This is a genomic window from Shewanella sp. SM71 (assembly GCF_025653905.1).
GTDB classification, from domain to species: Bacteria; Pseudomonadota; Gammaproteobacteria; order Enterobacterales; family Shewanellaceae; genus Shewanella; species Shewanella oncorhynchi.
Genome location: NZ_JAKKRW010000001.1, coordinates 403,701 through 519,043, shown reverse-complemented (window position 1 = coordinate 519,043; position 115,343 = coordinate 403,701). Strand labels below are relative to the sequence as shown.

General features: G+C 45.7%; 91 protein-coding genes and 1 pseudogene (2 of these 92 cut by a window edge). 33 read left to right on the top strand and 59 right to left on the bottom strand.

The features are described 5' to 3' along the window. Together metA and L5L97_RS02220 are read right to left on the bottom strand one after the other, a co-directional pair. Nucleotides 1-640, bottom strand: the 5' portion of a protein-coding gene (metA, locus tag L5L97_RS02225; protein WP_028760567.1) for a homoserine O-acetyltransferase MetA. 302 nt of this gene lie to the left of the window's left edge; only the first 640 of its 942 coding nucleotides appear in the window; the start codon lies at nucleotides 638-640; the stop codon falls past the left edge of the window. Between the two features lie 70 nt (nucleotides 641-710). Continuing rightward, entirely contained in the window at nucleotides 711-1,130 is a 420-nt protein-coding gene (locus L5L97_RS02220) for a YbaY family lipoprotein (protein WP_105249705.1), read from the bottom strand. A 117-nt stretch (nucleotides 1,131-1,247) separates the two neighbouring features. On the opposite strand from L5L97_RS02220, the gene L5L97_RS02215 reads away from it, so the two are divergent. Further along, entirely contained in the window at nucleotides 1,248-1,991 is a 744-nt protein-coding gene (locus L5L97_RS02215) for an SDR family NAD(P)-dependent oxidoreductase (protein WP_131523783.1), read from the top strand. 99 nt (nucleotides 1,992-2,090) lie between these two features. Here the strand turns inward: L5L97_RS02215 and ompW are convergent, their stop codons facing one another. The 8 genes from ompW to phhA all read right to left on the bottom strand — a co-directional run bounded on the left by ompW (nucleotide 2,091) and on the right by phhA (nucleotide 9,523). After that, nucleotides 2,091-2,738 carry an outer membrane protein OmpW gene (gene ompW, locus L5L97_RS02210; protein ID WP_263180983.1) on the bottom strand — a complete coding sequence of 216 codons (648 nt, stop codon included), beginning with the start codon at nucleotides 2,736-2,738 and terminating at the stop codon, nucleotides 2,091-2,093. A 476-nt stretch (nucleotides 2,739-3,214) separates the two neighbouring features. Beyond that, complete coding sequence (locus L5L97_RS02205; RefSeq protein WP_263181014.1) at nucleotides 3,215-3,871, bottom strand: nucleotidyltransferase family protein; 657 nt, start codon at nucleotides 3,869-3,871, stop codon at nucleotides 3,215-3,217. A gap of 88 nt (nucleotides 3,872-3,959) precedes the next feature. Further along, a complete protein-coding gene (locus tag L5L97_RS02200) occupies nucleotides 3,960-4,250 on the bottom strand; it encodes a hypothetical protein (protein ID WP_212600045.1) in 291 nt (96 codons plus the stop codon). Between the two features lie 86 nt (nucleotides 4,251-4,336). Beyond that, nucleotides 4,337-4,987: a maleylacetoacetate isomerase gene (maiA, locus tag L5L97_RS02195; protein WP_263138119.1), complete on the bottom strand. Its 651-nt coding sequence runs from the start codon at nucleotides 4,985-4,987 to the stop codon at nucleotides 4,337-4,339. Between the two features lie 87 nt (nucleotides 4,988-5,074). Then, entirely contained in the window at nucleotides 5,075-6,061 is a 987-nt protein-coding gene (locus L5L97_RS02190) for a fumarylacetoacetate hydrolase family protein (RefSeq protein ID WP_028760574.1), read from the bottom strand. Between the two features lie 384 nt (nucleotides 6,062-6,445). Next, a complete protein-coding gene (gene tyrR / locus L5L97_RS02185) occupies nucleotides 6,446-7,984 on the bottom strand; it encodes a transcriptional regulator TyrR (protein WP_113938940.1) in 1,539 nt (512 codons plus the stop codon). Nucleotides 7,985-8,252: 268 nt separating this feature from the next. Next, entirely contained in the window at nucleotides 8,253-8,591 is a 339-nt protein-coding gene (locus L5L97_RS02180; RefSeq protein WP_028760576.1) for a 4a-hydroxytetrahydrobiopterin dehydratase, read from the bottom strand. A gap of 131 nt (nucleotides 8,592-8,722) precedes the next feature. Then, nucleotides 8,723-9,523 (bottom strand): phenylalanine 4-monooxygenase, encoded by an 801-nt coding sequence (gene phhA, locus L5L97_RS02175; RefSeq protein ID WP_219250194.1) that lies wholly within the window; start codon nucleotides 9,521-9,523, stop codon nucleotides 8,723-8,725. 321 nt (nucleotides 9,524-9,844) lie between these two features. On the opposite strand from phhA, the gene galU reads away from it, so the two are divergent. From galU to L5L97_RS02145, 6 genes are all read left to right on the top strand, one after another. After that, nucleotides 9,845-10,753 carry a UTP--glucose-1-phosphate uridylyltransferase GalU gene (gene galU, locus L5L97_RS02170; RefSeq protein WP_028760578.1) on the top strand — a complete coding sequence of 303 codons (909 nt, stop codon included), beginning with the start codon at nucleotides 9,845-9,847 and terminating at the stop codon, nucleotides 10,751-10,753. Continuing rightward, complete coding sequence (gene galE, locus L5L97_RS02165) at nucleotides 10,753-11,766, top strand: UDP-glucose 4-epimerase GalE (RefSeq protein WP_263180982.1); 1,014 nt, start codon at nucleotides 10,753-10,755, stop codon at nucleotides 11,764-11,766. The genes galU and galE overlap by 1 nt, the downstream gene beginning before the upstream one ends. Before the next feature lie 92 nt (nucleotides 11,767-11,858). Continuing rightward, nucleotides 11,859-12,341: a ferredoxin-type protein NapF gene (napF, locus tag L5L97_RS02160; protein ID WP_263138116.1), complete on the top strand. Its 483-nt coding sequence runs from the start codon at nucleotides 11,859-11,861 to the stop codon at nucleotides 12,339-12,341. Nucleotides 12,342-12,453: 112 nt separating this feature from the next. After that, entirely contained in the window at nucleotides 12,454-12,903 is a 450-nt protein-coding gene (locus tag L5L97_RS02155) for a polymer-forming cytoskeletal protein (protein WP_263160646.1), read from the top strand. A gap of 318 nt (nucleotides 12,904-13,221) precedes the next feature. Further along, nucleotides 13,222-14,196, top strand: coding sequence for a LysR family transcriptional regulator (locus tag L5L97_RS02150; RefSeq protein WP_113938944.1), 975 nt, complete (start codon nucleotides 13,222-13,224; stop codon nucleotides 14,194-14,196). Nucleotides 14,197-14,673: 477 nt separating this feature from the next. Further along, nucleotides 14,674-16,971: an OmcA/MtrC family decaheme c-type cytochrome gene (locus L5L97_RS02145; protein WP_263138114.1), complete on the top strand. Its 2,298-nt coding sequence runs from the start codon at nucleotides 14,674-14,676 to the stop codon at nucleotides 16,969-16,971. Between the two features lie 107 nt (nucleotides 16,972-17,078). Here L5L97_RS02145 and L5L97_RS02140 read toward each other — a convergent pair whose 3' ends face one another. The 8 genes from L5L97_RS02140 to L5L97_RS02105 all read right to left on the bottom strand — a co-directional run bounded on the left by L5L97_RS02140 (nucleotide 17,079) and on the right by L5L97_RS02105 (nucleotide 28,234). After that, nucleotides 17,079-17,762 carry a DUF2982 domain-containing protein gene (locus L5L97_RS02140; RefSeq protein ID WP_212600041.1) on the bottom strand — a complete coding sequence of 228 codons (684 nt, stop codon included), beginning with the start codon at nucleotides 17,760-17,762 and terminating at the stop codon, nucleotides 17,079-17,081. A gap of 71 nt (nucleotides 17,763-17,833) precedes the next feature. Further along, nucleotides 17,834-18,535 (bottom strand): YdcF family protein, encoded by a 702-nt coding sequence (locus L5L97_RS02135; RefSeq protein WP_263160919.1) that lies wholly within the window; start codon nucleotides 18,533-18,535, stop codon nucleotides 17,834-17,836. A 218-nt stretch (nucleotides 18,536-18,753) separates the two neighbouring features. Then, on the bottom strand, nucleotides 18,754-19,671 hold the full coding sequence (gene mak / locus L5L97_RS02130; protein ID WP_173245814.1) for a fructokinase: 918 nt from the start codon (nucleotides 19,669-19,671) through the stop codon (nucleotides 18,754-18,756). Nucleotides 19,672-19,732: 61 nt separating this feature from the next. Continuing rightward, on the bottom strand, nucleotides 19,733-20,539 hold the full coding sequence (cysQ, locus tag L5L97_RS02125) for a 3'(2'),5'-bisphosphate nucleotidase CysQ (protein WP_263180981.1): 807 nt from the start codon (nucleotides 20,537-20,539) through the stop codon (nucleotides 19,733-19,735). A gap of 352 nt (nucleotides 20,540-20,891) precedes the next feature. Continuing rightward, entirely contained in the window at nucleotides 20,892-22,055 is a 1,164-nt protein-coding gene (locus L5L97_RS02120) for an SDR family oxidoreductase (RefSeq protein ID WP_263180980.1), read from the bottom strand. A gap of 6 nt (nucleotides 22,056-22,061) precedes the next feature. Beyond that, nucleotides 22,062-22,826, bottom strand: coding sequence for a phosphatase (locus L5L97_RS02115; protein ID WP_028760589.1), 765 nt, complete (start codon nucleotides 22,824-22,826; stop codon nucleotides 22,062-22,064). Nucleotides 22,827-22,876: 50 nt separating this feature from the next. Next, nucleotides 22,877-26,098 (bottom strand): DEAD/DEAH box helicase, encoded by a 3,222-nt coding sequence (locus L5L97_RS02110; RefSeq protein ID WP_263180979.1) that lies wholly within the window; start codon nucleotides 26,096-26,098, stop codon nucleotides 22,877-22,879. 261 nt (nucleotides 26,099-26,359) lie between these two features. Further along, the gene (locus L5L97_RS02105; protein WP_263180978.1) at nucleotides 26,360-28,234 is read right to left on the bottom strand and encodes a DUF885 domain-containing protein; all 1,875 of its coding nucleotides are present in this window, start codon (nucleotides 28,232-28,234) and stop codon (nucleotides 26,360-26,362) included. A 567-nt stretch (nucleotides 28,235-28,801) separates the two neighbouring features. Here L5L97_RS02105 and L5L97_RS02100 point away from each other — a divergent pair. Next, the gene (locus tag L5L97_RS02100; RefSeq protein WP_006080998.1) at nucleotides 28,802-29,011 is read left to right on the top strand and encodes a cold-shock protein; all 210 of its coding nucleotides are present in this window, start codon (nucleotides 28,802-28,804) and stop codon (nucleotides 29,009-29,011) included. Nucleotides 29,012-29,121: 110 nt separating this feature from the next. On the opposite strand, the gene L5L97_RS02095 is transcribed toward L5L97_RS02100, so the two are convergent. Further along, the gene (locus tag L5L97_RS02095) at nucleotides 29,122-31,068 is read right to left on the bottom strand and encodes a monovalent cation:proton antiporter family protein (protein WP_263180977.1); all 1,947 of its coding nucleotides are present in this window, start codon (nucleotides 31,066-31,068) and stop codon (nucleotides 29,122-29,124) included. Nucleotides 31,069-31,238: 170 nt separating this feature from the next. On the opposite strand from L5L97_RS02095, the gene L5L97_RS02090 reads away from it, so the two are divergent. Further along, entirely contained in the window at nucleotides 31,239-32,129 is an 891-nt protein-coding gene (locus L5L97_RS02090; RefSeq protein WP_105249714.1) for a GGDEF domain-containing protein, read from the top strand. Between the two features lie 140 nt (nucleotides 32,130-32,269). Here the strand turns inward: L5L97_RS02090 and tilS are convergent, their stop codons facing one another. From tilS to rpsB, 17 genes are all read right to left on the bottom strand, one after another. Further along, nucleotides 32,270-33,709 carry a tRNA lysidine(34) synthetase TilS gene (gene tilS / locus L5L97_RS02085; RefSeq protein WP_263180976.1) on the bottom strand — a complete coding sequence of 480 codons (1,440 nt, stop codon included), beginning with the start codon at nucleotides 33,707-33,709 and terminating at the stop codon, nucleotides 32,270-32,272. 41 nt (nucleotides 33,710-33,750) lie between these two features. Further along, nucleotides 33,751-37,224, bottom strand: coding sequence for a DNA polymerase III subunit alpha (gene dnaE / locus L5L97_RS02080; protein ID WP_263180975.1), 3,474 nt, complete (start codon nucleotides 37,222-37,224; stop codon nucleotides 33,751-33,753). 150 nt (nucleotides 37,225-37,374) lie between these two features. After that, a complete protein-coding gene (rnhB, locus tag L5L97_RS02075) occupies nucleotides 37,375-38,007 on the bottom strand; it encodes a ribonuclease HII (protein ID WP_263180974.1) in 633 nt (210 codons plus the stop codon). Next, nucleotides 38,007-39,185: a lipid-A-disaccharide synthase gene (gene lpxB, locus L5L97_RS02070; RefSeq protein WP_263180973.1), complete on the bottom strand. Its 1,179-nt coding sequence runs from the start codon at nucleotides 39,183-39,185 to the stop codon at nucleotides 38,007-38,009. Before lpxB ends, rnhB begins: the two co-directional genes overlap by 1 nt. 241 nt (nucleotides 39,186-39,426) lie before the next feature. Beyond that, nucleotides 39,427-40,197, bottom strand: a complete 771-nt coding sequence (gene lpxA, locus L5L97_RS02065; protein ID WP_263160663.1) for an acyl-ACP--UDP-N-acetylglucosamine O-acyltransferase — start codon at nucleotides 40,195-40,197, stop codon at nucleotides 39,427-39,429. Further along, on the bottom strand, nucleotides 40,194-40,658 hold the full coding sequence (gene fabZ, locus L5L97_RS02060) for a 3-hydroxyacyl-ACP dehydratase FabZ (protein ID WP_006080990.1): 465 nt from the start codon (nucleotides 40,656-40,658) through the stop codon (nucleotides 40,194-40,196). The genes lpxA and fabZ overlap by 4 nt, the downstream gene beginning before the upstream one ends. Nucleotides 40,659-40,689: 31 nt before the next feature. Then, nucleotides 40,690-41,715: a UDP-3-O-(3-hydroxymyristoyl)glucosamine N-acyltransferase gene (gene lpxD, locus L5L97_RS02055; protein ID WP_105249717.1), complete on the bottom strand. Its 1,026-nt coding sequence runs from the start codon at nucleotides 41,713-41,715 to the stop codon at nucleotides 40,690-40,692. A 3-nt stretch (nucleotides 41,716-41,718) separates the two neighbouring features. Further along, nucleotides 41,719-42,216 (bottom strand): OmpH family outer membrane protein, encoded by a 498-nt coding sequence (locus L5L97_RS02050; protein ID WP_028760600.1) that lies wholly within the window; start codon nucleotides 42,214-42,216, stop codon nucleotides 41,719-41,721. Nucleotides 42,217-42,280: 64 nt separating this feature from the next. Beyond that, nucleotides 42,281-44,764, bottom strand: a complete 2,484-nt coding sequence (gene bamA / locus L5L97_RS02045; RefSeq protein WP_263180972.1) for an outer membrane protein assembly factor BamA — start codon at nucleotides 44,762-44,764, stop codon at nucleotides 42,281-42,283. A 31-nt stretch (nucleotides 44,765-44,795) separates the two neighbouring features. Next, on the bottom strand, nucleotides 44,796-46,166 hold the full coding sequence (gene rseP / locus L5L97_RS02040; RefSeq protein WP_263180971.1) for a sigma E protease regulator RseP: 1,371 nt from the start codon (nucleotides 46,164-46,166) through the stop codon (nucleotides 44,796-44,798). Between the two features lie 39 nt (nucleotides 46,167-46,205). Then, nucleotides 46,206-47,396 (bottom strand): 1-deoxy-D-xylulose-5-phosphate reductoisomerase, encoded by a 1,191-nt coding sequence (ispC, locus tag L5L97_RS02035; protein ID WP_263180970.1) that lies wholly within the window; start codon nucleotides 47,394-47,396, stop codon nucleotides 46,206-46,208. A 4-nt stretch (nucleotides 47,397-47,400) separates the two neighbouring features. Next, nucleotides 47,401-48,258 carry a phosphatidate cytidylyltransferase gene (locus L5L97_RS02030; protein WP_263180969.1) on the bottom strand — a complete coding sequence of 286 codons (858 nt, stop codon included), beginning with the start codon at nucleotides 48,256-48,258 and terminating at the stop codon, nucleotides 47,401-47,403. 20 nt (nucleotides 48,259-48,278) lie between these two features. Continuing rightward, nucleotides 48,279-49,106, bottom strand: a complete 828-nt coding sequence (locus L5L97_RS02025) for an isoprenyl transferase (RefSeq protein ID WP_028760605.1) — start codon at nucleotides 49,104-49,106, stop codon at nucleotides 48,279-48,281. Between the two features lie 81 nt (nucleotides 49,107-49,187). After that, a complete protein-coding gene (gene frr, locus L5L97_RS02020; RefSeq protein ID WP_012088724.1) occupies nucleotides 49,188-49,745 on the bottom strand; it encodes a ribosome recycling factor in 558 nt (185 codons plus the stop codon). A 21-nt stretch (nucleotides 49,746-49,766) separates the two neighbouring features. Next, nucleotides 49,767-50,504, bottom strand: a complete 738-nt coding sequence (gene pyrH, locus L5L97_RS02015; protein ID WP_006080981.1) for a UMP kinase — start codon at nucleotides 50,502-50,504, stop codon at nucleotides 49,767-49,769. A gap of 68 nt (nucleotides 50,505-50,572) precedes the next feature. Then, a complete protein-coding gene (tsf, locus tag L5L97_RS02010; protein WP_028760606.1) occupies nucleotides 50,573-51,424 on the bottom strand; it encodes a translation elongation factor Ts in 852 nt (283 codons plus the stop codon). 120 nt (nucleotides 51,425-51,544) lie between these two features. After that, complete coding sequence (gene rpsB, locus L5L97_RS02005) at nucleotides 51,545-52,273, bottom strand: 30S ribosomal protein S2 (protein WP_028760607.1); 729 nt, start codon at nucleotides 52,271-52,273, stop codon at nucleotides 51,545-51,547. 283 nt (nucleotides 52,274-52,556) lie between these two features. Between rpsB and map the strand changes: the two genes are divergently transcribed. From map to dapD, 3 genes are read left to right on the top strand one after another with little or no spacing between them, the layout of a single operon-like run. Further along, nucleotides 52,557-53,387: a type I methionyl aminopeptidase gene (gene map, locus L5L97_RS02000; protein WP_226058787.1), complete on the top strand. Its 831-nt coding sequence runs from the start codon at nucleotides 52,557-52,559 to the stop codon at nucleotides 53,385-53,387. A gap of 33 nt (nucleotides 53,388-53,420) precedes the next feature. Continuing rightward, nucleotides 53,421-56,006 carry a bifunctional uridylyltransferase/uridylyl-removing protein GlnD gene (gene glnD / locus L5L97_RS01995; protein WP_168823186.1) on the top strand — a complete coding sequence of 862 codons (2,586 nt, stop codon included), beginning with the start codon at nucleotides 53,421-53,423 and terminating at the stop codon, nucleotides 56,004-56,006. Nucleotides 56,007-56,027: 21 nt separating this feature from the next. Then, nucleotides 56,028-56,852 carry a 2,3,4,5-tetrahydropyridine-2,6-dicarboxylate N-succinyltransferase gene (gene dapD / locus L5L97_RS01990; protein ID WP_263179488.1) on the top strand — a complete coding sequence of 275 codons (825 nt, stop codon included), beginning with the start codon at nucleotides 56,028-56,030 and terminating at the stop codon, nucleotides 56,850-56,852. Between the two features lie 133 nt (nucleotides 56,853-56,985). On the opposite strand, the gene L5L97_RS01985 is transcribed toward dapD, so the two are convergent. From L5L97_RS01985 to L5L97_RS01970, 4 genes are all read right to left on the bottom strand, one after another. After that, complete coding sequence (locus L5L97_RS01985) at nucleotides 56,986-58,917, bottom strand: HD domain-containing phosphohydrolase (RefSeq protein WP_198573605.1); 1,932 nt, start codon at nucleotides 58,915-58,917, stop codon at nucleotides 56,986-56,988. A 172-nt stretch (nucleotides 58,918-59,089) separates the two neighbouring features. Further along, on the bottom strand, nucleotides 59,090-59,956 hold the full coding sequence (gene purU, locus L5L97_RS01980) for a formyltetrahydrofolate deformylase (RefSeq protein WP_113938988.1): 867 nt from the start codon (nucleotides 59,954-59,956) through the stop codon (nucleotides 59,090-59,092). Between the two features lie 165 nt (nucleotides 59,957-60,121). Next, nucleotides 60,122-61,603: a PTS transporter subunit EIIC gene (locus L5L97_RS01975; RefSeq protein ID WP_113938960.1), complete on the bottom strand. Its 1,482-nt coding sequence runs from the start codon at nucleotides 61,601-61,603 to the stop codon at nucleotides 60,122-60,124. Beyond that, entirely contained in the window at nucleotides 61,555-62,019 is a 465-nt protein-coding gene (locus L5L97_RS01970; protein WP_113938961.1) for a flavodoxin, read from the bottom strand. Before L5L97_RS01970 ends, L5L97_RS01975 begins: the two co-directional genes overlap by 49 nt. Nucleotides 62,020-62,140: 121 nt before the next feature. Here L5L97_RS01970 and L5L97_RS01965 point away from each other — a divergent pair, with 121 nt between their 5' ends. After that, on the top strand, nucleotides 62,141-62,335 hold the full coding sequence (locus L5L97_RS01965; RefSeq protein WP_105249725.1) for a hypothetical protein: 195 nt from the start codon (nucleotides 62,141-62,143) through the stop codon (nucleotides 62,333-62,335). A gap of 121 nt (nucleotides 62,336-62,456) precedes the next feature. Here L5L97_RS01965 and truC read toward each other — a convergent pair whose 3' ends face one another. Continuing rightward, on the bottom strand, nucleotides 62,457-63,302 hold the full coding sequence (gene truC, locus L5L97_RS01960) for a tRNA pseudouridine(65) synthase TruC (RefSeq protein ID WP_263180968.1): 846 nt from the start codon (nucleotides 63,300-63,302) through the stop codon (nucleotides 62,457-62,459). Beyond that, complete coding sequence (locus L5L97_RS01955; RefSeq protein WP_263180967.1) at nucleotides 63,289-63,609, bottom strand: YqcC family protein; 321 nt, start codon at nucleotides 63,607-63,609, stop codon at nucleotides 63,289-63,291. Before L5L97_RS01955 ends, truC begins: the two co-directional genes overlap by 14 nt. Nucleotides 63,610-63,771: 162 nt before the next feature. Between L5L97_RS01955 and L5L97_RS01950 the strand changes: the two genes are divergently transcribed. Together L5L97_RS01950 and L5L97_RS01945 are read left to right on the top strand one after the other, a co-directional pair. After that, nucleotides 63,772-64,785, top strand: coding sequence for a DUF3549 family protein (locus L5L97_RS01950; RefSeq protein WP_263180965.1), 1,014 nt, complete (start codon nucleotides 63,772-63,774; stop codon nucleotides 64,783-64,785). Then, nucleotides 64,782-65,168, top strand: a complete 387-nt coding sequence (locus tag L5L97_RS01945) for a DUF3301 domain-containing protein (protein WP_105249728.1) — start codon at nucleotides 64,782-64,784, stop codon at nucleotides 65,166-65,168. Before L5L97_RS01950 ends, L5L97_RS01945 begins: the two co-directional genes overlap by 4 nt. A gap of 1,752 nt (nucleotides 65,169-66,920) precedes the next feature. On the opposite strand, the gene L5L97_RS01940 is transcribed toward L5L97_RS01945, so the two are convergent. Together L5L97_RS01940 and L5L97_RS01935 are read right to left on the bottom strand one after the other, a co-directional pair. Continuing rightward, on the bottom strand, nucleotides 66,921-67,226 hold the full coding sequence (locus L5L97_RS01940) for a DUF962 domain-containing protein (RefSeq protein ID WP_263180964.1): 306 nt from the start codon (nucleotides 67,224-67,226) through the stop codon (nucleotides 66,921-66,923). Further along, a complete protein-coding gene (locus L5L97_RS01935; RefSeq protein WP_131523813.1) occupies nucleotides 67,219-67,857 on the bottom strand; it encodes a GNAT family N-acetyltransferase in 639 nt (212 codons plus the stop codon). Before L5L97_RS01935 ends, L5L97_RS01940 begins: the two co-directional genes overlap by 8 nt. A gap of 150 nt (nucleotides 67,858-68,007) precedes the next feature. On the opposite strand from L5L97_RS01935, the gene L5L97_RS01930 reads away from it, so the two are divergent. Then, on the top strand, nucleotides 68,008-68,241 hold the full coding sequence (locus L5L97_RS01930; protein ID WP_028760620.1) for a DUF2789 domain-containing protein: 234 nt from the start codon (nucleotides 68,008-68,010) through the stop codon (nucleotides 68,239-68,241). A gap of 11 nt (nucleotides 68,242-68,252) precedes the next feature. On the opposite strand, the gene L5L97_RS01925 is transcribed toward L5L97_RS01930, so the two are convergent. Further along, on the bottom strand, nucleotides 68,253-68,660 hold the full coding sequence (locus L5L97_RS01925; protein WP_028760621.1) for a DUF3192 domain-containing protein: 408 nt from the start codon (nucleotides 68,658-68,660) through the stop codon (nucleotides 68,253-68,255). A 164-nt stretch (nucleotides 68,661-68,824) separates the two neighbouring features. Here L5L97_RS01925 and L5L97_RS01920 point away from each other — a divergent pair, with 164 nt between their 5' ends. Next, complete coding sequence (locus L5L97_RS01920; RefSeq protein WP_131523814.1) at nucleotides 68,825-69,208, top strand: hypothetical protein; 384 nt, start codon at nucleotides 68,825-68,827, stop codon at nucleotides 69,206-69,208. Further along, on the top strand, nucleotides 69,208-69,981 hold the full coding sequence (locus tag L5L97_RS01915; RefSeq protein WP_105249732.1) for a Zn-ribbon-containing protein: 774 nt from the start codon (nucleotides 69,208-69,210) through the stop codon (nucleotides 69,979-69,981). The genes L5L97_RS01920 and L5L97_RS01915 overlap by 1 nt, the downstream gene beginning before the upstream one ends. Nucleotides 69,982-70,076: 95 nt before the next feature. On the opposite strand, the gene syd is transcribed toward L5L97_RS01915, so the two are convergent. Then, complete coding sequence (gene syd / locus L5L97_RS01910; protein WP_028760624.1) at nucleotides 70,077-70,727, bottom strand: SecY-interacting protein; 651 nt, start codon at nucleotides 70,725-70,727, stop codon at nucleotides 70,077-70,079. 59 nt (nucleotides 70,728-70,786) lie between these two features. Here syd and queF point away from each other — a divergent pair, with 59 nt between their 5' ends. Further along, nucleotides 70,787-71,644, top strand: a complete 858-nt coding sequence (gene queF, locus L5L97_RS01905) for an NADPH-dependent 7-cyano-7-deazaguanine reductase QueF (RefSeq protein WP_263180963.1) — start codon at nucleotides 70,787-70,789, stop codon at nucleotides 71,642-71,644. Nucleotides 71,645-71,726: 82 nt separating this feature from the next. Here queF and L5L97_RS01900 read toward each other — a convergent pair whose 3' ends face one another. Continuing rightward, nucleotides 71,727-72,668 carry a LysR family transcriptional regulator gene (locus L5L97_RS01900; protein WP_263180962.1) on the bottom strand — a complete coding sequence of 314 codons (942 nt, stop codon included), beginning with the start codon at nucleotides 72,666-72,668 and terminating at the stop codon, nucleotides 71,727-71,729. A 123-nt stretch (nucleotides 72,669-72,791) separates the two neighbouring features. On the opposite strand from L5L97_RS01900, the gene L5L97_RS01895 reads away from it, so the two are divergent. Then, the gene (locus tag L5L97_RS01895; protein ID WP_263180961.1) at nucleotides 72,792-74,780 is read left to right on the top strand and encodes an alkyl/aryl-sulfatase; all 1,989 of its coding nucleotides are present in this window, start codon (nucleotides 72,792-72,794) and stop codon (nucleotides 74,778-74,780) included. Between the two features lie 173 nt (nucleotides 74,781-74,953). Here L5L97_RS01895 and L5L97_RS01890 read toward each other — a convergent pair whose 3' ends face one another. Both L5L97_RS01890 and L5L97_RS01885 read right to left on the bottom strand, forming a co-directional pair. Then, a complete protein-coding gene (locus L5L97_RS01890) occupies nucleotides 74,954-75,499 on the bottom strand; it encodes a hypothetical protein (RefSeq protein WP_105249737.1) in 546 nt (181 codons plus the stop codon). Nucleotides 75,500-75,587: 88 nt separating this feature from the next. Beyond that, nucleotides 75,588-76,457: a 4'-phosphopantetheinyl transferase family protein gene (locus L5L97_RS01885; protein ID WP_317629518.1), complete on the bottom strand. Its 870-nt coding sequence runs from the start codon at nucleotides 76,455-76,457 to the stop codon at nucleotides 75,588-75,590. A gap of 652 nt (nucleotides 76,458-77,109) precedes the next feature. Between L5L97_RS01885 and L5L97_RS01880 the strand changes: the two genes are divergently transcribed. The 8 genes from L5L97_RS01880 to L5L97_RS01845 all read left to right on the top strand — a co-directional run bounded on the left by L5L97_RS01880 (nucleotide 77,110) and on the right by L5L97_RS01845 (nucleotide 98,709). Beyond that, nucleotides 77,110-77,979, top strand: a complete 870-nt coding sequence (locus tag L5L97_RS01880; protein WP_263180960.1) for a transcriptional regulator — start codon at nucleotides 77,110-77,112, stop codon at nucleotides 77,977-77,979. Next, the gene (locus L5L97_RS01875) at nucleotides 77,976-86,096 is read left to right on the top strand and encodes a type I polyketide synthase (protein ID WP_263180959.1); all 8,121 of its coding nucleotides are present in this window, start codon (nucleotides 77,976-77,978) and stop codon (nucleotides 86,094-86,096) included. The genes L5L97_RS01880 and L5L97_RS01875 overlap by 4 nt, the downstream gene beginning before the upstream one ends. Further along, complete coding sequence (locus L5L97_RS01870; RefSeq protein WP_263180958.1) at nucleotides 86,093-88,378, top strand: PfaB family protein; 2,286 nt, start codon at nucleotides 86,093-86,095, stop codon at nucleotides 88,376-88,378. Before L5L97_RS01875 ends, L5L97_RS01870 begins: the two co-directional genes overlap by 4 nt. Beyond that, the gene (locus L5L97_RS01865) at nucleotides 88,375-94,365 is read left to right on the top strand and encodes a beta-ketoacyl synthase N-terminal-like domain-containing protein (RefSeq protein ID WP_411568955.1); all 5,991 of its coding nucleotides are present in this window, start codon (nucleotides 88,375-88,377) and stop codon (nucleotides 94,363-94,365) included. Before L5L97_RS01870 ends, L5L97_RS01865 begins: the two co-directional genes overlap by 4 nt. Before the next feature lie 123 nt (nucleotides 94,366-94,488). Further along, nucleotides 94,489-96,135, top strand: a complete 1,647-nt coding sequence (pfaD, locus tag L5L97_RS01860) for an eicosapentaenoate synthase subunit PfaD (protein WP_263138430.1) — start codon at nucleotides 94,489-94,491, stop codon at nucleotides 96,133-96,135. Between the two features lie 355 nt (nucleotides 96,136-96,490). Further along, the gene (locus tag L5L97_RS01855) at nucleotides 96,491-96,667 is read left to right on the top strand and encodes a DUF1328 family protein (protein ID WP_028760636.1); all 177 of its coding nucleotides are present in this window, start codon (nucleotides 96,491-96,493) and stop codon (nucleotides 96,665-96,667) included. A gap of 23 nt (nucleotides 96,668-96,690) precedes the next feature. Further along, a complete protein-coding gene (locus L5L97_RS01850) occupies nucleotides 96,691-96,885 on the top strand; it encodes a hypothetical protein (protein ID WP_028760637.1) in 195 nt (64 codons plus the stop codon). Between the two features lie 144 nt (nucleotides 96,886-97,029). After that, nucleotides 97,030-98,709, top strand: coding sequence for a diacylglycerol kinase family protein (locus L5L97_RS01845; protein ID WP_263138092.1), 1,680 nt, complete (start codon nucleotides 97,030-97,032; stop codon nucleotides 98,707-98,709). Between the two features lie 50 nt (nucleotides 98,710-98,759). Here the strand turns inward: L5L97_RS01845 and L5L97_RS01840 are convergent, their stop codons facing one another. The 3 genes from L5L97_RS01840 to L5L97_RS01830 form a co-directional block, all read right to left on the bottom strand. Continuing rightward, complete coding sequence (locus L5L97_RS01840; protein ID WP_263180957.1) at nucleotides 98,760-99,419, bottom strand: hypothetical protein; 660 nt, start codon at nucleotides 99,417-99,419, stop codon at nucleotides 98,760-98,762. A gap of 219 nt (nucleotides 99,420-99,638) precedes the next feature. Next, nucleotides 99,639-100,715, bottom strand: coding sequence for an L-dopachrome tautomerase-related protein (locus L5L97_RS01835; RefSeq protein ID WP_168823228.1), 1,077 nt, complete (start codon nucleotides 100,713-100,715; stop codon nucleotides 99,639-99,641). Between the two features lie 109 nt (nucleotides 100,716-100,824). Further along, nucleotides 100,825-102,195: a sigma-54 interaction domain-containing protein gene (locus tag L5L97_RS01830; RefSeq protein ID WP_168823230.1), complete on the bottom strand. Its 1,371-nt coding sequence runs from the start codon at nucleotides 102,193-102,195 to the stop codon at nucleotides 100,825-100,827. 246 nt (nucleotides 102,196-102,441) lie between these two features. Between L5L97_RS01830 and L5L97_RS01825 the strand changes: the two genes are divergently transcribed. Continuing rightward, a complete protein-coding gene (locus tag L5L97_RS01825; protein WP_028760642.1) occupies nucleotides 102,442-102,897 on the top strand; it encodes a hypothetical protein in 456 nt (151 codons plus the stop codon). Nucleotides 102,898-103,173: 276 nt separating this feature from the next. Continuing rightward, nucleotides 103,174-103,728, top strand: a complete 555-nt coding sequence (locus L5L97_RS01820; RefSeq protein ID WP_105249747.1) for a BON domain-containing protein — start codon at nucleotides 103,174-103,176, stop codon at nucleotides 103,726-103,728. Nucleotides 103,729-103,995: 267 nt separating this feature from the next. Here the strand turns inward: L5L97_RS01820 and L5L97_RS01815 are convergent. The 6 genes and pseudogenes from L5L97_RS01815 to L5L97_RS01790 form a co-directional block, all read right to left on the bottom strand. Further along, a pseudogene (locus L5L97_RS01815) lies at nucleotides 103,996-104,399 on the bottom strand (DUF3224 domain-containing protein). Nucleotides 104,400-104,528: 129 nt separating this feature from the next. Then, nucleotides 104,529-105,305: a hypothetical protein gene (locus L5L97_RS01810; protein ID WP_263180955.1), complete on the bottom strand. Its 777-nt coding sequence runs from the start codon at nucleotides 105,303-105,305 to the stop codon at nucleotides 104,529-104,531. Between the two features lie 173 nt (nucleotides 105,306-105,478). Beyond that, nucleotides 105,479-106,069, bottom strand: coding sequence for a histidine phosphatase family protein (locus L5L97_RS01805; protein WP_263180954.1), 591 nt, complete (start codon nucleotides 106,067-106,069; stop codon nucleotides 105,479-105,481). A gap of 49 nt (nucleotides 106,070-106,118) precedes the next feature. Beyond that, entirely contained in the window at nucleotides 106,119-106,730 is a 612-nt protein-coding gene (locus tag L5L97_RS01800; protein ID WP_263180952.1) for a hypothetical protein, read from the bottom strand. An 87-nt stretch (nucleotides 106,731-106,817) separates the two neighbouring features. Then, nucleotides 106,818-107,861, bottom strand: coding sequence for a porin (locus L5L97_RS01795; RefSeq protein WP_263180950.1), 1,044 nt, complete (start codon nucleotides 107,859-107,861; stop codon nucleotides 106,818-106,820). A 91-nt stretch (nucleotides 107,862-107,952) separates the two neighbouring features. Further along, nucleotides 107,953-109,296 (bottom strand): MFS transporter, encoded by a 1,344-nt coding sequence (locus L5L97_RS01790; protein ID WP_263180949.1) that lies wholly within the window; start codon nucleotides 109,294-109,296, stop codon nucleotides 107,953-107,955. A 319-nt stretch (nucleotides 109,297-109,615) separates the two neighbouring features. On the opposite strand from L5L97_RS01790, the gene L5L97_RS01785 reads away from it, so the two are divergent. From L5L97_RS01785 to L5L97_RS01775, 3 genes are read left to right on the top strand one after another with little or no spacing between them, the layout of a single operon-like run. Next, on the top strand, nucleotides 109,616-110,944 hold the full coding sequence (locus L5L97_RS01785) for an ABC transporter substrate-binding protein (protein WP_263180947.1): 1,329 nt from the start codon (nucleotides 109,616-109,618) through the stop codon (nucleotides 110,942-110,944). Beyond that, on the top strand, nucleotides 110,941-113,313 hold the full coding sequence (locus tag L5L97_RS01780; RefSeq protein ID WP_263180945.1) for an ATP-binding protein: 2,373 nt from the start codon (nucleotides 110,941-110,943) through the stop codon (nucleotides 113,311-113,313). Before L5L97_RS01785 ends, L5L97_RS01780 begins: the two co-directional genes overlap by 4 nt. Beyond that, nucleotides 113,303-114,580, top strand: a complete 1,278-nt coding sequence (locus L5L97_RS01775) for a sigma-54-dependent transcriptional regulator (protein ID WP_263180944.1) — start codon at nucleotides 113,303-113,305, stop codon at nucleotides 114,578-114,580. The genes L5L97_RS01780 and L5L97_RS01775 overlap by 11 nt, the downstream gene beginning before the upstream one ends. A gap of 83 nt (nucleotides 114,581-114,663) precedes the next feature. Here L5L97_RS01775 and L5L97_RS01770 read toward each other — a convergent pair whose 3' ends face one another. Beyond that, nucleotides 114,664-115,343, bottom strand: the 3' portion of a protein-coding gene (locus tag L5L97_RS01770) for a polysaccharide deacetylase family protein (protein WP_263180942.1). The gene runs 460 nt beyond the window's last position; 680 of the gene's 1,140 nt are visible here — the last part of the coding sequence; its start codon lies beyond the right edge, outside the window — the gene reads right to left on this strand; the stop codon is at nucleotides 114,664-114,666.

Sequence of the window (115,343 nt, the reverse complement as noted above, 5' to 3'; positions counted from 1 at the left end):
ACTGCGCTAACACTTGCAGCTGCGGGTGTTGCCTAATTTCTTCCACATCCATCTCGGCAAAACGCGAATGGGGTGCAAAGAACTCATCATCAAAACCACGTAACAGTGGGAAATGCTGACAAGTGCGCCTATGTACAAATACGCCAGAACGCTTCTGTTGCAATATTTTTCGATTTAAACCATAGAGATGATACAAGCCCGCATGAGCTGCCCAGCATAAAAACAACACTGAGGTGACATGCTCTTGGGACCAGTCGATGATTTCACGGATATGATCCCAATAAACCACATCTTCGAAATCGATTTGCCCAAGCGGCGCGCCCGTGATGATAAGACCGTCGTAATTTTTATGGCGCACGGCTTCAAAATCACGGTAAAAAGTATTCATGTGGTCGATGGAAGTATGCTTGGACTCTTTGTCGTGAATGCGCAGTAAATCCACATCGACTTGTAAAGGCGTGTTGCCCAGTAAACGCAGTAACTGGGTTTCTGTCTCGATTTTGTTCGGCATCAAGTTCAAAATCAGCACCTTCATCGGCCTGATATCTTGATTCGCCGCCCGCGTCTCGGACATAACGAAAATATTTTCTGACTCTAACACCCCTGCTGCGGGCAGATGATCTGGAATTCTAACCGGCATACCGCGCCTCTTCTGTTCGTAAATACTAACGGATTCGGCGCGTATGTCAGCTCACTTTTGAGCGAGCTAACTAGCCACCGACTTTCTCTAGCAGTATCGTCATTGGCTCAGTGGAATTGAGATCAATGTGATAGGCTTGAGTATTAATAAACAATAACTTATCACCCAACATAATCCGGGCACCTATGGCATAAGTGTGACCGGGTTGGAACTGATCGCTACCAATCGCAAAACTGAATGGCGCGGGTGTCACAGCACCTTGTTGCACGCGCTCCGCCATCACTATGGCTGGCACATCCATTTTTGAGACATCAAGCAGTTGCACTATGACCTTAGCATCGGCAGGTAAGGCTATCCGTTCGCGATATAAGGTCTCGCCTTTTATCTCAACGATAGCATTAGGTGTCGCACAACCCGATAACACCCCCATTACGGCCATTAATGCTAAGGCTGTTAATCTCAACGCGCTTAAACGCAACCATTTGTTCATTTTGTTTCTCCTAATCATACATAAAGACTTCTAGATGTCCATACGCCCAAGCTATAAATCTTGTCTTGGTGAACATAACTTTCTATCATAAGCCACCATTTCGTTGCCGAAAAATCTATGACCCAAGCAACTGCAATCATTGTGGGAGCTAGCTCACAATTAAGTCGTGAACTTGCAAAGCAATTGGCAGATCAACAGGTTGAATTAGTCCTATTCGCCCAAGATCCAGAATCACTGCGCGATTTTGCCTTATCCTTGCCAACAAAAGTACAAGTTTTTGCACTTCAAATTGAACAACCTCAAGCCATCATCAACCAACTTGAATCAGTCTGGCAAAGTCTTGGCGGCGCACACTTAGTCTTAGTCAATACAGGTCTCAATAGCTATGACCCCGAGTTGCCTTGGCTACCGGAGCAAGACATTATCGATGTCAATGTGCGAGGTTTTGCTGCCATCTGCAATACGGCATTTAGACTATTTCGCGAGCAAGGTTATGGACAACTGGCGGCAATCAACTCGATTGCGGGCCTGCGCGGCGGGCCGAGTGTGGCCTATCACGCCTCAAAAGCCTTTGGGCAAAATTACCTTGAGGGCTTAAGTATGCATGCTCAGCGCCTTAAGTTACCGATTACGATTACCGATATCCAACTTGGTTTGCTCGATAAAGCCGCTATGCAGCAAAGTGCGATGTGGCTTGCACCATTGCCACAAGTCGCAGCGCAAATCATCAAGGCGATGAAACAAGGCAAACGCCGCGTCTATGTGACCAAACGCTGGCGCCTCGTCGCTTGGCTTACTGTGTTATTACCCGAATTTATCTATAACACTCGCCACTGGAAAGCTAAAAAGCCCAAGCGCTAAATCGGCTTAGCCTAAGTGGAACAGAACATAGCGCAATAAAAAGTGCAGAAACGAAAAAGGAGCCTAAGGCTCCTTTTTTACGCTTTTCTAATCAGTGGATTAGAAAGTGTAACCCACGCTGACCATATAAACCCATGGGTTGATATCAGTGTCGATAACCACAGTGTCGCCCGCTAATTTAAACTTCACGTCACTGCTAATTTGTGCGTACCACACTGAAGCGTTCACTAACCAGTTTTTGTTAACCTGATAGTCAACACCTGCTTGTGCCGCTAAGCCCCACGAAGTGCTCATGCTCAAGTCAGTTAACGCACCATTTAAATCGTTGGTGAACTCATTGTCGAAGAAATTAGTATAGTTAACACCGACACCCACGTATGGACGTAATTTAGATTGCGCATCACCAAAGTAGTACTGCGCCACTAAAGTGGGTGGTAAATGTTTAGTTTCAGCAATCTTACCTACGCCAGCCAAAGAAACATCGTGGCTAAAAGGTGTGGCAGCTAATAACTCAACCCCAAAGTTATCTGTCAGCATGTAGCCAAAGTTTAAACCCACTTGAGTGTTATTGCTGATTTGGAACTCGCCGTTACCCGCAACATCATCACTTGATTCATTTGGCGCAACAACCACAGCACCCGCACGAACGATAATGTCACCCGCTTGGTGAGCCGATACAGAGGCAGAAAAACCAGCGGCTAAAAGGGTGGCAACGACCAGTGTAGAAACAGTGTTTTTATTCATCATCATACTCCATATGTACAACATAGGTTTTTGTTTTGTATTACATCCTTAACAATTGACGCCTACACTGCCAGAGATATGCGGCTGATTTATTGATCCAAATCAAAGTGAGTGAGCAATACTCACTTATAGGTACTACACATGGGAGCTGAATCACGAAATTCAAACGTTTATTGATAATACCCCTTTGTTTTCTGTGAGCTAAGTGTTGTATTAGCCATCACTAATGACTACCTCAAGAGGTAGTGATCAATAACACCATAAACATTTTAGTAACAATGAAAAGCACTTAACTAAGAGGTTATTTGAACATTAATTTCAAATTATAGAGACGAGTTAAATGAGGATAAAAACAAAAAATGGACAAATAAAAAAGGCTTGAGGATGATACCTATCATGTTAGATAACTAGATTGCATGGAATGACAGTGTGAGGCGGTTAAGTCAGTTTTAGACTGAACGAATAAGAAAGTGAGAAGATTAGCTTGAATAACAACACGTAAGCAAAGGATAGCGAGTTAGCCAGCCCTTAGTCGCGACTCTGTGATGAAACACGGGTAATGATCGCTTTGGATTGGCGCTCAATTTGAGGGCAAACAGGGAGTTCAGCCCAAAGGGAATCACCAGCTCAATACCGTAATATGTGGAATGATGATCAGTCTCTGTATCTACCTGAGTATCTGTCTCAACATGAGATTTTAAACACACCCCAACCGCAGTTTCTAACTCTGGCCAATGTGCCATAGCATCAATACAAGATGTGTAAGCCATGTCTTGATTGCGACTATGCATGCGCGCCTGATTCTTAACCGACCAAGGTAACTCAGGGGCAAGCTGATGAAGATAGGCTTCAATCGCCAGATCCCGCTCAGGGCTAATATCTAAAGGGCAAAAATAGATCAGATCGATATCGTTCAGTGGACTCAACTCAAATTCGTGCAAACGATCCCAGACTAAATTACGGACAAATCCTGCCACCAGACACCACTGCGGCATTGAGTGTACTTTGGCGCATTGAAGCACGAGTTCAAGCGCCCTCACCCGCTCGCAGTCTTGAGCTATCCATTCGAGTAATTGATGCTCTAGCGCTGCTTCCCTCATTGCATCATTCATAACATTATTCGTAGCAACACTCATGACATTACCCCTAGCACCACTCATAACTTCATTCATAACAGTATCGCCCGCTTCAATATCAGATAAAAACACGGGAAAGACATTAGGCTTACTCCACTTCGCCATCGGTTTCTGAGCACTTTACGACCTCATGACAGAGTAGTGAAACAAGACTATAAATCGGTGCCATCACCGCAACACAAATCCAAAAACCATGTACATCTTTGTCTAGCAGATTAACGCTAACAATATAGATAGGCACGAACAGTAGCATCCATTTTATTATATTGAATTTGTACAGTATCGGCTTATCACAATGACAGCAGCGTCCTTCCTTAATCGGCACATCCTTAGCGCCGAGTTTACCTTTGCAATACGGACATTTTTTACTGAAAAGCATTTAAACTCCATCGCTGAGATTAGACTCTCAAAGCAAGCCTCATCATCCATTCTTTCTATTCGTAAAAACCGTATCCGCGCAATTCGTTACACCGCATCCGCTTGGCGCTCTGGCGCAGCATTGGCAAAGGCTTCAAGCTGATTACACTCGGCCCACACGCGCATGATATTGGGATAAGGCGTTAAATCCACATTAAAACGCTGGGCGTTATACACCTGCGGTACTAAACATAAGTCGGCTAATGTCACGGCATTCCCAAAGCAATAACGACCGCAATGCCGTGTTAACAAGGTTTCTAAGGCCGTAAAACCACTTGCGACCCAATGGTGATACCAAGTATTTTTGGCGGTGTCATCAGCACCTAAGGTTTGCGTTAAATACTGCAATACCCGCAAGTTGTTTAATGGATGGATCTCACAGGCGACCGTAAGTGCCATAGCGCGCACGTGGGCACGTTCAAGAGCCGATGCAGGCAGTAATGGCGACTGTGGATGTATCTCATCAAGATATTCGATAATCGCTAAAGATTGCGACAAGGCATCCACATCCAGCTCATCATCCACCACTAAGGTTGGCACTAACTCTAAAGGATTAAGCGCAATGTAGGCCGCTTTATGTTGCTCGCCGCCATCACGTACGAGATGTACTGAAAACTGTTCGGCTGAAATCCCCTTGAGATTAAGGGCAATTCGAACCCGATAGGCTGCACTGGAACGCCAATAACCGTAAAGTTTCATATTTTCATGTCCTTATAAAAGTCAGTATAAAAACGGGGCAATTAAGCCCCGTTAGTTTGAGTCGGTGTCGCCCTTTAAGGGAAAGCCTTAGGCTTTGTATTCAACCACTTTTTGATCGATAGAACCAAAAATGGTTACATCATTATCATCGAGCATTTCGATACGCACTGTGTCACCAAAACGCATAAATGGCGTAGTGGCTTTGCCTTCGGCAATCACTTCTAACATACGTTTTTCCGCTAAACAGCTCGAACCTGCGCTACGGTCATAGTTAGAAATAGTACCAGAGCCAATAATCGCGCCTGCGCCCAATGGACGGGTTTTTGCAACATGCGAAACTAACTGACTGAAATTGAAGGTCATATCAACGCCTGCATTCGGACGACCAAATAATTCACCATTTAAATAGGTGATCAGCGGTAAATGCACTTTCGAATCTTCCCAACGGACACCCAATTCATCCGGTGTCACAGCCACAGGCGAAAAACTGCTCGATGGTTTAGATTGGAAAAAACCAAAGCCTTTCGCCAACTCACCAGGGATCAAGTTACGCAATGACACATCGTTGACTAGCATCAACAATTTAATGTGCTTAGCTGCATTGTCAGTGCTCACGCCCATAGGCACATCATCGGTAATAACCGCAATTTCAGATTCGAAATCGATACCCCAGTCTTCACTCGCCAATGGGATATCCGCTTTAGGGGCAATAAAGCTGTCTGAGCCACCTTGATAAAACAACGGATCTGTCCAAAAGGTTTCTGGCATTTCTGCGCCACGGGCTTTACGGACTAACTCAACGTGATTCACATAAGCGCTACCATCGGCCCATTGGTAAGCACGCGGTAATGGCGACAAACACTTAGCTTCGTCGAACGCTTGCGCGTTATCTAACATGCCTTCATTTAACGCATCGTACAATTCTTGCAATTGCGGTCTCAGTAAATCCCAACCATCGAGTAATTGCTGCATAGTGTGGGCAATGGCAGGAACGGCAACCGTTTTAGTGAGATCGCGGCTGACTAACATCAACTGACCATCACGACGACCATTGTTATAACTTGCAAGTTTCATATTGGCTCCAGTGCTCTTCGGCTAGGTGTACAATTTTATTGTGCTGGAAAACGCGCGACGTCACCCAGCTTATATTCGGCGATTTAAATCGGACTTTTTGACTCATTAAGGGCATACACGTTACGCATTCCGCGCCAACGAGGCATGCTTTTTTACTTGTTTTAACGTATCTGTTGCGCGTAGAAATACCCGATGCAGCTCAAGATTCCTATAGCGTGACCAAAATCACATTTAGGTCAATTATTTCACATTTTGTAAACTAATCATTACGTTTATAACCTAGTTACCGCTTATCAATATCTCGGTAAGCAATATGCCTGAAAAGTCGGCAACTAAGTGGAACGATACTGTTACATTGACTGTGTCAACCCAACGAGACTCTAACTAACGGCGCTTGGCTATCTTGTATTCACGCAGTTTATTAGCAATAGCTGTGTGTGATACACCTAGCTTTTTCGCCAACTGGCGAGTGCTCGGGTAGGCCGGATATAATCGACGCAACAGACTCGCTTCAAACTGCTTCATTGCATCGTCGAGATTGCCCTCAAACTCATTATCAAAGTAACCAAAACCTTCGGCGTATGACGGCAATTTCAGCTGTTCTACCGTCAACTCGGCCGAGCCATCCCACATAGACACGGCTCTAAAGACCGCGTTTTTTAATTGGCGTACGTTACCTGGCCAAGCGTAGGTGAGCAAATGATCGCGGCACTGGGCCGAAATCCGCCGAACAGGGCTAGACAACTGTTGACTGTAATGTTCGAGGAACATTTCCGTCAGTGGAATGATATCGACTTTACGCTCACGTAATGACGGGATGTGATAACTCAGCACATGGATGCGATAGTACAAATCTTCCCTAAACTCGCCAGTTTGGCATAGTTCAGCTAAATTTTTCTGGGTCGAGCAAATAATTCGCACATCAGCACGCACTTCTTCATCGCCCCCTATGCGTCTAAAAGTGCCATCTTGCAATAGCCGTAGCAGCTTAACTTGAGCCGCCCTAGACATTTCCGCCACTTCATCGAGAAATACTGTGCCACCCTTAGCTTCTTCAAAAAAGCCTCGTTTGACGACTTTGCCCTGACTGACGTAACCGAATAATTCTTCTTCGGCAGCGCTGTCGGGCAGAGCGGCGCAGTTGATGGCGATAAAAGGTTTTTCACGGCGCATCCCCGCATCATGGCTAGCTCTGGCCATTAATTCTTTGCCAGTACCCGTTTCACCCGTGATCAACAAAGGTGCATCGAGCTGGGCCATACGCCGCGCTTGCTTAAGCACTTCCTTCATCTTGTCACTGCTGGCTAATACATTTTCAAAGCCAGTGGTTTGGTTCTGCAGCGCGTTAAACTGTTTTCCAACGCGCGCAGGGGATTTCAGCGACACCACAGCACCAACCAAGATGGTTTTTTCATCCTCATCGGGTAGGTAAATCGGCAGCATTTCCGCTAAATATTCGTTTGGACCGATTTGAACTCGCGCCGCTTGTGGCAATACTTGTGCTTCACTCAACCAACGGCTGAAGTTAAAACCTTGCACCCAATGATTAAGCGACTCTTCGAGCACTTCGTGCTCACCCATGCCGATATTGAGCAAGGCGGACTCATTAACGATACGGATACGTGCCTTGGCATCGATAGAAAAAACGGAGTCGGGTAAGGTTTTGAGCAGGGTTTTAAGGGCGTAATGTTCTTGCTCTGAGGGCATAAATGACACCGTACGCACATCGTGGACACTTTCCACTTTGCGGATCTGCGGCATCAAGGCACTCAAGGTTTCAAAACTGATTTCGGCAAATTGTAAGTACAGGAATCCTTGGTTACTGGCATCAATGGCAATTAAATTAATACCATAACGCTCTAACACGACTAAGATATCTTTGGCTAAACCAACACGATCCTGACAGCTGACTTCCAAGCGCATAATGACTGATATTCCCTTTTTTGATTTGAATTTTGGGGATAAACCGTGCAGAGCTATTTTTCGCCTTAGGCTTTACAACAAAAATAACGCTTGCTAGGCAAATCATTACCTTTGACGAAAACGTCAGCGATGAGGGGAAATAGCAGAGCCCGTATACGTTAGAAGGTTAAATTGAAAGTGGCAAGCCTAGTTTACAGTTGAATTGTAACAGGAAGAAAAAATCAGCATCATAAAACACATTAAGATGCTGATTAAATTGATTAAATAATTAACCTAGCAACTGGTCTGTCTTGGCGGCCATGATGAAGTCATTCTTATGTAGCCCCTTAATGGAGTGCGACCACCAAGTGACAGTCACTTTGCCCCATTCAGTGAAAATGCCTGGATGGTGGAATTCTTCTTCCGCTAAATCCGCCAGCTTATTCGTGAATACCATCGCCAGTTTAAAGTTTTTAAACTTGTAGACGCGCTCAAGCTGCATTACGCCGTCACGCACTTGCACGCCCCAGTCAGGGATCATACGAATAAGTTCTGCCAATTCTTCATCGGTCACTTTTGGTGCATCGGCTTGGCACGCTTCACATTTCATATTCGATAACGCAGTCATACATACTCCTGTTGGCAACATTGATAGGGATATTCAGTTGCACTTTACTCATTACTTATTAATTACTTAAATCACATTACTAAATTAGATGGCGGCTCAAATAACACATCAAACCATCCATCGAACCGAGACTAGCTCGCCTTGGCTTTGGGAGGATATTTAGGAGCAAATAAACCTAACTGACGTGCCTTAGTGACATAACTCATGATGTCCATTTTGGCAATTTCATCAAGCATATCAATGTGCTCAATCACATAATAAATCGGCTGCATAATATCAATGCGATATGGGGTTCGTAACACATTCAATAAATCAAAGGGCTGACGTTCTGGCACGTCACTTTCCATTGCATATAAAGTTTCACCAGGTGAGCTTAAAATACCGCCACCATAGATACACAAGGGGCCATCTTTAGGCTGTAGCAAGCCAAACTCAACCGTAAACCAGTATAAACGCGCTAAAAATACCCTTTCTTCTTTGCTGGCATTTAAACCTAATTGGCCATACATATGTGAAAAATTGGCAAATGAAGGGTTGGTGAGCAAAGGGCAGTGACCAAATATTTCATGAAAAATATCAGGCTCTTGCAGGTAATCAAACTCTTCCTTACGGCGAATGAATGTCGCCACAGGAAACTCTTTATTGGCCAGCAGTTCAAAGAAACGGCCGAAGGAAATCAGCGCAGGTACGGCTGCCGTTTTCCAGCCGGTGGTCGCTTGCAATACAGTATCAATTTCAGTAAGTTGCGGAATACGATCCTTTGGCATAGCCAAGGCATCTAGCCCTTGCAAATACTCCTTGCAGGCACGGCCAGGCAGGTTTATCGCTTGACGGGCATAAAGCTGGCTCCAAATCTCATGTTCTTCTTGCGGGTAGTTGATAAACCCTGTGTCATCAGCTCTGTGAGCGATGTACTCTGTTCCTTTCGTCATAGTCTTCACTTAGTGGCTAGCGCTCATGGAACCATAGTGATCTAAGCCTTTAAATTTGTTAACTCCCTCACACTTTATTCTTGCACCACTACTGTGACGTAAACGTAAAGCAAATATTACAAGGGTATTAAAAATGCCATGCAAGTGCACATCACCCATGCTGGATTAGATGCTCTGTGCTACCTTTGCTAAAACTTACGTCGACTTCACTGTAAAAATACTTAAATATCCTAAGTTTTCAGCGTTTCTAAATAGCTTTTCTGTGCAGGTCATTTACAATATTGGCCATTAACCGCATCTCCTTGACCTAAAAGGTTCGCAATGAAACAACATCAAATTCGTAAAGCCGTTATTCCTGTCGCAGGCCTAGGCACTCGTATGCTTCCAGCGACCAAAGCAATTCCAAAGGAAATGTTACCCGTTGTTGATAAGCCATTGATTCAATATGTAGTCAGTGAAGCTATCGCGGCTGGGATCAAAGAAATTGTACTCGTGACCCACGCCAGTAAAAACTCTATCGAAAACCATTTCGATACCAGTTTCGAATTAGAAGCCCAATTAGAACGCCGCGTTAAACGTCAGTTACTTGAAGCCGTACAATCTATTTGTCCTAAAGATGTAACAGTGATCAGCGTGCGCCAATCTCAAGCTAAAGGCTTAGGTCATGCGATTTTGTGTGCTAAATCTGTCGTCGGCGATGCACCATTTGCCGTATTGCTACCGGATGTGATCATAGATGAAGCCAGCTGTGACCTTCGTAGCGATAACTTAGCCGCTATGGTTGCCCTGTTTGATGAAACCCAAGTCGGTCAAATCATGGTGGAAGGCGTGCCACATAACGTCGTCAACCAATACGGTATTGCCGATGTGAATGGTCATGATTTACAACCGGGTGAATCTGAGCCATTAGTCGAACTGGTTGAGAAGCCAGCCGTGGATGAAGCGCCGTCCAACTTAGCCGTTGTAGGCCGTTATGTGTTACCTGCCAGCATTTGGCCACTACTGGCTAAAACCCCTGCGGGCGCAGGCGATGAAATTCAATTAACTGATGCGATTGCGATGTTAATGAAGCAAGAAACCGTAAATGCTTACTACATGGAAGGTAAGAGCCATGACTGTGGTAACAAGCAAGGTTATATGCGTGCTAACGTTGAATATGCCCTGCGCCACAGCGAAATCGGTGAAGATTTTGCGCACTATTTAAAAACCGTTGTAAAAGGAATTAAGTAATGACGATTTTAGTGACCGGTGGTGCTGGCTATATTGGCACCCACACAGTAGTAGAACTGCTCAATGCTGGTAATGATTTGATTGTATTGGACAACTTGTCTAATTCAAGCATAGAAGCCTTAAACCGAGTCGAGCGGATCACTGGTAAATCGGTTACTTTCTATCAAGGCGATATTCTCAATAAAGCGTTATTGCAGAAAGTGTTTAACGATCATGCTATTGATTCAGTTATCCACTTTGCAGGATTAAAAGCGGTGGGAGAATCCGTCGCAAAACCCCTGAAGTATTATGAGAATAACGTTACGGGTACGCTTATCCTTTGCCAAGTCATGGCAGAATTTAAGGTAAAAAATCTCGTATTCAGCTCATCGGCAACTGTGTATGGCGATCCCGCAAGTTTACCGATCACCGAAGACTTTCCCACAGGGGCAACAAACCCTTATGGTCAGTCTAAGTTGATGGTTGAACATATATTGGCAGATGTACACAATGCCGATCCGAGCTGGAATATCGCACGTCTGCGCTATTTTAATCCGGTTGGCGCCCATGCCAGTGGCTTAATCGGCGAAGATCCTAACGATATCCCTAACAACTTAATGCCCTTTATTGCGCAGGTTGCCGTGGGTAAACGCACCGCCTTAAGCGTGTTTGGTAATGATTATCCGACTCACGACGGTACTGGCGTGCGTGACTATATCCATGTCGTAGATTTAGCCAATGGCCATTTAAAAGCGCTTGCAAAATTGGCCACTAAACCTGGTCTAGTGACCTATAACTTAGGCACAGGCCAAGGATATAGTGTATTAGACATGGTTAAGGCCTTTGAAAAAGCCTGTGGTAACACCATTGCCTACCAAATTGCGCCACGTCGCCCAGGGGATATTGCCGCCTGCTACGCCGATCCAACCCACGCAAGGGAAGATCTTGGCTGGCAAGCGACTCATACCCTAGAAGATATGGCCAACAGTAGCTGGCATTGGCAATCAACCAATCCCAATGGTTATAACGGCTAATAACTTGAATGGCTTGTGGAAATCTCCCAAGCCATTTTTCTTTATCCCTCTAAATACCGTCGCTTTACATCATTAACCACCCGAGGAGCAACATGACTCAAAGTATTAATCACAGCCGTCGCAGCCTCTTTCGCCGGCGTAAAGATAATGCGATAAGGCCGCCTTGGGTACGTGATGATATCGAGTTCACCGATGTGTGTACCCGTTGTTCCGCCTGTCTTGAGGTTTGTGAAACTCACATTATCATCAAAGGTGATGGCGGATTTCCTGAAGTCTCCTTTAAGGACAATGAGTGCACATTTTGTACCCTGTGTGCTAAGGCTTGCCCTGAAAATATTTTCGATTTGACTCAAGCACCTTGGCAATACCAAGCCCATGTTCAAGAAAGCTGCTTAACCTTTCAAGGGATCTGGTGCCAAAGTTGTAAGGATGCCTGCGAACCAAGAGCCATCAGCTTTGTGCTCAGTATTGGTCAGGCTCCGAGCCCCAAAATAGACCTTGATCTTTGTACTGGATGCGGTGCCTGCGTAGCTCCTTGCCCTAGCAAAGCCATTGAGATAAAACGACCAACTTGATAGAAACACTGTAATTGCATTAACACATGCCGAGCTGTGCTTCTCCTGGATTTTAAGCTAGTATCGCGCCTCTGTTGAACTCAGTTAATCCCTTCTCGAATTAAGTTAATTTATGATGATGTTTGTAAAAAAACTGTTTTTCCCGCCTAAAAAAAGTACCTCTTTTAGCTTTATTGCTCGAGGCACTAAACTCACGGGAAATATCGAATTAACAGGCGACGTGCTTGTTGGCGGTGATATCCAAGGTCAGCTGCTTTCTGAGGCCAATATCACCATAGAACAAGGCGGTATAATTCAAGGTGAAGTAAAGTGCCATGAATTTATCGTCGATGGGCACTTCAAAGGCAGACTCATTTGTGAGCGTTTAGTGATCCAACGTAATGGTGTTGTCGACGGCGAAGTGGCAAGTACCTCAATGCAAATCCTTGAGGGTGGCCAATTTATCGGGATGCGGATTAAAGAAGATGCACCAACCATTTATTCCCATGCAATAGGCCATACCCCAACAGCAGATCCACTCAACTTACCGTCCGTGCAAAACGACGTCATAGAATCTCATTAATCCGAAATGCATCACTATCGTTTGCTCGCCGCCTTAGGTGAGCAGACTTTGACTCACTCTTTTAGCTCAATCATTCCTTATTGCTCGACGCTAAACATAGCGCCTACTCATCTAACTCTCCCCAACTCTCCCCTTTACAATGGTTAAATAATTGTTATTTTGCCGAGAGGGATCACAGTTAATCCGCATGCTGAATGTTAATCTTGGCAGTTAGTATCCATGATATTTGATCGCGGTGGTTCGGGTAATCGCAAGGACACAGAACTCCCCTAATAGCGCCGCAAAAACATTTAAGACTCATACAGGGCAAAATACAAAATGAGCAACTTATTACTAAAACAGATCTGTGAACTCGATGTTTTTACCTTGCTTGTATTTAAAAGTATTTTCGACACTGGGCACGCAAATAGCGCGGCCAAAGCGCTAGATGTTTCTGCACCCAAAATAAGCCGCTGCCTCAATGCATTACGCCTAACCTTTAACGATGAACTATTTTATCGTCGTCAACAGGGGCTTAAACCGACGCCTTTAGCAGAAAGTCTCTACGTTGCTATTTGCCAGTTTACTGAATCGGTTTATCACCTCGAACAATCTGCGATCCAGATACAAAATGCGGCCATCAATACCGACTTACCGCTGCATATCGCTGCTTGTAATGGCCTGCTAAGCTTTTTAGCGCCTCAGTTAAGTACTCCTGAACTTGCCCAAAAGCTAGGACAAATACGCTTACATAAATGGCAGGAAAATAGCGCTGAGTTGATCCACGCAGGTGCGCTTGATTTTGGGATTACGTTTGAAAGTGCTGAAAATAAAGAATTAAGTTACACCAAACTTGGCTCAATCAATGGCATTTATATCGTTGCAGCCAAGCAACACCCACTTTGGGACGTTGAGACGAATATTACCTTAGAGCAAATTTGTCGCCATCCGTTTCTATTTCAAGAACTCAAGGGCTTTAACAGTAAAATCGATCCCTTAGAATTATTTTGCCAGCGCCAAGGTATCTTACTGCCTACAGTAGAGAAAGTGATAGACAGGGAGGAATGGTATGCCCATCTATTAACCATGAAGAGTGTGGCTTTTTGTTCCAGCATTGATATGCACACAGTTAAACATATGCCCGGATTACATCTCGAGCGCCTTAGCGACACAGAGCTTAATAGACTCCACGAAACTATGATGGCGCCACATTATTATCTGATTGAGAAACCTGCAGTTCATCGGCGTTACAGCCAAAGCCAGTGTGATCTCGTCGTGCGCTCCTTACTTGCCGCACTCGAACCAGCACACTAATACAAAAATAGATTACACACTAAGTTCATCAACCTAGCTTACGTCATGGATGTTAAGTGGGTTAAGTGGGTTTACTGGGCTATGGCTTCTATTTATCAAAGGCACAATTCAATCACTTTAAAATGCCATATCGTCCCCCTATCCTCGCTCTCTTATCCCATTGCTTTTGTGCTCAAAACCTTAAGATAACGACTTAAGATTTAGGCTCTTTTAACATCGTTCATTTTGCTTAACCGAAAATGAATTCATCATTTCGACCTAAGTTTAAAGATTGAAATTGTGATACACATCATAGGCTAGCAGCTTAATTTCACTATTTAAAATATCAAAATGCAAAGTTTAGAATTACCATTCACGGGTGTTAAATCATCGTTCACATATCAGATACAAATTTGCAAATACCACTTTATAAGTAGATGAATCCTCCTATATTAGAGGCACTGCACACGCAGTCTTATAGATAGAAAAAGGGACGCGATGATGAAAAACTACAATAAATCTCTACTGGCACTGGCTCTCGTCAGTACCTTAAGTCTTACCGCCTGCGGGGACGGAAGCGATGGTCAAGATGGGGCACCTGGCACACCAGGTACACCCGGAACACCAGGCACTCCCGGAACACCAGGTACACCCGGAGCCCCTGCGGGTTCCTTCGCAACGACAGCTCAATCCATTACAGATCTGGCATTCACGTTAAGTCCTGCTGACATTAAAGTGACCAGCAGTGAAGGCTTCAGTGTTAAATTTACTGTTACGGGTAAAAATGCAGGCAAAGTAGTCCCTTTCAAAGGACTGGATAAAATTGCAATTTATTCTTTAACAGCAAATGAAAACACCTCAGGTACTGGCGCGCCGATTGAGTGGCAAAATAATGCCACGGCAAATGCCGCTGGCACTTCGTTAACTTGTACTCTAAACGGCCTGAACGGAACTAAAAACGCTTGTACTTTAACCGAAGATACAGCGACGCCAGGCACTTACACAGCAACTTGGACTTATGGTGGCGCAGCGCCAATCATTAATCCAAATGATAATCCAAACGCAGTACACAGAGTCTTTTTACGTGCTTACAACATCGCCGATAGTACTGGTGTTGTCCTATCTGACAAGATTTTGTCTGTACCCGTTGATTTTATCCCTGCAACAGATGAATTAGGTGTATCGGGTAAAGACACAGTATCTAGTGCGGCATGTAAAAACTGTCACGGTGAAGTAGACGGCCATATCGCGAAGATTGAAGCCCATCATAACTACCAAGATGTTAAAAACTGCGTAACTTGTCATAACCCTGATCTCGTTCCAAGTGACGCACAACTGGCCGAAGGTTGGGTATTTGATTTTGCTCCCATGATCCATAGGATCCACGCAGGTCATCACATCAGTGACAGCTTAAGTGGCGAAGCAAAAGAATATTTCGGTGAAGTTGGTTTCCCATCTGATTTGAAAGAATGTAAATCTTGTCATGATGGTGCACCAAGTTATAACACCAATATTTATGCGCAAGCTTGTGTGGGTTGTCATATCAATGTGAACTTCACCACTGGCGAAAACCATTCAGAATTTGGTTTAGCCCAAGCTGATGATACTCAATGTAAATCTTGCCATGGCAGCGGTAGCTTAACACCTGAAGCTGTACACAGTGTCGGTAAACGCGCTGAGTATGCAAGCCTATTCAAAGTTGACTTTACCAGTGCAGCAGTAGTGACTTCAGCAACACCTGGAATGAAAACATTGACATTAAAAGCCAATGTGACCATGAATGGCGCTGCAATTCCTAACGGAACCGATTTAAAAGTGTATAACGCGACAACTAACCCTACTGGTATGTTTGTGGCTAACGGCTTATTACTGGGTAACGTAACCACTGATGGTACTGTTTATGCTTGGAGAGATGTCAAACCAACAGCAATAGCTCTTAAGCTTGAAAATGGTACGCTGGCCGATGGTGTATTAACCTTCGTAAAAGATATTCCCGATGCCCAAGCTGTTGGTACTATCTACGTCAGTTCAGAAGCCAACGTCTGTATCAAAGCAGGTAAAGTGAGTAGCTGTAATGCCACAGGACTTGAATTTGGCCCAACAAATCCAATTGGTAACACTGCTCCTGTTAAATTCTATAGCTTAGATGCTTCTGCAGTAGTTAAAGCTCGAATGACAGATCCTGCTCGAATTACCGTAGAAGAAGCAAAATGTAACGCCTGTCACGGCACCTTAGATTATATCAAGGGCACCAGACACGGAACTTACACTTTTGATCAATGTATGAACTGTCACAACGATACAACAGGTGCATCAGGCCATAAAACAGTGGTTTCTAAAGGTGAAGACGGTAGCAAAGTCATTAATCCAGAAGTCACTTTCAATAACAAAGACTTATTCACCGTCGCCCACCGCTTCCACAGTGGTAACTTTGATGTTATCGCAGGGATCTTCCGCGATGCCAATGGTGAATTAGTCGGTTATCCATCACCAGAAACTGCATGTTCTGCATGTCACAAAGATGATGCAAAACTGTTTGCGACTGACGGTGGTTTAGCCTCTGAGAAACGTTCAATCAAAGTGGGTAGCAACTACATTAGCCCAGTAGCTGAATCATGCCGTAGCTGTCACGCTCACTCTGATGCAGCGGCTGTCGCTCACTTTAGAAGCAACGGTGCTGTGGTTGAAGCTGATGCAATGACAGATCCTAACTTACCAGTAGAATCTTGCGCAACTTGTCATGCTGAAGGTAAAACCTACGGTGTAGATAAGGTACACGCAGAGGTAGCACACTAGTACCTTTGGGTTGCCCCTGCACAACCCAAACTTTAATCTCTGCAACTCATTGGGGACCCTAGGGTCCCCTTTTTTATTGCTGATGATCTTCAATTGAGATTGTAGATTTAACCAGCTGAGCGGCTACATTGTGCAATACGTTGTCTAAGTAACTTAATAAAGTCCTTAGGTTCCCTATCTAAACTGTCATGGGGAATATACAAGTGATACCCTAAACGCGTATCTAACATCACGCAGCGATGCCCAAACATAGCCAATACGCCACGATAACGATCCCCTTCTATCACTAAAGGGCCAAACTCAGCGCCGAGATAAGTTTCTAAAGTCGCTAAATCTGCATCTTGAGAGGCAGCCGTCACCAGCAAAGGTCGCTGTTCAGTTAATAATCCTGTTGCTAGACGCAGGGAAATATTATCGAGAATGGGATTTAAATGTTTCAGTTTAATGCCTAAATAAGATAACTCTATAGTATCTAAACCATTAGTCACCCGCGGAATATCGACCCGCTGAATATTATCCCAATCGATAGCCACTTTGCCGCGGCGATGAAAATAGGTCAGCCCCTTGTCATCTAGTGCTAGAGTCGTTTCCGGCTCATACACCTTGGCTAAACCGAGAATGAGTGAAATAGCGCCCAAACTAAAAAACATCAAACCGACAGCAAACAAGGCCGGCCACGTCAGAAACAGTCCCAAACCCAGCACCAGACTTAAGCCTCCCAGCCAAGTTAAGGTTAACCCATTTCGTTTCGATAAAGGACGCACAGATACTATTTCTGACTCAATTGTCATTGTTCATCTTCCTGTTAAAACTCACTATCTTTAGACTGAACTTGGCAAACCACACCCTTAACTTGCCATCTTTAACTTACGGCCTTTATCCATAACCACAAACGGCCAATGTATTCGTGAATCGCCCGTTGAGAAGCCACTAAATTATCGGCGGTTAACCGCCACCAAAAATCATCTCGGCCAATAAAATCCGTTGGGGCAGCATCGGGGTGTAAGCCTTTAGCGGCGAAAATAGCCATCGCCCTTGGCATATGAGTGGCCGATGTGACTAAGCGAAAGGGCTCCTCCCCTAACTCCCACTTTAAGTATTGCGCTTCTTCTATCGTATCGCGCGCCAGTGGAAATTGAATAATTCGGCTTTTATCAACACCTAGCTCTACCGCGGCTTTAGCCATCATTTCAGCATGGGAAAATTGAGTGAGTTCACCACCCCAGCCGCTGACGATCAACATACACTCTTGACCCAACTTAAGTTGCCGAATTCCTTCAGTTAACCTTGTAAGGGCGACGTCCGATAAGGATTGCACCGCCGTCGCTCCCGCTATATCAGCATGCCCTGAACCTAATACCATCACAAAACAAGCGCCTGCGATGGGCGTGGAATTAATCGGGTAAGCTGATTCTAACGGCCGCACTAAGGTATTCACACTCAGTTGACTGCTTAAAAACAGTAAGAGAAAAAAAGCGCAGGATACTAAGTATTTCGCCATACTGCGACGGCGCCATACTAGAAAAGAAATCAGTAATAACAATAGGATAAAGGGAATCGGCATCATCCCCTGTGAAACAACTTTCTTAACCCAAAACATGATGTCCATGCCAAGCAATCCAAAGGAGCGCAATCATAGCATCAAAATACGGGGGGAATACATCGCACATAAAGCTAGCCCAGCGTTTTACTGGGCTATTGTTTACAAGACTCTGATATCACTAGACGTTGATTTCATAGCGTAATGAGTTCACTGGTGGAGTTTATATCCTCAATAATGGATCACTTTTCCCACAACCAAGCGGCACCGCGCACTCCCGATGAACAACCGTATAGATTCTGCACCACAGGCGTATGACACTCACGTCCCACCACATAATGGGCCAGCAATGCCGGTAATCTTGGGTAAATCGCCGCGACATTCGACATTCCGCCGCCCAACACTATGGCATCGGGATCGAGCATATTGATCACATGGGCGAGTGAACGAGCGAGTCTATCCATATAACGATCAAACGCAGCAACCGCAATGGCGTCACCTCCATCGACTAACAACATAATATCGGCACCTGATTTGGCAGGAGCACGCACTGTACCTGCTGCCGTCAAAGCCGCATTATAATCACGCACAAAGCCAGTGCCAGAGATAAAGGTCTCGATACAATCGGGATTGCCACAGAAACATCGGGTGGTATTGAACTCTTCCTTGGTCATCCAAGGCAAAGGATTATGACCCCATTCACCGCCGATACCATTACCACCACCGTGAACTTTGCCGTTAATTGCCACACCCGCGCCACAACCAGTACCAATAATCACGCCAAACACCACAGAAGCGCCAGCGGCTGCCCCATCGACCGCCTCTGATACCGCAAAACAGTTTGCATCATTGGCAACCCGCACTTCACGCTGCAACAATTCCCCTAAATGTACATCGAGGGGCTGACCATTGATCCACGTCGAGTTAGCATTTTTGACTAAACCTGAATAGGGCGATACCACACCTGGAATACCCACGCCGACAGTGCCTTTCTCGCCAAGAGTCGCTTCCGCTTCCTTAACTAAATCAACCACCGCAGCAAGCGTGCCCTGATAGTCACGTGGCGTCGTCACACGTTTGCGAAATAGCTCATTGCCCTCATCACTCAGTGCGACTAATTCTATTTTTGTTCCGCCTAAATCGACGCCCATGCGCATCATGAATTACCACTCCAGTGTTTAGCTTGCCCTTTCATCAAGTGAGATTGATGCAAGGCAATCGTTATTTTACCCAGCCAGGAGCTGTGGCAATAAAGTAAGGGTTTAAAATGTCAGGTTTTTGATTATAAGTTAATGGTTCACCTGAGTCATAACAGACAACTGTGCCGCCTGCACTTTCGAGTACAGCTTGCGCCGCTGCGGTATCCCACTCGCTGGTTGGGCCAAGTCTGGGGTACAGATCGGCACTGCCTTCAGCCAACATACAAAACTTAAGCGAGCTACCCACGCTTAAGATGTCATGCTCACCAAACTGTTGTAAATATTGCGCTAAGCCAGGGCTCAAGTGCGAGCGACTGCCGACAATCATCGGCATTTCGCGTGGCGTATTGGCGCCCAATAAGGGGCTCTCTTGACCCGCTTGTTGGCGCCATGCACCTAAATGTTTAGCGCCGTAATAATACGTATCGAGCACAGGCGCATATACTACACCTGCGATAGCAACCCCTTGATGGATAAGTGCAATATTGACGGTAAACTCGCCATTGCGCTTAATAAATTCCTTAGTGCCATCTAAAGGATCAATCAACCAATAGGTTTGCCATTGACGACGCACGTCCCACGCGATATCCGCCGCTTCCTCAGACATAATAGGAATACCGACAAACTGCTTTGCCAATGCCACCACTATCACGTGGTGCGCGGCTAAATCGGCGGCCGTCACAGGGCTATCGTCCCCCTTATGGCTCACCGAAAAGTCATCTTGACCATAAACTGTCATAATGGCATTGCCTGCGGCTTTGGCAATCGCGACCACTTGCAGTAGATCTTGTTTGGTCAATGTCTGCGCTATTGTCGTCTTGTCTGTCACTGAAACTTCCTTAATGCATTAAATATCTTGGCATTATGCCATTGTCATCCAAGGGGAATTTAGAACAAATTCATCATACATCAAGCAAAATAGACTAAGACTCGCAGCTTAAACCGCGGCGCACAAAACCACAGATAAACAAAGTGATTACGATACTAAGGCAAGCCATTGGCGCTGAGAAGAGGCTTAAGTCCAGCTGCATTCGTATTCACAGCCTATGTTTTCATATTGATAGTCTAAAGCCGTCGCTTAAATCTGATTATTGGCGGGCTTTTTGTTTTCGAAAGCGTTAATCACTGCGATGATGTAAACGCTTAACGCCTGATTAAACCTGCCTAAACCCAAATGTGAGTCACGTTAATCGTCGCAACATGCAATTCAGTTGCTGACGCCAATCTTGCCATACGACGTTATCAGGCATAAACAGTGCGGTATTGACAGCCAAAGCGGACTGCACTTTGGCACTATTCAACACGCTATAACTCGGTCTTTTTACCAAACTCACGCCGCGATTTAATGCTTGTTTAGCATAGTGAGCGCTGGTAATCGGCTGGATAACTACTGGCAGACTTAACAGATTGAGCGCTAGGGCTTGTCGCTGGATTTCACAGGCAAATTCATACCAACTGCATTGGCCTTGAGCGCTGTAATGAAATACGCCCGAGCACTGTTGCATGACTAATTGCCAAATCACCTTAGCGAGTGCATCACTCCACGTCGGACAGCCGATTTGATCGACTATCACCTGCAATCTTGGTTGAGTGCGCATCAAGTTCAGCATGGTTTGGACAAAATTATGCCCATCTTGACCGTAGAGCCATGAGGTACGCACAATCGTTGCATCCTCGCCCAGAATCGCCAATACCTTCTGCTCGCCGAGCAACTTACTCGTACCGTAAGCAGACAACGGCTCGGGAGCATCAAGTTCAACAAATGGCCTTGGTACATGAACTTGGTTTGGATTTGGGTTTGGGTTTGAATTTGAAGCTGAGTCAGGGTTTTGATGCTGTTTAACGCCACTTTCTCTAGCATCACCCACTGCACGTTCAGCTGCATGAGCAATCTCGCAAACAGCATGACCACCAAACACATAATCGCTCGACACATGCAGTAAGCGGGCGCCCGACAGCCAACATTGCTGCGCCAATAACTCAGGGCCGAGTGCATTCACACGATTCGCTTCGATTGCATCATGCTCAGCTGCGTCGACCGCATTATAGGCCGCACAATTGATCACCCAGCTTGGTCGATATTGATCAAATACGGCGGCAATATTAGCGGCATCGGTAATGTCTAACTGACTGCGACTTAGCGCATAAAGCTTAATTGGTGCGACTGAGTTTGTACTTGTGCTGCTATTTAGGGCTAGCTCGCCAATATCGGCAGCGACTCTCAGCAAGGCCTGAGCGAGCTGACTCTTCGCACCAGTGATTAACACCACTTGAGGAATGTTAGCATCTGTGGCACTCGCCGCCCCGCATTGAAGTGGCGTCACTTTAGTTGCCACTATTTTCATCACTAATCAACAGCATGGCTCATCGTCACTGAATAAGGGGATCAAATCAGCAACGGTTTCATGGCCACGGGCGGCTAAAAAGGCCAAGAGTGCTGAAGGGCTACGATTGAGTAATCGTGATGGCGGATAAGCCACTTCATCGATAATCGCTTGCGCCCGCGCAAAACCACCTAAGCTAAAAGCCACATGGGAATCAGAGCCCATAACTAAAATCGTGCCAAATTCCTTGGCCGCTTTGGCAATCGCAGTGCAATTGGCTTCACTGCCCTTACGGGACACTTCAAAGGAGGAATTGTTAATTTCGAGCGCCACACCGTATTCGGCTGCGGCGCGGGCAACGGCTTCAATATCAATCGGATAGGCAGGATTACCTGGATGAGTAATGATATCAACCTTGCCGCTCTTAATCGCATTAATCATGGCCTCTGTGTGAGTCGCTTTATCTGACGGAGGATAGACGGGCTCATGAAATCCTGCGAGCACAATATCGAGCTGCTTTAAATAATCGCCAAAGAAATCAATCTCGCCGTCGATATTTTTGATATTGGCTTCGATACCCCGCAAAATCCCGACGCCATCAACCATACGTGGCAAAACTCTTAAATTCACAAAGTGCCAAAAATGCGGCGCATCGGCCATCGCAGGCCCATGATCTGTGGTGGCAAATAGGCGAATCCCCTTCTGCTTTGCCACCGCTAAGTAGTCATGAATCGTGCTATAAGCATGGCTCGAAGCCACAGTATGGGTATGAGTGTCGACTTGGTACTGCATGGTTCACCTCAGTCAAATGATTCAATCAATTTAGAAAAACTGGCCACGATTTAGCTAAAGAGCGATAACAGTTCATCGGCGCTTCCTTGCCATGTGCCCTTGCCTTTACCTTCGAGAATACTGTCCGCCAGACTTTGCTTATGCTGCTGCATTTCTTGGATTTTCTCTTCTACTGTACCTTCTGCAATCAGCTTATAGACAAACACAGGCTTATCTTGGCCGATACGATGGGCTCTATCCGTAGCCTGTTTTTCCGCCGCCGGATTCCACCAGGGATCATAGTGGATCACAGTATCCGCCGCGGTGAGATTGAGCCCAGTGCCGCCCGCTTTTAAGCTAATTAAGAACACAGGCGTGTCGCCCTCTTGGAACTTATCTATCTGCGCTTGGCGCAGGCGAGTTTGCCCAGTGAGCTTACTGTAATCGAGCCCCAAGTCCACCAGCTCAGCTTCAATCAAGCTGAGCATGCTAGTGAACTGGCTGAAAATCAATATCTTACGTCCCTCTTGCACCATCTCGGGCAAGTTCTGCTTCAGCCAGTCTAACTTAGCATTATTCTTCACTTTCTGCGCTTGCTCTAACTTCACCAAGCGCGGATCGCAGCAGGCTTGGCGTAGCTTAAGTAAGGCATCGAGAAACTCGATATGACTGCTACCAACGCCTTGAGTGGCAAATAAATCCCGCAGTTTTTTCTCCATCACCAGTCGAATACTCTCGTAGAGATTACGCTGATCTTTTTCTAACTCTAAGCTCTGGGAGATTTCGGTTTTAGGGGGTAATTCACCGACCACTTCATCTTTGGTTCGACGCAACACAAAAGGCGCAATCCGTTGACTCAAGATTTGCGCTTGTTCCATATCCCCATAACGTTCAATTTTGTGCCTAAAGGATTTGTTAAAGAAGGCATTCGTGCCGAGTAGTCCGGGCAAACAAAAATCCATCAAAGACTTAAGTTCACCCAAATGATTTTCAAGCGGCGTACCCGACAGGCACAATCTAAACGGCGCTTTAAGATCTTTAATCACTTGAGTCACTTTCGCCTGCGCATTTTTTATCTGCTGCGCTTCATCCAGCACGATATGTTCAAACATCTGCCGTTGATAATAGTCACTGTCGCGCACGATCAGCGGATAGGTCGTCACCACAATATCAAACTCATTTAAGCGTTCGAGCAAAGGCTTGCGTAAAGCACCATGAATAACGACTAGCTTTAACGAAGGCGCAAATTTCGCGGCTTCTTTCGCCCAATTACCCACTAAGCTCGTTGGGCAAATAATTAAACTCGGTGAACAACTTGCCACTGTGGATTTTAGTTCTTGCTGCTTGAGTAAAAAAGCCAAGGTTTGAATGGTTTTACCCAGCCCCATATCATCGGCCAAAATACCGCCAAGCTGATATTCCTTTAAGAAACAGAGCCAATTCAACCCTTGCTGTTGATACTGACGTAATTCAGCATTTAAGTTGTCTGGGACTGCGACCTCTAACACACCGTTAAAATTTTCGAGCTTAGTCGCTAAACTGCGCACTCGTTCACCATTAAGCAGACGAATATCACTGTCGGCAAAATCATTTAATAGGTGGGCACGGTATTTAGGCAAAGACACGCTGTTGCCTTTGTGGCTATCGAACAGTTCTAAAATAATGCTGATCAGCGGCTTAATCACGCTGGCTTTGACTTTTAACCAATCACCATTTGGGCTTGGTAACAGTAGTTCTGCATCATCGGCGGGCTCACCGTACTGCTTAAGCCAAGTGGCAATTAAGGGCAACATAGGCACGATTTGACCATCGATATCAGCATTCAGTGACAGAGAAAACCACCCCTCTTGCGTATCATCCAGCTCAATCGCCAGCGGAGTCTCAATGACATTTAAGCTGAAATTGTCGGCAAAATGCACTTGGTAGCCCAAGGCCTCCAGGATCGGGATTTCCTGTTGAATAAAGTGCAACCAAGCATCAATCGTTTCAGGCAGTGAACCTAACCCCCAAATACTGACATAGCTGCCACTGTTTGGGATAAAAGAAGGCGCCAGCTCCACCAGTTCCAATGCCATCAGACGATTAATCGCATCCATTTCCGCATCGAGTTGACGCACGACTTGATAGGTTTTGCCTTGATGAGTGACTAAGGACAAGGGCTCGTCGGGATATTGGCCGCCGAGCACCACGTCTTGATAGACAAATTCCAACAGCACTAATGGCTGCGCCATAGCAAACTCAGGTAAATCCTGCGAGGTTAAGGTCAACCTAACTTGAAGCGGCACTTGCAGCTCGACAAAATCAATCAAAGCAGGTGTAGGTACCGTTTTCGCCGAAAAATGCTTAATCAGTTTGTGGCTCACCAGTTCAATCTGTGAGCTAGGCACTGGAGGCATCTGACTGAGTAATAACAGCTTTTCAACACTGATCTCAGTGTCCAATGCGCCCACTTTAAAATAATCTAAATCGATATAAGTCGGTGGCTCACAGGGGATAAGCTCCCAATTGTCTTTATTGGGCAGCATTAACTGCATTTGTTTATGCTCGGCATCCTTATCTAGCCACATGAATTCAGGCTTGCTCGCTTCACCTCGGGTGAGCGGTAAACGACTCTCCTCCCAAAAACACCGCCCAGTGACGAGCATTTTTTCCAGTGCCATGGCACCTAACTGAGCTTTAAGATACAGACGCGAGGCACCATGGCGACGGGTTGACATGATGAGATTGATGATGAGCACATCTTCTGCGCCAATCCAAGCGGGCATATAATATTGCACGTCAGACAAAGCGATTTTCGAGCCTTTGTTATAGCCGCCATTCTTTGCCAACTTGCCTTTTCTTAGCTCAAGAAACACACCGTTATCATCTTTAGATAATACGTAGAGCACGCGATCGTCGTAGAGTAAATCGACATTTGAAACCATGAGATCATCACTTTCGTCTAGCAGATGTAACCACTGAGCAATACGTTGATCTTCAACGGTTCTATCACTCAGTAAACTGTAAAGTACGGCAGCAATATGTTTGCAATGCCCAGTGGCGGGACATGAACAGAAGCCATTCATGATCAACTTATGGTTCATGCTGACAAGGCGAATATCCTGCCGATAGGGCTGGGATTCCGTCCCCATGACACGACCTTCAATATGACGAAAATCGGCGTTCGCTTTAGCGCTCAACACCCGTCCTTTCATCACATAATCACGGGCGCGCATTAAGGTTGGCGGCGTGAATAATGACTCTATAGTGGTTCGAGTCAATTGGATAGGATCTTGGGGGGACAAGCGATTCATGTAAAAACCTTGAAACTAAAAATATCAACTCCGAGCAATAGCAAGCCATTGCCGCGCGACATTTATCAATAAGTTGTGTGGGATTGTATTGAAAGCCTTGGCCGAAAGCCAGAATGATAGCCTCTATCGATAAACCCACCCTGCCTGCAAGATAAGAGAACACACTTATTCGCAGACAGGGTATGGGCTTTATCGAGAGAAAAGCAATTGATAAATATCAATTATTATCAATGAGTGAGCGTTAACTGCTATAACCAAATGCTAAACTTGCGCTTTAGCGTCAGTGGCTTTGACCTCAGCCTTTTTTGTATCAGCACTTTTTTTATCAGCAATGTAGCGGTCGACCAGTGTTTCTAAGATATCCAAAGGAACTGCACCATTCTTCAGAACTACATCGTGGAAATCCCTGAGATCGAACTTATCACCTAAGGCCAACTTGGCTTTTTCGCGCAGTTCGAGAATTTTCATCATGCCGACTTTATAGGCCGTCGCTTGGCCTGGCATAACGATATAACGCTCAATCTCTGCCGTGACATCACGATCGGACATGCCAGTATTTTTCTTCATATAGTCAATCGCTTGCTCGCGAGTCCAACGGCTATGATGAATACCTGTATCTACCACTAGACGCACAGCGCGGAACAACTCTGCCTGCAGACGACCGATATTATCAAAGGGATCCTTTTGAAAACCGAGCTCCCAAGCCAAACGTTCGCTATATAAAGCCCAACCTTCAATGTACGCCGTAAAAGGCGCCATCTTACGAATAAGTGGCATACCTTCTAACTCCATCGCCACTGCAATTTGGAAATGATGCCCAGGGATCCCCTCGTGGTAGGCTAAAGTGCGCATACCGTATTTAGGCGTGGCCTTGATGTCATATAAATTGGCATAGAAACGCCCTGGACGACTGCCGTCAATCGCGGGCTGCTGATAATAGGCACCCGGTGCCGTTTTCTCTTTAAACTCAGGAATACGCACCACTTCCATGCCCGCTTCGGGTCGAATACGAAAGGCATCACCGAGTCCCGCATTCACTTCATCAAGAATCGCTTGATAATCGACGAGGATTTGCGCCCTACCCGCATCGCTATCCTCGTAGTAAAACTTAGGATCGGCGGCTAATGCTTCAATCGCGACCGAGAAACCTTGGCCCACATCGTAACCTTCAGCGGCTAATATAGTCATGATTTCATTTTGAATGCGATCTACCTCAGCGAGCCCTTTGGCATGGATTTCGTCCGCAGTGTAATTAGTGGTCGTAAAGAACTTCAGCAATTGCTCATAGGCAAGGTTACCATTTGGCAGCGCCCAATAACCATCATCCGTCCCAGCTTTGGCTTGTAGCTGGGTAAGGTAGTCGATAAATAATTGATACGCTGGATGCACGTAACCTTTAATGTCCGCTTCCACCGCTGCCAATAACCGTGCTTGCTCATCGGCACTGATATCCGTGTCAGCCAATTTAGTTTTGAAGGAACTGTAGAGAATATTGTCTTGAATCGGCGTCGCGACAAAATCATTCATCTCGGTGAGCACCCGCTCAATCACGAACTTAGGCGGAATAATCCCTTTAGCCTCACGAATTTTTAAACCTTCGAGAGTTTGCGCAAACTTAAGTTTCACCTTTTGTAAACGCGACAGATAGTTTTCTGCATCGCCCACAGAATGCACTTGGTGCTGCGCCTGCATAAAGCTTGGATACCCGTTTTGCACGCCAAATAACTGATTCAGCGGATAGTTATGGTAACGATACGGCTCAGAGACCAATGCGAAATCGGCAAGATATAGGGCAATATCCTTGGAGATACGTTGATTTTCATCTAAATCCGCATCGGAATAGCTCAATAGGGTTTCACGCAGATCTCGCACTTGCGCGAAAGTCTTATCCATCGCCTCTGGACTATCGTCATCCAACTCGGCGTTATGGCCTGTAATCCCTACCGATTCTAAGAAACCCAATGAGGTTAAGGTCTCAGGGCTTTCGAAAGCCATCTTGACCACACTGCGGTCTAGAAATGCGCGAAAGAAAAACGGCTTTTTCGCAAACCATTCATGGGCGGCCAGCGCCACTAATAACAGCACTAAGACTAAGCTGCCGAGTCCAATCCGTTTTAGTACTGTTTTCAACGTCATTCTCCATTCTTATTATATTCAATCTAAAGTTATCGCCCTGAATCCATAGCTCAAGCACGTTTTTATTGGATGACGAGAATACCATTAACCACAAATAAGCAACAATTCAATAACGTAACGAATCATGACAGAATCCTTACCTAAGCATACAAGCCGCATTTAAGCCTAATGGAACGGATTAAAAGGTTAATCGCAAGTCAGTCGTGGCAAACATAAAAAATATTTTCACACTAGACAACAATCAAAAATACAATATAAATGATTGAATATTAATAGTTATATCTAATTTCGCACTCAATAAGTCGCAAAAAAGCAGTTTCAATATGAGAGGTATTTAAAAATAAAACTATACAAACCCCTAGAGTATGTTAATCTGCACTCCGGCCTGTGATTCAGACCTATTTATAAGCAATATTATGTATTTGAAAACCTTCGCTACGCCTGTAATATTTTTTTTGCTGTCATGAAGCTTTCCACTCATAACTTATCATCAATGTAAATAATTCTATTTCTGGCTAACATACCGCATAATTGCGAATTATTTGTTTGAAAATTTTGGAGACATTCATGTCTAAAACTACTGGTGTAGTTAAATGGTTTAACGAAGATAAAGGTTTTGGTTTTATTTCTCCTGACAATGGTGGCGCTGACGCATTCGTTCATTTCCGCGCAATCGTTTCAGAAGGCTTTAAAACTCTTGCTGAAGGTCAAAAGGTTTCTTTTGACATCGAACAAGGCCAAAAAGGTCCTCAAGCTGCGAACGTAGTTATTCTGTAATTAGACTTTGTCTAATTTAAGTTAACAAGTTCCAGACAAAAATGCCGACACTATGTCGGCATTTTTATATCTGCATTTTCATCCATCTCAAAAGAGTGAACCTCAGGCCTTTAGCCATGTAAGAGCTTAGCCTCAGCTTTCTCAAGTCGTCGTGGTTTACCCACTATCAGTAAGATATCCCCTGCACGAAAAACCCAGTCCTGCTCAGGATGTTCCACTTCAGCGCCATTGCGACGAATCGCCCTTAGCTCTACTTTCAGTGTTTCCCACAGGATATCGGCAACGGTTTTACCAATCGCATCAGCCCCACGCGGTAATGCCACCGCATGCAATGACTCTAAAGTAAAATCAGTTTCTGTGCCGGAAAAGAAGCCGTGTAAAAATTGATAATGATTGCGCCGCTCAGATTCTAGCCGTTTTAGGATCCGTGCCAATGGCACACCACATTGGTGTAGTACCTGCGATACTAACATCAAGCTCCCCTCTAAAGACTCAGGGATCACTTGATTAGCTCCCGCCTTTTTAAGCAAGTCTAGATCGCTGTCGTCTTTGGTTCTAACTAAAATTTTAACCTCCGGTGCCAATAACTTACATAAAGGTAAGACTTCTTCTAAACTACGTGACTCACAAAAAGTGATAACGATCATCTTGGCCTGTTTAACGCCCATTTGTTTTAAAATTGCCCGTTTACACACATCACCGAAATAAATAGGTTCGCCCGCACGACGCGCTTCAGTGACGCGCGTTGGATCGAGATCCAATACCAGATAAGGTACAGCTTCAGTTTTTAAAAAACGGGCAATGGTTTGTCCTACTCGGCCGTAACCAAAAATCATCACCAGCTCATGATCATCCATCATCAATGGCACAGCTTCATCCACATGCTTTGCCTGACGGATCCCCAGCGCCCACTTAGCAATATCCACACTATGACGAACTAACCAAGGAGCTATTGCCATGGAAAGCACGGCGACCATGACTAATACGGTACTGATCTCATTATTTAAAAGTTGATAGTTGACCGCTAAAGCCAATACCACAAAACTGAACTCCCCCACTTGAGCTAAGCTCATTGCCGTACTCATCGCAATTCGAAAAGGCTCGCCTACTAATCTTAAAATGCCATGAATGATCAGCGCCTTACCTAGTACAACGGCGACTAAGATCAGCAATATCTGCCACCAGAAACGCATCACTAAGGTAAAGTCCAGCATCATGCCAATGGAGATGAAAAACAGCCCCATCAATAGATCGCGAAAAGGCCGTATATCCGCCTCAAGCTGGCGACGGTACTGGCTTTCTCCCAGCAGCATACCCGCCATAAATGCCCCCAGTGCCATGGATAATCCTAGCCACTGAGTAAAAGCCCCTGTGACAAGCGCAACGACTAAGGTCGATAATACAAACAGCTCATTGGAGCGAGAACGCGCAACCTCATCAAATATCCGTGGCAGTGCCCACTTACCAAACGCCATTAAGAGGAAAAAGGCCAAAATGCCTTTGAGCAAGGCAAAGGCGATGTCCGCGACCATCAAAGGTTCGCCGCCATTGGCCAGTAATGGCAATAGGATCAACAACGGCACAACCGCTAAATCTTGGAATAAAAGCACGCTGACGGAGAGTTCGCCGTGGCGGCGCCTCAGCCATCCCTGTTCATTGAGCAATTTAAGGACAATAGCAGTAGATGACAACGCGATGGCAGCACCGATAACCAAGGCTTCAACCCAATTCAGGCCGCACAATAGGGCCGCGCCCATGGTCAACAAGGTCGTTATCACCATCTGTGCACTGCCTAAGCCAAATACGGTGCGGCGCATGGCCCACAGCCGCGGCACAGAGAACTCTAACCCTAAGGTAAACATCAGCAGCACAACGCCAAGTTCGGCAACAGATTGCATTTGATGCTGGGTAAACCAGTGAAAACCACTCGGGCCACTCACTACCCCTGTGAGTAAATAAGCCAGAATTGCGGGTAAGCCCAAACGGCGCAGCACAGCAATGGCCACAATGGCAATCACGAGCATAAGTAGTATTTGGATTAAGAAGCTATGTTCCATTGGGGCTATGACTCCTGTCAAAATGCTGACGTGTCAAAAAATCTAACTCTCAGTTTTAAGCTTAACTGAATGACTAACAAAGACAAATTTTATTAAAAAATATTGCGGCACGGTATTTGCTTAGACTAGGTTAGAGATGTATCGCACTAACATTTGCTGGAGTGATGATTATGGACTTTGGCCTAGCGACCGAGCTGTATCCCGACGAATATCGCTATCAAACAGAACATTATAGTCCCAATGATAATCCATTGGACTTGATACAAGTGATCCAACAACTGCATGCCAGTTTAGATCCTAGGACAGTCTTTGCCTGCTATGGCAAAGTGCTGGGACAACACTTGCCGATCCAAGGCGTGCGCTTAACCTATGGCGAGCACAAATTCAGCTGGGGCAAACGTTATGGTATCAGCGTCAAACGACAGCTCATGTGTGCAGGAATGCCATTAACGATTCAGTACCAACTGGTGACGCCATTTACGCCATCACAAACCTCAAACTTACAGGATATTGAACCGCTGTTATTGCAACCTTTATTAAATGCGTTGCAATATCAAGAAATGTCGATGCAAGCTATGTTTGACTCGCTCACTGGCTTAGGCAATCGCCATTATTACAGTCAGAGTCTCAGTAATGCGACCGCCAGAGCCCATCGAAAACAAGGAGCAGTCGCTCTCATAGTGCTCGATCTTGATAACTTTAAACAACTTAATGATAAATTCGGCCATAAATGTGGTGACTATATTCTGAAGGAATTTGGTGACATCATTCGTGCAACCATACGCAACACAGATCAAGCCTTCCGGATTGGTGGTGATGAATTCGTCATTATTGTCCAAGGCAATATTCATGCGGCAGGCTTGTTATGTGAACGGATTGTCTCGGTAATCAATCAGCACAGTAGTTTCAATCAATTTGGGGTGAGCTGTAGTTTAGGGGCGGCAGAATCACACGATACCATTGAAGCCGAACAACTTTATGAACTTGCCGATAAGGCGCTTTATCAAGCCAAAGCCGCCGGACGTAACTGCTATAAACTCAGCCAAAATCAATTAGTTTAACACGCGCAGGGATGCCAAATGAAATGCGATAACTCACTCGCAGCGCGTACCCCATAAAGGTCTAAATCAAACTGACGCGCTGCGTTCCACTCTCCTCTCGCTTTCCTAGAACACACCAATATTCCAAGATTAACTCTCGACTAGAATTCCTTTACTTCCTCAACAAGCACCTGTAAACCAAGTCCATTCGACTCAACAATAAAGCCCTTTTCAACCCACAGTCCAATTGCCATCACCAGTTGCTCGCCATAAAACACAAACCCCACCTTTTCGCGTACCCAAGGAGGAATGGCAAACTCTTGCCACAGTTTCTTTAATTCTCGCCCCTTACCCCGAGAATGCGGGTGGCAGCGAAATTGTCCCGCAAGTTGATAACGCACACTAACGACTTCATTAGGCCAAGGTAAACGGACTCTGGGACCTTGTTTTGTCACTATCAACCTAATCTGCTCACCATTCGCTAAGCCCGCAGGCGACACGACTAATTCGGTACTATCTCCCTGTAATAAAGAAATAAAGTCATGCTGTGGCAACGTCCAACTCACAGGCTGAGTGTGACGTTTGTGAGTTTGATACTTGAATAAATAGACTTGATTAGCAAAGCGACGGATTTCACACTCGCCCACTCGAATATGCACTTTAGCATCGTCTTTCGCGTTAAGAAGCTGAGTGATGATTTGCTTAAGCTGCACCTTTGAGGGCAAGGCGAATCCTTGGGATTCAATAAAGCCACGTAAGAGTAACGCTTGCCAGTCGACTGACTGTTCGGCAAAACCATCGAGCTTGAATACACTTTGAGTATGGTAAGGCGCTTGGGTTAACCATAAAGGTAAACGTTCACTCACCTGTAAATCCAGCGTCGCCTGTTGTTCGGCGCAAAATGCCGCACTGCGACTCGCAGTTGTCGCAATACTCGGCCAACGCGCTTTTAAGCGGGGAATAATTTCTAAGCGTAAAAAATTTCGATCGTACTTATCGTCTTGATTACTTTCATCTTCAATATGCACTAAGCCCTGCTGTTTTGCGTAGGCTTCAATCTGCTCACGGCTGATATCCAATAACGGCCGCAATTGTTTGCCTTGTGCTAATGCTTGTACTTGCCCCATGGCCGCCAGCCCTTTCGGGCCTTGACCACGTTTCAGCGCCAGTAAAATAGTCTCAAGCTGATCGTCTTCATGGTGAGCTGTCAACAACACATCATTTTCGCTTAAATGCCGTTCAATCGCTTGATAACGGACTTTTCGTGCTTCGGCTTCAAGGCTCAATCTTGGCCCACGATTAACCGCGACTCGCTCAACCGTCACGGGCAGATCGTAATGCTGGCCCCGCTCAAGGCAATGCTGTGCCCAAGCCTCAGCGTTATCGCTTAGGCCATGGTGTACATACACTAGCTGATAGTTAAACTCCGGATGTTGCCGTGCAAACTGGCTTAAACCAAAGGCCAAGACTTCGGAATCAACTCCGCCACTGTAAGCCAGCACTAACTTGCTGTCAGGCGCTAAGGATTGTGCAGCCAAAAAAGCACAGATATGCGCGCTGAGATCGCCTGCAGTCAACGCTTCGTCACGCTTAGCCGACATAAGTTAACTTCATCTGTTTACACCTAAGACATTCGCCAACATTAGAATAAAATTCTCACCTTGTTTGGCCCGAGGAGCGATTCGAGCGAGAGCATCAAGTCATCGGTCGGATTCACTCGCCAAGCATCGGCTAACCTAAACTGACCTTTGGCTTGAGCTTGAGTGTAATTGATCACCACAGGCACGGCGCCGTTACGCCACGGGCTTAGGGCTTGCTCGAAAGTGTCTAACGCCGATGGCGTTAACTCGCTGCCATCCATATCAATTTCCAGCGCTTTGGCAAAGTGGCTGCGCGCCTCACTGATATCTATGATGTTACGCGCCGTCATACGGTTGCCGCCGGCAAAATCATCGTAACTCACCTCACCTTCACAAATGAGGATGCGGTCTTTCTCCAGCAGATGATTAAACTTTTCAAAGGCTTCGGTAAACAACATGATTTCGAGACGTGCGCTCTTATCATCGAGCGTCAACAGACCCATTTTCGAGCCGCGTTTGGTCAGCATCACTCGCGTTGCCACCACTAAACCCGCAGCCTTAGCGGTTTTACTGCGTTCGGTGGGATGCACATCTTTCAAACGACCGGACGTGTAATGCTTAAGCTCTTTTAAATATTGATTGATCGGATGACCGGTCAAATACAAGCCTAGGGTTTCGCGCTCGCCTTCGAGCCAAATTTTATCTGGCCATGGGGTACATTCGACAAACTGCTGCTTACTGTCTTCGGGTTCACTGTTGAGCAAACCAAACATATCGTGTTGGCCAATCGCCTCGGCTTTGGCATGTTGATCGGCAGCGCGAATCGCTTCGGGCAAGGTTGCCATCATAGACGCACGATGCGGCCCTAGAGTATCGAGTGCGCCCGCGCAGATCAGCTTTTCAATCACGCGCTTATTGAGCTTTTTCAAATCAATACGGGCACAGAAATCGAATAGATCCACGAAGGGGCCATCTTTACGCGCCTCTAAAATCGATTCAACTGGACCTTCACCCACGCCTTTAATGGCGCCAATGCCATAAACGATGCGCAAATCATCATCGACGGTAAATTTGAACAAGCCTTTGTTCACATCCGGAGGAATGAGCGGTAGCCCCATACGCTCACATTCATCGACCAAAGTCACAATTTTATCTGTGTTGTCCATATCGGCCGACATTACCGCCGCCATAAACTGCGAAGGATAATGGGTTTTTAGCCATAATGTCTGATAAGACACAAGCGCATAGGCGGCTGAGTGAGATTTGTTAAAACCGTAGCCGGCGAACTTTTCCACTAAGTCGAAGATCTTCATCGACAAGTCGCCATCGACACCGTTATTGATTGCGCCCTCTTTAAAGATACTGCGCTGCTTGGCCATCTCTTCGGGCTTTTTCTTACCCATAGCACGGCGCAACATGTCGGCGCCGCCAAGGGTGTAACCCGATAACACCTGTGCAATCTGCATCACTTGCTCTTGATACAGAATAATGCCGTAGGTCGGTGATAGCAGTTCTTTTAGTGATTCATGCTGGTACTGAGAATCGGGATAAGACACTTCTTCTCGCCCATGCTTACGCTCGATGAAGTTATCTACCATGCCCGATTGCAAAGGCCCTGGGCGGAACAATGCCACCAGTGCGATCATGTCTTCAAAACAGTCGGGCTGCAGACGCTTAATCAAATCCTTCATACCGCGGGATTCCAACTGGAATACCGCTGTGGTTTCATATTTTTGCAACAAGCGGAAAGATGCAGCATCCGTTAACGGAATCGCTTCGATGCGCACAGGTGGGCGACCGTTTTTGACCTCGACCTTGTTCACCATCTCCAGTGCCCAGTCGATGATTGTCAAAGTACGTAAACCCAAAAAGTCGAATTTAACTAAACCTGCGGTTTCAACGTCGTTTTTATCGAATTGTGTTACTGGGTTTTTACCTTCAGCATCGCAATAGAGCGGCGCAAAATCGGTAATTTTTGTCGGTGCAATCACCACACCACCCGCGTGTTTACCCGCGTTACGTGTCACACCTTCGAGCTTGCGACACATGTCGATCAGATCTTTTACGTCTTCATCGGCATCATAGGATTCTTGCAGGGCTGGCTCGACCTCAAACGCTTTCGCCAGCGTCATCCCAGGTTCTGGTGGAATGAGTTTAGAAATTCGGTCAACGAAGCCATAGGGATGACCCAGCACGCGGCCAACATCGCGAATAACCGCTTTTGCCGCCATAGTTCCGAAGGTGATGATTTGCGATACCGCTTCGCGGCCGTACAATTCGGCCACGTGGTCGATCACTTCATCACGTCTATCCATGCAAAAGTCGACGTCAAAGTCGGGCATAGAAACCCGCTCAGGGTTGAGGAATCGCTCGAACAGTAAGTCAAATTCTAATGGGTCTAAGTCGGTAATCTTAAGCGCATAGGCTACGAGTGAACCCGCGCCCGAACCCCGACCAGGTCCTACTGGGATACCGTTATCTTTACCCCATTGGATGAACTCCATCACGATCAAGAAGTAACCGGGGAAACCCATCTGGTTGATCACTTTAAGTTCAATGTCGAGGCGCTCATCGTATTCGCCGCGTTTCTCGGCGCGCACCTCAGGATCAGGGAACAAAAACTCGAGCCGCTCTTCAAGGCCTTTCTTCGAACAATCGACCAGAAAGTCTTCGATGGACATATCGCCCGTCGGGAAGTTGGGCAGGAAATATTCGTATAAACGGATCGTTACATTACAGCGTTTAGCGATTTCGACACTGTTCGCCAACGCCGCAGGAATGTCGGCGAATAGTTCACACATTTCCTCTTCGCTACGCAAATACTGCTGTTCACTGTATTTTTTAGGTCGACGAGGATCGGCAAGGGTAAAGCCATCGTGAATTGCCACCCGAATTTCGTGGGCATCAAAATCTTCGGGTTTAAGAAACACCACCTGATTAGTAGCCACCACAGGGATGCCCTTCTCCTGCGCTAAGGCCACTGCCATATGCAGATAACGCTCTTCATCGGGTCGACCTGTGCGGATAAGTTCGAGGAAATAACGGTCAGTGAAATGGGTCTGATAAAAGTCGCATAAAGATTCGACTTGTGTGCCATTGCCCTTGAGCAGTGCCTTACCCAGATCGCCTTCTTTGGCGCCCGATAACAGCAAAATGCCTTCGTTATAAGTGAGTAACCACTCTTGGTCTATCACTACACGGCCGGCCACTTGGCCACGCAAATAGGCTTGGCTGATGATTTGGGTCAGATTCTGATAACCGACATTGTTCATCGCAATGATGGTTAAGGCACATAATTCACCGTCAAATCCAGGCACTTGCATCCAAAAATCAGCACCAATAATCGGCTTGATCCCCGCACCATGGCAACCACTGTAAAACTTCACCAAACCACAAAAGTTATTTTGGTCAGTCAAGGCGACCGCGGCCATTCCCTGCGCTTCCACCTGCGCCAAAATAGGCTTGACCTTGGCCACGCCATCGGTCATAGAGAAGTCACTGTGGACACGAAGATGCACAAAACGAGGATCGGACATAATTAGGATTATCTTTGAATAGCAGGTTAACAATAACTAGAAAGCAGACTAACAAAGTCACGCAGCCAGAGCCAGTGACTTTGCTGGATAACGGGAACTTATACCCAAACAACCTGAAACTCGTATCTTCAGGTAGCTTGGGAGCACAGCTTACAGCCCCAGTAATGCCTTGACGGGTTTAAAACTTTTACGATATTGGTCAAACACCCCATGTTCGGCGATGGCCTCAAAATGCGCCTTAGTCGGATAGCCCTTATGCTTAGCAAAACCGTATTGCGGATAAGCAGCATCGAGCACATCCATCTCACGATCCCGCGTCACTTTGGCGATAATCGATGCGGCACTAATACTGGCAATTAAACCATCACCTTTAATGATGCTGTGACTGGTAAGCGAGACGCCATTATGGGCAACAAATGCCGGACTGCGATTGCCATCGACTAACACCAACGCAGGCGCAATCTTAAGCCCTGCAACCGCGCGCTGCATTGCCAACATAGTGGCATGCAAGATATTAAGCGTATCGATTTCAGCAGGACTTGCGCGGCCCACGTGATAACACAGGGCTTTTTCACAAATCTCATCAAACAAAGCTTCGCGACGCTTCTCACTGAGTTTCTTGGAATCATTCAGACCACTGATGGGCTTGTTTGGATCTAAAATCACAGCCGCAGTCACCACATCACCAACTAAAGGCCCGCGGCCGACTTCATCCACACCAGCAATTAATCCCGTCGAAAAGGCCAGAAAATCGGCGTCGGTTAAACTTTTAAAAGTTGCCACTAGTTAGCCTCCAGCGATTTAGCATGACTTGGTTTAGGCTCAACCAGTGCCATTACCGCTTCAGCGGCTTTTAAGCTCGCATCACGGCGTAACACTTGGTGCAGGGCATCAAACTCAGCTTTGAGCGGCGTAAAATCTCGATTTAACTCTACTGTGACCGCCGCAGCTATTTTCTCTGGCGTGCAATCTTCTTGAATGAGCTCAGGGACGAGATCTTTTCCAGCCAGTAGATTCGGTAACGAGAAACGCTCGACCTGCATCATGCGCTTAGCAATCCAATAGGTCATAGGGCTAACACGATAAGCCACCACCATTGGACGCTTGACCAACATGGCTTCTAACGTCGCGGTGCCAGATGCTAATAAAATGCCATCGGCAGCCGCCATGACTTCGCGCGACTGGCCTTCGACCATATGAATTTCGAGATCCGGTGCAAAATCCTTCAGCGCTTGCTCAAATTGCTCACGGCGTTTTTGATTGACCAGCGGCGTCACAAAACGTATATCAGGGAAGTTCTGCTTAATCAGTAAAGCCGCCTTCACGAAAGGCTCGGCCAGTTGCTTTAACTCGCCACCACGAGATCCCGGTAGAATCGCTAAATATTCTGCATCGGTATCGAGTTCAAGTAACTGGCGCGCAGCCGCTTTATCGCTTCGCAACGGAATATCATCCGCTAAGGTATGACCCACAAAGGTACAAGGTACTTGATGCTTGTCATAAAAAGCTTTCTCAAATGGCAATAGCGACAACACCATATGGGTCGCCTTCGCGATTTTGAATATACGTTTTGGGCGCCATGCCCACACGGATGGGCTCACATAATGGACGGTTTTAATACCGCGCGCTTTGAGTTTAAGCTCGAGGCCTATATTAAAATCCGGTGCATCTATGCCAATAAAACAATCGGGCTTAAGCGCGGTGATCTCTTTAATCAAGGATGACCGCACTTTTAATAAGCGAGGTAGACGAGATAACACTTCAACGATTCCCATCACTGCGAGTTCTTCCATCGCAAACAGGGATTTGAAGCCTAGGGCTTCCATGCGGGGTCCACCGATACCGACAAAGCGCGCATCGGGATGGGTCTTTTGCAGCGCAGCCATTAAACCTGCACCTAAAATATCGCCTGAGAGTTCTCCGGCAACCATGGCAAACACTAATGGAGTTTTATTGCTCATAAACCAATCACGTCTCATGAATTAATGGCATTGGATGAAGAGGTAAACCGCACCTAAAATGCATCGTTCCAAGCCTACACTTATGTTAAGTTAATGATTCAATTAATGACTAAGCTCATTTATGGTCGAATGTATTGATGAATAAACGCATTTTTAACGACTACGTCTACCACAAAAAAGGCTTAAACCAATAATACAAAAGGGCATAAAAATGCCCTTTTGTTGTCATGTGGTCATCAAGTTAGCGAATAATGCCGCGACTCGATGACTTTACAAACTCAAGCAGTAATTTGACTTGCTCATCGTTCTGCGCATCTTCAGCTAATGCTTCAATCGCTTCTTCTACCGTTAAACTACTACGATATAAGGTTTTATAAGCACGACGCACGGCTAACTGGCTTTCTTTAGAAAAACCGCGACGCTTCATACCCTCGCTGTTTAAGCCGCGAGGCACCGTCGGTTGACCCGCTGCCATCACAAAGGGAGGTACATCCTGCAGTACTAAAGAACAACCAGCAGTAAATGCATGGGCACCAATATGCACAAACTGATGCACACCTGTCATACCGCCTAAAATCGCCCAGTCACCGACGTGCACGTGACCTGCAATAGATGCATTATTTGCCATGATGACATTATCGCCGACCACACAGTCATGGGCGATATGCACATAGTTCATAAACAGGTTATTCGACCCAATACGGGTTTCACTGTTATCTTGAACTGTACCGCGGTGAATGGTCACGTTTTCACGGATGACGTTATTGTCACCAATAATCAGTCGTGTCAGCTCGCCAGCGTACTTTTTATCTTGGCATTCTTCACCAACGGAGGCGAATTGAAAAATACGATTCCCTTTGCCGATAATCGTTGGGCCTTTGACCACCACATGGGAACTCAACCAACAATCATCACCAATTTCGACGCCCGCACCGATATAGGTCCAAGGGCCAATAGTGACGTTATTGCCAATTTTTGCATCGGGATGCACAAACGCTAATGTATCTATCACTGACTAATCTCTCTGCGGGCACACATGATTTCAGCGGAACAAACCACTTCACCATCCACTTTGGCCTCACCGTAGAAAACGCCAATCCCGCGGCGCTCTTTAATCATTTTGACATCAAAATGAATTTGATCTCCTGGCTCAACCACACGTCTAAAACGCGCATTATCAATACCAGCAAAGTAATACAACACACCTGGTGGTGGTACATCACTACTCATCGTTTTAAATGCTAACAGGCCAGTTGCCTGTGCCATCGCTTCTAAAATAAGCACACCTGGCATCACAGGTTGTATCGGGAAATGTCCCTGAAAAAATGGCTCATTTATTGAAACGTTTTTGATCGCCTGCAGACTAACACCAGGAGTGTAATCAAGCACACGATCGATCAATAGGAATGGATATCTATGGGGTAGATATTTAAGTATTTCTTTAATATCCATAGTGTTCATTTGATTAGACACGAACCGAGTTCCTCAAATTGCCTTGGGGCAATTAATCTGGTGTTTTTAAATTTTTTTCCAACGTTTTAACACGCTGGAACAGTTCATCTAACTGACGGAAACGAACTGTATTTTTACGCCAAAGTTTATTGTCCATTGCCACCGTGGCAGAAGAGTATAAGCCAGGCTCACGCATATTAGTGGTGATATTGGTAGCACCAGACACATGCACACCATCGGCTATGCTCAAATGACCTGCGATGGCACAGCTACCGCCAATAATACAATATTTACCAATAGTGACACTGCCAGCAACAGTAGTACTGCCTGCAATAGCAGTATTTTCGCCGATTATATCGTTATGGGCAATTTGCACTTGGTTATCAATAATCACACCGTCGTGGATCTCTGTATGGCCTAATGCCCCACGATCTACCGTTGAATTAGCACCAATCTCAACCCGATCGCCAATACGCACGCCACCTGTCTGCGGAATTTTAATCCACTGACCACGTTCGTTAGCATAACCAAAACCATCTGAGCCTAATACGGCACCCGAATGGATAATACAATCCTGTCCTAAATGCACATCGTGATAGACGGTGACATTAGCCCACAAACGTGTTTTTGAGCCAATAACCACATCTTGTCCCAGCACAACACCGGCACCAATCTGCACATTTTCACCTAAAATGACGTTCGCACCAATCACAGCATTCGCGCCAATAGCGACACCTTCCCCTAAATGGGCTGAAGGATCAATTTGTGCCGAAGGATGGATACCCACCGCCGCTTTGGGTGTCGTGTCCAAATACTGAGCAACACGAGCAAAACCGACATATGGATCTTTTACAATTAACGCAGTACCTTGATAATCCTGCGCATCTTTAGCTGACAATAACACCGCACTCGCTTGAGTTGCCTCAAGCTGAGAGCGATATTTACTGTTGGCTAAAAAAGAGATCTGACCCGCCTTGGCATTTTCTAAGGTCGCCACACTATTAATAATTAGCGTTTCGTCGCCTTGGATATCACCGTCTAATAACAGGCATAGCTCTTTTAAAGTCACACTATTCATCTATTACTTGCCTTTGCTTAAGGCTTCAACCACTTTGCCACTGATGTCAGCGTTAGGCTTAACATAAATGACAGCACCACGTTGTAATACCAAATCATATTGGTCTTTTTCAGCGATAGTGTTGATGGCTTTTTGCACTTTAACTAACAGTTTATTTTGCTCTTCACCTTGGCGACGACGTAGGTCTTCATCCAATGCTTTGCCTTTTAACTGATATTCAGATTTTAGCGATTCCATTTTACGAACCAGCTCAGTTTTTTGTGCATCGTTCATTAATGCACCATCACGTTGCTGTTTCTCCATCAGAGAACGCATTTCTTCTTGCATTTTTTGGACATCAGCTACGCGATCACCAAACTCTTTCTTCAGAGATTGAGAGATCTGTTCACGTTGTGGGAGCTGTTCAAACACAGCGCCCATATCCACTACGGCAATTTTCTCAGCATGTGCCACTAACGGCGCGCCTAACAAAACTAACGTCATCAGCGCACAATTTACCATCTTGTTCAAAATAAACTCCTTGTTACCTTGTTATTGTCAGCAAAACTTGCCGAGTGTATGCCTTTTAAAAAGTTTTGCCAATATTGAAAGAGAAGATCTCCGTTTGGTCACCTTCATATTCTTTAAGCGGCCACGCCAAGCTGAACACCATAGGTCCCATAGGTGATAACCATTGCACACTCAGGCCCCAAGAGGCGCGCAGGCGTGCTGGATCACTAAAGTCCTGTAACTTAGCAAACTCTTCCGCAGGCAAACTATTTCGATAAAAATCATAGTCAAACTCAGTATCCCAGACGTTACCCGCATCGACGAAGAAGCTAGTACGAACTGAGTTAGTGTAAGCCTCATCCAAGAATGGGGTTGGTACAATCAACTCCATACTTGCCGTTGCAAGAGCATTACCACCGATAGAGCGGCCAGAACTGACTTGAATGCTATCTGGATCCGGTTGAGGGAAGTTACAACCATCACCCGATGAGTCGAAGCAAGGTTCGCTACCACTATACATATAGAAGGAGCGAGGACCGACCGAGTTTGACTTAAAGCCACGTAGCGAGCTACTACCACCTGAGTAATAGTTTTCCCAGAAAGGCAAAATTTGGTCATTATCATTAAATTGACCATAACCGTTACCATAACCTAATCGACCACGGGCCAAGAGCACAACGCTCTGACTGCGGTTAACAGGGAAATAGTAGTTAGTATCAAAGTCTGTCTTAAAATACTGTAAGTCAGACCCTGGCGAAGTCATTTTGCCGTTCAGACGCTGAGAAGAGCCATCTGTTGGGAAAGTGCCACGGTTCAAGGTACTACGATACCAGCCCAGGCTGAGTTCGAAGTTATCAAAACTTAAGTCGGCATTCGGATCATCATCACGATAGATGTTATAGAAACGACGTGCCTGCTCATAGGCAGAAATTTCAGAAATCGTGTTGTGACGATAGCCAATACCACCATTGATACGGTTGTATTCGTTAATCGGGAAACCCGAGTTAAGCGCCACACCATACGAACTGTTTTTATAGCGTTCTAAGTTAGCTTCATTGGCGTCAAACTCACTCCAATAAACGCTCCCGCCTAAACTTACACCGTCTTTTGTCCAGTACGGATCGGTATAGGATAAGTTAACGTTTTTAGAGTACTTGTTGGTGCTCAAGCTAATACCCGCTTGATTACCTGTCCCTAAGAAGTTGTTTTGCTGTACGCCAAACTGCAAGCTCAGACCTGATTCAGTACCATAACCGACACCCGCGTTGAATGAGCCCGACGGCTGCTCTTTCACTTTAACCGCAACATCGACTAAATCATCGGTACCTGGCACTTGAATGGTTTCAGTGTCAACGGTTTCGAAGAAGCCTAAACGGTTAAGACGCGCTTTAGATTGCTCAACTTGCGCAGAGTTTAACCAAGCCCCTTCCATCTGACGCAGCTCACGGCGCATCACTTCATCTTTAGTCACTGTGTTACCAGTGAAGTTAATCGCCCGTACGTAAACACGTTTACCCGGTTTAACATTGATGTTTAAGGTGACTTCTTTAGTCTTATCATCAATTTCAGGGTAGGTTTTCACTTCAGGGTAAGCATAACCGAAGCGGCCTAAATACTTGCTGTACATTTCTTCGGTGAAAGTCACATCACCGCCGTTGTACATATCACCCGCTTTGATTGGCAGAATTGATTTCATCAACTCTTCACGGCCCATCAAATCACCCGTCAGGTTTACTTCTTTAACTTTATACTTCTCACCTTCATCTACGTTGATGGTGATATATAAACCTTTACGGTCAGGCGTCATGGCCACTTGAGTCGAGGTGACTTCGAAGCGGATATAACCTTTATTGTGATAATAGGTTTTGATGGTCTCGAGATCGGCCTGCAGTTTTTGCTTCTGATAACGACGCTCACCAAACAGATCCCACCAAGCCACATAATCTTTAAGTTCCAACATGCCGATCAGTTCAGCATCGGTGAACTCTTTGTTACCGACCACGTTAATTTGGCGGATTTCGGCCGCTAAACCTTCGGTAAACTTAAATTTCAGCTCAACCCGATTACGGGGTAAGTTAATCACTTGGGCTTCCACTTTCGCGCCGTATTTACCCACGCCGTAGTAGAAATCCTGCAGACCCTTTTCAATACCGGTCAACATAGTACGATCGAGCGACTCACCGACTTTAACGCCAGAACCGTCCAGACTTTCCTGTAACTGTTCGTCTTTAATGTCTTTGTTGCCATCGAATGTCACGGCACTAATAGTTGGACGTTCAGTGACTTTCACCACTAATACACCGCCATCTCGGCTCACGGAGACATTTTCAAAGTTAGTCGATGCATACAAGCTTTTAATCGCTTGCTGGATTCTTAACTGGTCAACAGTGTCACCTACTTTTACTGGTAAGCTTAACAAGGCAGCACCGAGTGCAACTCGTTGCAAACCTTCAACTTGGATGTCGGTCACTTCAAACGGTTGGAAAGTATCTGCCAACACAGTCCCTGAAAACGACGCACCGACGAATAACATCGAGGCAAAAAGTTTATTCAATCTCATAGAGCACTTCTAATTATTAGTCTGTCCTTGCTCAGAGTCGGGCAAAATCATTGAAAAGCGCAACGCTCATCAACATCAGCAGTATTGCTGCCCCAAATCTGAATCCTATTTCCTGCACCTTTTCAGGTACAGGTTTACCAGTTATTACTTCAATAAAGTAATACAGCAGGTGTCCCCCATCGAGCACAGGTAAAGGCAGCAAGTTAATGATGCCTAAATTGACGCTGATGAGCGCGAGGAACCCGAGAAAATAGACCAAGCCATAGTTTGCACTACTGCCCGCACCCTGTGCGATCGAAATGGGTCCACTCAGGTTTTTCACCGACACATCGCCGGTAAATAATTTGCCAATCATCTTAAAGCTCACAGCAACAAGTTGCCATGTTTTATCCGCTGCTATACCGAAAGAATCGATTGGTCCATATTCAAGTTGTAAACGCATATTGTCTGGCCATTGTGCTTGGGTTGGGCTCACCCCGATCATACCTATCTCTTGGCCATCGGCATTTTTACTGCTTAAGGGTGTCACTGCCACATTAAACTGTTCGCCATTGCGACGCACAGTTAAACTCACAGGCACATTGGCAGAATGTTGAATAATGTCAACAAAAGCCTGCCAATCGGTATAATTTTTACCATTTATTGCGACTAAGGTGTCACCGACTTTTAGCTCACTATTCGCAGCGGCACTGTCAGGACTAATCGCAGCAATGGTGGGGACGATTTCGGGACGATAAATCCCTAACCCTAATGCCGTAATCGGGGATTCTTTTTCAGGATCAAAACGCCAATTACGCGTATCTAAGGTGTAAGACCGCGCACTAGAGTCTAAACCTTGCAAACCATTCAATGGCGTTAGCGATACACTCAGACTTTCATCACCTATGTGGCCGACTAAAGCTAAATTCACTTCTTCCCAGTTACGCACAGCCTGACCGGAAATGGTCGTTATTTGCATTGGCTCTGTGATTTGAATTTGCGCAGCAGCAGTCCCGGGTGTCGTCGAGGTGATCACAGGCTTAAGTGATGGCACACCAATCAGATACATAAAATACAGGGCAACGATGGCAAAAATAAAGTTAGCAATTGGACCTGCGGCAACAATCGCAATACGTTGCCATACGGTTTTACGATTGAACGCTTGATCTTTTAATTCATCGGGAACGTCTTCAACACGCTCATCGAGCATTTTGACATAGCCGCCAAGGGGGATCATGGCTAACACATATTCAGTGCCGTCTTTACCAACACGGCGCCAAATAGCCTTACCAAAACCAATGGAGAAACGTTCGACTTTCACGCCACAACGTCGCGCGATATAGAAATGGCCGTATTCGTGGGCAGTAATTAACAGACCCAGTGCAACGATGAAAGAACCTAAGTTCCATAAAAAATCTAACATCCCACTCCTTACGTTATAAATTTAATCACTCAGCTATTGCTAAGCGATGCTTGCTAATGTCTCACGCGCATAGACGCGGGTTTGCGCATCTAAGGCTAAAATATCTTCTATGCTGCCCATAGGACGTTTAGGCACAGTGACTAAACAAGCTTCATTCACTTTTGCAATTTGCGTAAAACCAATTTTCCCCTGCAAAAATGCTTCAACAGCGACCTCATTGGCAGCATTTAATACGGTTGTTGCCTCTTGGCCTTGGGCACACGCCTCCATAGCCAAAGCCAAACAGGGGAAACGTTCAAAATCAGGTTCATAAAAGCTTAACTGTCCGACTTTGAAAAAATCTAAAGGTTCAACGCCCGAATGAATTCTTTGCGGATAAGCCATGCAATGGGCAATCGGTGTGCGCATATCAGGGTTACCCATTTGGGCGATAACCGAACCATCACGGTACTGCACCATAGAGTGGATCACGCTTTGCGGATGAATAACCACTTTAAGTTGCTCAGCCTGAGTATTAAACAACCACCGCGCCTCAATGAACTCTAAACCCTTATTCATCATAGTGGCGGAGTCAACAGAGATTTTAGGTCCCATGGACCAATTAGGGTGTTTACAGGCTTGGGCAGGCGTCATGGCCGCAAGTGTCGCAAGTTCCGACCGCAGGAAAGGTCCGCCTGAACCGGTTAACAAAATATGGGATATACCCGATGCAGCTAAATCGCAACGGCCGAGGTTAGCCTGCACTTCTAGGGGTAAACATTGAAAGATAGCATTATGCTCACTGTCCACGGGCAAGAGCACAGCACCAGAGCGCTTAGTCGCCTCAATAAACAACTCACCCGACATGACTAAAGCTTCTTTATTGGCCAGTAATACTCGCTTTCCCGCCTTCACGGCTTCAAGGGTTGGTACTAGCCCTGCCGCCCCGACAATCGCAGCCATTACAGTATCCACTTCGGCAGCCGTCACTAAACCGAGTAAATCGTTCATGCCAGTAGTGACTTGGATATTGAGCGCAGCGGGTAAAACGGCGCGTAATTGTTTCGCAGCCTCTTCATCCACCATATGCGCGACTTTCGGTTTATGGGCTACACACAAAGCCAGCATCTTATCAACGCTCGCATTGGCCACCAATCCATAGATGCTATAAGCCAATGGATTAGCCGAAATCACGCTTAAGGTACTAGCACCAATTGAACCGGTAGCACCCAAAATCACCATATTTTGCATAGCGTTACATCCAGAATGCAATGTAGATCAGGGTAAACACCGGCAAGGCTGCAGTCAGGCTGTCGATGCGGTCGAGCACGCCGCCGTGACCGGGCAAAATAGTGCCAGAATCTTTAATACAGGCCGCACGCTTAAACATACTCTCAGATAAATCGCCCAGCGCCGACACTAAAGCAACAAATAAGGTCACTGCCACAACTAAACCCAGTTCTTGCTCTGGTGAATAATACATAACACCGGCAACCACGAGCATAGTCGTCACTAAACCACCAAGTAGGCCTTCCAAGGTTTTAGCAGGGCTCACTGCAGGCATCAGTTTCGTTTTACCTATCGCTTTACCGACGAAGTAAGCCCCAGAATCAGCGGCCCACACAATCAACATCACTAACAGTACTAATACTGGGCCGTAATAGGGTGAAGTTTGTGAGCTAATGGATTTGAGTGCGATAAGAGCAACAAAGCAAGGCACTAAGGTTAACTGTCCAAACATGGACTTAAACATAGGATTCTTTTGCCAGAACTTAGCGCTTTTAGGATAAGTTACCACTAATAATAGTGATGCTAACCACCAGAGTGCACCAATATAGAGAATGGCCAAATAGATAGGATGTAACTGATGGCTTAACCAAACTGCATCGATTGGCACAATAAGATTAATTGCCACCAATAAGATACCAACTGTGAAGGTAAAGCTCCACTGAGTGACATCACACTGATTATCGATAATTCTTCCCCATTCCTTTGCTGCAATAAGGAAGACGGCAACTAAGGCCCAGGCGAAGTAGCTGGCAGGGAGCAAAAATATCGCCCCTAAAACTAATGGAACTAACCAAGTTGCTGTTATTATTCGTTGTTTTAGCAAAAAAAATCCCTCATGAGGTTTTACAATGCACGCATCTCATCAATCTGACTTCCAGTCAGACCAAAACGGCGCTGGCGACTTGCAAAAATGGCTATCGCTTCATGAAAAGCCTGTTCATCGAAATCAGGCCAAAGGGTGTCGGTAAACACCAATTCTGCATAGGCCGCCTGCCACAGCACAAAATTGCTGATGCGACAGTCCCCGCCCGTGCGGATCATTAAATCAACTTCACTCTGATTTTGCATGCACAAATGTGCACTTAAGGCTTCTTCGGTGAACTGACTGCTGGTCATTTCGCCAGTTTCGACCTTTTCCGCTAATTTTTGTGCTGCTTGAAGTATGTCCCAACGGCCACCATAGTTAGCCGCAACATTCAGAACCAAGCCAGTATTGCGAGATGTCTTCTCTTGGGCAGCAGCAATTTGCTTCTGTAATCGCGCCGAAAAGCGGCTGATATCGCCAATAATGTTGAGCTTAACCTGATTCTTATCCAGCAATTTAATTTCGCGCTGTAATACGGTAAAAAACAACTCCATCAGCAAGCTGACTTCTTTATCGGGTCTACGCCAATTCTCGCTAGAAAATGCGAATAAGGTTAGCGATTCAATGCCTAATTGGCTTGCCGTGCTTACGGCTCTTCTAACGGCCTTAACACCAGCCTTATGTCCCATCACTCGTGGTTTACCTTGGGTTTGTGCCCAACGCCCATTGCCATCCATGATAATAGCAACATGCTTAGGTAACGACTGTTTCACGAGTTCGGGTAATTGTCCCGGCAAGGTCGTTTGAGTGTATAAATCACTCTCACTCGTCCTAGGGTGCGGATCAAGTTCCACTGTGGATGACATCTAATACAGCCCTTTAAAATAGACAAACGCCGTGTAGTATACCCCTACACGGCGCATCAACTCTAGCTTATCGAACTGAGATTAGACTTCCATCAACTCAATTTCTTTGGCCGCTAAAATCTCATCGACCTTTTTAATGTGAGCATCGGTGAACTTTTGCACTTCTTCTTCACTGCGACGCACATCATCTTCAGTACAAGCTTTAGCTTTTTCAAGCTTTTTCACTTCAGAAATCGCATCACGACGCACGTTACGGATAGCAATACGACCGTTTTCAGCTTCGTTACGCACCACTTTGATGAAGTCTTTACGACGTTCTTCAGTCAACGCGGGTAATGGAATACGTAATGTCGCGCCAGCTGACATAGGGTTCAGACCTAAATCAGAGCTCATAATAGCCTTCTCAACGGCTTGGATAGCACTACGGTCAAACACAGTCACAGACAGAGTGCGTGAATCTTCAACACCCACGTTAGCCACTTGGTTTAGTGGCGTCATAGTGCCGTAGTAAGAGACTTGAATGGAATCCAGCAGGCTTGGGTGGGCACGACCGGTACGCACTTTTGCCATTTGGTTTTTAGTCGCGTCAACGCATTTACCCATACGCTCTTGCGCATCTTTCTTAATGTTCTCAATCACGTTAAATGTCCTTCTTGGTCATTAAATAACTTTTTTCGCTCTGATCAGCGTGCCTTCTTCTTCACCCATGATAACGCGGCGTAGAGCGCCAGGCTTATTCATGTTGAAGACTAAAATAGGCATGTCGTGATCACGCGCCATAGTAAAGGCGGCTAAGTCCATTACTTTTAATTCTTTTTCCAGAATTTCCGCATAAGTCACTTCATCATACTTAACGGCGTCTGGGTTCTTCATTGGATCTTCGGAGTATACACCGTCGACTTTAGTGCCTTTCAATACGACTTCAGCTTCGATTTCAATGCCGCGTAAACAGGCCGCAGAATCGGTCGTGCAGAAAGGATTACCTGTACCGGCAGCAAAAATAACCACTCGGCCAGATTTTAGCAAGCTGATCGCTTCAGCCCAATTGTAATCATCACACACACCCTTTAACGGGATAGCTGACATCAGACGAGCATTAACATAGGCACGGTGCAGGGCGTCTCGCATTGCCAAGCCGTTCATAACCGTTGCCAGCATACCCATGTGATCGCCCACCACACGGTTCATGCCTGCTTTTGCTAGGCCTTCACCGCGAAACAGATTACCACCACCAATAACCACACCCACCTGAATACCCAGCTCAACCAGCTCTTTCACTTCCTGAGCCATGCGATCTAATACTTTAGGGTCGATGCCGAAGCCTTCGTCACCCATCAGTGCTTCGCCACTTAATTTAAGAAGAATGCGTCTAAATGCGGGTTTTGGATTGGTGCTCATAATTTTTATCCTGGTCATAACAAGACCGCAGCTATTGCCGCGGTCTTGGGGGTATTTAGCGTTGGCGATTAAGCCTTTTTAGAAGCAGCGATTTGAGCAGCAACTTCAGCCGCGAAATCTTCTTCTTTCTTCTCAATACCTTCACCCACTTCTAAACGAATGAAGTTAGTGACTTTAGCGCCTTTCTCTTTCAGAATTTCGCCAACAGTTTTCTTTGGTTCCATGATGTAAGCTTGACCAGTCAAAGAAATCTCACCGGTGAACTTCTTCATACGACCAAGAACCATCTTCTCAGCGATCTCTGCCGATTTGCCTTCGTTCATTGACATTTCGATTTGCAGAGCTTGTTCTCTTGCAACGATTTCTGCAGGAACATCTTCTGGGTTCACGTATTCAGGCTTAGAAGCAGCAACGTGCATTGCGATGTGCTTTAAGGTTTCTTCGTCAGCTTCACCGGCAACAACAACGCCAATGCGCTCACCGTGACGGTATGAAGATAGGTTTGCACCATCGATGTACTCAACACGACGAATGTTGATGTTTTCACCGATTTTAGTTACCAATGCAACGCGTGCATCTTCAAACTGTGCTTTTAAATCTTCAAGAGTCACTTTAGATGCAGCAGCGGCATCTAATACTGCGTTCGCGAATGCTAAGAAGTTTGAATCTTTAGCAACGAAGTCAGTTTGACAGTTAACTTCTAATAGCGCAGCGAAACCTTCGCCATTCTTGATCAGAATTGTACCGTCAGCAGCGATGTTACCCGCTTTTTTAGCCGCTTTAGCAGCGCCAGACTTACGCATGTTGTCAATTGCTAACTCCATGTCGCCGTTAGCTTCTGTCAGAGCGTTTTTACAATCCATCATGCCTGCGCCAGTACGGTCGCGCAGTTCTTTAACTTGGGCAGCAGTAATTGCCATTGTTAAATCCTCTATAAAAAATCGACTAATTTGCAGATATAAAACAGGGGCCGAATGGCCCCTGTTAACCAATCAAAAATCTTGGTTAATAAGGGTGATGATAATCATCCCGCCTTATTATTATTCGGCTTCTACGAAACCGTCTTGCTCAGCTTGAACAGCCAAATCTTGACCACGGCCAGCTTTTGCAGCAGCAGCAACAGAAGAAGTGTACAGGCGGATAGCACGCATAGCGTCGTCGTTACCAGGAACGATGTAGTTAACACCATCTGGCGCAGAGTTAGTATCAACAACTGCAACAACAGGGATACCCAGGTTGTTAGCTTCTTTAATAGCGATATGCTCATGGTCAGCACCAATGACGAATAATACGTCTGGCAGGCCGCCCATGTTTTTAATACCACCTAAAGATTTTTCCAGCTTTTCAAGCTCACGAGTACGCATCAGCGCTTCTTTCTTGGTCAGCTTGTCGAAAGTACCGTCTACTGATTGGCTTTCCAGTTCTTTCAGACGTTTGATTGACTGACGAACGGTTTTCCAGTTAGTCAGCATACCGCCTAACCAGCGGTGATCAACATAGTACTGGTCACAAGACAGAGCAGCTTCTTTGATCGCTTCGCCAGCAGCACGTTTAGTACCAACGAATAATACTTTACCTTTCTTTGAAGCTACGTTGCTGATGAAAGCTAGCGCTTCATTGAACATTGGCACAGTATGCTCAAGGTTGATGATGTGAACACCGTTGCGAGCACCGAAAATGAATGGCTTCATTTTTGGGTTCCAGTAACGGGTTTGGTGACCGAAGTGGACACCGGCCTGAAGCATATCGCGCATTGAAACTGTAGTCATTTCTATTACCTTAAAATTTAGGGGGTTAGACCTCCACGTATCCCATGTCTTCGACCCCTGATATAACAACTGAGGGCACCCCGAAGAATGTGTCGACACGTGTGTGATTTAGTATTTAGACAAATAGCCATGTATAATGGCCGCCATCTTTAGTCTTGCAAGTATCAAAGCAGCGCAAAAGCTGGCTTGGACAATTCATCAAGACTTAAACATAACGGCGCGCTTTATACCATAAATAGCCCTAAAGCACAAATTTTTGCATTAGGTTGCGTGGCCAACAGACATTAAAGACACAAGAGAAAACGCAATGAGTATAGTCATCAAGACCGCTGAAGAAATTGAAAAAATGCGTGCTGCGGGCAAACTAGCCGCACAGGTATTAGAAATGATCGCGCCGCATGTTAAACCGGGCGTGACCACCAATGAGCTCAATGACCTCTGCGCCAAATATACCGAAGAGCAAGGTGCGATTTCGGCGCCGCTTAACTACCATGGTTTTCCTAAATCCATTTGTACTTCTGTAAACCATGTGATTTGCCACGGCATTCCAAACGACAACCCACCATTGAAAGAAGGCGATATCCTCAATATCGACATCACAGTGATTAAAGACGGTTATCATGGCGATACCTCGATGATGTTTTTAATCGGTGAAGTGAGCGCGAAGGACAAACGTCTGTGCCGCATCGCGCAAGAAAGCCTGTATTTAGCTATTCGTAAGGTTCGTCCAGGTTTAAAACTGGGTGAAATTGGCAATACTATCGAAAAATTCATCAAAGCCAGCAAAACAGGGCTTGAGAAATATTCCATCGTGCAAGATTATTGTGGCCACGGTATTGGCTCGGGTTTCCATGAGGAACCTCAGGTCATGCACTACCGTAACGGCGATAACACAGTATTACGCCCAGGCATGTGTTTCACCATTGAACCTATGATCAATGCTGGTCGCCACACGACCATACTCGATCGCGATGATAAGTGGACGGTAACGACCTCCGATGGTAAAAATTCAGCCCAGTGGGAACATACCTTACTGGTGACTGAAAAAGGGGTTGAAGTACTTACCCTGCGTGAGGATGAGGATTTCCCACGTATCATCAATCACGAGCGATAGGCCACACTAACAAGCATAAAAACAAGGGACTCGATGAATATAGCTCTGCTCGCTAAACAATCATTAATCGAACAGAATCAGATTCTTTTGGCCAGTTTTAAGGCTAAAACCCCGATTGAAGAGCTCGTCACTCAGCGCTGTCAATTTGTCGATGCCCTTGTCAAGCAAGCTTGGGAACAGCACGGTCTAAGGGAATATGATATTGCCCTGATTGCCGTGGGCGGCTATGGCCGTGGGGAGCTGCATCCCCACTCGGATGTCGACTTGCTGTTCCTGTTTAATGATATCTTGTCACCCGCCGCCGAAGCAGCACTCAGTCAGTTTATTGCCTTTCTGTGGGATGCCAATCTGGAAATCGGCCACAGTGTCCGTACGTTAAACGACACGATTATCCTCGGCCGTGAAGACATCACCATAGCCACCAATCTGTTAGAGGCACGATTGCTCGAAGGGCCCGAATTTTTATTCGATCAACTTTATGATGCGATTCGTCAAAGTGACTTTTGGACTTCAAGCGATTTTTTTATCGCAAAACGGGATGAGCAAAATGCCCGCCATGCCAGAGCCAGTGCCTTCGATTTAGAACCCAATATCAAGAGTTGTCCCGGTGGTCTTAGGGATATTCAAACCATTGCTTGGGTAGCCATGCGTCACTTTGGCGCCGCTCGCCTCGAAGAATTAGTCCAATACGACTTTTTAGAGCCCGGTGAATTAGAAGAGCTGCTCGAATGTCAGCACTTTTTGTGGAAGTTACGCTTTGCTCTGCATATGGTGGTCGGTCGCGATGAAAATCGCTTGCTCTTTGATGTACAACGCCAAGTTGCCGAGCTTATGGGGTATGAAGACGCCACCCAGCTTGCTGTTGAGCAAATGATGAAACGTTACTATCGCACGGTACGTCGAGTGATGGAGCTAAACGAAATGTTGCTGCAGCTGTTTAAACGGGCAACACTGGGGCATACAAAAGCTTTAGAAATTCAATCGATAGATAAACACTACCAGCGCCGCGGCACTTTTATTGAAGCGCTAAGCGATGATCTTTTCGATAGCGGCGAAGAAATTGTCCGGCTGTTTTTGTTGGTCGCTAAAAACTCCAACATCAAAGGTATCTACGCACCAACGCTGCGTTCGCTGCGCCGAGCAAGACGCGCCCAGCCGCAAGCCTTACAAGAAAACCCGCTTTGTCGCCAAGCCTTTATGGAAATTCTGCGCCACCCTCGCGGCATTGTTGCTTTGTCTTTAATGCATAAACACGGTGTGTTATCGGCCTATCTACCCGCATGGCGAAATATTGAAGGCCAGATGCAGTTCGACCTGTTCCACGCCTATACAGTCGATGAACACACCCACAGATTACTGCTCAATATCGAGCGTTTTTCCCAAGCCGAACAAAAGGAAGAATTTCCCTTAGGCTCGATTCTGATCAACCAACTGCCGAAAAAGGGCTTACTGGTATTAGGCGCTATCTTCCACGATATCGCCAAAGGCCGCGGTGGCGATCACAGTAAACTAGGCTCAAGCGATGCCCTCGCCTTTTGTAAGCTGCACGGGTTAAACGATCACGATGGCCGTCTAGTCGCTTGGCTGGTTGAGAATCATCTAGTGATGTCTGTCACCGCCCAGCGCCGTGATATTTCCGATCCCGATGTGGTGGCCGACTTTGCCAATAAAGTCCGCGATGCCGTGCATTTAAGCTATCTGTACTGCTTAACCGTCGCCGATATCTGCGCCACCAACGAAAAAACCTGGAACAACTGGAAAGGCTCACTGCTGCGCGATTTGTACTTTTCGACCCAAAGGGTGCTCGCCCGCGGTAAAGAAAAACCCGTCGATATTCGTGCCAGAGTGCGTGAATACCAAGCTAAGGCGAAAAAAGAGCTGCTGCGCCGCGGATTGAAAGAGAAAGATCTCGATGCCCTGTGGCAACGTTTTAAGGCAGATTACTTTTTACGCCATCAGCCAAATCAAGTCGCGTGGCACGCCGAAGCAATTTTAAAGCACAAACAACAGGATGAGCCTTTAGTCTTAGTGTCCAAACACACCACCCGTGGTGGTACTGAGCTATTTGTCTATTGCCAAGACAGACCTAAATTGTTCGCAACTGTGATGGCGGTACTCGACAATAAAAATATCAACGTCCATGATGCCAACATCATGACGTCAAAAGACAATTATGCCCTCGATACCTTTGTGATCTTAGAGCAGGATGGTGAGCCCGTTAGCCAGCTTTCACGCATCCAAAGTATCCGTAAGGCGCTTGAGAAAGCCCTGTCGAGCGACAGTCCAAAACTGCCGCGCTTTAGAAAACTATCGCGCAAGATGAAACCTTTTAATGTGCCGACACAAGTGAGTTTCCTCGAAAGCAGTCGTCATGGTACAAGTATGATGGAGCTTATCGCCTTAGATTCTCCAGGATTACTGGCAAAAGTCGGGGATATCTTTTACCGTTGCAACACAACATTACTTGCGGCCAAAATCACCACCATTGGTGAGCGAGCCGAAGACTTTTTTATGCTGCAGACCAATGACGGCTTGCAACTTAACGAAACCCAAGAGAATACCCTCAGGGACGCTTTAATCAGTGCCCTGAGTGCAAAGAATATCGAATCAGTTAATTAACGAGACCAGTGGGAGAAGTAAATGGAGGCTTTACGCCAACGTATTGAGGCGGCTTTTGAAGCGCGCGCCGACATCACACCAAGCACAGTTGACGCCGGTGTGCGTGACGATGTGCAAAATGTCATCAATATGCTCGACAAAGGTGAAGTCCGTGTCGCCGAGAAAATCGACGGACAATGGCATGTGCACCAATGGCTGAAAAAGGCGGTATTACTGTCCTTCCGTATTTTCGATAACGTGGTTATCGATGGCGCCGAAACCAAATACTTCGACAAAGTGCCGTTAAAATTTGCCGAATATGATGAAGCCCGCTTTAAAGCGGAAGCCATTCGTGTAGTGCCTTCGGCGACAGTACGTAAAGGCTCATTCATAGGTAAAAATACCGTGTTGATGCCATCCTATGTGAACTTAGGTGCCTATGTTGATGAAGGCACTATGGTTGACACTTGGGCGACCGTTGGCTCATGTGCACAAATCGGTAAAAATGTGCATTTATCTGGCGGTGTAGGTATTGGTGGCGTACTTGAGCCATTGCAAGCGGGCCCAACCATCATCGAAGATAACTGCTTTATCGGTGCGCGTTCTGAGATTGTTGAAGGCGTCGTGGTTGAAGAAGGCTCAGTGATTTCCATGGGTGTGTATATCGGCCAAAGTACTCGAATTTATGATCGCGAAACCGGCGAAGTGCATTACGGTCGTGTACCAGCAGGCTCTGTTGTTGTTTCTGGCAACTTACCATCAGCCTGTGGCAAGTACAGCCTCTATGCCGCTATTATCGTTAAGAAAGTCGATGCAAAAACCCGTAGTAAAGTGGGTATCAACGAATTACTGCGTATTGTTGATTAACAGTCACAGCATTTGTTCGATAACATGAGTTCCATAAAAAGATGCCTAAGGGCATCTTTTTTATTGTCGGTAAAATTTAGCCTACGATTGAGCGATCACTGCCCAGCTTTATAATAACTGTTTAATAAAGTACTTAAATCAAACGCTCTACTTCACGGAATGCATTTCTCGTCATGGCAATAGCCCGCCAGCCGATAATCCCCAATGGCTGCTGCGCTTTGTTCACCACCACAAGATATTCTGAGTCTAGTAAATTCAACTGCAGTAATGCATCTTCCGATGTGGCCACCTCACTGATAATAGGCACTGAATGCTCCATGATCTGATGGGCTTTTTTATGTAAAGATGCCCTATCCAGTTCACGCTCAGCCGCAGTGCCAAGTAATGGGCTAAACCAATGTTCCAGTAAGCGACTCGTGATCACCCCTAGTATCTTATGTTGCTCATCCAATACCACGGCCACCTTAGCATGGGCAGTCGTAAGTAAACGCTTAATATCAACTAACTCATGGTCGAGTGAAATAGTGACTAAAGGTTCAAGCGGCGCAGCACCGATATGATCGCTAATACTCAACTCTCGATTAATCAAAATCGCTAAACAAGTTTCGACTATCTCAGGGTCAAAAAGTGTCCCTTTACCCGCACGCAGCACTTCAGTCATTTTCTCCAGCCCTAACGATGGGCGATAAGGCCTGTGGGACAATATCGAATCGGCAACATCGGCGACAGCAATAATTTTCGCCTCATATAAAATCGCCTTATCCTTTAAGCCCGCGGGATAACCTGAGCCATCGAGCCGCTCATGATGCTGTAAAATCATCTCTTTAATGGGCCAAGGAAACTCCACATCCTCAATAATTTCAGCACCATGTAATGGGTGAGTCTGAATTAATGCGTATTCTTCTTTTGAAAGTTTTGACGGTTTTGTCAAGATCTGCGATGGAATCGCTAACTTGCCGATATCATGGACTAAGGCACCAATCTTCAGCCCTTCTAAACGCAGCGGGTCTAAACCTAATTTCTCACCAATCAAATAACTTAATTGCGCCACCGACTTTTGATGCCCTGCGGTATAGGCATCTTTCAGTTCTAATGCCTCAGAAATAGCACTAATAAGCTGTGTTAACGATTGAGATAATTGCTCTTTTTGCGCTTTAATGATTTTGGACTGGCGGGATACCGCGCGCAATGTGCGTGGTAGTTCAATGCTGTGCCATAAAATGCTGGCAAAAGTCAGTAATGATCTCGCATCATTACGACTATAAGGCTCGTTACGGTCGACCACGCACAGCATGCCCACTAAGCGACTGCGAAATAAAATCGGCACCGCCAAGTAACGCCCTCCAAGTAGCAGTTTATCTAAGGGCAAATCCCCTAAGCGCCTTTGGGAGTCGGTTTGATTTTGGATGATCGGCTTATAATCTCGCACACATTCGAGCCATACGCGGCTTTCAAGTTCTGACACTTGGGTATTATCTTCAACAAAATCGGCTTGATTAGCCTCTGCGTGGGGATACTCAGAACGCGCGGCGAGTGTGAGTGTTTTTAACTTTTCGTTATGCAACAGAATAAAGCCATATCGACTGCCAGTGAGTGACATCGCCTTAGAAACTGCGACTTTAAATACTTCTTCTTGGGAGGATTTAATCACATCTTCAATGTGTTGCAGCCAAGCATCGCTGGCTTGAATCGCTCGACGATAATCCGAGTGCAACTCCTTCATCTGCGGATCTTCAAAATTGATGTCGGATAGAATCAAATACCATCCCATTTCAGGCAAAGAATGCAGCGCGAGATGCACACGTATGCCGCGATGATCTTGTAATTGAAAACCTATTTCTTGGCCGCGTCGCCTCACAATATCGGCGCATAGTTCAGCATTAAAAGCACTAAACAATTGGCTAATGGGTTGATTAATGATTTGCGCCGCAGAGCGTTTACAACGGCAGTAAAAGGCTTGGCTCATCCGTAGCACACAAAACTGCTCATCTAGCTGTGCCCAAGATAAATTCAAACTATCGGGCAAGTCTTTCATTCCAACGATAAGGCTTTGACGAGTTGACATCCAGCACTCCGACCTGTAATTCGAGCATGGGCAATACACTATACCGCTATGTTCACCCCAATGTGAGCACTATAAAATCTCCAATAAACATAATGATAGCTGATTTCATGACAGACGCGGGTTAAAATAAACGCCGCTGAATGTCATGCCATTGCCACAACTCACCTACATCTTAGAAAACGATCGTTTTATTGCCGTACACGACCACTTGTTCGTTGAGCACTAATTGCAGCGCTTTACTCAATACACTCTTTTCAACATCGCGCCCAGCACGTGCCATTTCTAAGGCGCTATAACTGTGGTCGACGGGAATCACGTCTTGCTTGATGATCGGCCCTTCATCGAGGCAATTATTCACAAAATGCGCCGTCGCACCGATAATTTTCACCCCGCGCTCCCAAGCCTGACGATAGGGTGCTGCGCCGATAAAGGCAGGTAAAAAAGAATGGTGAATGTTGATGATGCGATTAGGATATTGCGCCACAAAATCTGGAGTTAGCACCCGCATGTACTTAGCCAACACCAGATAATCTGGCTCATATTGCGATACCGCGGCCAACAGTACTTGCTCGTGTTGAATTCGGTCCAAGCCTTCGTGGCTCACCAGATGAAAGGGGATGTTAAACTTCTCTGCCAATTCACGTAGTGCATCATGGTTACCCACCACAGCGGCAATCTCGACACTTAAACCACCGTAATAGGCTTTCATTAACAAATCGCCTAAACAGTGCGCTTCCTTTGTGACTAACACCACAATACGTTTTTTACCTGCGCTAACTAACGTCATATGATTTTGCGTAGGCAGTACGTCACGCAGATCCTGCAATAACTGTTCGCTGTTAAAAATGCCCTCTAACTCAGTTCGCATAAAGAAACGCCCTTGGGCATTATCCACAAACTCACTGTTTTTGATGATATTCAGTTTATGAGTAAAACAAACACTGGTGATTTTAGCGATGAGGCCTTGGGCATCAGCGCAATCCGTCAGTAAGATTTTACGCTCTATGGATGGCGAAGTATTACCGCGAGTTTCAGTCATTTGTTGCAAAGTTGGCTCTCCTATATTGTCCCTACATCGAGTTTGCCATAGCAAATCATGCTGAACAGTATGAAAACCCTATAATGCGAAAATAAAAATGATATTTCAGAGGCTTGAATCAATAAAATGTAAAAATTAAGCAGTTAATTTTGTAAAAACACAATCCTAGCGGCGAGTATCTAAGTAACGCTGCAATACTTTACGCAAGGTTTCGGCCTTAGTGCCGTAAACCACCTGCACACCTTTGCCCATAACGATCACGCCCTTAGCGCCCAACTGACTCAAACGCACCTTATTGACTAACTCGGGCTTGTGTACGCTCAAGCGTAACCGTGTCAAACAAGCATTAAGTTCAACGATATTTTCACGCCCGCCGAGCGCCGCAATAATCGCCCGTAAACTTTCTTTGGGTCCTTTACTGTCGTTATGCTCAAGCCTACCGGGAGTTTTCAAATTAAAGGCTAAAATACTCAGTCTAAACAACAGGTAATATATTATGGCGGTTAAAGGCCCAAGGAAAATAAACCAGCTGGCATTACGGGACAATGGAAATAGCAGCGTAAAGTCCACCAGCCCTTGGGAGAATACTATGCTGTGGTGAATATCCAGCATAATACAGACAAAATAAGCGAGCCCAGTGAGTAAGGCGTGAATAATAAATAGAATCGGCGCCACAAACATAAAAGCAAATTCGATAGGTTCAGTCACCCCAGTTAACCAACTTGCCGCCCCCGCCGAGAGCATAATACCCGCCACGCGATTCCGCTCTGAGGGATCAGCACAGCGCCACATTGCCAGTGCAGCCGCCGGTAATCCCCACATTTTAATCAGATAACCACCGGCAAGGTTTCCCGCCTGCGGATCGCCCGCTAAATAGCGCGCCACCTCACCACGAACGACTTCATGCCCCAATAACTGATATTGGCCCACCTCTAAGTAAAAAGGCGCATTCCAAATATGATGTAAGCCAAGGGGAATAAGTAACCGCTCTAATGCGCCATACACGCCAAAAGCAATGGCTGGTTTTTGATAAACCGCCCAGTCGGATACGCGCTCAATCAATAAAGCTAAGGGTGGCCACACATGGGCGAGTACATAACCTAGGCTCATCGCTAGGGGAATAATAAGTAAAGATGCACTGCGACGTCCCTCGAAGAAAGAGAAAATCGCAGGCAAGCGAATATATTGACTCCAACGGACTGCGAGGCAAGTAATACCACCAAGCATCATACCACCTGCAATTCCAGTATCTAAGGTATCCATTCCTAATAAAGGTTGGGTTGGAAGTCGATACAAATCGGCCAGTGCGGCTAACGTCGCTGTCATCACCCCATAACCAAACACTGCCGAAAAGGCGGCAATACCTTGATCGCGACAAAAACCAATAGCAACAGCCACGGCAAATAACATCGGCATAATGGCGAAAATGAGTTTGCCTACCGCCAGCATCAGCACTGTCAGCTCTTCGGGCATAAAAGGAATCGGACTAACAGTTAAGCCGAGCATAACCCCAGCTGCGGGTAAAATGGCAATAGGAATAAGCAGCGCTTGGCTTAAGCGCTGGGCAAATTTAAACCACTGTAGATTGACGAAACTACCTAAGCGACGAGCTCGGTTTTGACGACTTGATTCCAGCGTTCTAGCCATTTTATCGCTTCAACCTCAGGTTCCATGGTTTCACAGGCATCAATTTCGAGTAATTCCACCAGCGGCTTAGCGCCAAGTTCACTCAAGAGTGCATCTACAGACTTACCTGCACCGCAGAAAGTCTCATAACTTGAATCACCTAGAGCTATCACACTGTATCTAAGCTCAGGTAAGTAGGGTGCTAGATGTTTAAGATTATGGTACCAAGACTGAATATCATCGGGTAAGTCCCCTTGTCCGGTCGTCGAAGTCACCACCACTAACAATTCATCCTGAGGAGGAATAAAGCTTGCTACCTCATTAGGTTGCCACAATGTGACATCATAACCTAAAACTTGCATTTCTTTCTCTAGGGTTTCAGCGGCAAATTGTGCACTACCATATACAGTGCCAAACACCAGATTCACCTTTTTCATGATACACTCCACATCGCGTTGCAAACCTTATTAGGCTGACCTTACTTTATTGTTCAGCGTATGAGCAAGCTAAGGCGCAAATTTTTTATAAATCAAGCCATTGAGCGTGAGAAAATATCTAATGCGACAGTCCACCCGCCAAAAACACCTCAAGCAGCACCACAAAACAACCCATATTCGGCGTAAAAACTATTTCCACTCCGCCCAGCAAAATCTCATATCGCCACTTGCACTCACGTCTGGATTCTCAACCTTAGCCGTCATGATGCAAGAGCTGCGGCCACAAACAGCACAAACGCCACAACTCCTCGATTAAGCAATCCACCTCGTTTTAAATTCGATGACTTTAGTTTCAATAACAAAGCAAAGTGAATGCACTTAATTTTATTCACGCGGCTAAGTTGATATCACCATATCAAGCATTGGCTGCTTGCTGTTCACGCCTCTTGGGCGATGAATAACTCAGCTTGCTGACTCAAGGTCGCCTCATCCCAACCTAGCTCGGCAAACACGGTTTCCCACTCAGGCTCGAGCTCGGTTTCTATGCTGAGCCGAGTTTGAGTTATAGGGTGTGTAATGGTGAGTTTTTTTGCGATAAGCCACAGGCGATTAATACCGAAATGCTCACGAAAAAATGCATTTTGCTTACCATCGCCATGGGTGGTATCACCGACGATGGGGTGGCGTAAATGCGCCATGTGTCTTCTGAGCTGATGCTTACGCCCCGTTTTAGGACTCAAGCGTACCAGTGCGAAACGGCTAGTGGGATATCGGCCTGACTGATACGGAATTTCAGTATTGAGTAACGGCTCATAAGCCGTCACAGCCTCCTGCGCCGCTTTATTGGGATCGGCATTCTTATCGCCTAATTCATCCAACTCAACCTTAAGCGCATAATCTAAAATACCGCTCTCATGCATATTACCGCGCACTAAAGCCAAATATTGTTTTTCAATCGTATGGGAAGCAAATTGCTCACACAGAGCATTGGCCACTTCACTACTCTTGGCAAACAAGAGCACGCCGGATGTCGGCCTGTCGAGACGATGTACAGGAAACACATGGCAGCCCACTAAGTCACGGGTCAGCTGCATAGCAAAAAATCGCTCCCGACGCGCTAAATAACTGCGGTGGACCAATAAGCCTGCGGGTTTATGAATTGCCACTAAGTGCTCATCTTCATAAAGAATTTCAATCTCAGGCGCCTGCTCTTCTGAATCATCCTCTTGGGATACATTCACTGCATTTTCAGGCGTTTCAAGCCAGATATCATCTTGATTCATTTAACAACATATCCAATTCATTCAATAGGCTAATTAAAGTTTGGCGCGGGGGCATATCCAGCCAAACATGTTCAGCCATAGGGGCAATCGCAATTTGAGTCGGCAATGGCGCCCCCGTTTCGATTAAAGTCTGCATTCTAGGCAGCAAAATAAACTGCAGCCACTGCTCAAGGGGCATAAGATCACAGGCAAAAGGTGCTGTGCTTGCCATTGCAGCGGGAGAAGGCGCTTGCTCAGACCACAACTCGGCCGCTTGCAGCGCGTGGGTAATCTGAGCCAATTTAGCTTGGGTTTGACTGTATAACATAGCTTTCAGATCCATTCTCATGTTAGCCATTGTGATTGAGGAACTCCCCACAATTCACTGGCCGAATAGGTCGATTAAAGTGCCGCAATCATACCATCCAGACGCACTTCCCCCTATAATGGCGCCAATTTATTGAGCCTCTTTGATTGATATGGCAGCCAAATGACTGAAATTACAACTTTAAGCCAGTTTTTAACCACAGCCAAAACCCAGTTCCAAGTGTATGATCTTGGCCGTAGGGTGCAACATATTGATATGCTCGCGTTTCACCAAATCGAATCTCTGTCAGCCCCTTATCCTTATCCCATTCAAGGGCATGCACAATTTGCTATTGTCTTTTGGGATGCTAGCCAGCAGCACTTTATTTGGTTTCTAAAACTGGCGTTAGATGAGCAAGGATTACTGTCGCCCGCGCCTCGCTCACAATTTATCGAAATGATATTAGCGGCACTAGGGCAAGATCCCACTCAGCCGCTCAGTGATGAGCAGCAAGAACAACTCGCGAATAATCCGTTTAATTTCAAGCCAAGCCAAGAAAAACTGGCCGTATTTAACGCACTCGTTCGTAAACAACTTGGCCAACGCGCTTCATCACAATACGAGTTTGCCGTGCAATATCTGTCAGGCCAAGTTGCCCCATCACAATGGCAACATATTGGAATGCAAGGCATAGCTGATGTGTGTGTACGTGCAAAAGAATTTGATCATGAGCAGCACTTGGTATCGAGTTTTGATACAGCCGCCATTGAAGTGCAAATCGCCCTATGCCAATGTCTTGAACACTTACTGATTAGCGACACACTCGCCGATAAGATTCTCGCGAAACTTCAAGACGCAGCGCCAGAACACCAAGCCTATTTCCTTCGCGCTTTGGCTTCTAGCGCCAAACACAGCCAAAAAGCGTTTGCGCATCTACACGGCCAATCCTCTTTAGATACCAATGCCCTCATCAGCATTGCCGGACGTAACTGGTCGGTATTAAAACAAGATTCAAGTCGCAGTCTTTACTTAGAAGCTTTAGCACTGCAGCCCCAAGCCTTTTTTAATCAGGTCTTTGCTGATATTGTGGCTATTCCTAGTTTGCGCAATCAACTACTAGGCGAATTAAGAAATCCCAATCGAAGTGTTCAACTATCACAAGCCATAGGTGGTTTGTTTAAGGCAGCTAGCAAATGATGTCAGATTTACTGTTAATTATTGGCCTCGTCGTGATTGCCGCATTCTTTTGGCAACTACGCCAAATGGCAGAGTTGAGCCGTATTTTTGCCGAAAAAGAATGTTGGCGACAAAAAGTTCAACTGTTAGCCATTGCCATGGAAACTGCCCGCCCTAGCATTGGCGGCACGACGGGGATCTGCTGGAAGGCGAAATATTTATTTGAATTCAGCACCGACGGCATTAACCAATACCGTGGCCATATTTGGATGCAAGGCAAGAAAATTCAAAAGATTGAATGGCCTATCTTCCCTGAGCCTGAATGGCATGAAGCCCCAACGTCACAGGGTAAGTTTGGCGGGTGTGGTACGCAAAGTGGTTGTAACTCAGGCAAATGCCATTAAGCTTTTATCGACAATGTTGGCTCAAATAAAATGTGAGCCAACATAGAGAGCAAGACATCATTCTTTTTTATCGTAAATACGGCTAAAAAATAACTCACTGTCAAAGTTAAAAAAGAAAGGGCGCGGCCCTAAAGCCACGCCCTCCTATTCTCTGTTAAGCTATCCCGCTATTTTTGTGCTCCCTGCACCATCCATGCGTCAATCTGCGTCCTGCTTCATCCCTGCTCAATCCTTGAGGTCCCTTGTACTCATGTACTTCCCTATCTCTTGGTCATCCAGTCCCAAGCTTGCTCTTTCCTGAGCGGTTCCATCATCATCCATGAATTGCATCCATTCAATTGCACTCCCTGTGCCATTGCCATCCTATGCAATGAGTCTATCAATCCTTGATAGTCTCCCTTCCTTGGTATTGGCTCTCTTTCATCCTGAAAGGCCTATATCCCTATCTTTCCTTAAGTCACATTCCTTAGTCACTGTTCGATCATCCTGATCGCCAACATCCTGTTGCCCGCAATTCCTTCTACAAGATGAATTCTACGCCAACCAACGAAAGTACTCATTGTGGATTATTTAAAATGTTAACGAAGATGGTGAGTTCAACTGATAAAAAATAGACTAAATTACTGATATAAATAAAAATAATAACCAGCCACAAGACATAACCACCCTTTGAACTTACAAATTACTTACATACTTGTGAGAGATCTCTTACACGGAGGATGGCAATTCGAATCAAAAGTAAGCAAAGCGCTAGATGTTCTCCCCTGAAGGACTTATGCATAAACAGCTATCACTCAAAATTCGACAAGCATTCGGCGCATGACCAAAACACGTCAACACAGAGTAAATCATTGGGCAATAAGAGAAGTAAGACTGGTAAACATGCTTTACGGCGAGAAGTCTTTAAGCAGCGTTAAGATAAAGTCTGTGCGAATAGCGTTATAGCGTGAATAGCGTTATAGCTTGGCAAAGCCAGATTAATGCTGAAAATGAACCAAAGAAAAGGGCGCAACTAAAGTGCGCCCCATTTATCCTTTGTAAGCCGTCCTGCTCGATTTGTGCTCCCTGCACCATCCATGCGTCTGCTTGCGTCCTGCGTCGTCCCTGTAATCCCTTTTCGTCCCTGTGTATCAAACTTACGTGAGATAACACTCAGTCCCTTGACCTGTAAATCCTTTTTACAGAGCCTGTCACTTCCTATGACGTATTCCTATTGCATCCTGCAAAATTTATTTTCCATAGATTAGTACAAGCTGTTCACCCTTATACTTTATCCTTATCTCGACACATCCTGTTTCGAGTTCATGCTTAATCCTTAAGCGTGTCCTGTATTCTTCCTGAAATTCATCATCCTGACGATACAACTCACTGTCCCTAATCATCCTTGAAAAGCAATCCTGCTTTTCCTTAGCCTATCCGAGGCGAATGACAGTTTTCCTACCGTCAGCGATTTCAACCTTGAAATCTTAATTCGTTGCTTCTTGCGTCCCTTTGGCCTGTTTCGCTTTCCTTGCTATCCATTTGCTTTGGCCATGAGTGAATTCTACGTTAACCCTAACTTTTTTGTTCGGCTCAAAGAACGGACTACAAAATTAATTACGGACCAACCAAAGGAAAATAAATACAACCCAATGATTCTATTTAAAATTAAATATCGCAGAACAAAAAACAATCAAAAAGAAAACATTATGTCCTACAACGTTTGTAAGCGATCTCTCACACGGGCATGGGCATCTCACTCTGGCAATTTTTTTAACGTTTAAAAAAGCGGCAGATCATCTGCGCAAACATCACCCAATCTGCCATCAAACTGTAAAAAGGATACTGAAATGTCGCGGGTCGATTCTTCTCAAATACGAAGTGTCCCACCCACGCAAAACCATAACCAACAATAGGAATGAACCAACATAGCCACCAGGCTTGTGAAACCAAGGCAATGCCAATCAGCAGCAGAACTAAACAACTGCCAACAAAGTGTAATTGCCGACAAATCGGGTGCTGGTGTTGGGATAAATAGAAAGGATAAAAATCGGCGAAACGTTTATAAGAGTTAGTCATCTTGTTGAACCGAATAGAATAAAAGTTGGCCATGAATACTGCCAATACTCAGCTCGCCTATGGATACAAAGTCATGCTGAGTAAACAGTTGCAAGTGGTTCTCCTGAGCGATAAACACACCAATGCCATCCAAATCAGGCTGCTCATCACACCAACTCACCACAGCTTGTACTAACTTATGTCCAAGTCCTTTGTGCTGTTCATTTGGTGCAAGAGCAATAAACTGCAAAATACCGCAGTGCTTACTGGGTAAAAGTTCAATAATACTGGACTCTTTGTTCATTAGCGCTTGAGTCGATTGCCAACCTGTACCTAACAACATCTTTAAGCGCCAATGCCAATAACGCCCTTCCCCTAAAGGCACTTCTTGAGTAACTACACAGGCTAACCCAAAGAGTCTTTCATGGTCGAATAAACCAATGAGGGCTTGTTTTTGTTGCCATAACGTATTTAGTTCTTCCCTGATTGCGGCGCGCAATTTTTGCTCATAAGCGGCTTTGTCTGAGGTAAAGAGTGAATCGACAAAAAAAGGATCATCATGGTAAGCGTTATAGAGAATAGAAGCGGCAATGCGTAAGTCTTCCGCGGTCAAATAGACTGCGCGGCAGTCCTCCAGAATTTCATTGTCCATCGTTAGCATTCCTTGACTTAGCTCACACTTTTTTATGCGTAACTGTTAATCTACCAAGGAAACTAAAAAGTGCAAATTTTAATCATAGATTGCATTTTTCAATCAGGCGCTTACTCTAAACGAAGGCACTATACTGAAAAGGAAATAATGATGGATACAACTCCAGTAGACTTAAGCCACTTGTTTGAGCAACTCGGTTTAGACAGTAGCGACGAGGCCATAGCGCAGTTTATTGCAACCCATGATATCGACCATCACATCCATTTAAGCCAAGCGCCCTTTTGGACCCCAGCCCAAAAGAGCTTTATCATTGAAGGTTTAGAAGCCGATGCCCTCTGGACTGAGCCCATTGAGCAATTAGACACTCAGCTACGTAAACGATAAGACTCGTTGGTTCAGATTTTACCGTAAGCCGTTTCACCCCAACCCACTAAGGCATTGTTGCTCAGCACGATAGGCGTGCATTCATCCTTAGTGGTTTTTCCATCGCCATTATTACGCTGGGTACGATAAAACAACACTAAGACTTCTTTATTGGCTTCACCTTGTTGAGCACTTTGTTGAATATAGGCTTCACTAAAATCAGCGGTGCCCATTAAGATCATCACTTGGTCTTTAGGCATACCTAAGCTCAGCTTGGTTAAGTTAGTGCGATTTTTATCCTGCACTTTCTCCCAAGATTCGCTGCTATCCCAGCCCGATTCTCCATCACCGACATTGACCACGCAGCCGCTAAGACCTAAGCTTGCGAGCCCTAAAAAAGTGATGGCGATAAGTTTGTTATTCAATTTATGGTTCATCATGTGACATCCTGTGTAATTATTATTGAAGCTTAAAAAATGGTATTTCGGCTGGACAATAAGCAAAATAAATGCCACAAGACAACACACTGTTTTTAAATGAAAAATTTAATTATTATTTTAAAATTGGTTTAAACAATTCAACAAATTAAGGAATTTTGCTAATTATGAGTCCCCTTGACCAAGTATTAGCGGCCGCACGTTCGCTCGAAGCCTGCGGTAAAGTACCGAGCCTTGCCTTAATTAAAACCCGTTTAGGTAGTAGCCTACCTTTACCTATATTGATCCAAGGCTTACAGCAATTTAAATCTATGCCTAAGGCGGATCGCGAGCGTTTAGCTGAGTTGCAAACTATCAGCCCTACAACTGACACTCCCGCAACTAACGATACCTTAACCCTTGCAGTGCTCGCCGAGCGCCTGCAGATGCAACAGGCGTATTTTGAACGTCATGCTGAGCAGCAAAAAACAGAAATAATGCAATTAAAAAACGAACTGCTTGAACTTAAACAACGCATCAACTTATTAGAAATCCAAGGAAAAACAGCTTAATGTTTGTCACTGAACTGCGCTTCGAATGCTTCGCCGACACCACGATATCTGCCGCCGAGAAGGCAATTAATCAGCTCCTTGAAGCCTATCGAGCTAATGGTCAAATCTTAGGGCGAGAATTTGCGGTCGCCTTTAATGACGGTGAGTTTAGAGTGCGTTTATTGATGCCAGAGAAAAGCAGTTTAGCGCACAAATATCACAGCCCTTGGGTCAAAAAAGCCTTAGTAGAATTAACCGACGCTAAACTACTCGCGCCGCGGGAAAAGTTTATTGGTCAGGATATCAATTCTGAAGTAAGTAATACCGAAACACCCAGCTGGCAACTGCTATACACCAGTTTTGTGCACATGTGCTCGCCCCTACGCAGCGGCGACAATTTATTGCCCATTCCCCTGTACCGTATACCCGCAACCTTTAATGGCGATCATAAACGTATTATCCGTTGGCAGAGCGAATGGCAAGCCTGCGACGAGCTGCAAATGGCGGCGGCCACTAAGGCAGAATTTGCCGCGCTAGAGGAATTATCGAGTCCTGACAGTGATTTATTTCGCAGAGGTTGGGATTTGCGCGGTCGTATCGAATATCTCACTCAGATCCCGACCTATTACTACTTATATCGCGTTGGCGGCCAAGATTTAGCCACAGAAAAAACGCGACCTTGCCCACGTTGTGGCAGTCATGATTGGAAACTCGATGAACCTTTATTGGATATGTTCCATTTTCGCTGCGAGCCTTGCCGCATAGTGTCGAATCTGTCTTGGGATCATCAATAACATCTGTTTATCCCCTTGCAAAACTCAACCTAAGATAAGCCACGCTTAGGTTGAGTTAATACTTAGGTTGAGAATAAAAATGTCGATCACAGAAGTTAACGTTTACCGAAAAGGTTTTGCCACATACGTTTAAAACTGGCGAAAATACCAGGATGTTCTAATGCGGGCATAGGTAGTTCTTCATGTTTAACGGGTGGTGCTATCCGTGGCGATAATGCTTCGATAAACGCAGTCAAACTCGAGGACAATTGCTCAGATTGCACTTCACCAGGGATTTCAATCCATACGCTACCATCACTGTTATTGATGGTGAGCATTTTATCTCCCTCATCTAACAGACCGATAAACCAAGTCGGTGACTGCTTCAGTTTTTTCTTCATCATCAGATGACCAATCAAGTTTTGTTGCAGGCAGTTAAAATCGTCATCATTCCAGACTTGCAGTAACTCCCCAGTGCCCCACTTAGAGTCAAATAATACTGGGGCGGAGAAATAATGACCGTAAAAATCATTGATCTCTGGCCATAAAGTTAACTCCAGTGCATGCTCTACATTGGCGAAACTGCCTTCAACTTTGCGTTTCACTGGCTGCCAAGAAACGGCCTGTTCAAGATCCGGTTGAAATTCGCCTTGAATACACACAGAAGGCTCACCCTGTGGGTAATAACGCGGTAGTTCACCTAAACTCGTTAAGTAAGCTTGATGATAGTTTTGCAAAAATTTATCGAGTGCGGGCAGACAAGACACTTAAGCACAATCCAATTTCAGGTATAATGTGCGCCTATTTTGACATGGAAACAGTATTGATGACACAGAATCACGATCCCTATAGTGATGCGCAAGCGCTTGTTGGCCTGACTTTAGGTAAAGCCACCGACTACCAAGCCGAGTATGATGCGTCGCTGCTGCAAGGGGTTCCACGCTCACTAAACCGTAATGCTATTGCACTCACTGGGACGTTACCGTTTCATGGTGCCGATATCTGGACGGGTTATGAGCTGTCTTGGTTAAATGCCAAAGGTAAGCCTATGGTGGCCATAGCTGAATTTCATTTAAGCTATGAAAGCCTGAATCTGATTGAGTCGAAATCGTTCAAACTGTATCTCAATAGCTTTAATCAAACCAAGTTTGATAACCTAGATTCACTGCAAAAAACCTTAGTGCAAGACTTAAGTCAGTGTGCTCAAGGTGATGTTAGCGTTAAGATTATCGAGCCAAAAAGCTTTGGTATTCAGCGTATTATTGAGTTACCAGGCACTTGTATTGACGATCTCGATATTGAAGTCAGCGATTATAGTTTTAATCCTGATTACTTAGTTAACAGTACAGACGATAAGCAAACGGTCGCGGAAACGCTTAATTCAAACCTGCTGAAATCCAACTGTTTGATCACTTCGCAACCCGATTGGGGCAGCGTGATGATCCGTTATCAAGGCCCTAAAATCGATCGCGAGAAACTGCTGCGCTATTTGATTTCTTTCCGCCAACATAACGAATTCCACGAGCAATGTGTCGAGCGAATTTTCGTCGATTTAAAACGTTTCTGTCATTGCACTAAATTGACGGTTTACGCCCGCTACACGCGTCGCGGTGGTTTAGATATCAACCCTTATCGCAGTGACTTCGAGCAACCTGGCGAAAGCCACAGACTCGCAAGACAGTAATGACCTTCTTAGGCTATTAGATTAACAATCTGAGATAGAAAATAAGGTTTAAAAACTGCAACAAAGCTCTGAATCGCTAGCCCTAGCTGCTCGCTATATTCAGAGCTTTTTTATTCACAGTGTTTGCACTCGCATTGAGCAATAAACGCCGTAGCCATTGATGGCTCGGGTTTTGGGTATATTTACTGCTCCACACCATATACAAATCAATTGGCCTTGTTTTCAGGGGCATAGGTAAAATCTGTAAGCCGAACATCTCAGCGTACTGACTGGCGTAACGCAAAGGCGCTATGCCTATCGCCTCACTTTTACCGACAGTTGCAAACATACTCAATAGAGATGATTGCTCACTGTACATTTTGCGCCTTGGTAACACGCCTTCGGTAAACAAATCCCCTGCAGTCAAATTAAAACGCCTTAGATTCAAAAAGACGTGTTTCTCCTCAAAATACTGTTCATGGCTAATGACACCTTGAATACGAGGATGCTGCCGACTGACGATACAAACTAAATTTTCGGTAAAGAGCAATTTGCTCGAGAGCAAACTTTGCTGCGCGAGCTTAATGTCTATGGCAACGGCGACCCGCTCAAGCAAAATATCGCGATATAGCTCATCCTCCTGCGGCGGCGACTCGCGGAAAATCACTTCAATATCAGCAGTCTGTAACAAAGCCTGCACGCCTGATTGCAGCGCTTCGATAACCGACTCATTAGCATATACATAAAAGCGCCGCTGGCTCGTGTTGGGATCAAAATGCTCAAACCCCAGTAATACGGTTTCAATATCCGCCATGGGCTGCTCAAATTTACGGTACATCTCCCTTGCCACCGATGTAGGCTCAATTCCCCGTCCAACCCGATTAAACAGCGACTCCCCGACCCAAGCCCTAAACCGGCTTATCGCATTACTCACGGAAGACTGAGTTAAATCTAACTCCTGTGCCGCTTGGGTGAATGAACGAGTACGGTAAACCACCATAAACACGCGTAATAAATTTAAATCTAATGGCTTTCGTGTCGGCATAAGGGAGTGCACTCATTCACTATATGAATATTACAACCCAAGCTAACTCGAGTTATCTAAATACACAAGCTGGCTATACTCAAACCATCAACGACACTATCCCACTTTTCGGTAGGTAAAATAATGCAAAAATCTTTGATGACAATGAGTATTATCGCAAGCTTCTCTTTAAGCGCCGTGGCCGCTGAACACGAGCATGAACATATCAGCCTGCACTATCAGGGAAAGCCTGCCACCGAGCAAACCATTGCGGTAAATAAAACCTCAGCAGCAAGCCTTAATTTTGCTGACAAAAAAGCCTTTGAAGAGTTTTCTAAAAATCTTATTGCTGAACTCGATGAACCAACAGCAGCCATTTTACGTGCCGATTTCAGCTTTATTGGCGACAAAACTCCAGACACAGTAAACCCTTCACTTTATCGCCAAGCTCAATTGAATATGGTGTCTAACGGCTTATACAAGGTCACAGATGGCATTTATCAAGTGCGTGGCACAGACTTATCGAACTTAACCCTTATCCGCGGTAAAACGGGTTGGATCCTTTATGACGTGCTGCTGACCAAAGAAGCGGCAAAATTATCCCTCGAGTTTGCGCTAAAACACTTGCCCGAGGGCAATAACTTACCCGTAGTCGCGATGATTTATTCCCACAGTCATGGAGATCATTTTGGCGGCTCCCGCGCCATCAAAGATATGTTCCCAAACGTCAAAGTCTATGGTTCCAATAACATCACCAAAGAAATTGTCGACGAAAATGTGCTTGCCGGTAATGCCATGAGCCGCCGCGCCGCCTATCAATACGGCGCAACATTAGAGCGAAACGATCAAGGCATTGTCGATGCCGCACTTGCTAAGGGATTATCCAAAGGCGAAGTGACCTACGTTAAACCCGATGTCACCTTAAATGCAAAAGACAAGTGGGAAACACTCACCATTGATGGCATCGACATGGTGTTTATGGATGCATCAGGCACAGAAGCCGCCTCGGAAATGGCCACCTATATTCCCTCAATGAAAGCATTGTGGACCGCAGAGCTCACCTACCACGGCATGCACAACATTTATACCTTACGCGGGGCAAAAGTTCGAGATGCGATAAAATGGTCTAAGGATATCAACGAATTACTGACCCATTTTGGTAATGATGCACAGGTTATATTCACTGCCCACTCAGCCCCCGTATTTGGCAATACTGATGTAAACCAATACTTAAGAATGCAAAGGGATAACTATGGCCTAGTGCATAATCAAACCCTGCGTTTAGCTAATAATGGCGTGGGTATTCAAGATATTGGCGATGCGATTCAAACCACTATCCCTAAGGCTGTGCGCGATACTTGGTACACCAATGGTTACCACGGTACCTACAGCCATAATGCCAAAGCCGTGTACAACATGTACCTTGGCTATTTCGATATGAATCCCGCCAACTTAAACCCACTACCGACAAAAGATGAAGCGACGAAATTTGTGGAGTATATGGGCGGTGCCAAAGCCGTAGTGAAACACGCCAAAGCCGACTATGCCCAAGGCGAGTACCGTTTTGTGGCCACCGCACTCAATAAAGTCGTGATGGTAGAACCTAATAACGAAGAGGCAAGACAATTACTTGCCGATACCTATGAGCAACTGGGTTATCAAGCCGAAGGTGCTGGCTGGCGCAACATTTACCTCACTGGCGCCCAAGAGTTACGCGTAAGCATTCAACCCGGCGCGCCTAAATCGGCCTCTGCAGATATTTTAGGAGAAATGGACATATCGACCCTATTTGACTTCCTCGCCGTAAAAGTCGATAGCCTCAAAGCTGCTGAACTTGGGCTAATCAGGCTTAATGTGATTAACCCCGACACCCAAGAAACGCTCTATGTTGAACTAAGTAACGGTAATTTAAGCAATATTAAGGTTGATAAACCGATGGAGGCCGATGCCAATCTTTATATTGATAAACGCTATATTACGGGGATTTTACTCGGAAAAGTCACACTTAAAGAGTTACTGGCTAAGGGTACTGCCAAGTTAGAGGGTGATAAAGATGCCTTCGGTAAGATAGCGTCGACCTTAGTAAAGTTCGATGAAAGCTTTGAAATCGTCCCACTACCAAGCGCGAAATAACCAAATAAACGCCCTGAATCTTCAGGGCGTTTTATGGAAAAATTACACTAGCACTAACCATTCTGACACTTGGCGAGTCGAGTTCTGTAAGCAAAAGAGTGAAGTACGGATAGCCATTTTCACGACATGTTCTCTCTCGCGCACTCCTTAAAGGCCAGATTAAAGTAAGATAATTAATTCGCAGACTCTGGCGTTGGGACTGAAGTTTTGCACTCAAGCAATAACTGCTGAAAATGCGCGCCTAAGTCTTGCTGGGCAAATTGCTCACTCGCGGTCACCATTTGCTTAAGGCTTTGTAAGGCTTGATCTAAACCTTGTTGCTCGATAAGACTTTTAGCATAGGCCGCCGCATCGGCGCCCTTTTGTAGCAAGCTCGCGACCTGATCAAAACTGATGTCTTGCTCCATTACTTTCTGTAAGTCCCCCAGCAGCTCTGCCACTTTAGCAGACTCCACCAGCGAGCCTTCAACATTGACTAACTTACCCAGCGGATCTTGGCTGAGTTTTTCAGCCACACAGGCCGAAACTGTGCCTGCTGCCGCGCTTTGAGCCACAACATCTAAGCCATTGGCACGAATTTGCTCAACCACTTGCTGCAACTGTGGATCTTGGGCTAACCAAGCCTGCTCCAATTGCTGCTTTTCATCGCCACCAAAATAACCACAACCAGATAGCAACACCATCATAGTGGCAGGTATTAGGCACTTAATCCGTTTCATTGTTAAACCTCATTTATTTCATTCAAATTCAAAATATTATGGGCGTGACTATACCCAGCAATGTTTAACCGAAGATGAATAAGACCAGTTAACCATAATCGGCAAGTAAGGCTTCTATGTTGCTCAGTTGCGCCGTTAGCATTATGGAAATCTCGGTGTTACCAGCATGCCCTAAACTCACGGCAAAACGGTACTCCTCGGTCAAACGCCCAAAATAGGTTTGCCAATACAATGAACTTGCATCAATGGTTTGCAGCGGAATATTAGGATAGACACTCAGCAAAGGCGCCACACCATAGAACAGCATCAACGCAGCATCTTGGTATCTAAGCTCAACCGATCCGGCCACCAATTGCTCGAATGGCTTTAGATCAAAGCCGAAGGATTTAAGCGACTGCGCTAAACCTAGGCCAGTCGCCTTGATATAAGATTCCTTTAACGCCCATAAATCGAAAAAGCGCTGCCGCTGACTCGCTTCATCGACAAGGGTCAACAAAGCCGCAGTTTCTTGGGCGGAAAAATAATGATTTAGGATTGGATAGATATCCGTCTTCGGCCGCGATCTTTCAATATCAACCCCAAATAACCCAGACTCAACACCATGAAACTGAGTCACACCAATCAATAACCAATCGCCGCTATGGCTTAAATTAAACTCAAGCCCCGTTTGCTGTTGCAATTTTGTCGTTAAACTCGGCTTACCCTTAGCGCCATATTCAAAACACCACTCGTGTGGCGATAAATCCGCATAGCGAGATAACACGGCCCGCAACGCTGCCCTGACCTGTAATCCCTTCATTTGCGCCTTGGGATCGCGATAACGCGCGACCTTGGCGAGTTCATCATCACTTAACCAAGACTGAGCGAGTGATGTTTGCGGCAATGAAATATCACTCAGTGGAATAAAAAATAGATCCACATTCACGCCGTTTTTGCTAGATGTTCTGGAGTCGGTCATTTGAGAGCCTTGCAGGACAAAGCCTTGCGGCTGATGGTTATCATTGTCTGGCTTTTTGGAGAGCACTTAGCAACATTCTTATCTGGGTTCATTTTTGTCTAGGTTCATCATTATCTGAGTTCATTATGCATCTTAAATAGTTTCAACTAAGCCCGAGTTCAATTCTGAGCAACTCTCTAATTAGAGCAATTCTTAGAACGACCCTGAACGCCATCCTAAGCGTAAATTTTTGCTGCAATTGCGCCAAGGTTTTGCGCCCAAATTAACAGGTTTAGCCGCACAGTCTGATTCCTTGCAGAGGAGGCTTAAGCCAATATTGGGCTATTTTACCCCGCGAACTCAAAAAAGCGGCCTTTATCGCCCCTAAAAATTTAATTCTTCCACTATCAAAGTATTAAAAAGCCCAAGCGGTCAGCGAAAACCCAACATAACGCACAGAAAATACCATTACTCAACGAAAGCCAATAAATTCCAGTCCCAGATGATTGTATCGACCCGAAACCTCAGGTAATCTGCATCCCCATTAAGTGACACAGATGATAAGCACAGGTTTTAGGATGAGTGTCACTATGTTCTTCAAGAGTGCCACAGCTGACTCAGCCAAAATGGCTTCTCAGTCCCAATAGATTATGTCGGATGATAATTATTATTAATGGCAGCTCGCGACTCTCAATCTAAAGCGCCGTCTTACGCCCCCAAGAGCACGACTCAAGCGGCGAAAAAAGACAGCGCACCTCGGCATCGAAACGCCACCACCACGCCTGAAATGCGACTCTTTATCCAGCAATCGGATCTGAGCGTCAGCCAGCTGGCAAAAATTTTAAATATTACCGAGGCAACGGTGCGTAAATGGCGGAAGCGTGAGTCCATTAGTAACAGTTCGAACACGCCCCATCACCTCAACACCACGCTCACCCCGATGGAAGAATATGTGGTGGTGGGATTACGCTATCAACTCAGACTCACCTTAGATAGATTGCTCAACGTCACCCAAACCTTTATTAATCCCAATGTGTCGCGCTCCGGCCTTGCCCGTTGCTTAAAGCGCTACGGCATATCGCGGCTCGATGAATTTGAAGCACCGCAAGTCCCCGAACGCTATTTTAATCAATTGCCTGTGACTCAAGGCAGCGATATCCAAACCTATACGGTCAATCCAGAAACCTTGGCCAAAGCCCTCGCATTGCCGAGTACCGACGGCAATACTGTGGTGCAAGTAGTGTCACTCACCATACCGCCGCAGCTCACTGAGCAAGCGCCAAGCTCAGTACTATTAGGCGTAGACACAGCAAGTGATTGGATTTACCTCGATATTTATCAAGACAGCAATACCCAAGCGACCAATAGATATATCGCCTATGTCCTCAGACATGGGCCGTTTCATTTACGAAAGTTGCTCGTTCGCAACTATCACACCTTCTTAGCCCGTTTTCCCGGTGCCCATGGCACGCCAAAGACAAACGCGGCTGGATCCCAAAACAAGGTCACCGTATCCAGGTCGACCCGTGGAGACTCTTTATGAGCCATACCCCTTCTGTACCTAATTCTGCGACTGAGTCAAAAAAAGATAAACGACTCAACAAACGTTTAAAAGATATGCCCGTTGCCATCGTCGGCATGGCCAGCATCTTCGCTAACTCGCGTTATTTAAATAAATTTTGGGATTTGATCAGCGAAAAAATCGATGCCATTACTGACATCCCAGACACCCATTGGCGCGCCGAGGATTACTACGATGCCGACAAAAGCAAAGCCGATAAAAGCTACTGTAAACGCGGTGGTTTTTTACCAGAAGTCGACTTCAATCCAATGGAATTTGGTCTGCCACCCAATATTCTTGAGCTAACAGATACCTCGCAACTGCTGTCGCTGATTGTCGCCAAAGAAGTGCTTGCCGATGCTAATCTGCCCGCCGATTACGACCGTGACCGTATCGGCATCACCCTAGGCGTGGGTGGTGGTCAAAAAATCAGTCAGAGCTTGAACTCGCGCCTGCAATATCCAGTGCTTAAAAAAGTATTCAAAAGCAGCGGCCTGAGCGATGAAGACAGCGAAATGCTGATCAAAAAGTTCCAAGACCAATATATCCACTGGGAAGAAAACTCTTTCCCAGGGTCCTTAGGCAACGTGATTGCAGGCCGTATCGCCAACCGGTTTGATTTTGGCGGCATGAACTGTGTGGTCGATGCTGCCTGTGCGGGCTCGCTTGCCGCTATGCGTATGGCGCTAACTGAACTGACCGAAGGTCGCAGCGACATGATGTTAACCGGCGGTGTCTGTACTGACAACTCGCCGTCCATGTACATGAGCTTCTCAAAAACGCCAGCCTTCACCACTAACGAAACCATTCAACCCTTTGATATCGATTCAAAAGGCATGATGATCGGCGAAGGGATCGGCATGGTCGCGCTTAAACGCCTTGAAGATGCCGAGCGCGATGGCGACCGAATTTATGCCGTCATCAAAGGCGTTGGCGCCTCATCTGACGGTAAGTTTAAGAGTATTTATGCGCCGCGCCCTGAGGGCCAAGCTAAAGCTCTCGAACGCGCTTACGACGATGCAGGTTTTGCCCCGCACAGCATTGGCTTAGTTGAAGCCCATGGCACGGGTACTGCCGCAGGTGATGTGGCTGAATTCAATGGCTTAAAATCGGTATTTGCCCAAGGCAATGACACAAATCAACATATCGCTTTAGGTTCAGTGAAATCCCAAGTGGGTCACACTAAATCAACCGCAGGTACTGCGGGGGTGATCAAAGCCGCGCTAGCGCTGCACCACAAGGTATTGCCTGCGACCATTAACGTTAGCAAGCCTAATCCAAAACTAAATATCGAAAGCTCACCATTCTATTTAAATACCGAAACTCGCCCATGGTTCCAGCGCGCCGATGCAACGCCGCGCCGTGCAGGTGTAAGCTCCTTTGGTTTTGGCGGCACGAACTTCCATCTTGTATTAGAAGAATACAAACCTGAGCACAGCCGCGATGAGCAATATCGTCAGCGCAGTGTGCCGCAGACGCTATTATTTGCCGCAGCCAATAAAGCCGCGCTGCTTAGCGAGTTAAAAGCTGCGCTGAGCCAAAGCGTGAACACAAGCGCAAACGCGAATAAGAGCAGCGCTGCGAGCCTAAACGCTATCGCTCAGCAATATCCGCTGCGCGCGCTGGCAAGCACAGATGCCCGTTTAGGTTTTGTGGCTAAGGATATCGCACAGCTGCAAGCTCAGTTAAATCAATCGATTGCGCATTTAGAAAGCGGGCACCTAGAAACCAGTGCAAGCGAGGCGTGGCAATTACCGTCTGGCATCAGCTACCGCGCAAAAGCTTTAGTCACTGAAACCAATAGCAAGAATGACTCCAATAAAGTGGCCGCCCTGTTTGCCGGTCAAGGTTCACAGTACCTGAACATGGGCCGCGAACTTGCCTGCCATTTCCCGGAAATGCGCCAACAAGTGACGGCCAGCGATAAAGTATTTGCTCACCACGGTCAAACACCGTTATCGAACATCCTCTACCCTATTCCAGCATTCGATGCCGATGCGGTGAAAGCCCAAGAAGCGGCGCTGACCAATACCCTGTTCGCTCAAAGCGCCATAGGCGCGGTTTCAATGGCGCAATATTCGCTATTAACGCAAGCGGGTTTTGCACCCGATATGGTGGCAGGTCACAGCTTTGGTGAACTGTCAGCCCTTTGCGCGGCAGGCGTGATTTCCAATCAAGATTACGTCGAACTGGCCTTCGCCCGTGGGCATGCCATGGCGCAAGTGCCGAGCGATACTGGGACTCAAGTTGATTTAGGAACCATGTTCGCGATTATTCTTAAGCAAAAGAATGATATCGATGCGATCAATAGCTGTTTAGCCCAGTTTGATGGCGTTAAAATTGCCAACTACAACGCACCGACACAATTAGTCATCGCAGGTGGCACAGAACAAACTCAGCTGGCCGCTAAAGCCATTAGCGAACTGGGCTTTAAAGCGATTGCCCTGCCTGTCTCAGGCGCGTTCCATACCCCATTGGTTGGACACGCACAAAAGCCATTTGCCAAAGCCATTGATAAAGCTAAATTCAGCGCGCCTTCAGTCGCACTTTATGCCAACGGTACAGGTCAATTGCACCCAAGCGATGGCAAAGCCATTAAAGCAGAATTTAAACAACACATGCTGCAATCGGTTCATTTTAGCGAACAACTGCAGGCCATGTATGACGCTGGCGCCCGTGTGTTTGTTGAGTTTGGTCCTAAGAACATACTGCAAAAGTTAGTTGAAAATACCTTAGGTGAACACTTAAATGAGCTTTGCCTTGTCAGCATGAACCCGAATCCTAAGGGCGACAGTGACAGTCAATTACGCTTAGCCGCAGTGCAATTAGCTGTAGCCGGCGTGGCGTTAACTGAGGTTGACCCCTATCAAGCCGTCACGTCACAAGAAATTGCCGAACGTGAAGCGCCATCAGCGATGAACATCAAACTCACCGCCACTAACCATATTAGTGCTGCAACCAAAGCTAAGATGGCTAAATCCCTCGCCACAGGCAGCGTGACTAGCCAAGTGCAATATGTGGATCGCATCGTTGAAACGGTTGTCGAAAGAGAAGTCGAAAAAATCGTTGAGAAAGAAGTCATCGTCGAAAAAGTTGTTGAAAAAATAATAGAAGTGGAAGCGAATCAAGTGGCAACTGTTGAAATGAAACAAACATCCCCAAGCGTGACGCAAGGCTTAAGCAATCACCAGCAACAAGCGACGGCGCAGTTGAGCCCAAGCGTCAGCGGCGATGCATTAACGGCATTTTTCAGCGCACAATCTCAAGCGGCGCAGTTGCATCAACAGTTTTTAGCTATCCCACAGCAATATGGCGATACCTTCACGACACTGATGACTGAACAAGCCAAGATGGCAAGCCTTGGCATTGCAATCCCTGAAAGCCTGCAACGCTCGATGGAAATGTTCCACCAGCATCAAGCACAAACCCTGCAAAGCCACGCCGAATTTATGCAGCTACAAAGCAATAGCAGCCAAGCGGCCTTGGCGATGTTAAACAATGCACCGATTAACTTTACTCCAGCAGTTGCAAGTCAGCCACGAGCAACTGCGCCAGCTCCTGCACCTGTTGCGGCAACGACAGTGGCACACAATGCCGCACCAGTAGCGGCTCAAGCTGTTGCGACGAGACCCGCGGTTAACACACCTGTTGCGCCTGTTGTGCAAACCGCTCCCGTTGCTTATTCACCTGCTGTGACTGTACAAGTTGCGCCTGCCGCTCCTGCATTAGTCATGCCTGCTGTAGTGATGCCAGAAGTGACACCTGTGGCACCAGTAACGAGCGGCTTAAGTGCAGCGTTAGTGCAACAAACCATGATGGCTGTGGTGGCCGATAAAACAGGCTATCCCACTGAAATGCTGGAACTTGGCATGGATATGGAAGCCGATTTAGGTATAGATTCGATTAAGCGCGTTGAAATCCTAGGCACAGTGCAAGACGAACTGCCGGGCTTACCTGAACTCAGCCCAGAAGATCTGGCAGAGTGTCGTACCTTAGGTGAAATCGTTGACTACATGCAAAGTAAGCTTACACAAAATGACAAGCTTCCAGCAGTTGGTTCAATTATCGTAGCGCCTATTACTGCTGCAAATGTTGCAACTCAAGTGGCAACAGCCGCACCTGCCGTTAACGGTTTAAGCGCTGCGTTAGTACAACAAACCATGATGGCTGTGGTGGCTGATAAGACAGGCTATCCCACTGAAATGCTGGAGCTCAGCATGGATATGGAAGCCGATCTAGGTATCGATTCGATTAAGCGCGTTGAAATCTTAGGTACAGTACAAGACGAACTGCCGAGTTTACCTGAGCTCAGCCCAGAAGATTTGGCTGAGTGCCGTACCTTGGGTGAAATCGTTAACTACATGAACAGCAAATTGCCAGCGGCTGACCAAGTTGTCGTTTCTACAACAGCGCCAACAACTCCTGCAGCCAGCGGTTTAAGCGCTGCGTTAGTGCAACAAACGATGATGGCAGTGGTAGCCGACAAGACGGGCTACCCCACTGAAATGCTGGAGCTCAGCATGGATATGGAAGCCGATCTCGGTATCGATTCAATTAAGCGCGTTGAAATCCTAGGCACAGTGCAAGACGAACTGCCAGGTTTACCTGAGCTCAGCCCAGAAGATTTGGCCGAGTGCCGCACCTTGGGTGAAATCGTTGACTATATGAACAGCAAACTGCCAACTGCGGGATCAGTTATCGTAGCAACTCATGTGACAACTGCCGCGCCTGCCGCCAGCGGTTTAAGCGCTGCGTTAGTGCAACAAACCATGATGGCTGTGGTGGCCGACAAGACAGGCTACCCCACTGAAATGCTGGAACTGAGCATGGATATGGAAGCTGATCTAGGTATCGACTCCATCAAGCGCGTTGAAATCTTAGGCACAGTGCAAGACGAACTGCCGGGCTTACCTGAGCTGAATCCTGAAGATCTGGCCGAGTGTCGTACCCTAGGCGAAATCGTTGACTACATGAACAGCAAACTACCTGCGGTTGGCTCGGTTTCAGCTACAACAGCAGCGCAAGTCACTGTTACCACTACAACAAATAATGGCTTAAGTGCTGCACTTGTCCAACAAACCATGATGGCTGTGGTGGCCGACAAGACAGGCTACCCCACTGAAATGCTGGAACTCAGCATGGATATGGAAGCCGATTTAGGTATCGACTCCATCAAGCGCGTTGAAATTTTAGGCACAGTGCAAGACGAGCTACCGGGCTTGCCTGAACTTAATCCTGAAGATCTGGCCGAGTGTCGCACCTTAGGTGAAATCGTTAGCTATATGCAAAGCAAGCTAGGCCAAAACGCGGTAAGCCAGAATGCCGCGCCAGTTAGCGCTGTCGTTCAGCCTGAACCTACTATCGATTTACCGCCACACAGTGAGGTGGTGCTAAAAAAGTTGCCAGCGGCGGCTGAGCTAGCGCAACTATCGCCACAGCAATCGTCAAAGCAATCAGCGCAACAAGGCCTGCCACGCGTTTTTGCTAAAGATGCCTGCATTATCATTAGCGATGATGGCCACAATGCTGGCGTACTTGCCGAAAAATTGCATGCTCAAGGTCTAACGGTTGTGGTTGTGCGCTCGCCTGAAAGCCTTGTGGCCAGTGCATCACCGCTCAATAGCCACATTGCCAGCTTCACATTGGCGGCGATTGACGATGCCAGCATTGGTGCCGTAATTAATGAGATCAAAAGCTTAGGTACGGTTGCAGGCTTTATTCATCTGCAACCACAACATAAAAACTCAGCCGATGCGAAAGGTTTAGTGTTGTCCAGTGCCGCCAAGGCATCCGTCGAGCAAGCGTTCTTGTTCGCCAAGCACTTACAACCGTTTTTAACAACAGCAGCGACCGCCAATACTGGTAGTAGTTTTATCAGCGTCAGTCGTATCGACGGTGGTTTTGGTTATCTCAACCACAGCCAAATTGCCCGCAGCGAGTTAAACCAAGCAGCATTGGCAGGTCTGACGAAAACCTTGAGCCACGAGTGGCCAAGCGTGCATTGCCGCGCCTTAGATATCGCGCCAGCACTTGATGCCAAGCAACTGGCCAATGCAGTGATCGCTGAGCTCTTTGCAACCGATAACGTATTGGAAGTCGGTGTTAGCCAAGGCGCAGCCCAAGCACTTGAGCGTGTAACCTTAGTTGCTGGCAAGGCTGATACCCGCCACAGCGCGGCAAACTTGACGAGTGCAGATAAAATACTGGTGACCGGTGGCGCAAAAGGCGTGACCTTTGAATGTGCGCTAAGTTTAGCCAAACGCAGCAAGGCGCACTTTATCCTTGCTGGCAGAAGCAGCCAACAAGCCATTCCCGCTTGGGCACAGGGTAAGAATAACAGTGAACTTAAAGCCGCAGCTATTGCCCACATTCAAAGCTTGGGCGAGAAACCCACGCCAAAACAAGTGGATGCCTTAGTATGGCCAGTTCAAAGCAGCCTAGAAATTGCAGCCGCACTGCAAGCCTTTACCGCTGTGGGCGCGAGCGCCGAGTACTTAAGTCTCGATGTTAACAATCCAGATGCGATCGCCAGCACGATAGTGCCGATCACCGAGTTGTCGCCTATTACTGGCATCATCCATGGTGCGGGCGTACTCGCCGATAAACACATCCAAGACAAAACCTTAGATGAGTTAGCACGGGTGTATGGCACTAAGGTCACTGGTATAAGCAATCTACTTGCCGCACTGGATTTAGATAAATTAAAACTGATTGCCCTATTCTCTTCGGCGGCGGGTTTTTACGGCAATACTGGCCAAAGCGATTACGCCATGTCCAACGACATACTCAACAAAGCCGCACTGCAACTGGCGCAGCAACTGCCAAATGCCAAAGTGATGAGCTTCGATTGGGGTCCGTGGGACGGCGGCATGGTGAATCCTGCGCTGAAAAAGATGTTTATCGATCGCGGTGTTTATGTGATCCCGCTAAAGGCAGGCGCTGAGTTATTTGCTAGCCAATTACTGAGCAACACAGGCGCACAATTGCTGGTCGGTACTGATATGCAAGGCACAGTTCCAAGTGACGAGCAAGCAACTCAAGGTAGCAATCTAAAAAAGCCTGAAGCGGATCTGACCACTGACGCGTCGGATCCGCATGCTTTGGCATCAACACTTGCTGCAATCGCTTTCACGCGACCGCTAACACTGCAGCGCGCACTGGACCCTAAGGCAATGATCTTTATTGAAGATCACTGCATTAACGGTAATCCCGTATTACCGACTGTGTGCGCGATTCAGTGGATGCGTGAAGCCGCCTTTGATGTGCTCAAGCAACCAGTCAAAGTGCAAAGCTACAAGCTGTTGAAGGGCATTATTTTCGACACTGCCGTGTTACAAAATGGAGTGTTAGAAAGTGCAGCCCCCATCACGCTGGAACTTGAACTTGTACCGATTGCGTTAACGGATAAAGCAACGGAAGACACAGACGAGTGCATGAGTAGACAATTCAGTGCCTTAATCAGCTTTGAAGGTCGTCCGCAATATCAAGCTATCCTAGTCGTTGATGATGCTGTTGATGACGCGGCTAACGATTACTTAGCCACTAACAGCAAAGCAACCGCCTTTGACGCGCAAAGCTTGGCGGGACTTTCTGTCATCACAACTGCGGGCAGCCTTTACAGCGACGGCACACTTTTCCACGGCCCAAGACTGCAAGGTATTGAGTCGGTGGTGAAGTTTGACGATGCGAGCTTAATCGCCAAGGTGAGCCTACCCCATGTTGCGTTAGCAGACTGCGGGGATTTTGTGCCTAATCTCACGCCTAAAGGCTCACAAGCCTTTGCGGAAGATTTGTTGCTACAGGCGATGCTGGTGTGGGCGAGACTCAAATATGGCGCGGCAAGTTTGCCATCAAGCATTGGTGAGTTTATCTCCCATGCGCCGTTTGCCTTTGGCGATAAAGGGTATCTAGTGCTCGAGGTGGTAAAACACTCAGGCCGTGCCCTTGAAGCCAATATTGCTCTGTATCATCAAGATGGCCGCTTAAGCTGCGAGATGAACAACGCCAAAGTCACCATCAGCAAAAACCTTAACGGTGCATTCTTAGCTAATAAAGTTGCTAATAAAGCCATTGAAAGCGTGGAGGCAAAAGTCGAGTGAATTTAGCCCACACTTTAGTAACTATACATAGCGGCCAAACTGAAACGTCGATAGCAGACACGGCTATGACTGAAAAGCTTGCCAAGCCACTGCGTATTGCAGTGTTGCTTGGCGACGCGGTCAATCTTGACTCTCACTCAGCCCAAGTATTAGAGACGTTTGCGGAACGTGAAAGAGTTCAAATTTGCGCTTTAGATGCTGCCCCATCTACAACACAAGAGCCGACAGCTCATGAACCAAAAGTGCATGAACCGTCAGTGTATGAGCAAAGCTCGCTCACTGCCTTGTTAGGCCAAGCAACAACAGCCATTGAGCAAGGCAAGCTCGTTGAACTTAAATTCAATGATGGCAATCTGCCCCAGCCTTTGGCTCAGTCCCTGTATTTGCTTGATGGTTTACGTGCCGCCAAACTGCGTCTTCACGCCCACGCGTTTATTGCTGGCTTTGCCGCTGGCAATCAAACTACAGGTGTTGCAAATGCAGCGGCTGTTGCAAATGCGGCGTTAGTAGCGGCAAAGCGCAGCCCTGCACAAACCGTTCAGCATCAACTCGTCGCCAACACTCTCAACGGGGCCTTTGTTGCGCTGCGCCAAGGCGTAACCGCCCTCGCTGCGCGAGCACAAGCGCCGCTTCATGGCGCAACTGATATTAAAGAGGCAAACGACACAAATCATCAAGCGGGCTATTGGTTTAGCGACCAACATCAAGCGCGGGTGTTGTGCCTAAATCTTGTCGCAAAAACGTCAAATCAAACGGATGAGTCTCGACATCTAAACCAAAGTATTGTGCTGACCCAAGGCACACAACTTACCGCACCCAAAGCCCTTGTTGATGAAAACAGACTATTTGTGCCGATAAGTGGTGACAATATTGATTCACTCATCGCGCAAGTATTGCAGCTAGTTAACACAGTGGAAAATGGCGTAGGCTTTCACGCAGAATATCTCAAACCTTGCTTTGAACGCTATGATGCCAACGCACCACTGGCATTAGTCTTGATGGCAGCATCGATTGATGACCTCAAACTTGAAGCCAAAGCTATGCTTTCGGCGCTTGAAAGTGATGCTATTCGTCATCATGGTCAACACTTTAAAACGCCAGCGGGTAGCTGTTTCACCGCTAAGCCGCTAGGGGATGCAGGACTTACCTTTGTATACCCCGGCGTTGGCACTGTTTACGCCAATATGTTCAATAACTTGCATGAGTATTTCCCCGCGCTGTATCACCAGCTAGAACGTGAAGGCGATTTAAGCGCCATGCTGCAATCATCGCAGATTTATGCGGCAGATGTTAAAGCGGCAACTGACATGAGCTTAAGCCAACAAGCGATTAGTGGCGTGGGCGCCAGTTATCTATTCACTAAACTGTTGACCCAAGTCTTTAATATTAAGCCAAAAATGGCGCTCGGTTACTCAATGGGCGAAGCAGCCATGTGGGCCAGCCTAGATGTGTGGCAAACGCCCCACGGGATGATCAACGCCACCGAAAATAGCGATATTTTCAACCATGCCATTTCTGGCGAGCTAACCGCAGTGCGCCGAGCATGGCAGCTTAAGGATAATGAATCCATAGTGTGGAATAGCTTTGTGGTGCGCGCCGATAGCAAGGAAATCAAAGCATTACTGCCAGAGTTCCCTCGCGCCTACTTAGCCATCATTCAAGGTGATACTTGCGTTATTGCCGGCTGCGAAACAAGCTGTAAAGCCCTACTTGCAAAGTTAGGTAAGCGTGGGATTGCCGCCAATCGGGTCACGGCAATGCATACCGCGCCAGCCCTGTTAGTCCATGGGCAAGTACAAGATTTCTATACTCAAGCAGTGAAACCTGAGGCACTGAAACCTAAGGCGCTGGAAACGGCAGCACATGGCTCGCCTATTCGCTTTATCAGCGCAGCGCAAACTGCGCCAGTAACCGTGGATAGTCACAGCATTGGCCGCGCGATTGCCGATACCTTTTGTTCGCCGCTCGACTTTAGTGCGCTCATTCAAAATGCCACTGAGCAAGGTGCAAGGCTATTTGTCGAAGTGGGCGCCGATAGGCAAACCAGCACACTTATCGATAAAATCAGCCATGCCCATGCAGGCCAAAGCACGGTAAACGAGGCAACAGTCGCCATTGCTTGCAATGCCAAGGGTGCCGATGCGATTACCAGCTTACTCAAGTGTTTAGCTCAGCTAATAAGCCACAGAGTACCGCTGTCGCTCGCGCCGCTCATTAAGCCATTAAGTGCTAACGCAGCCCCTTTATCATCAGCAGTATCACCAAAAGGAGAACCCCAGTGAGTTCTCAGCATTCCCCTACTATTGATAAAACTACCGTGCCTATGATTTTGTCAAAAAGTGCGTCAAACCGCGCATCAAAAAGTGCGTCAAAAATTGCGATTGTCGGTCTTGCGACTCAGTATCCTGACGCCGACAATCCTCAAACTTTCTGGCAAAATCTGCTGGATAAAAAAGACTCTCGCACCCAAATTAATCGCGAAAAGCTCAATGCCAATCCAGCCGATTATCAAGGTGTGCAGGGGCAATCTGACCGTTTTTACTGTGATAAGGGCGGCTACATCCAACACTTCCAGTTTGATGCTAAGGGCTATCAACTGCCTGAGTCCGCCTTTGACGGTTTAGATGAAAGCTTTTTATGGGCACTCGATTGCAGTCGCAAAGCCCTGCAAGACGCAGGGATTGCACCAAGCGATGCCGTACTGGCGCGCACAGGTATTGTAATGGGAACCTTGTCGTTCCCCACCGCCCGCTCCAACGAACTGTTTTTGCCTCTGTATCATCAAACTGTTGAAAAGGCGCTGCAAAACAAACTTAACCAAAGCGCATTTCAGCTGGCTGACTTTGGCAACTCAGTTAACGATCTCAATGCCAATAGCCAAGCCTTAAACGTCGCCAATGGCGCCGTTGCTCACACAGCCTCAAAGCTAGTCAGCGATGCACTCGGTTTGGGTGGCACCCAGTTGAGTCTGGACGCCGCCTGCGCCAGCTCGGTTTATGCACTCAAACTCGCCTGCGATTACCTAACAACTGGCAAGGCCGATATGATGCTTGCGGGCGCAGTATCGGGCGCCGATCCCTTTTTTATCAACATGGGATTCTCAATTTTCCACGCCTACCCAGATCACGGTATTTCAGCGCCCTTTGATAGCAACAGCAAAGGCTTATTCGCTGGAGAAGGCGCTGGGGTGTTAGTCTTAAAACGCTTAGAAGATGCCGAGCGCGATGGCGATAACATCTATGCCGTCGTTAGCGGCATTGGTTTGTCGAACGACGGTAAAGGCCAGTTTGTATTAAGCCCCAACAGCAAGGGCCAAGTACAAGCCTTCGAGCGCGCCTATAATGCGGCAAACACACTGCCTGCCAATATCGAAGTGATTGAATGCCATGCCACAGGCACGCCGCTTGGGGATAAGGTCGAACTCGCTTCGATGGAACGCTTTTTTGAGGACAAACTCGCAGGCTCTGCAGTGCCGCTGATCGGTTCGGCAAAATCCAACTTAGGCCATTTACTCACAGCCGCAGGCATGCCGGGGATCATGAAGATGATTTTTGCCATGCGCTCGGGTCGACTGCCGCCAAGTATTAACTTATCAGCGCCGATATCCTCGCCTAAGGGCTTATTTAGCGCTAAAAATCTGCCAACAGAATTACATGCTTGGCCCGATAAAGCTGGCAATGACCGCCGCCACGCAGGTGTTTCCGTGTTTGGTTTTGGCGGCTGTAACGCGCATTTATTGCTGGAATCCTATGCTGCCAATACAAACAAAAAGAGTGAACAACCGGCTGCTACTGTAAGTTATCAGCACACGCCATTAAATATCATTGGTTTAGCATCGCACTTTGGGCCTTTAACCTCCATTAATGCACTGGATAACACGATTCATGCTCGGCAAGATGCCTTTATCCCGCTGCCCGCTAAACGCTGGAAAGGCTTAGATAAACATCCTGAGATCTTAGCTAACTTTGGCTTGTCTTCTGTACCGCAAGGCGCATATATCGACCAGTTCGATTTTGACTTCCTGCGCTTTAAAGTGCCGCCCAATGAGGATGACCGCCTGATCTCCCAGCAACTGCTGCTGATCAAAGTGGCCGATGAAGCGATCCGTGATGCCAATCTAAAACCCGGTGGCAAGGTGGCCGTATTAGTGGCGATGGAAACTGAACTGGAATTACACCAGTTCCGTGGCCGCGTAAATCTACACACCCAACTGGCAGACAGTCTTAAAAAACAAGGGATAACACTCACGCAAGCCGAGTATCTCGCCCTTGAAAAAATCGCCATGGACAGTGTGCTCGATGCCGCCAAACTGAACCAATACACCAGTTTTATTGGCAACATCATGGCGTCACGTATCGCATCCCTTTGGGACTTTAACGGCCCTGCCTTTACCATTTCGGCGGCGGAGCAATCGGTCTCCCGCTGTATCGATGTGGCCGAAAACCTCTTGTCCCAAGAATCCTTGGATGCCGTAGTGATCGCCGCCGTCGATTTAAGTGGCAGTTTAGAGCAAGTGATCCTTAAAAACGCCGTATCGCCAGTGGCATTTAATGCCACTGACACTGGTTGGAAAGTCGGTGAAGGTGCTGGCGCACTGGTGCTAACTGCTGAAAATTCAAATACTAATGTTCTACTTAATGATGCCAATAGCAACAGCTATGGTCATATCAGCGGCCAAGTATTTGGCGCGATTTGTGACATACAAGGTCACAGTAACACGGCGCGCATTTGCGATGACTTGCTAACCCAAGCCAAGGTGAATAGCAGCCAGATTAGCTTGATTGAAACCAGTATTGCGGTTGAGCAACTTGCCGATTCAGAGCTGGTACTCAATACCTTGTTGCTGAGTGTGAACCAGCGCAGCCAAGCCGCTGATACCATTGGCCACAACTTTGCCGCTGCGGGTATGGCGAGTATTTTGAGCGCGCTGCTTCAGCTTAAAAATCACGGACAATTTAAAAATCATGGGCAATTAAAAAACCAAGTACAGCAACAAGCTAATCAAGTGCAGCACGCGCTCGTAGCGACGTTTAGCCAAGGGAAATGCTCGCAGTTATTGCTCAGTCAAAGTGCTACGCAAGCGCACAGTTTGCAGCAAAGGCTTGAACAAGACTTAACGCTTTCTGAGCAAAAACACTTAATAAAACAAGTGACACTCGGTGGCCGCGATATCTATCAGCATATCCTTGATACGCCGCTCGCAGGCCTTGATGCTATACAACAAAAAGCCCAAGCCATGACAGCACTGCCAGCACGCAGCCAACGCAAACATTTGGCCCAAATAGCGAGCAAAGACACGAATAGCTTTGCAACAAGCAGCCCAACCACGGCTCAACAAAAAGAGACATTAAGCAGCATGCCAATGAATGCCCTAAGCACGCCCAATAAAAACGCCGCTCAAGCAGAGCTAAAAGACGCGGCATTTTTAAGCAATCAGCAACTCGTCCGTGAGGCGCATTTAGCCTTTTTGCAAAGTCGCGCTGAAGGACTGAAACTGGCCGATGCCTTGATGAAAGCCCAGCTTGCCAGCGAGTTAGCCGTCAATGCCCAAGTTGCACCAGTACAACAGCAAGCCATTGTTCAGGCATCTGCGACAGCGGTTCTTCCACATCCTGTGCTTTATCCCAATCATGCAAAAGTGCCTGAGTACACGCCGCCAACACCGATAAGCAAGCCTTGCATTTGGGATTATGCGGATTTAGTCGAGTACGCCGAAGGTGATATTGCTAAAGTATTTGGCCCAGATTATGCCATTATCGACAGCTATTCGCGCCGTGTACGCCTGCCAACCACAGACTATTTACTGGTATCTCGGGTAACGAAATTAAACGCCCAGATGAACCAATATCAGCCTTGCACTATGACCACAGAATACGACATTCCTGTGGACGCGCCGTATTTGGTCGATGGCCAAATCCCTTGGGCCGTGGCGGTTGAATCGGGTCAATGCGACTTAATGCTGATCAGCTACTTAGGTATCGATTTTGAAAATAAAGGCGAGCGCGTTTATCGCCTGCTCGATTGCACCCTGACCTTCCTTGGCGACTTACCGCGCGGTGGCGACACCCTGCGCTACGACATTTCCATCAATCACTTTGCCCGCAATGGCGATACCTTGTTGTTCTTCTTCTCCTACGAATGTTTTGTGGGCGACAAGCTGATCCTTAAAATGGATGGCGGCTGTGCCGGCTTCTTCACCGATAAAGAGCTAGCCGACGGCAAAGGTGTTATTCACACCGAAGCTGAAATCAAAGCGCGCAACCTCGCCTTGAATAATCCGAATAAACCGCGCTTTAATCCGTTACTTAACTGCGCGCAAAGCCAATTTGATTACAGCCAAATCCATAAACTGCTCGGCGCCGATATCGGTGGCTGTTTTGGCGGCGCCCATGCGGCGCATCAAGCCCAATATGGGTTGCAGCCGTCACTGTGTTTTGCCTCTGAAAAATTCCTGATGATTGAACAAGTCAGCAATCTTGAGGTGCATGGCGGCGCGTGGGGCTTAGGTTCAGTTCAAGGTCATAAGCAGCTCGAAGCTGATCATTGGTATTTCCCGTGTCATTTCAAGGGCGACCAAGTGATGGCGGGATCGTTAATGGCCGAAGGCTGTGGTCAATTACTGCAATTCTTTATGCTGCATATTGGGATGCACGCCAGCACAGAAGAAGGTGGCGTCAAAAACGGTCGTTTCCAACCGCTCGAAAACGCATCACAAAAAGTGCGCTGTCGCGGTCAAGTGTTGCCACAATCTGGCCTGCTCACCTATCGCATGGAAATCACCGAAATCGGTATGAGCCCGCGCCCGTATGCTAAGGCGAATATCGATATTTTGCTCAATGGCAAAGTGGTCGTGGATTTCCAAAACCTTGGGGTGATGATCAAAGAAGAAGCCGAATGCACCCGCTACCTCGCGGATAATGCCAACAGCACAGCTAACAATACGACTAGAAATGTAGCTAAAAATGCTGTTTCGGCTGCGCCGCTTGTTTCGACAACACCCGCATCGTTAGCCGCGCCGCTGATGGCGCAGCTGCCAGATTTAACTGCGCCAACCAATAAAGGCGTAGTGCCGCTTAAGCATGTACCTGCGCCGATTGCGCCTGCGGGTTCAAAGTATGCTAACCGCGTGCCCGATACCCTGCCGTTCACGCCGTATCACATGTTCGAATTTGCCACGGGCGATATCGAAAACTGCTTCGGCCCCGATTTCAGTATCTATCGCGGCCTAATTCCACCGCGCACGCCTTGCGGTGACTTGCAGCTCACCACCCGCGTCATTGCGATTGACGGCAAACGCGGCGAGCTGAAAAAGCCCTCATCTTGCATCGCTGAATACGAAGTGCCAGTAAACGCTTGGTATTACGATAAAAACAGCCATCACGCTGTGATGCCCTATTCAGTGCTAATGGAAATATCACTGCAGCCAAACGGTTTTATCTCGGGCTATATGGGCACCACCTTGGGCTTCCCCGGCCAAGAGCTGTTCTTCCGTAACTTAGACGGCAACGGTAAGTTACTGCGCCATGTGGATTTACGCGGCAAAACCATAGTGAACGACTCACGTCTGTTATCGACTGTGATTGCCGGCAGCAACATCATCCAAAATTTCAGCTTCGAGTTAAGCTGCGATGGCGAGCCTTTCTACCAAGGTAAAGCGGTATTTGGTTACTTCAAGGGCGATGCGCTGAAAAACCAACTTGGCATAGACAACGGCAAGATCACTCAGCCTTGGCATGTGCAAAATGGTATAGCCGCCGATAGCCAAATCAATCTGTTAGATAAACAGCATCGCAGCTTTAACGCGCCAGAAGGTCAGCCGCATTACCGTTTAGCGGGCGGTCAGCTTAACTTTATCGACAAAGCCGACATCGTGAAGACCGGCGGTAAAGCGGGCCTTGGCTATTTATACGCCGAGCGCACCATTGACCCGAGTGATTGGTTCTTCCAATTCCACTTCCATCAAGATCCGGTAATGCCAGGCTCATTAGGGGTTGAAGCCATTATCGAGCTGATGCAAACCTATGCGATTGACCAAGACCTTGGTGCGGGCTTTAAGAATCCAAAATTCGGCCAGATATTATCGGATATCAAATGGAAGTATCGCGGCCAAATTAACCCATTAAACAAGCAGATGTCGCTGGATGTGCACATTACCAGCGTGACAGACGACAATGGCAAACGCATCATTATGGGCGATGCCAACTTGAGTAAAGATGGCCTACGGATTTATGAAGTTAAAGATATCGCCATCTGTATTGAAGAAGCCTAGCGAGTTTACGCTGTTAGAAAGACGCTAATCTCGAATAACAAATAACGAATAACGAATAACAAATAGTTGCGCCGCCTTGGCTATCCACATCACCAAGGCGGCACAAATAACATGAGAACACCTATGACTAGCCATACTCTAGATCAATTCAATAGCAATAACGAAAAACTCAGCCCTTGGCCGTGGCAAGTCAACGATGCCGCGCTGAGCTTTGATATCGACGCATTAGGCAAAAAACTCAAAGATTTAAGCCAAGCCTGTTACTTAGTGAATCACAGTGAAAAAGGCTTAGGCATAGCGCAAACGGCCGAAGTAACAACAAGCGACAGCCAAGCGCCACTAGGCTCACACCCCGTCAGCGCTTTTGCGCCCGCCCTTGGCACCCAAAGTTTAGGCGACAGTAATTTTCGCCGCGTACACGGGGTTAAATACGCTTACTACGCTGGCGCTATGGCCAACGGTATTGCCTCGGAAGAACTGGTTATCGCGCTAGGTCAAGCGGGCATTTTGTGCTCGTTTGGCGCGGCGGGGTTAATTCCATCCCGCGTTGAAGCGGCCATTACTCGCATTCAGGCGGCGCTGCCTAATGGTCCTTATGCTTTTAACTTAATTCACAGCCCAAGCGAGCCCGCATTAGAGCGCGGCAGTGTTGAGCTGTTCTTAAAACATAAAGTGCGCACGGTCGAAGCCTCGGCATTTTTAGGTTTAACGCCGCAAATCGTCTATTACCGCGCGGCGGGTTTGAGCCGCGACGAACATGGCGACATCGTCATTGGCAACAAAGTCATAGCCAAAATCAGCCGTACCGAAGTCGCGACTAAGTTTATGGAGCCAGCGCCAGCCAAAATCCTCCAGCAATTAGTGAGTGACGGCCTTATCAGCCAAGACCAAATGGCGATGGCATTGCTGGTGCCTATGGCGGACGACATCACGGCCGAAGCCGACTCAGGCGGCCATACCGACAATCGCCCGCTAGTGACGCTATTGCCGACGATTTTGGCGCTTAAAGATGAAATCCAAGCTAAGTATCAATACAAAACGCCTATCCGCGTGGGCGCAGGCGGCGGCGTAGGTACTCCCGATGCAGCATTAGCCACCTTCAACATGGGCGCGGCGTTTATCGTCACAGGTTCTATCAACCAAGCTTGCGTCGAAGCGGGCGCGAGTGAACACACACGTAAGTTACTCGCCACCACAGAAATGGCCGATGTAACTATGGCGCCTGCCGCCGATATGTTCGAAATGGGCGTTAAATTACAAGTGGTTAAGCGCGGAACCCTGTTCCCGATGCGCGCCAATAAGCTGTATGAAATCTATACCCGTTACGATTCGATTGATGCCATCCCTGCGGACGAGCGTAAAAAGCTCGAAGAGCAAGTGTTCCGCTCATCACTCGATGATATTTGGGCGGGCACAGTCGCCCACTTTAACGAGCGCGATCCTAAGCAAATCGAGCGCGCATTGGATAACCCCAAACGTAAGATGGCGCTGATTTTCCGCTGGTATTTGGGTCTTTCGAGCCGCTGGTCGAACACAGGTGAAGTCGGCCGCGAAATGGATTACCAAATTTGGGCAGGCCCAGCACTGGGTGCATTTAACGCTTGGGCAAAAGGCAGTTATTTAGATGACTATAAGGCCCGTAATGCGGTGGATTTAGCCAAACATTTAATGGTGGGCGCAGCATATCAATCCCGCATTAACCTGCTGTTATCCCAAGGTACGAGTATTCCAGTTAGCCTGCAGCGCTGGAAACCATTAAATCGTTTTTAAACGTATTTAGCTCCTATCATCTTGTATTATAAGATCATAATATCTTCAAGCCGACACAAACTCACAGTGTCGGCTTTTATTTGTCTTTACTTATGAACGACATCAGCTCACAGTCTTTGATTCAACGTATTAGGCTGAAACTCTTACCGAAGCTTAGGTAAAAATTGCCTACCCCTCTTTTAATTCACTCACACCATTTTAAATAAAATGATTTAAATTATATTTAAAATCAATTAACTACTTAAAATTTTTAAAGTTGGCATTAAGATCGCAATCAAGTAAGAGCCATTAGCCGTTACCTTACAAGTGACACAAACGGTCATGAGAAGGATTAATACAAGGGCAGGAGGTTATTATGCTAGGTTGGACATTAGTATTTCTAGTTGTTGCCGTGATTGCCGGGTTGTTAGGATTTGCTGGGATTGCTGGCGCAGCGGCGGGAATAGCGAAAATCATTTTCTTCATATTTATTGTGTTATTAGTGATTTCTCTGCTGATCAATGCCCTTAAGGGTAAATCACCGCGACTATAATTTTTTTAGAAAAGGAGATAGATATGAAACCATTTACCCTGATGACAAGTGCAGCATTCGCATTATTACTCGCCCTAGGTTTAACGGCCTGTAGTGATAACAAAGCCGAAGACGCGGGCGAAAAAATCGATGAAGTAATGACTGATACAGGTAACGCCATCGAAGATGCCTGTGAAGAAGTCAAAGAAGGTGTTAAAGCTAAAGATACTAAGTGCTAAACAAACCTGACTTTAGGGTGGCAATAGACTCGTCTACTGCCACCCTTTTGGTTTAGACTCGCTCATTTCTGCATCTCTCATCTCGACATCTATCCATTCAAGTGCAACGATTTTAACCAAGAACAATGGCATTGGAGGACTTGCATGCTAACGAAGATCCACATCAAATATTTGTACACTGCAAGTGCAGTATTGTTAGCCTATTTTGCAGTAACAGACACTTCTCCCCTGCTCACTTTCATTTGTGCATGGACAAGTCTGTCACTGTTTTTAGTCGGTTCAGCCTATTGGTTTAATCTCGCCAGTATTTTTAGAAAACGCCAAGATGGCACTATTCCTTGGTATATTCGTTGGGGTTTTATTCCCTTTTTATTAGGCAGTCGACTCTATAACCACTGGGCCAGAAAATACGATTCAGTACCGCCCATGCAAAGGATTGATGAACATCTGTATCTCGGCTGTAGACTCTTTTCCGCAGATCTGGAAAAGATTAAAGCCAATAAGATCACTGCCATTCTGGATGTCACCGCTGAATTTGATGGCTTAGATTGGTCGCAATTTGAAGATCATATCGAGTATTTAAATATTCCCATCCTCGACCATAGCGTACCGACCAGCGCCCAACTCAATCAAGCCGTTAACTGGCTGCACCGCCAAGTGCGCGCCAATAAACAGGTACTCATCCACTGTGCTATGGGTCGTGGCCGCTCAGTGCTGGTACTCGCCGCTTATTTGGTTTGTAAAGATAAACAACAGCACTTCGCCGAAGTACTGCAGCAGATAAAGCAAATTCGCAAAACCGCTGGCTTAAACAAATGGCAATTACGCGCGCTCGATCGCATGCTCAGTCAAGGGAAAATTAACATCCACAAAGTGGCGTGGATTATCGCCAACCCAGTCTCTGGTGGCGGGAAATGGCAAGAATACAGCGAGCAAATCCAAGATGAACTCAAAGCCTATTTTGACCTGACTTTAAAACTCACAACAGCAGACGAAACTGCAAATGTCTTCGCCGAGCAAGCCCGTAATGCAGGCGCTGATATCATTATCGCCTGTGGTGGCGATGGTACTGTGACTGAAGTGGCCTCTCAAATCGTTGATACGGATATCGTCTTAGGCATCATTCCTCTTGGCACAACTAATGCCCTCAGCCATGCCCTCTTTGGTTTAGGCAGTAAGCTTATTCCTATCTCTCAGGCGCTGGATAATATTATTCAAGGGCATTGCCAAGCCATTGATACCGCGCGTTGTAATGAGGCGTTAGTGTTGTTGCTTGTGGGCATAGGGTTTGAGCAACAAATGATTGAATCCGCAAACCGTGAGCGTAAAAATGCCCTCGGCCAGTTTGCCTACCTCGATGGCTTATGGCGCGCAGTGAATGCCGATATCACTTTAACCATCCAGCTCAGCTTAGATGATGCAAAACCCACAACATTGACGACCCATAGCCTAATCGTTGCCAATGCCGCACCGTTTACCAGCGTGTTGGCGCAGGGCGATGGCGAACCAAACATGACCGACGGTTTGCTCGACATTACTTGGTTGGATGCTGGCGATGAACCCAAAGAGCAGTTGCTTAGCCTCGCTGAATTAGCGATTGCAGGATGGGTGAAAGAAGGCAATAAAAATGTGCGAGATCAACAAGCGAGTGCAAGTAAAGTCCATCATGCACATGCTAAAAAGGTCACCATCAGCAGCCAGCCTAAGTGTAAATATGTGATTGATGGTGAAGTATTTGAGCCAGCGGATCTCACTATTGAAGTCCAGCCAGCATCTCTTAAAGTGTTTGTTCCTTATCAGGAAACCACAGAGCAAGATGAGTGATCGTTGTGGAGGACATCCAGCCTAACTTTTTAGGCTGGATGACTGGGCATTTATAGAACGAACAAAAAATATAAAATATTCAACAAAATAAATATAACCAGCAGAACCAGTACCCGCATGAAATTAAATTCACTACCTTTGGGAAGTGATTTTTGAGTGGTGTTACTAAAATCCTGAAATTTACAGTCTATTGCCTGCGCACATTGCTGTAGAACTTGTTGTAATTCCTTTCTATCAGTACTGTCACCCAATATCAATTGAGCACCGTTGGGCTGGTGCAATTCTAAATAAGCCAGATAATGTTGGACAGTATCTTCCGTTTGGCGATTGCGGCTGATCTGATGCCAACGGGTGATTTGCAGCTGATAAAGTTGCACTGCTTTGATGTCCGAAAAAGCATAGGAACGCCACCACCACAATCCCATATACCTCCCATTGAATAAACCTTTACCGAGCCACAATTGCTGTTGCTCAGCATCTAACCAACACTGTTGCTGAACAAACGCAGTCGGTAACACGGGTAACAATAGAAATAGTGTTACCCAGCCGAGAACGAGCTGTAGTATCGGATCGGGTTGTAAATAGGTTGCTCTGGCGCAGAGTAAACCAAGCAGTAATAACCCAGCAGCAAACAGCCATAATAGAGGTCGGTACTGAGTACTCAGAGTTTGAATATAAAATGCATTTTTAGAAGGTTGATTGAATTTCACTGAACTTGTTCCTTGTTCCTTGTTCCAAAAATTATCTCACCATTCAATATTGACCTGTGCCAGTCACAATAAGAGGCATTGATAGTTTGCACAATCAACACCTAACTCATTTCTAGACGCTTTCGAGTTAAACCAAAGACTCACATCAACGTAAATACCAGTTGCGATATAACTCATACTGCAAATATAAGCTGCAACTTTGCAGTTGCAGCTAAGGTGTTATTGACCCGCAGCAGTATCCTCACCGGTCCAGAGTCGCATGATACGATAAGGCGGTTTGGCTGTTTCGGCTTTTCCATTAAAGGCTTTTGCTTTATGCAATTGGTTCACTGAAATATATAACCAGCCTGTTTCACCAAATTGCACACTATCTGGAAAATCCAGTAGTGGAGAACTGACCGCTGTTGTTAGCGTGCCTTTGTTATCTAGCATGGAAATGGCATTGTGGTTCAAATTGGTAAAGTAATGATTACCTTGTTTGGACGTTGCTGCGCCATCTGATACAGGCTTGGCTCCGACTAATTTTACCGTGGCGATAATTTTATCATTATTGCCTGTTTGTAAAGCCGCAGTCGATAACTGATACCAGTGAGTGCCATTCATTGCACCATAATAGAGTGTACTTCCATCGGCAGATAAACTGATTGGATTGACCGCGACACTGGCAACTTTGCCATTAAACAATGTTGTTTTGTTATCTATGTTCATTACAGCATCCGTTTCGGCCTGCAGCGAGCTATGACCTGAAAAACGTATTGTATGACCATCGTCGATACGCACCGCTAAGAGGCCAGGGTTGGCGATATCGGCTAAATAAATCCAGCCTTTTTGAGAGTCGACCACCAGATCCTGCATAAAGCTGCCTTTAGGCGCGAGAGCTTGTGGTAGGACGATTTGTTTATATAGACTGCCGTCCTTAATATTGAATCCCCAAATCCTTGTCTGCCCTAATTCTAACCCCATATCTGCGGTCCAGAGGTGTCCAGCTTTGTCCTGAGCAATACCTAATAAGGTATCAAATTGAGCAGTATTGGCTGTCGATGTTTTTTGCAAATCCATTGAAGGCCAAGCTTTATAAGCGTTGGTCTCACGATTAACTTCAATCAATTGCAAACCTGATGGTGTATCAAATGGATGTACTGTGGCAAAAATCCGACCTTGTGCAGTGACGCTGACATTGCCAGGTCGTATTGGCAATTCAGCGACTGTTTCAAGACTTCCTACTACTGGGGTGGCGTTTACAAAACTACTGGCTGTCAAAGAAAGCCATAATGCTGTTGTTAATAAGTGTTTCATATTCTATCTCCGCTTTTTCTGTTTAAGGGCTGTAGAATAGGAGTTATTATTTACAAAAAAAAGAGTATAAAGTTTAGCTCTGTTTCAATATTAATTTGATAATTAATATTTATTCAGCAGTCGTTTCACCGGTCTCGACTTGCTGCTCGTACTTGCTAAGCTTGTTGTAGAGGGTTTTAACGCTGATCCCCAGTTGTTCGGCGGTATCCGTTTTATTACCTTGAGTGGTTTCTAGTGCTTGATAAATAGCGATTCTCTCTAAATCATCTAAGCGCATGCCTTGGGGGATAACAACTTGTTCACCACCACATAAACCCACTTCATTCGTCTGAGGTAGCTGTAAATGGCTGGGTAAAATATCCTGATCGGCCAGAATATAGGCTCGCTCAATTGCATGTTTTAATTCGCGCACATTACCAGACCAAGGGTACTTAGCAATCATCTGAATACAGTCTTCAGCTAAGCTCTTATTCTGCTTTTCGGCCACGTTACGATAGGCAAGAAAATGCTGCGCAAGCCCAATAATATCCTCGCCACGTTCCCGTAAGGGCGGAACACGAATGGGAAACTGAGCCAAACGAAAGTACAAATCTTCTCGAAATAGCCCTGCCTCTATCGCCACTATGGGATCACGGTTAGTCGCTGCCACAATACGTACGTTTGCACGTTGCACTTTGTCGCCACCCACAGGACGATACTCGCTATTTTCCAACACTCTGAGTAACTTCACTTGATGATCAATCGGCATTTCGGTGACTTCATCGAGAAACAAGGTCCCGCCTTCAGCCTGCTCAAATACGCCTTTGTGATCCCGATTCGCCCCCGTAAATGCGCCTTTGACATGACCAAACAGCTCACTGTCGACCAATTCTGGGCTTAATGCACCACAGTTAATCGCAATAAAAGGCTCGTTCACCCTAGGGCTGGCAAGATGTATGGTATTAGCAACCAGTTCTTTCCCGACCCCACTTTCCCCAATAATCAGCACATTACTGCCTGTCGCAGAGACGCGACGAATTGTGCGATATAGCTTGTGCATAGGAGCTGATGAACCAACAAGCAAACCGTATTGGTCTAGCTCGCTAGCAAAAGGATGCAGTCGATTAGGCGATGACGCTAAATACTGTGCAAAATCAGCAAAAATTTCGCTGATTAGCGGCATATCGTAAGGTTTGCGAAAGTGGTAACCAGCAAAATGAGACATTAACTGATCAAGATTAGGGTTTGGCTGACCATCGGAGAGAAAAATAAACTCAATATTTGACATGGCCGCATTATCCAGCAGCACAAGGTAATCTTCACGACTAAGACTGGATAACTCAATAATGGCAACATCGACGTGATTTGCCTCTAGCTGCTCTATCCAAGGCAAGTCATCGACACTGCGTAGCTTATTAAAGTCAGCAGCGCCAGCAAGTTCGATGATTGCTTGCTCGGCGCCAACATCCTGCAAGTGATAAAAAAGTGTCAGTCGAGCCATGCGTATCTACTCCCTGTATGAAAAACTACTGTATGTCAGCCATGAAATTTTAACAACAGCAACGGTAATAGTTGCCGATGTTCTAAGATGATATCTCGATGAACTGAGAATATCAGTCTAAAAATCAGCCTGTTAAAATATCATTAAAAACGAGAACAGAATATGCATGGTAGCTGAACGAAACGAAATCAGTTTACCCAAGCAGTTAAACAATCTATGTCGAACACTGGCATTAGGAGGCCCATAATGAAGTCTAATGTTGTGCAACATCAGACTGATATCCGCGCCGATATCATGTTGATCGATGAAATCATCAAGCTGAATCAGGAAGGACTCACATTTTACAACCAAGCGAGGAGGTATGTCGAAGACTATAATCTTAAGCGTGTTTTTTCCGCCAAAGCTAACATCCATCAACGAATGTTAACTCGGTTTGAACAGCTGAGACGTTTGGCTGACGAGCCAATTAATGGCCTAAGTCACACCGTGCCCGTCACTTATACTCAAGCAACAGAATTGCTGCAACAGTGCCAAATTTCGCAGGCTATGACCGCCCTTGTCGATATAGAGCAGCAAGTGCTAATCCAAATAAAACAAGCAGTAAGGCAAGCGCATCAGCCACAACTTGCAAACCAACTTGCAGAGGGTGCCGCTTGGCTGCAAATGAGTTACGACGGTACGGGATCGCTCAATCACCATTAATTCCCTGTCGCTAAGTGAGCCATATTTAACCGACTCCCCTCCACTTTTACTACAGACATAATACCGCACTGATGAGTGCGGTTTTTTATGCTCGAATGATGGCTCAGCATGCCAGAAAAAATTACACTTTGTCGGTAAAAAAGACCGACCTAAAGGAAAATGCTAAGGTATAAAAACGCCAGATAAAAAAATTAAAACATTAAAAATCATTAACTTAAAAACATTGGCACGATTGGCGCATTATCTAGCTTCGAGAAAACAACGGAGGATATGATTATGAAAACTACAACAGCATCAGTACTAGTGGCTTTACTTGTCGGTTCAATCAGTTTAAATGTGGCCGCCGCCCAAGATTGGAAAGGCGGAACCAAGGATGCGTGGATCGATGGTAAAGCAGAAACCACTTTACTGCTCAACACGAATCTCAATTCCTTCGACATCATTACAGATGTCAAAGATGGTAAAGTGACATTAACAGGTAAAGTGGAAAGCAGTGTGGATAAAGCCCTCGCCACAGAGCTCATCAAAAGCTTAGATGGAGTGAAAGATGTCGATAACCAACTCACTGTGATGAATGAAAAAGAAGGCACCAGTGAAGTTGTTGCCACCTTAACTGACTCTAAAGTTGCCACAGTCATCAAAACGCGTTTACTGTTTTCAACTGACGTATCCGGCACCCAAATTAATGTGGATGTTGCCAATGGCATAGTCACATTGAAAGGTGAAGTTGCCAGCGATGCAGAACGTCAACTAGCACTGAAAATTGCCGAAAATACCGACGATGTGAAAAAGGTCGTTGATAAAATTAAAGTTGTTAAAAAAGTGTCTTAACTCTCGCGACAACGGCATTTTTTAAATTAAACGTATTTTAAGTAACAGCACACAGATCTAGACTCAAGGTTCGATAGTGCTTTATGAAAAAAGAATCAAAAAAACCAGCCTCAGCTGGTTTTTTTATGCCCATTTTCAGACCCAATCGAAAAGACTTACTCGCTTAAATTAAGAAGGGTGAATTCAGATGACTCGAATGATCATAAAGGAGAAGAGTTACAGAACACTGAGCTAAAACGCAGGCGTTACTCAAGCTTCAAAGTCAAACTAAGCTTCAAAGCCAAACTGGAATGCATAAAAATGTTGGCCATTCTCAATATTGATGGTCATAGTGCCAGTTAACCCCTGCAACTCCCCCGCCCCAGAATGGGGTATCACTTCTAAGATCAGACGATTTTGTCCATCGGTCATAATGCCAAAATGTTGTAATACAAAACTGCCCTGCTTACCGCACAAGTTGCCAACCACTTGTTCAATGGCCACATAGCCAGCTGAGCCCTTGACTGACGTCATAGCACTGAGCATTTCCTCCTTGCTGCGCCCCTCAAGCTCACCATAAAAGGTTTTATCTAAGCCCATACGCCTAACGTCACACCACCAATGCCAGTAGCATAGGGGCTATCTGGAGTGAGCTTAACATCAAATTTCCCAGTGATTTTGCTAACTTGCATGACACTCTCCTTGTCGAAATCTTATGCTGACCTATTACCTGCTAACGCTTGCTATTGAAGCAAACATCACCCACAGACCGAAAAACAACTTAGCATAAGCCTGCGCAGATCCATAATGGCATTTACACGCTACTTATGTATGCTGGTCTCACTCACTATCATCTCTATGGTTTTGACTATTTCAGGGCTTTCAGACATGGGTTGGTCAGACGCTCTATCGCGATAAGTCACAGCAATTTTGAATGGGGCTTCGAAAGGATAAACAGGTTCAATACTATCCACTTCGATTCGATCGCCAAGCATGACACTGCCTAAGTGTTTCAAGCTATTGAGCTTAAAATCCAGATTAAACAATCCAAGATACCAAAATACGCCTGAACCTTGAGTCGTCACAATAAAAGGCGCCACAAAGGGCATAGTTTGCATTTTAGGATCATCTTGAATCGGTGCGTCACTTTGGGTGTCCGGCTCTAGAGCGGGATCGAAATTTAACGGTGTAATGCGCAAGTAATCGAGTAATGCTCGACCTTTTACCTCACCATCTTGGTAGTCACCCATAGCAAACTCTGTTTGCTTGATCTTAATAAAATGTGTCAGTGCAACGGACTTGCCGCCCTCAGGCAGCGTTATTTCAACAGGATTGGCGGTATTTAAGCTAAAGAGTTTGAGCATCACTTCCGATGCATTCGCCACAGGCTTTACCTCAAAAGGTGTCACAGTTTCGATCTCATTCGCCTGAGCCTGAGTTTTTTCATGCGCCATGGCTTCATCGTATTGCATCACCTGTCCATCTTCCATCACCATATAAATATCATCATTGGTCATGTTGAAACGGTAAATACCCGCAGCAAGTAAGGCTAATACCACTAAGGTTGCCGCTATGGTTAATTTTACAAACGTACTCATCTTCTCTCCCCAATCGCGCTCGTTATGCGCTACTTTTCTAACACCGATAAACTTCAAATCAATGTTGGAGCAGTATTACAGATACTGAGTTAAAGCGAAGTGGGTAAAGTGTAAAAAATGCCGCTATTTTGAATTTTGTCAGGCTAAGTTCAGATTGTCCTTAGCAAAGATAACTAAAGGCATTGAATTTTTATCACCTTACCGTCTTCAAGCTTAAAAAATGCATCTTGCGGCATGTCTTGTGCCCATAAAGCTTGATAATCCAGATCCGCATAAATACCGCGAAACACGGCCCCAGATAAAGCATGAGAAACGACAATGACACGTTCAGGTACGCTCGGATCGTTCAGCCAATCCTTAAGACGCTCAGTTATACTGGCAAATGACTCAGCATTTGGAGCATAGGTATACCAGTCGACGATATGACTTAACTCAGGCTGGTTTTGCTTAATGTCAGGGACGCGCTGCTGTTCCCAATCACCAAGACCAAATTCAATTAAACGCGCATCCTTTTGTAACTGCGCAATAGGAAAACCAATTTGTTGACAAATAATTTCGGCAGTCTGTACTGCTCGCCCTAAAGGACTAACATAAAATGCCCATTCATCCACACTGTAGATACGCTGCATCAGTACTTCCCCAACCGCTTGTGCCTGTAACTTTCCCAACGCCGTTAGAGGAGAATTACAACGTCCCTGTAAACGTAACTCTGCGTTAAATTGTGTCTGCCCATGACGTAATAGATAAATCGTTTTTTTAATCAATTTGAGAACCTAGAAACATATTGCTGAAATACAGACTTGGTGTTGTATGCTAAGCTACGCTTTGGCATTGATAATGGGAAATGTCATTATTCAGTATCAAATGACGTCCTTTAGCATCAGAATGTAAAATACTCAAACTTACTGGACGAATGGTATTCCAAAGTGTTTCAGAATTTTGTTCCGTCAGGAAACAATTAGTTAATAATTTAACCATCAAAGATTCTAATACAATAAGCACATTACCACTGTATATCATGCCAATATTTTCAATGATTTCAAAAAGACGTTTCTCTACTATTTTTAATTGAGTATAAATAGATGAGCAAAACCCACGGGATTGCAACATCATAGTATGAATACACAGGGTTAAATCAAAACATTCTCCATTAACGTCAAAATCGGCTTTAAAATCCTCCAATGCTAACTTTTTAATCACAGATATGGATTTTTTCCGTCCTCGATTTAATATTCCAGCCGTTTCTATCGATAATGGTGACGTGCAAGAGTATACCATTTCAAACCGAGTATCCCTCAATGAGTTTGCTAGCATATTTGCATGCAATTCTCCGAGATTAGACAGTGAATGATGAGAAGGTGCAGACAGGTCGTACACGTCTAAAGATTTTGCATCCCCTTGACTAATTAGATATATAGTAGCCAATTAAATCACCTCAAATTTTATATTAAGTTCGACAATCTTAGCCGAGAGCAAGCTAAAGCAACCTACACTCGGCTACATTTTAGGCGGTTAAAAAACGTGGCGGACACCTAATGTAACAACTTTATCGTCGCCAACATCTTGCTTTATGCCAGACAATCTATATTCGCCTTCATATAAGGAAAAATGAGTATAAACTCGAGTCGATTTAGTCACTTTTTTGTCGATACCAATAGTAAACTGGCTGATATCAACATCAGTCACCTCATCATTTTGGCCAACAAGTTTAGAAAAATAGCCACCTAATCCAGAACGATCTTTACCAAACTCAGCTTTTAGTGTTGTACCCAATAAATCATAGGTCGCATTGATAAAATAGGAGTGCCCTTTCATATTGGAAAACGTCAAACTTTCAGTATGTTGAAATATTCCACCAAGTTTAACGTCTCCTAACTTAATTTGTGTAACAGCACGATAAGCATCGATATTAGCAATACCTTTATTAAGTGCTGCAGCTAAATAATAATGACTATTCTTGAGTTCCTTATCACCACTAGTCATACTCAATGCGTACAAATTATCATCGACACCATAATTATCTTGCATTAAGTAAGTGGCATTAAAATCAACTAGACCGAATAACTTTGGAGAGAAATACCACAGACCATCAGCACTTCGGGTCTGCCCAGCGACTAATTGATTGATATCGGCATTCGTTGTACCAAAAATATCGACTTTACCTTCTGACATTTTAAAAACTGTATCATTTCGACCAATAAGCAAAGAGCCATAAACGGTTTCAATACCTAAATAGCTATTTCTTGCAGAGAATACTTTGCTAGAATCATTGGCACGGTTAGACGTATTATTTACGCCAAACTCCATCTTGTAGATAATATTAATGTCGTCATTTATGCTTGATTTACCTTTGAGACCAATATTGGATGAGTTATTTTCAAGATAAGTGCCACTCTCACCCACGTTCACTCCACTAGTACCACTGTAAACAGTTGAACCTAACTCTGAATGGGTAACTGATAAATCAAGTCGCCCATAGATACTAGGCGATTCATCTGCTGTAACAGATGCTGAGCAAATGGCAAATGCTAAAGCGGTTAAAATTGCTTTTTTCATCGTGTTTCTCTTACTTATTTTGATATTAATGATTTAAGAAGAAACTCTTTACAAAGGTCATGACAATTAACGCCATGACCTACTCGGTTTATCAATCGACCATAGTGACTTTCTTAGAACGCCATACAGAAGCTGCGAGTACAATGGATAGTATTGAAGTGCCTAACCAGAAGTATTGCGCACTACCAAAGTCATAATGCTTAACACCTGCTACTTCGGTCACTACGATTAATTTTGAAGAAACAATTTCTTGCAGGGATGCCGCGAGGTAAGAGAACAAACCAATGAAACCCTTCACTGCGCCTACCGCATTTTTAGGCATTAAGTCACAGGCCGTTAAACCGGCAAGGAATACGACTAAACCACCGATTGAAAAACCGATCAGGCCCAGACCAAAGGCATCCATAGTGCGACTCTCTGAACCCCAGAACAGTAAGCACATACCAACTATATTTGCTAAACCGTATAGGAAGGTCGGAATATGACGATTGGCATTGAATACTTTGTCAGAAATAATCCCAGATAAAATAGCCCCAATGAATCCTGCAATCGGATATGAAGACATAGCAACACCTGCATCAATCAAGGAATAGTTTTTTTCCGATTGCAGGTACAACACAGCCCAAGAACTCATGGCATAACGCGATGAATACATAGCTGCACACGCTAAGGCAATAATCCAAACTACGGGTTGTCTTAATACAAACAGTTGAGCTTTACGAATAGCGACAGGATCATGCCCTTTAACTGACTCAGGCTCTTCACCATAAGCTGTTGCAGGATCTGGTAAACCATAGGTACGAGGGCGATCTTTTAGCAGCATAAACATACAAGCTGCAGCGGCAAATGCAGCAATACCAGCCCCAATAAAGCCTATCTGCCAGCCAAAAAAGCTTACTAATGAAGCAGTTAAAATCCAGCTAATTGCTTCACCGATATTGCGTGAGCCGCCCCATATAGAGTAAACACTGCCCCTTTGTTTAGGTGAGTACCAATGGAAGATTGAAACACATGAAGGAGCAGAACCCACGGATTGGAACCAGCCATTCATCCCCCAAAGCACTACAAAGAATACCCCTGCAACCCCCATTCCCATTGCCATGCAAGCAATAGAGGAAAGCATCAAGGAAACAGACATAAAACGGCCAATGTTGGCATAATCCGCTAAAAATCCATTTGAGAACTTACCAAATGCATAAGTAAAGAAGAATGCTGAGCCCATCAAGCCTAATTCTTCAATGGTTACAACACCTGCGTCGAGCATAGGTTTTTTAACCACACTCAACGCCATACGTACTACATAAAACATGGCATAGCCGAACACTAAGCCGATAAAAACCTGCCATTGATATTTTTTATAAATTGAACGAATTTTTTCGGGCGTCTCGTTCATAATAGGTAGATCAGCACCGGTTTGAAAAAATTTCTTTATCATAGCTTGCTCCAAAAGTTGGAAGTCTAGTTAGCCAAAAAGTAACGATGCACATATTAAAAATTCGTGTAACATCATTTTCACAGACACCTTAATATCCGATATGAATTGCAACAAATTGGCGAAAACGAGTTAGTTTTGACACAAACTCGTCCTAGAAGCGCTAATTCCTATGTGTTAATACAAGGCGCGAACGATAAAGATGGCTTAAGCTATTTTCAGCCCTAAAAAATCGAGTCAAATTTGACTCAACTAGAATTAAACAAGAATTTAAAATTTTAAAAAATATGCGAGTTGAATCACTTAATAAGGTATTGATGCCATGAGTTACATAAAACTGGACGAAATAAATCATGTTCTGCAAATAAAAATTAAAATTTTTACTCCATTTTTATTACTACTGTGGACAAGCATAGGATTAAGCTCACTCTTTAATTCCGCCTCTGCAGCAGAACCTCTAGTGGTATTAACCACCTTTTCTGAAGAACCTATGGGCGCCTTATTTGAAGAATTCAAACAGTTAAATCCAGATGTCCCCATTCAAGTGGTATATCGCAGGACTGGACCCGCATTAAAGTGGGTAAAACAATCGTCAATACATCCGGTAGATATGATTATTTCTTCTACTCCAACCTTCTTTCGCGATTTGGATAATGCAGGGCTTATTGTCGCCCCATCAGAACGCTATGAAATGCCGCCTTGGTTAAAAATACATGACCTTACTAAAAGTAATAAAACCATAGCATTAGGCTATTCTGGGATAACGATTATGTATAATCAGCGCTACCTAGAAAAAAACAACTTATCCATACCCCATACTTGGAAAGATCTCGCTGCAGCACAATTTTCCGGGCATATCATGATGAGTACGCCCAACAATTCTGGCACCACTCATATGATGGTCGAAGGAGTACTACAACAAAAAGGCTGGATTCAAGGGTGGGCGTTACTAAGGGAAATAGGTGGAAATTTGGCCTCAGTTTCAGCAAGAAGTTTTGGAGTGAGTGAGTCTATCTCTAGGGGGCTTGTTGGCGCCGGCGTCGTAATAGATAGCTATGCAATTGATTCTAAAGATAAATTTTATTTTACCAATTTTAATTATCTACCCAATACCGTTATACTTCCGACTTATATTTCCGTTACTTCCCGTGGCAGAAGTAAAGCGAATGTCGAAAAGCTTATCCAATATTTTCTCTCTACTAATGGCCAAAAGCTTATAAGCTCTAGTGCCGTTGCCAAACGTTCACTGACGGATGCTAGGCTTGCTAAAAGTACACAACCCGTCATTAATGAAGAAGTACTGTTTAACAGAGCCGATATTATCAATTCATTATTCGATCAGGTGATTACCTACCAATTACCTAAACTACAACTGGCATGGAAACTTATCCACCAAGCTGAAGCATCGACCACCATTTCATCTGATGAACAACAACTCATTAGTCAAGCACGACTATTAGCGAGTTCAGTTCCGATTGATGAAGCCGAGTCTTTATCTTTAGCACTACAGAATCAATTTATACAGATTTCAACAGAGCATAAGCACACCACAGAAATAGAACAAATTTTGTACCAGTGGCGCAAGAAAAGTGAGCATCAATTAGATCAGGCTATTAGTTTAATGAACAGCTTAGTGTCCAAAAAATCATGAAAAAATATCATTTTAAAATACCAACAACATTAGGAAGCAAATTAATGCTCGCCTTTGCGAGCATGACATTTCTCAATCTATCTATAGGAGTGACTACGGCTTTTATTTGGGAAGAACTCAGTAATAAGATAAATAATATCGTAGAGCATAGTCTACCACCACTTAATGGCGCATATATACTAGAAAGATCAAGTGGGAATATACAGACCATTATTTCTAATAGCTATAAAATTAAAGATGAATTCGATTATAAAAAATTTGAGGTTGATATAAAAAATGAAATTATAACTATTGAAAAAGCCTATATGAACAGTAACCATGATAATGAGCTACTCCCTGAACAACGGATTGCACTCGATCATTTCTCAAGTTTAATTGAAAAACAAGATACGCTATTAAAACAAAAAATAACTTACAGCCAAGAACTTAATAACTTGCAAAAACGCATCACTTGGTTACATCAAGACCTTAATGATGAAATGACGCCCTTAATGCAAGAGGTCGAATGGCACGTGACTCGCTTACTGTCACATCCGGTAGGAAATACCTCGCCCAATGCATTAATGAGTGAATTTTTTATTTTGCAAGAATTATCCGCTAAAGAAACAGAACTATTTACCTTAGTGAATGAAATTATTGATCAAAGATACACGCGAGAATTAACGAGCGCCTTCTATTACTTAGATCAAAAAATAGTCGAAATTGAAGAGTTAGTAGAAAAACTGAAGAGCTTTCCTTCCACGATCAGCCATAGGCAAATAATGAAGAATCTAATCAACCTTATCAGCTCTAATGGTGAATTGATTCGACTATTAAAACTGGATACTGAAGCTCAACTGGCTTTATCACAATTAGCAACCCCATTAACTCAAGTGTTAACCCAATTTCACCGCAAAAACATTGCTACCTTGGAACAATCCAGCCAAGCATTCAACTCATTAAACATCAACACCAAATCTATGATAGTAAATGGAAAGTTGATTATTTTCCTTATATCCGTAATTTCTATTTTAATCAGTATTTTAGTATTGGCAATCCTCATTCGACAACGAGTATTAAAACGCCTTAATACCCTAGAAATTGATTTAAAAAATGTCGCTAACGGCCATTTAGACTGGCCGATAGCGACGCAAGGTAAAGATGAAATTGGCCACATGGGTGACTGCTTGCGACAATTCTGTGTCGATATGCAGGCAATGGTAAAAAGTAATGCTTTGACACTTATCAATAATGCCCAAGCAAGCTTGATTACATGTTATCCCAACGGGGAAATTGAATCGGCAAACCCTCAGGCATTACAATTACTGAGTTTAACCACGCTCGCCCCACAACTAACCCTTTGGCAAGCATTCCCCTCCACTAGCCAGCAAGTGTTATCGCAACAATTCGCGATTGATAGTGAGCTGCAACGAACGGGACGAAGTGAATGCATCCTCAATTTACTCAAGAATAACACCCCCCAATACTTGCATTTTCACCTGCAGGCATTCGAACACGCACGACAAGCAAAATACATGGTTACTATTACTGACATCACCAAACAAGAGCTCAATGCCCGCGAACTAGAGTCCTTAGTCGCTGACAGAACTTTAAATCTAACCTTTAAAAATCAAGAGCTAACAGCAGAAATAGAACAACGTGGCATTGCAGAAAGGCATTTACGTCAAGCGCAAGCAGATCTCATCCAAGCTGCCAAAATGGCTGCGGTAGGTCAGACAATGACAAGCCTAGCTCACGAGTTAAATCAACCACTTTCAGCAGTCAGTACCTATCTGTACAGTTGCCGTTTAGCACTAGCATCACATCAGTTCGATTTACTCACTGACATGCTAGGTAAAACCGAAATGATGAATTTACGGATGGCTAAAATTATCTCTGCTATTAGAAATTTCGCCCGAAAATCCCCCAGTAATATCGAAGCTGTTAGCCTAGATATCCGTCAACTCGTTAGTAACGCATTGGTACTAGTGGAAACCCGAGCTAGAAATGAAAACATCATTATTCATAATGAGTTAGATAAAGATCACATGATAATGGCTGACGCGGTTCAGGTAGAACAAGTACTGCTGAATATCCTAATTAACGCTATGGACGCCACCGCAAGTCAATTAGATAAACAGATCTTTGTATCAATATTCAATCAAACGAGCGCCAAATTAACACTGGCAATTTACGATAATGGCCCAGGATTTGACCCGAGTATTTTGCCTCTTATATTCACCCCGTTTAACACAACTAAGGCCGTAGGTCTGGGCCTAGGGTTGAGCATTTGTCGCTCAATACTCGAACGTTTTCAAGCTGAGATTTATGTGGCATCACACCTAAAAGGTGGCGCTATGATTATTTTGGAGTTTCACAATGCAGATTGAAAATTCGACGCAGTTTAATGTGCTACTTGTCGATGATGATGAGGATGTACTCACTGCCTATCGCCACTTATTACACCTATCAGGGTACAATGCTAAGGCAACCAACTCACCAGCTAAAGCCTTAGCGTTACTCAATGAAAACTGGAATGGGATTGTCGTCTCAGATATTTATATGCCCGCGATGAATGGCATGGACTTACTCGATGAAGTCAAAAAAATTGATCCTGAAATTCCTGTCATCATGATCACTGGTCACGGTGATATCCCACTCGCGGTCGAGGCAGTCAAACGCGGTGCTTTCGATTTCCTTGAAAAACCTCTCGACTCAGCTCAATTCTTACAACTGCTCAAACGAGCTCAACAAATCCGTCAAGGGATCATAGAACAGAGAGAGGCTATCTCTAGCACTTTTAAGGAACATCTATTCGGCACCAGTGAGCAGATCAATCTAATACGCCAACAACTGAGTCAAATCGCTAAAATAGATAAAGATGTGATGATTGAAGGACAAATGGGCACAGGTCGTCACTTAGTCGCATCAGTGTTGCATAGCTTAAGTCAATACAAAAACAACAGCTTAATCATCCATGATTGCAAAGAGCATCCCACATTTTCGGAATTAGAAGCCAGTATAGTCAAAGCCCAAAATGGTACCTTAGTGCTGCGTTCGTTAACTCAGCTAGACCATGATCATCAACGCTGGCTATGTACTCGCTTACTGGATCAGGAAAGACTAAATACCAAAAGCCACCGTACGATTTGCATTTTCGATACCAATCCAGATGATGAAGTCAAAACAGGAGCCCTATTACCTGAGTTGTATTACTACTTCTCACAGGCACGGATCCAATTGCCAAAACTCGCTGAACGCAAGAGTGATATTATTCCTTTATTCCGAAATTTCGTAAGCCAAAGCTGTAAGCGTTTCGATATTCCTATTCCCAAAATTGACTTGAATTATATCGATATTCTTAAACGCTACCACTGGCCAGGCAACATCCGTGAGTTACGAAATCTTGCCGAGCTCTATGCCGTTGGCATCATAAAACTTCCCGGTGAAGAAGCCCTCAAACTAGTACAAGCCCCTGACGCACCATTGGATGAGCTCGTTGACGCCTATGAAAAACAAGTCATTGAAAATATTCTTTATCTTTGTTCAGGTAGAGTCACAGATGCCGCAAATTACTTAGGAATACCTCGGAAAAAACTGTACCTAAGAATGAAAAAGCTCAATCTAGAAAAGGATAAATTTAAACCTAAGTCCTAGATAGTATCTGAGCCAGATAAAAGACTACCGCGGTGATATTTAAAATATCACTGCGGCAATGGATTTTGTGTTTATAAGTCGCACTACTTTTCGTTTTTCCACAAGGCTGGGGTTTGGCTTGGTTGCCAATTGCTTTGGGAGAAATGCGCTTGCACTAAGGAATAGATTTTATCTTGATAGGACACAAACTCAGGTAGTTGATAATTATGCTGATCCTGCCAAGCAGGGGCATAGTTATCTAGCGTATCAAAACGATACCCTTGACGTTGAGCTTCTTCAACAAAACGCTTAATTTTAGGCAAGTTGATGGTTGCACCTTGTCCGCGGTGAGCATTCTCAAACAGGAAGTCGTGGGTCAAGATAACCACTTTCCCGTTATGTAAACCATCACTACAATCTAAGTTCTGCGTACGACTGTTAAGCGGATTCATCGTCGTTCCAGCGCAGGTGTTGATCACTTGATTGACTTTTGCCACCAGCTCAACCCCATCGGCCATGGATTCAGCTGGAAAGGCAACCCCCCAATCCTCTGGTCCCCAGTCTAGATCCCAACCGAATATTTTATAGTCACTCTCGGCGAGCATGTTTTGAATTTGCACTGCAACTTGCGAACTGTTGGTCGAGGTTTCTGCGGTACAAGCAAAAGTGGGGTCCCAAGGCGGCACAGTATCGGATGTCGCACACAAGCCGTCGCCTTTGAGTTTACTGGTCACTCGCCAACCATTGGTGTAAGGCAAACGTGCCAACTTAGTCATCTTGTTAT

Excerpts from the sequence above, each read along its gene's own strand:
- L5L97_RS02220 (WP_105249705.1), bottom strand. The coding sequence starts at position 1,130 with ATGAACAAATGGTTGCGTTTAAGCGCGTTGAGATTAACAGCCTTAGCA.
- L5L97_RS02215 (WP_131523783.1), top strand. The coding sequence starts at position 1,248 with ATGACCCAAGCAACTGCAATCATTGTGGGAGCTAGCTCACAATTAAGT.
- ompW (WP_263180983.1), bottom strand. The coding sequence starts at position 2,738 with ATGATGAATAAAAACACTGTTTCTACACTGGTCGTTGCCACCCTTTTA.
- L5L97_RS02205 (WP_263181014.1), bottom strand. The coding sequence starts at position 3,871 with ATGAGTGTTGCTACGAATAATGTTATGAATGATGCAATGAGGGAAGCA.
- L5L97_RS02200 (WP_212600045.1), bottom strand. The coding sequence starts at position 4,250 with ATGCTTTTCAGTAAAAAATGTCCGTATTGCAAAGGTAAACTCGGCGCT.
- maiA (WP_263138119.1), bottom strand. The coding sequence starts at position 4,987 with ATGAAACTTTACGGTTATTGGCGTTCCAGTGCAGCCTATCGGGTTCGA.
- L5L97_RS02190 (WP_028760574.1), bottom strand. The coding sequence starts at position 6,061 with ATGAAACTTGCAAGTTATAACAATGGTCGTCGTGATGGTCAGTTGATG.
- tyrR (WP_113938940.1), bottom strand. The coding sequence starts at position 7,984 with ATGCGCTTGGAAGTCAGCTGTCAGGATCGTGTTGGTTTAGCCAAAGAT.
- L5L97_RS02180 (WP_028760576.1), bottom strand. The coding sequence starts at position 8,591 with ATGACTGCGTTATCGAATATGAAATGTGAAGCGTGCCAAGCCGATGCA.
- phhA (WP_219250194.1), bottom strand. The coding sequence starts at position 9,523 with ATGACGAAAGGAACAGAGTACATCGCTCACAGAGCTGATGACACAGGG.
- galU (WP_028760578.1), top strand. The coding sequence starts at position 9,845 with ATGAAACAACATCAAATTCGTAAAGCCGTTATTCCTGTCGCAGGCCTA.
- galE (WP_263180982.1), top strand. The coding sequence starts at position 10,753 with ATGACGATTTTAGTGACCGGTGGTGCTGGCTATATTGGCACCCACACA.
- napF (WP_263138116.1), top strand. The coding sequence starts at position 11,859 with ATGACTCAAAGTATTAATCACAGCCGTCGCAGCCTCTTTCGCCGGCGT.
- L5L97_RS02155 (WP_263160646.1), top strand. The coding sequence starts at position 12,454 with ATGATGATGTTTGTAAAAAAACTGTTTTTCCCGCCTAAAAAAAGTACC.
- L5L97_RS02150 (WP_113938944.1), top strand. The coding sequence starts at position 13,222 with ATGAGCAACTTATTACTAAAACAGATCTGTGAACTCGATGTTTTTACC.
- L5L97_RS02145 (WP_263138114.1), top strand. The coding sequence starts at position 14,674 with ATGATGAAAAACTACAATAAATCTCTACTGGCACTGGCTCTCGTCAGT.
- L5L97_RS02140 (WP_212600041.1), bottom strand. The coding sequence starts at position 17,762 with ATGACAATTGAGTCAGAAATAGTATCTGTGCGTCCTTTATCGAAACGA.
- L5L97_RS02135 (WP_263160919.1), bottom strand. The coding sequence starts at position 18,535 with ATGCCGATTCCCTTTATCCTATTGTTATTACTGATTTCTTTTCTAGTA.
- mak (WP_173245814.1), bottom strand. The coding sequence starts at position 19,671 with ATGATGCGCATGGGCGTCGATTTAGGCGGAACAAAAATAGAATTAGTC.
- L5L97_RS02120 (WP_263180980.1), bottom strand. The coding sequence starts at position 22,055 with ATGAAAATAGTGGCAACTAAAGTGACGCCACTTCAATGCGGGGCGGCG.
- L5L97_RS02115 (WP_028760589.1), bottom strand. The coding sequence starts at position 22,826 with ATGCAGTACCAAGTCGACACTCATACCCATACTGTGGCTTCGAGCCAT.
- L5L97_RS02110 (WP_263180979.1), bottom strand. The coding sequence starts at position 26,098 with ATGAATCGCTTGTCCCCCCAAGATCCTATCCAATTGACTCGAACCACT.
- L5L97_RS02105 (WP_263180978.1), bottom strand. The coding sequence starts at position 28,234 with ATGACGTTGAAAACAGTACTAAAACGGATTGGACTCGGCAGCTTAGTC.
- L5L97_RS02100 (WP_006080998.1), top strand. The coding sequence starts at position 28,802 with ATGTCTAAAACTACTGGTGTAGTTAAATGGTTTAACGAAGATAAAGGT.
- L5L97_RS02095 (WP_263180977.1), bottom strand. The coding sequence starts at position 31,068 with ATGGAACATAGCTTCTTAATCCAAATACTACTTATGCTCGTGATTGCC.
- L5L97_RS02090 (WP_105249714.1), top strand. The coding sequence starts at position 31,239 with ATGGACTTTGGCCTAGCGACCGAGCTGTATCCCGACGAATATCGCTAT.
- tilS (WP_263180976.1), bottom strand. The coding sequence starts at position 33,709 with ATGTCGGCTAAGCGTGACGAAGCGTTGACTGCAGGCGATCTCAGCGCG.
- dnaE (WP_263180975.1), bottom strand. The coding sequence starts at position 37,224 with ATGTCCGATCCTCGTTTTGTGCATCTTCGTGTCCACAGTGACTTCTCT.
- lpxB (WP_263180973.1), bottom strand. The coding sequence starts at position 39,185 with ATGAGCAATAAAACTCCATTAGTGTTTGCCATGGTTGCCGGAGAACTC.
- lpxD (WP_105249717.1), bottom strand. The coding sequence starts at position 41,715 with ATGAATAGTGTGACTTTAAAAGAGCTATGCCTGTTATTAGACGGTGAT.
- L5L97_RS02050 (WP_028760600.1), bottom strand. The coding sequence starts at position 42,216 with ATGGTAAATTGTGCGCTGATGACGTTAGTTTTGTTAGGCGCGCCGTTA.
- bamA (WP_263180972.1), bottom strand. The coding sequence starts at position 44,764 with ATGAGATTGAATAAACTTTTTGCCTCGATGTTATTCGTCGGTGCGTCG.
- rseP (WP_263180971.1), bottom strand. The coding sequence starts at position 46,166 with ATGTTAGATTTTTTATGGAACTTAGGTTCTTTCATCGTTGCACTGGGT.
- ispC (WP_263180970.1), bottom strand. The coding sequence starts at position 47,396 with ATGCAAAATATGGTGATTTTGGGTGCTACCGGTTCAATTGGTGCTAGT.
- L5L97_RS02025 (WP_028760605.1), bottom strand. The coding sequence starts at position 49,106 with ATGTCATCCACAGTGGAACTTGATCCGCACCCTAGGACGAGTGAGAGT.
- pyrH (WP_006080981.1), bottom strand. The coding sequence starts at position 50,504 with ATGAGCACCAATCCAAAACCCGCATTTAGACGCATTCTTCTTAAATTA.
- tsf (WP_028760606.1), bottom strand. The coding sequence starts at position 51,424 with ATGGCAATTACTGCTGCCCAAGTTAAAGAACTGCGCGACCGTACTGGC.
- rpsB (WP_028760607.1), bottom strand. The coding sequence starts at position 52,273 with ATGACTACAGTTTCAATGCGCGATATGCTTCAGGCCGGTGTCCACTTC.
- glnD (WP_168823186.1), top strand. The coding sequence starts at position 53,421 with ATGAATATAGCTCTGCTCGCTAAACAATCATTAATCGAACAGAATCAG.
- dapD (WP_263179488.1), top strand. The coding sequence starts at position 56,028 with ATGGAGGCTTTACGCCAACGTATTGAGGCGGCTTTTGAAGCGCGCGCC.
- L5L97_RS01985 (WP_198573605.1), bottom strand. The coding sequence starts at position 58,917 with ATGTCAACTCGTCAAAGCCTTATCGTTGGAATGAAAGACTTGCCCGAT.
- purU (WP_113938988.1), bottom strand. The coding sequence starts at position 59,956 with ATGACTGAAACTCGCGGTAATACTTCGCCATCCATAGAGCGTAAAATC.
- L5L97_RS01975 (WP_113938960.1), bottom strand. The coding sequence starts at position 61,603 with ATGGCTAGAACGCTGGAATCAAGTCGTCAAAACCGAGCTCGTCGCTTA.
- L5L97_RS01970 (WP_113938961.1), bottom strand. The coding sequence starts at position 62,019 with ATGAAAAAGGTGAATCTGGTGTTTGGCACTGTATATGGTAGTGCACAA.
- L5L97_RS01965 (WP_105249725.1), top strand. The coding sequence starts at position 62,141 with ATGCGACAGTCCACCCGCCAAAAACACCTCAAGCAGCACCACAAAACA.
- truC (WP_263180968.1), bottom strand. The coding sequence starts at position 63,302 with ATGAATCAAGATGATATCTGGCTTGAAACGCCTGAAAATGCAGTGAAT.
- L5L97_RS01955 (WP_263180967.1), bottom strand. The coding sequence starts at position 63,609 with ATGTTATACAGTCAAACCCAAGCTAAATTGGCTCAGATTACCCACGCG.
- L5L97_RS01950 (WP_263180965.1), top strand. The coding sequence starts at position 63,772 with ATGACTGAAATTACAACTTTAAGCCAGTTTTTAACCACAGCCAAAACC.
- L5L97_RS01945 (WP_105249728.1), top strand. The coding sequence starts at position 64,782 with ATGATGTCAGATTTACTGTTAATTATTGGCCTCGTCGTGATTGCCGCA.
- L5L97_RS01940 (WP_263180964.1), bottom strand. The coding sequence starts at position 67,226 with ATGACTAACTCTTATAAACGTTTCGCCGATTTTTATCCTTTCTATTTA.
- L5L97_RS01935 (WP_131523813.1), bottom strand. The coding sequence starts at position 67,857 with ATGGACAATGAAATTCTGGAGGACTGCCGCGCAGTCTATTTGACCGCG.
- L5L97_RS01930 (WP_028760620.1), top strand. The coding sequence starts at position 68,008 with ATGGATACAACTCCAGTAGACTTAAGCCACTTGTTTGAGCAACTCGGT.
- L5L97_RS01925 (WP_028760621.1), bottom strand. The coding sequence starts at position 68,660 with ATGATGAACCATAAATTGAATAACAAACTTATCGCCATCACTTTTTTA.
- L5L97_RS01920 (WP_131523814.1), top strand. The coding sequence starts at position 68,825 with ATGAGTCCCCTTGACCAAGTATTAGCGGCCGCACGTTCGCTCGAAGCC.
- L5L97_RS01915 (WP_105249732.1), top strand. The coding sequence starts at position 69,208 with ATGTTTGTCACTGAACTGCGCTTCGAATGCTTCGCCGACACCACGATA.
- queF (WP_263180963.1), top strand. The coding sequence starts at position 70,787 with ATGACACAGAATCACGATCCCTATAGTGATGCGCAAGCGCTTGTTGGC.
- L5L97_RS01900 (WP_263180962.1), bottom strand. The coding sequence starts at position 72,668 with ATGCCGACACGAAAGCCATTAGATTTAAATTTATTACGCGTGTTTATG.
- L5L97_RS01895 (WP_263180961.1), top strand. The coding sequence starts at position 72,792 with ATGCAAAAATCTTTGATGACAATGAGTATTATCGCAAGCTTCTCTTTA.
- L5L97_RS01890 (WP_105249737.1), bottom strand. The coding sequence starts at position 75,499 with ATGAAACGGATTAAGTGCCTAATACCTGCCACTATGATGGTGTTGCTA.
- L5L97_RS01885 (WP_317629518.1), bottom strand. The coding sequence starts at position 76,457 with ATGACCGACTCCAGAACATCTAGCAAAAACGGCGTGAATGTGGATCTA.
- L5L97_RS01880 (WP_263180960.1), top strand. The coding sequence starts at position 77,110 with ATGGCAGCTCGCGACTCTCAATCTAAAGCGCCGTCTTACGCCCCCAAG.
- L5L97_RS01875 (WP_263180959.1), top strand. The coding sequence starts at position 77,976 with ATGAGCCATACCCCTTCTGTACCTAATTCTGCGACTGAGTCAAAAAAA.
- pfaD (WP_263138430.1), top strand. The coding sequence starts at position 94,489 with ATGACTAGCCATACTCTAGATCAATTCAATAGCAATAACGAAAAACTC.
- L5L97_RS01855 (WP_028760636.1), top strand. The coding sequence starts at position 96,491 with ATGCTAGGTTGGACATTAGTATTTCTAGTTGTTGCCGTGATTGCCGGG.
- L5L97_RS01850 (WP_028760637.1), top strand. The coding sequence starts at position 96,691 with ATGAAACCATTTACCCTGATGACAAGTGCAGCATTCGCATTATTACTC.
- L5L97_RS01845 (WP_263138092.1), top strand. The coding sequence starts at position 97,030 with ATGCTAACGAAGATCCACATCAAATATTTGTACACTGCAAGTGCAGTA.
- L5L97_RS01835 (WP_168823228.1), bottom strand. The coding sequence starts at position 100,715 with ATGAAACACTTATTAACAACAGCATTATGGCTTTCTTTGACAGCCAGT.
- L5L97_RS01830 (WP_168823230.1), bottom strand. The coding sequence starts at position 102,195 with ATGGCTCGACTGACACTTTTTTATCACTTGCAGGATGTTGGCGCCGAG.
- L5L97_RS01825 (WP_028760642.1), top strand. The coding sequence starts at position 102,442 with ATGAAGTCTAATGTTGTGCAACATCAGACTGATATCCGCGCCGATATC.
- L5L97_RS01820 (WP_105249747.1), top strand. The coding sequence starts at position 103,174 with ATGAAAACTACAACAGCATCAGTACTAGTGGCTTTACTTGTCGGTTCA.
- L5L97_RS01810 (WP_263180955.1), bottom strand. The coding sequence starts at position 105,305 with ATGAGTACGTTTGTAAAATTAACCATAGCGGCAACCTTAGTGGTATTA.
- L5L97_RS01795 (WP_263180950.1), bottom strand. The coding sequence starts at position 107,861 with ATGAAAAAAGCAATTTTAACCGCTTTAGCATTTGCCATTTGCTCAGCA.
- L5L97_RS01790 (WP_263180949.1), bottom strand. The coding sequence starts at position 109,296 with ATGATAAAGAAATTTTTTCAAACCGGTGCTGATCTACCTATTATGAAC.
- L5L97_RS01785 (WP_263180947.1), top strand. The coding sequence starts at position 109,616 with ATGAGTTACATAAAACTGGACGAAATAAATCATGTTCTGCAAATAAAA.
- L5L97_RS01780 (WP_263180945.1), top strand. The coding sequence starts at position 110,941 with ATGAAAAAATATCATTTTAAAATACCAACAACATTAGGAAGCAAATTA.
- L5L97_RS01775 (WP_263180944.1), top strand. The coding sequence starts at position 113,303 with ATGCAGATTGAAAATTCGACGCAGTTTAATGTGCTACTTGTCGATGAT.